This window comes from Erythrobacter sp. QSSC1-22B (assembly GCF_001678665.1).
GTDB lineage: Bacteria > Pseudomonadota > Alphaproteobacteria > Sphingomonadales > Sphingomonadaceae > Qipengyuania.
Genome location: NZ_LZRP01000001.1, coordinates 169,666 through 285,008, shown reverse-complemented (window position 1 = coordinate 285,008; position 115,343 = coordinate 169,666). Strand labels below are relative to the sequence as shown.

General features: G+C 65.0%; 105 protein-coding genes (2 of these 105 only partly in view). 71 read left to right on the top strand and 34 right to left on the bottom strand.

Annotated features, from left to right (window positions below; genetic code table 11):
- From A9995_RS01310 to A9995_RS01285, 6 genes are all read left to right on the top strand, one after another.
- On the top strand, positions 1-115 hold the end of the coding sequence (locus tag A9995_RS01310; RefSeq protein WP_067608060.1) for a 2-oxoacid:acceptor oxidoreductase subunit alpha. Its footprint begins 1,880 nt before the window's first position; only the last 115 of its 1,995 coding nucleotides appear in the window; its start codon lies beyond the left edge, outside the window; the stop codon is at positions 113-115.
- A gap of 73 nt (positions 116-188) precedes the next feature.
- Entirely contained in the window at positions 189-1,223 is a 1,035-nt protein-coding gene (locus A9995_RS01305; RefSeq protein WP_067608057.1) for a 2-oxoacid:ferredoxin oxidoreductase subunit beta, read from the top strand.
- A 12-nt stretch (positions 1,224-1,235) separates the two neighbouring features.
- Positions 1,236-2,159, top strand: coding sequence for a metal-dependent hydrolase (locus A9995_RS01300; RefSeq protein ID WP_067608054.1), 924 nt, complete (start codon positions 1,236-1,238; stop codon positions 2,157-2,159).
- Entirely contained in the window at positions 2,156-3,550 is a 1,395-nt protein-coding gene (locus A9995_RS01295; protein ID WP_067608051.1) for a deoxyribodipyrimidine photo-lyase, read from the top strand. The genes A9995_RS01300 and A9995_RS01295 overlap by 4 nt, the downstream gene beginning before the upstream one ends.
- 44 nt (positions 3,551-3,594) lie before the next feature.
- Positions 3,595-4,896 carry a cyclopropane-fatty-acyl-phospholipid synthase family protein gene (locus tag A9995_RS01290; RefSeq protein ID WP_082992444.1) on the top strand — a complete coding sequence of 434 codons (1,302 nt, stop codon included), beginning with the start codon at positions 3,595-3,597 and terminating at the stop codon, positions 4,894-4,896.
- A complete protein-coding gene (locus tag A9995_RS01285) occupies positions 4,893-6,095 on the top strand; it encodes a serine hydrolase (protein WP_067608048.1) in 1,203 nt (400 codons plus the stop codon). The genes A9995_RS01290 and A9995_RS01285 overlap by 4 nt, the downstream gene beginning before the upstream one ends.
- A gap of 21 nt (positions 6,096-6,116) precedes the next feature.
- On the opposite strand, the gene A9995_RS01280 is transcribed toward A9995_RS01285, so the two are convergent.
- From A9995_RS01280 to purF, 3 genes are all read right to left on the bottom strand, one after another.
- Positions 6,117-6,455, bottom strand: coding sequence for a PilZ domain-containing protein (locus A9995_RS01280; RefSeq protein ID WP_067608045.1), 339 nt, complete (start codon positions 6,453-6,455; stop codon positions 6,117-6,119).
- Positions 6,456-6,560: 105 nt separating this feature from the next.
- Positions 6,561-7,286: an SDR family NAD(P)-dependent oxidoreductase gene (locus A9995_RS01275; protein ID WP_067608042.1), complete on the bottom strand. Its 726-nt coding sequence runs from the start codon at positions 7,284-7,286 to the stop codon at positions 6,561-6,563.
- Positions 7,286-8,758 carry an amidophosphoribosyltransferase gene (purF, locus tag A9995_RS01270; protein ID WP_067608039.1) on the bottom strand — a complete coding sequence of 491 codons (1,473 nt, stop codon included), beginning with the start codon at positions 8,756-8,758 and terminating at the stop codon, positions 7,286-7,288. The genes A9995_RS01275 and purF overlap by 1 nt, the downstream gene beginning before the upstream one ends.
- 215 nt (positions 8,759-8,973) lie before the next feature.
- Between purF and A9995_RS01265 the strand changes: the two genes are divergently transcribed.
- The 8 genes from A9995_RS01265 (at position 8,974) to A9995_RS01230 (ending at position 17,780) form a co-directional block, all read left to right on the top strand.
- Complete coding sequence (locus tag A9995_RS01265) at positions 8,974-10,215, top strand: lipoprotein-releasing ABC transporter permease subunit (protein ID WP_067608037.1); 1,242 nt, start codon at positions 8,974-8,976, stop codon at positions 10,213-10,215.
- Positions 10,208-10,882 carry an ABC transporter ATP-binding protein gene (locus A9995_RS01260; protein WP_067608034.1) on the top strand — a complete coding sequence of 225 codons (675 nt, stop codon included), beginning with the start codon at positions 10,208-10,210 and terminating at the stop codon, positions 10,880-10,882. The genes A9995_RS01265 and A9995_RS01260 overlap by 8 nt, the downstream gene beginning before the upstream one ends.
- 48 nt (positions 10,883-10,930) lie before the next feature.
- Complete coding sequence (locus A9995_RS01255; RefSeq protein ID WP_067608031.1) at positions 10,931-11,209, top strand: hypothetical protein; 279 nt, start codon at positions 10,931-10,933, stop codon at positions 11,207-11,209.
- Between the two features lie 10 nt (positions 11,210-11,219).
- Complete coding sequence (locus tag A9995_RS01250) at positions 11,220-11,699, top strand: glutathione peroxidase (protein WP_067608029.1); 480 nt, start codon at positions 11,220-11,222, stop codon at positions 11,697-11,699.
- Between the two features lie 39 nt (positions 11,700-11,738).
- Positions 11,739-12,068, top strand: coding sequence for a hypothetical protein (locus A9995_RS01245; RefSeq protein WP_067608026.1), 330 nt, complete (start codon positions 11,739-11,741; stop codon positions 12,066-12,068).
- Positions 12,069-12,161: 93 nt separating this feature from the next.
- Complete coding sequence (gene dnaE, locus A9995_RS01240; protein ID WP_067609423.1) at positions 12,162-15,662, top strand: DNA polymerase III subunit alpha; 3,501 nt, start codon at positions 12,162-12,164, stop codon at positions 15,660-15,662.
- 44 nt (positions 15,663-15,706) lie between these two features.
- Positions 15,707-17,305, top strand: coding sequence for a long-chain fatty acid--CoA ligase (locus tag A9995_RS01235; RefSeq protein ID WP_199797189.1), 1,599 nt, complete (start codon positions 15,707-15,709; stop codon positions 17,303-17,305).
- Positions 17,306-17,345: 40 nt separating this feature from the next.
- Entirely contained in the window at positions 17,346-17,780 is a 435-nt protein-coding gene (locus A9995_RS01230) for a DUF1330 domain-containing protein (protein ID WP_067608021.1), read from the top strand.
- A 119-nt stretch (positions 17,781-17,899) separates the two neighbouring features.
- Here A9995_RS01230 and A9995_RS01225 read toward each other — a convergent pair whose 3' ends face one another.
- From A9995_RS01225 to A9995_RS01200, 6 genes are all read right to left on the bottom strand, one after another.
- A complete protein-coding gene (locus A9995_RS01225) occupies positions 17,900-19,969 on the bottom strand; it encodes an amino acid permease (RefSeq protein ID WP_067608018.1) in 2,070 nt (689 codons plus the stop codon).
- Positions 19,970-20,232: 263 nt separating this feature from the next.
- Complete coding sequence (locus A9995_RS01220; RefSeq protein WP_067608016.1) at positions 20,233-21,330, bottom strand: PA0069 family radical SAM protein; 1,098 nt, start codon at positions 21,328-21,330, stop codon at positions 20,233-20,235.
- 39 nt (positions 21,331-21,369) lie between these two features.
- A complete protein-coding gene (locus tag A9995_RS01215) occupies positions 21,370-22,404 on the bottom strand; it encodes a sodium:calcium antiporter (protein WP_082992401.1) in 1,035 nt (344 codons plus the stop codon).
- A gap of 70 nt (positions 22,405-22,474) precedes the next feature.
- The gene (gene moaB, locus A9995_RS01210) at positions 22,475-23,002 is read right to left on the bottom strand and encodes a molybdenum cofactor biosynthesis protein B (RefSeq protein WP_067608013.1); all 528 of its coding nucleotides are present in this window, start codon (positions 23,000-23,002) and stop codon (positions 22,475-22,477) included.
- Position 23,003: 1 nt separating this feature from the next.
- A complete protein-coding gene (locus A9995_RS01205; RefSeq protein WP_067608011.1) occupies positions 23,004-24,719 on the bottom strand; it encodes a lytic transglycosylase domain-containing protein in 1,716 nt (571 codons plus the stop codon).
- Entirely contained in the window at positions 24,712-25,494 is a 783-nt protein-coding gene (locus tag A9995_RS01200) for a hypothetical protein (RefSeq protein ID WP_145916761.1), read from the bottom strand. The genes A9995_RS01205 and A9995_RS01200 overlap by 8 nt, the downstream gene beginning before the upstream one ends.
- Before the next feature lie 82 nt (positions 25,495-25,576).
- On the opposite strand from A9995_RS01200, the gene A9995_RS01195 reads away from it, so the two are divergent.
- The 7 genes from A9995_RS01195 (at position 25,577) to A9995_RS01165 (ending at position 33,575) form a co-directional block, all read left to right on the top strand.
- Positions 25,577-27,223, top strand: a complete 1,647-nt coding sequence (locus tag A9995_RS01195; RefSeq protein ID WP_067608005.1) for an electron transfer flavoprotein-ubiquinone oxidoreductase — start codon at positions 25,577-25,579, stop codon at positions 27,221-27,223.
- Between the two features lie 113 nt (positions 27,224-27,336).
- Positions 27,337-28,146 (top strand): 4-(cytidine 5'-diphospho)-2-C-methyl-D-erythritol kinase, encoded by an 810-nt coding sequence (locus A9995_RS01190; protein WP_067608002.1) that lies wholly within the window; start codon positions 27,337-27,339, stop codon positions 28,144-28,146.
- Positions 28,143-28,871, top strand: coding sequence for an N-formylglutamate amidohydrolase (locus tag A9995_RS01185; RefSeq protein ID WP_067608000.1), 729 nt, complete (start codon positions 28,143-28,145; stop codon positions 28,869-28,871). Before A9995_RS01190 ends, A9995_RS01185 begins: the two co-directional genes overlap by 4 nt.
- A gap of 83 nt (positions 28,872-28,954) precedes the next feature.
- Complete coding sequence (ilvD, locus tag A9995_RS01180) at positions 28,955-30,676, top strand: dihydroxy-acid dehydratase (RefSeq protein WP_067607997.1); 1,722 nt, start codon at positions 28,955-28,957, stop codon at positions 30,674-30,676.
- Positions 30,677-30,731: 55 nt separating this feature from the next.
- On the top strand, positions 30,732-31,004 hold the full coding sequence (locus tag A9995_RS01175) for a hypothetical protein (RefSeq protein ID WP_145916760.1): 273 nt from the start codon (positions 30,732-30,734) through the stop codon (positions 31,002-31,004).
- Positions 30,994-32,385: a bifunctional ADP-dependent NAD(P)H-hydrate dehydratase/NAD(P)H-hydrate epimerase gene (locus A9995_RS01170; protein ID WP_067607994.1), complete on the top strand. Its 1,392-nt coding sequence runs from the start codon at positions 30,994-30,996 to the stop codon at positions 32,383-32,385. The genes A9995_RS01175 and A9995_RS01170 overlap by 11 nt, the downstream gene beginning before the upstream one ends.
- Positions 32,382-33,575 carry a class I SAM-dependent RNA methyltransferase gene (locus A9995_RS01165; RefSeq protein ID WP_067607992.1) on the top strand — a complete coding sequence of 398 codons (1,194 nt, stop codon included), beginning with the start codon at positions 32,382-32,384 and terminating at the stop codon, positions 33,573-33,575. Before A9995_RS01170 ends, A9995_RS01165 begins: the two co-directional genes overlap by 4 nt.
- Here A9995_RS01165 and A9995_RS01160 read toward each other — a convergent pair.
- The 4 genes from A9995_RS01160 to A9995_RS01145 are packed head-to-tail and all read right to left on the bottom strand — an operon-like array spanning position 33,572 to position 36,427.
- On the bottom strand, positions 33,572-34,348 hold the full coding sequence (locus A9995_RS01160; RefSeq protein ID WP_067607990.1) for a hydrolase 1, exosortase A system-associated: 777 nt from the start codon (positions 34,346-34,348) through the stop codon (positions 33,572-33,574). The two genes, A9995_RS01165 and A9995_RS01160, sit on opposite strands and share 4 nt — an antisense overlap.
- Positions 34,345-35,031, bottom strand: a complete 687-nt coding sequence (locus A9995_RS01155; protein WP_233998037.1) for a hypothetical protein — start codon at positions 35,029-35,031, stop codon at positions 34,345-34,347. Before A9995_RS01155 ends, A9995_RS01160 begins: the two co-directional genes overlap by 4 nt.
- A gap of 2 nt (positions 35,032-35,033) precedes the next feature.
- Entirely contained in the window at positions 35,034-35,339 is a 306-nt protein-coding gene (locus tag A9995_RS01150; RefSeq protein WP_067607987.1) for an acyl carrier protein, read from the bottom strand.
- A 50-nt stretch (positions 35,340-35,389) separates the two neighbouring features.
- Positions 35,390-36,427, bottom strand: coding sequence for a GNAT family N-acetyltransferase (locus A9995_RS01145; protein WP_233998036.1), 1,038 nt, complete (start codon positions 36,425-36,427; stop codon positions 35,390-35,392).
- A gap of 20 nt (positions 36,428-36,447) precedes the next feature.
- On the opposite strand from A9995_RS01145, the gene A9995_RS01140 reads away from it, so the two are divergent.
- The 13 genes from A9995_RS01140 to A9995_RS01080 all read left to right on the top strand — a co-directional run bounded on the left by A9995_RS01140 (position 36,448) and on the right by A9995_RS01080 (position 52,789).
- The gene (locus A9995_RS01140; RefSeq protein WP_067607985.1) at positions 36,448-37,971 is read left to right on the top strand and encodes an acyl-CoA ligase (AMP-forming), exosortase A system-associated; all 1,524 of its coding nucleotides are present in this window, start codon (positions 36,448-36,450) and stop codon (positions 37,969-37,971) included.
- Complete coding sequence (locus A9995_RS01135) at positions 37,968-39,206, top strand: pyridoxal-dependent decarboxylase, exosortase A system-associated (protein WP_067607982.1); 1,239 nt, start codon at positions 37,968-37,970, stop codon at positions 39,204-39,206. The genes A9995_RS01140 and A9995_RS01135 overlap by 4 nt, the downstream gene beginning before the upstream one ends.
- 171 nt (positions 39,207-39,377) lie before the next feature.
- On the top strand, positions 39,378-40,022 hold the full coding sequence (locus A9995_RS01130) for an XrtA/PEP-CTERM system exopolysaccharide export protein (protein WP_067607979.1): 645 nt from the start codon (positions 39,378-39,380) through the stop codon (positions 40,020-40,022).
- A gap of 7 nt (positions 40,023-40,029) precedes the next feature.
- Complete coding sequence (locus A9995_RS01125; protein ID WP_067607976.1) at positions 40,030-41,550, top strand: XrtA system polysaccharide chain length determinant; 1,521 nt, start codon at positions 40,030-40,032, stop codon at positions 41,548-41,550.
- Between the two features lie 13 nt (positions 41,551-41,563).
- Positions 41,564-42,646: a capsular biosynthesis protein gene (locus A9995_RS01120; protein WP_233998035.1), complete on the top strand. Its 1,083-nt coding sequence runs from the start codon at positions 41,564-41,566 to the stop codon at positions 42,644-42,646.
- Positions 42,643-44,316, top strand: a complete 1,674-nt coding sequence (locus A9995_RS01115; protein ID WP_067607973.1) for a hypothetical protein — start codon at positions 42,643-42,645, stop codon at positions 44,314-44,316. Before A9995_RS01120 ends, A9995_RS01115 begins: the two co-directional genes overlap by 4 nt.
- A gap of 15 nt (positions 44,317-44,331) precedes the next feature.
- A complete protein-coding gene (locus A9995_RS01110) occupies positions 44,332-45,525 on the top strand; it encodes an XrtA/PEP-CTERM system-associated ATPase (protein WP_067607971.1) in 1,194 nt (397 codons plus the stop codon).
- Positions 45,526-45,575: 50 nt separating this feature from the next.
- On the top strand, positions 45,576-46,433 hold the full coding sequence (locus tag A9995_RS01105; RefSeq protein WP_067609411.1) for an XrtA system polysaccharide deacetylase: 858 nt from the start codon (positions 45,576-45,578) through the stop codon (positions 46,431-46,433).
- Positions 46,430-47,503 carry a FemAB family XrtA/PEP-CTERM system-associated protein gene (locus tag A9995_RS01100; protein WP_082992399.1) on the top strand — a complete coding sequence of 358 codons (1,074 nt, stop codon included), beginning with the start codon at positions 46,430-46,432 and terminating at the stop codon, positions 47,501-47,503. The genes A9995_RS01105 and A9995_RS01100 overlap by 4 nt, the downstream gene beginning before the upstream one ends.
- Positions 47,503-48,729: a TIGR03087 family PEP-CTERM/XrtA system glycosyltransferase gene (locus A9995_RS01095; protein ID WP_067607965.1), complete on the top strand. Its 1,227-nt coding sequence runs from the start codon at positions 47,503-47,505 to the stop codon at positions 48,727-48,729. Before A9995_RS01100 ends, A9995_RS01095 begins: the two co-directional genes overlap by 1 nt.
- Positions 48,719-49,735 (top strand): exosortase A, encoded by a 1,017-nt coding sequence (gene xrtA / locus A9995_RS01090; RefSeq protein WP_067607963.1) that lies wholly within the window; start codon positions 48,719-48,721, stop codon positions 49,733-49,735. Before A9995_RS01095 ends, xrtA begins: the two co-directional genes overlap by 11 nt.
- A gap of 12 nt (positions 49,736-49,747) precedes the next feature.
- Positions 49,748-51,646, top strand: a complete 1,899-nt coding sequence (locus tag A9995_RS01085; protein WP_067607960.1) for an XrtA/PEP-CTERM system amidotransferase — start codon at positions 49,748-49,750, stop codon at positions 51,644-51,646.
- Positions 51,647-51,832: 186 nt separating this feature from the next.
- Positions 51,833-52,789 (top strand): crotonase/enoyl-CoA hydratase family protein, encoded by a 957-nt coding sequence (locus A9995_RS01080; protein ID WP_082992398.1) that lies wholly within the window; start codon positions 51,833-51,835, stop codon positions 52,787-52,789.
- A 21-nt stretch (positions 52,790-52,810) separates the two neighbouring features.
- Here the strand turns inward: A9995_RS01080 and A9995_RS01075 are convergent, their stop codons facing one another.
- The 4 genes from A9995_RS01075 to A9995_RS01060 all read right to left on the bottom strand — a co-directional run bounded on the left by A9995_RS01075 (position 52,811) and on the right by A9995_RS01060 (position 56,145).
- Complete coding sequence (locus A9995_RS01075) at positions 52,811-53,509, bottom strand: pirin family protein (RefSeq protein WP_067607957.1); 699 nt, start codon at positions 53,507-53,509, stop codon at positions 52,811-52,813.
- A gap of 219 nt (positions 53,510-53,728) precedes the next feature.
- Entirely contained in the window at positions 53,729-54,853 is a 1,125-nt protein-coding gene (gene zapE / locus A9995_RS01070) for a cell division protein ZapE (protein ID WP_067607954.1), read from the bottom strand.
- Between the two features lie 24 nt (positions 54,854-54,877).
- A complete protein-coding gene (locus A9995_RS01065; RefSeq protein WP_067607951.1) occupies positions 54,878-55,357 on the bottom strand; it encodes a PaaI family thioesterase in 480 nt (159 codons plus the stop codon).
- Positions 55,358-55,362: 5 nt separating this feature from the next.
- Positions 55,363-56,145 (bottom strand): succinate dehydrogenase iron-sulfur subunit, encoded by a 783-nt coding sequence (locus A9995_RS01060; RefSeq protein WP_067607948.1) that lies wholly within the window; start codon positions 56,143-56,145, stop codon positions 55,363-55,365.
- A gap of 232 nt (positions 56,146-56,377) precedes the next feature.
- Here A9995_RS01060 and A9995_RS01055 point away from each other — a divergent pair, with 232 nt between their 5' ends.
- Positions 56,378-57,103 carry an SDR family NAD(P)-dependent oxidoreductase gene (locus A9995_RS01055; protein ID WP_067607945.1) on the top strand — a complete coding sequence of 242 codons (726 nt, stop codon included), beginning with the start codon at positions 56,378-56,380 and terminating at the stop codon, positions 57,101-57,103.
- Here A9995_RS01055 and A9995_RS01050 read toward each other — a convergent pair.
- Positions 57,096-58,103: a phosphoribosylglycinamide synthetase gene (locus A9995_RS01050; RefSeq protein ID WP_233998034.1), complete on the bottom strand. Its 1,008-nt coding sequence runs from the start codon at positions 58,101-58,103 to the stop codon at positions 57,096-57,098. The genes A9995_RS01055 and A9995_RS01050 overlap by 8 nt on opposite strands.
- A gap of 197 nt (positions 58,104-58,300) precedes the next feature.
- Here A9995_RS01050 and A9995_RS01045 point away from each other — a divergent pair, with 197 nt between their 5' ends.
- Entirely contained in the window at positions 58,301-58,903 is a 603-nt protein-coding gene (locus A9995_RS01045; protein ID WP_067607939.1) for a class I SAM-dependent methyltransferase, read from the top strand.
- Positions 58,904-58,970: 67 nt separating this feature from the next.
- On the opposite strand, the gene A9995_RS01040 is transcribed toward A9995_RS01045, so the two are convergent.
- On the bottom strand, positions 58,971-61,856 hold the full coding sequence (locus A9995_RS01040; protein ID WP_067607936.1) for a ribonuclease E/G: 2,886 nt from the start codon (positions 61,854-61,856) through the stop codon (positions 58,971-58,973).
- Between the two features lie 434 nt (positions 61,857-62,290).
- Here A9995_RS01040 and A9995_RS01035 point away from each other — a divergent pair, with 434 nt between their 5' ends.
- The 5 genes from A9995_RS01035 to A9995_RS01015 all read left to right on the top strand — a co-directional run bounded on the left by A9995_RS01035 (position 62,291) and on the right by A9995_RS01015 (position 69,301).
- Positions 62,291-63,229: an N-acetylmuramoyl-L-alanine amidase gene (locus A9995_RS01035; RefSeq protein WP_067607932.1), complete on the top strand. Its 939-nt coding sequence runs from the start codon at positions 62,291-62,293 to the stop codon at positions 63,227-63,229.
- A 126-nt stretch (positions 63,230-63,355) separates the two neighbouring features.
- Positions 63,356-65,830, top strand: a complete 2,475-nt coding sequence (locus A9995_RS01030; RefSeq protein ID WP_145916758.1) for a transglycosylase domain-containing protein — start codon at positions 63,356-63,358, stop codon at positions 65,828-65,830.
- 95 nt (positions 65,831-65,925) lie between these two features.
- Positions 65,926-67,053 (top strand): peptide chain release factor 2, encoded by a 1,128-nt coding sequence (prfB, locus tag A9995_RS01025; RefSeq protein WP_067607927.1) that lies wholly within the window; start codon positions 65,926-65,928, stop codon positions 67,051-67,053.
- Positions 67,054-67,120: 67 nt separating this feature from the next.
- Positions 67,121-67,870 carry a class I SAM-dependent methyltransferase gene (locus A9995_RS01020; protein ID WP_067607924.1) on the top strand — a complete coding sequence of 250 codons (750 nt, stop codon included), beginning with the start codon at positions 67,121-67,123 and terminating at the stop codon, positions 67,868-67,870.
- Positions 67,871-67,894: 24 nt separating this feature from the next.
- Positions 67,895-69,301 (top strand): nitronate monooxygenase family protein, encoded by a 1,407-nt coding sequence (locus tag A9995_RS01015; protein WP_067607921.1) that lies wholly within the window; start codon positions 67,895-67,897, stop codon positions 69,299-69,301.
- A 56-nt stretch (positions 69,302-69,357) separates the two neighbouring features.
- Here the strand turns inward: A9995_RS01015 and A9995_RS01010 are convergent, their stop codons facing one another.
- A complete protein-coding gene (locus tag A9995_RS01010; protein ID WP_067607918.1) occupies positions 69,358-70,377 on the bottom strand; it encodes a D-glycerate dehydrogenase in 1,020 nt (339 codons plus the stop codon).
- 114 nt (positions 70,378-70,491) lie between these two features.
- On the opposite strand from A9995_RS01010, the gene A9995_RS01005 reads away from it, so the two are divergent.
- Positions 70,492-70,959: an SH3 domain-containing protein gene (locus A9995_RS01005; protein ID WP_067607914.1), complete on the top strand. Its 468-nt coding sequence runs from the start codon at positions 70,492-70,494 to the stop codon at positions 70,957-70,959.
- A 46-nt stretch (positions 70,960-71,005) separates the two neighbouring features.
- On the opposite strand, the gene A9995_RS01000 is transcribed toward A9995_RS01005, so the two are convergent.
- Together A9995_RS01000 and A9995_RS00995 are read right to left on the bottom strand one after the other, a co-directional pair.
- Positions 71,006-71,446 (bottom strand): hypothetical protein, encoded by a 441-nt coding sequence (locus A9995_RS01000; protein ID WP_067607911.1) that lies wholly within the window; start codon positions 71,444-71,446, stop codon positions 71,006-71,008.
- An 80-nt stretch (positions 71,447-71,526) separates the two neighbouring features.
- On the bottom strand, positions 71,527-72,723 hold the full coding sequence (locus A9995_RS00995; RefSeq protein ID WP_067607908.1) for an acetyl-CoA C-acyltransferase: 1,197 nt from the start codon (positions 72,721-72,723) through the stop codon (positions 71,527-71,529).
- An 83-nt stretch (positions 72,724-72,806) separates the two neighbouring features.
- Between A9995_RS00995 and A9995_RS00990 the strand changes: the two genes are divergently transcribed.
- From A9995_RS00990 to A9995_RS00890, 22 genes are all read left to right on the top strand, one after another.
- On the top strand, positions 72,807-74,237 hold the full coding sequence (locus A9995_RS00990; protein WP_082992397.1) for a coniferyl aldehyde dehydrogenase: 1,431 nt from the start codon (positions 72,807-72,809) through the stop codon (positions 74,235-74,237).
- 105 nt (positions 74,238-74,342) lie between these two features.
- Complete coding sequence (gene ndhC, locus A9995_RS00985; RefSeq protein WP_067607903.1) at positions 74,343-74,717, top strand: NADH-quinone oxidoreductase subunit A; 375 nt, start codon at positions 74,343-74,345, stop codon at positions 74,715-74,717.
- The gene (locus A9995_RS00980) at positions 74,708-75,304 is read left to right on the top strand and encodes an NADH-quinone oxidoreductase subunit B family protein (RefSeq protein ID WP_082992396.1); all 597 of its coding nucleotides are present in this window, start codon (positions 74,708-74,710) and stop codon (positions 75,302-75,304) included. Before ndhC ends, A9995_RS00980 begins: the two co-directional genes overlap by 10 nt.
- 9 nt (positions 75,305-75,313) lie before the next feature.
- On the top strand, positions 75,314-76,174 hold the full coding sequence (locus tag A9995_RS00975; RefSeq protein WP_067607901.1) for an NADH-quinone oxidoreductase subunit C: 861 nt from the start codon (positions 75,314-75,316) through the stop codon (positions 76,172-76,174).
- Positions 76,171-76,692, top strand: a complete 522-nt coding sequence (locus A9995_RS00970) for a hypothetical protein (protein ID WP_233998033.1) — start codon at positions 76,171-76,173, stop codon at positions 76,690-76,692. Before A9995_RS00975 ends, A9995_RS00970 begins: the two co-directional genes overlap by 4 nt.
- Positions 76,689-77,900: an NADH-quinone oxidoreductase subunit D gene (locus tag A9995_RS00965; RefSeq protein WP_067607899.1), complete on the top strand. Its 1,212-nt coding sequence runs from the start codon at positions 76,689-76,691 to the stop codon at positions 77,898-77,900. Before A9995_RS00970 ends, A9995_RS00965 begins: the two co-directional genes overlap by 4 nt.
- Positions 77,897-78,079, top strand: a complete 183-nt coding sequence (locus A9995_RS00960; RefSeq protein ID WP_067607896.1) for a hypothetical protein — start codon at positions 77,897-77,899, stop codon at positions 78,077-78,079. Before A9995_RS00965 ends, A9995_RS00960 begins: the two co-directional genes overlap by 4 nt.
- Positions 78,072-78,740: an NADH-quinone oxidoreductase subunit NuoE gene (gene nuoE, locus A9995_RS00955; RefSeq protein ID WP_067607893.1), complete on the top strand. Its 669-nt coding sequence runs from the start codon at positions 78,072-78,074 to the stop codon at positions 78,738-78,740. Before A9995_RS00960 ends, nuoE begins: the two co-directional genes overlap by 8 nt.
- On the top strand, positions 78,740-78,877 hold the full coding sequence (locus A9995_RS16910; RefSeq protein WP_168157296.1) for a hypothetical protein: 138 nt from the start codon (positions 78,740-78,742) through the stop codon (positions 78,875-78,877). The genes nuoE and A9995_RS16910 overlap by 1 nt, the downstream gene beginning before the upstream one ends.
- A complete protein-coding gene (nuoF, locus tag A9995_RS00950; protein ID WP_067607890.1) occupies positions 78,877-80,169 on the top strand; it encodes an NADH-quinone oxidoreductase subunit NuoF in 1,293 nt (430 codons plus the stop codon). Before A9995_RS16910 ends, nuoF begins: the two co-directional genes overlap by 1 nt.
- Positions 80,169-82,178 carry an NADH-quinone oxidoreductase subunit NuoG gene (gene nuoG / locus A9995_RS00945; RefSeq protein ID WP_067607888.1) on the top strand — a complete coding sequence of 670 codons (2,010 nt, stop codon included), beginning with the start codon at positions 80,169-80,171 and terminating at the stop codon, positions 82,176-82,178. Before nuoF ends, nuoG begins: the two co-directional genes overlap by 1 nt.
- On the top strand, positions 82,175-83,221 hold the full coding sequence (gene nuoH / locus A9995_RS00940) for an NADH-quinone oxidoreductase subunit NuoH (protein WP_067607885.1): 1,047 nt from the start codon (positions 82,175-82,177) through the stop codon (positions 83,219-83,221). The genes nuoG and nuoH overlap by 4 nt, the downstream gene beginning before the upstream one ends.
- Entirely contained in the window at positions 83,218-83,703 is a 486-nt protein-coding gene (gene nuoI / locus A9995_RS00935; protein WP_067607882.1) for an NADH-quinone oxidoreductase subunit NuoI, read from the top strand. Before nuoH ends, nuoI begins: the two co-directional genes overlap by 4 nt.
- Before the next feature lie 39 nt (positions 83,704-83,742).
- Entirely contained in the window at positions 83,743-84,366 is a 624-nt protein-coding gene (locus tag A9995_RS00930; protein ID WP_067607879.1) for an NADH-quinone oxidoreductase subunit J, read from the top strand.
- Complete coding sequence (nuoK, locus tag A9995_RS00925) at positions 84,363-84,668, top strand: NADH-quinone oxidoreductase subunit NuoK (RefSeq protein ID WP_067607875.1); 306 nt, start codon at positions 84,363-84,365, stop codon at positions 84,666-84,668. The genes A9995_RS00930 and nuoK overlap by 4 nt, the downstream gene beginning before the upstream one ends.
- 6 nt (positions 84,669-84,674) lie before the next feature.
- Entirely contained in the window at positions 84,675-86,735 is a 2,061-nt protein-coding gene (gene nuoL / locus A9995_RS00920; protein WP_067607872.1) for an NADH-quinone oxidoreductase subunit L, read from the top strand.
- Entirely contained in the window at positions 86,732-88,294 is a 1,563-nt protein-coding gene (locus A9995_RS00915; RefSeq protein ID WP_145916757.1) for an NADH-quinone oxidoreductase subunit M, read from the top strand. The genes nuoL and A9995_RS00915 overlap by 4 nt, the downstream gene beginning before the upstream one ends.
- Positions 88,294-89,754: an NADH-quinone oxidoreductase subunit NuoN gene (gene nuoN, locus A9995_RS00910; protein ID WP_067607866.1), complete on the top strand. Its 1,461-nt coding sequence runs from the start codon at positions 88,294-88,296 to the stop codon at positions 89,752-89,754. Before A9995_RS00915 ends, nuoN begins: the two co-directional genes overlap by 1 nt.
- Positions 89,751-90,464 (top strand): biotin--[acetyl-CoA-carboxylase] ligase, encoded by a 714-nt coding sequence (locus A9995_RS00905; protein WP_067607863.1) that lies wholly within the window; start codon positions 89,751-89,753, stop codon positions 90,462-90,464. Before nuoN ends, A9995_RS00905 begins: the two co-directional genes overlap by 4 nt.
- 9 nt (positions 90,465-90,473) lie before the next feature.
- Complete coding sequence (locus tag A9995_RS00900) at positions 90,474-91,265, top strand: type III pantothenate kinase (RefSeq protein WP_067609403.1); 792 nt, start codon at positions 90,474-90,476, stop codon at positions 91,263-91,265.
- Positions 91,262-92,914: a ribonuclease J gene (locus A9995_RS00895; protein ID WP_233998032.1), complete on the top strand. Its 1,653-nt coding sequence runs from the start codon at positions 91,262-91,264 to the stop codon at positions 92,912-92,914. The genes A9995_RS00900 and A9995_RS00895 overlap by 4 nt, the downstream gene beginning before the upstream one ends.
- Positions 92,915-92,918: 4 nt before the next feature.
- Positions 92,919-93,194 (top strand): DUF1467 family protein, encoded by a 276-nt coding sequence (locus tag A9995_RS00890; protein WP_067607860.1) that lies wholly within the window; start codon positions 92,919-92,921, stop codon positions 93,192-93,194.
- A gap of 1 nt (position 93,195) precedes the next feature.
- On the opposite strand, the gene A9995_RS00885 is transcribed toward A9995_RS00890, so the two are convergent.
- Complete coding sequence (locus tag A9995_RS00885; protein WP_067607857.1) at positions 93,196-95,823, bottom strand: hypothetical protein; 2,628 nt, start codon at positions 95,821-95,823, stop codon at positions 93,196-93,198.
- A gap of 67 nt (positions 95,824-95,890) precedes the next feature.
- On the opposite strand from A9995_RS00885, the gene A9995_RS00880 reads away from it, so the two are divergent.
- From A9995_RS00880 to A9995_RS00865, 4 genes are all read left to right on the top strand, one after another.
- Positions 95,891-96,199, top strand: a complete 309-nt coding sequence (locus A9995_RS00880) for a hypothetical protein (protein ID WP_067607854.1) — start codon at positions 95,891-95,893, stop codon at positions 96,197-96,199.
- Between the two features lie 79 nt (positions 96,200-96,278).
- Complete coding sequence (locus A9995_RS00875) at positions 96,279-97,496, top strand: hypothetical protein (RefSeq protein ID WP_067607851.1); 1,218 nt, start codon at positions 96,279-96,281, stop codon at positions 97,494-97,496.
- 23 nt (positions 97,497-97,519) lie between these two features.
- The gene (locus tag A9995_RS00870) at positions 97,520-98,494 is read left to right on the top strand and encodes a hypothetical protein (protein ID WP_067607848.1); all 975 of its coding nucleotides are present in this window, start codon (positions 97,520-97,522) and stop codon (positions 98,492-98,494) included.
- Between the two features lie 3 nt (positions 98,495-98,497).
- Positions 98,498-99,943, top strand: a complete 1,446-nt coding sequence (locus tag A9995_RS00865; RefSeq protein WP_067607845.1) for a sensor histidine kinase KdpD — start codon at positions 98,498-98,500, stop codon at positions 99,941-99,943.
- 54 nt (positions 99,944-99,997) lie between these two features.
- On the opposite strand, the gene A9995_RS00860 is transcribed toward A9995_RS00865, so the two are convergent.
- Together A9995_RS00860 and gltX are read right to left on the bottom strand one after the other, a co-directional pair.
- The gene (locus tag A9995_RS00860) at positions 99,998-101,284 is read right to left on the bottom strand and encodes a citrate synthase (RefSeq protein WP_067607842.1); all 1,287 of its coding nucleotides are present in this window, start codon (positions 101,282-101,284) and stop codon (positions 99,998-100,000) included.
- A 17-nt stretch (positions 101,285-101,301) separates the two neighbouring features.
- Positions 101,302-102,753: a glutamate--tRNA ligase gene (gene gltX, locus A9995_RS00855; protein ID WP_067607839.1), complete on the bottom strand. Its 1,452-nt coding sequence runs from the start codon at positions 102,751-102,753 to the stop codon at positions 101,302-101,304.
- Positions 102,754-102,874: 121 nt separating this feature from the next.
- Between gltX and A9995_RS00850 the strand changes: the two genes are divergently transcribed.
- On the top strand, positions 102,875-104,962 hold the full coding sequence (locus A9995_RS00850; protein ID WP_369815787.1) for a ComEC/Rec2 family competence protein: 2,088 nt from the start codon (positions 102,875-102,877) through the stop codon (positions 104,960-104,962).
- Positions 104,963-104,981: 19 nt separating this feature from the next.
- Here A9995_RS00850 and lexA read toward each other — a convergent pair whose 3' ends face one another.
- The 9 genes from lexA to A9995_RS00805 form a co-directional block, all read right to left on the bottom strand.
- Entirely contained in the window at positions 104,982-105,671 is a 690-nt protein-coding gene (lexA, locus tag A9995_RS00845; protein ID WP_067609399.1) for a transcriptional repressor LexA, read from the bottom strand.
- Positions 105,672-105,757: 86 nt separating this feature from the next.
- Positions 105,758-106,954, bottom strand: coding sequence for a molybdopterin molybdotransferase MoeA (locus tag A9995_RS00840; protein WP_067607833.1), 1,197 nt, complete (start codon positions 106,952-106,954; stop codon positions 105,758-105,760).
- A complete protein-coding gene (gene moaC / locus A9995_RS00835; RefSeq protein WP_067607830.1) occupies positions 106,951-107,442 on the bottom strand; it encodes a cyclic pyranopterin monophosphate synthase MoaC in 492 nt (163 codons plus the stop codon). The genes A9995_RS00840 and moaC overlap by 4 nt, the downstream gene beginning before the upstream one ends.
- Positions 107,439-108,239, bottom strand: coding sequence for an indole-3-glycerol phosphate synthase TrpC (gene trpC / locus A9995_RS00830; RefSeq protein ID WP_067609397.1), 801 nt, complete (start codon positions 108,237-108,239; stop codon positions 107,439-107,441). The genes moaC and trpC overlap by 4 nt, the downstream gene beginning before the upstream one ends.
- Positions 108,233-109,231 carry an anthranilate phosphoribosyltransferase gene (gene trpD / locus A9995_RS00825; protein ID WP_067607827.1) on the bottom strand — a complete coding sequence of 333 codons (999 nt, stop codon included), beginning with the start codon at positions 109,229-109,231 and terminating at the stop codon, positions 108,233-108,235. The genes trpC and trpD overlap by 7 nt, the downstream gene beginning before the upstream one ends.
- A complete protein-coding gene (locus tag A9995_RS00820) occupies positions 109,228-109,827 on the bottom strand; it encodes an aminodeoxychorismate/anthranilate synthase component II (protein WP_067607824.1) in 600 nt (199 codons plus the stop codon). Before A9995_RS00820 ends, trpD begins: the two co-directional genes overlap by 4 nt.
- On the bottom strand, positions 109,824-110,684 hold the full coding sequence (locus A9995_RS00815; protein ID WP_067607821.1) for a phosphodiester glycosidase family protein: 861 nt from the start codon (positions 110,682-110,684) through the stop codon (positions 109,824-109,826). The genes A9995_RS00820 and A9995_RS00815 overlap by 4 nt, the downstream gene beginning before the upstream one ends.
- Positions 110,681-112,210, bottom strand: coding sequence for an anthranilate synthase component I (trpE, locus tag A9995_RS00810; RefSeq protein WP_067607819.1), 1,530 nt, complete (start codon positions 112,208-112,210; stop codon positions 110,681-110,683). Before trpE ends, A9995_RS00815 begins: the two co-directional genes overlap by 4 nt.
- Positions 112,211-112,219: 9 nt before the next feature.
- A complete protein-coding gene (locus A9995_RS00805) occupies positions 112,220-114,157 on the bottom strand; it encodes a peptidyl-prolyl cis-trans isomerase (RefSeq protein ID WP_067609395.1) in 1,938 nt (645 codons plus the stop codon).
- A 200-nt stretch (positions 114,158-114,357) separates the two neighbouring features.
- On the opposite strand from A9995_RS00805, the gene tpiA reads away from it, so the two are divergent.
- Together tpiA and secG are read left to right on the top strand one after the other, a co-directional pair.
- Positions 114,358-115,119: a triose-phosphate isomerase gene (gene tpiA / locus A9995_RS00800; protein ID WP_067607815.1), complete on the top strand. Its 762-nt coding sequence runs from the start codon at positions 114,358-114,360 to the stop codon at positions 115,117-115,119.
- Between the two features lie 83 nt (positions 115,120-115,202).
- Positions 115,203-115,343, top strand: partial view of a preprotein translocase subunit SecG gene (gene secG / locus A9995_RS00795; RefSeq protein ID WP_067607812.1) — the 5' portion only. It continues 231 nt past the right edge of the window; only the first 141 of its 372 coding nucleotides appear in the window; it begins with the start codon at positions 115,203-115,205; its stop codon lies off the right edge, out of view.

Genomic DNA, 115,343 nt, shown 5'->3' with positions numbered 1-115,343 from the left:
GATCGCCGAGCTCGAAGCGGCGATCGAGAAGTATTTCGACGGGATACCGGGCAACGAGGGCGGCGAAGTCCCCGCCAACGACCAGCAGCTGCCGAATACCGGATCTCTGGCGTGAGCAGCTCGGCTCCTGTTCGCCCGGATGACGCGGTCGTCGGACCGAACCCAATCGCAATTGAAGAACCCACATCATGAACGACATGACCCCCATCACCACCACCATGAAGGACTGGGAAACCGACCAGGAGGTCCGCTGGTGTCCCGGTTGCGGCGATTATGCGATCCTGAAAGCGGTCCAGCGCACGCTGCCGCAGTTGGGCTGCGATCCCAAGAACACGGTTTTCGTGTCGGGCATCGGCTGTTCGAGCCGCTTTCCTTATTACATCGAGAGCTATGGCTTCCACACCATCCATGGCCGCGCGCCGGCGGTGGCGACGGGGATCAAGCTCGCCAATCCGGAGCTCGATATCTGGCTGGTGACTGGCGACGGCGACGGGCTGTCGATCGGCGGCAACCACATGATGCATGTGCTGCGGCGCAATGTGAACATGCAGATCATGCTGTTCAACAACGAGATCTACGGCCTCACCAAGGGCCAGGCCTCGCCCACCAGCCGCGAGGGCACGCGTTCGCCCTCGACCCCGCTGGGCAGCTACGACCATCCCGCCAAGCCCGCCGCCTTCGCGCTGGGCAGCGGCGCGCGCTTCGTCGCGCGCGGCTTCGACGTCTCGAAAAAGCTGCCCGAAGTGCTGATCGCGGCGCATGCCCACAAGGGCGCCGCCTTCATCGAGATTTTCCAGAACTGCATCGTCTACAATAAGGACGTGTTCGACGATTTCGCCGCGCCCAAGGGTGCCGAAGCCCGGCAGTTGTGGCTGGAAGACGGCGAGCCGATGCTGTTCGCCGGCGGGACCAAGGGACTGGCGCTCGACGCGGTGAATCTGGCGCTCACGGTGGTCGATGTGACCGATGGCGACTGGCAGGCGGCGGGCGTGGTGGTCCACGACGTTCGCAATCGCTCGCTGGCGCATATGCTGGTCGAGATGCCGTTCGGCCCCTTCCCGATGGCGCTGGGCGTGCTCTACGACCACCCACGCCCGACCTTCGAGGACGCGGTGATCGCCGAACGCGCGCAGGCGAGCGAAGGCAAGCAGCCCGACCTGGCGAAACTGCTCGCGACAGGGCAGACCTGGACCGTGGATGCAGCGGAGGACGAACAGGTCTGAGTTTGGTTTCATATGGATAACCTCACTCATTCTCTCGTCGGCGCGCTGATCGGGCAGGCGGGGCTCAAGCGCAAGACCGGGCTCGCCATGCCGGCGCTGATCATCGGGGCGAATATCCCCGATATCGACGCGGCGTGCTTCTTCTGGCTCGACGGGGTCGAGCATCTCGGCTTCCGCCGCGGGATCACCCACGGCCCGATTGCGCTGGTGCTGCCGCCGCTGCTGCTTGCGGGCGGACTCTACTGGTACGACCGCTGGCAGGCGGGGCGGGGCAAGCGGCCCGATACGCGCCTGCCGGTGCATTTCGGCTGGCTCTACGCGCTCAGCCTGATCGCCTGCCTCTCGCATCCGGCGCTCGACTGGCTCAACGTCTACGGGATCCGCCTGCTCGAACCGTTCTCGAGCACCTGGTATTATGGCGATGTCCTGTTCATCATCGACATCTGGCTGTGGCTGCTGATGGGGTTTGCGACCTGGTTCTCGCTGCGGCGTGAGAAGCGCGGCGGCGAATGGCGGCGCCCTGCGCGGATCGCGCTGAGCGTGGCGGCGCTCTATATCGGGGTCAACGGCTGGATCACCGCGCGCGCCGAGGCGGCACTGGTTGCCAGCCCGGTCGGGACCGAGGTGGTGATCGCCAGCCCGCCGCCGCTGTTCTCGCTGTCGCGCGAGATGATCTCGGGCGGCAACGGGCTATACATGACCGACCGGCGCACGCTCGCCGGGGTGCCGATCGACGGTTGCGATTTCACGCAGGCCCGCCGCGAGAACAGGGACATCGACGCCTTCCTGTTCTGGTCGCGCGTGCCCTTCGTCGAACCGCGCGAGGATGGCACGCTGTGGCTGCGCGATGCGCGGTTCTCCGATCCCAGGGCGGGTGACCGTTTCTCGGTGCAAATCCCCGCCGCGGCCTGCCCGCAGGTTCGCACCGCGCCATGAGCGCCCCGCAGATCGTCTGGCTGCGGCGCGATCTGCGCCTCGCCGACCAGCCCGCGCTGCACGCCGCCGCGCAGGCCGGGCCGGTGATACCGGTGTTCGTGCTCGACGACCACCGCGCGGGCGATCACGCCTATGGCGGGGCATCGCGGGTCTGGCTGCATCACTCGCTCGACAGCCTTTCGCGCAGCCTGGCCTCGCGCCACTCGCAGATCGTGCTGCGCCGCGGCGATGCGCCGCAGATACTCGCCGCCATCGCGGCGCAGACCGGCGCGCGGTGCGTCCATGCGATCCGCCATTACGAACCGTGGTGGAAGGAAGCCGAGGATGAATTGCGCGACGCGCTGGGCGAGGACGCCGCGCTCAGGCTCTACGACGGCAATTACCTGCTCCCGCCCGGCGCGGTGACCACCGGGTCGGGCGATCCCTACAAGATCTACACGCCGTTCTCGAAGTCGATGCTCGAGCGGATGCCGCCGCGCGACACGCTGGGCGAGCCAGATATCATAAGCGCTCCCGATGAGTGGCCCGAGGGCGACGCGCCGGCCGACTGGGACCTCTTGCCAACCGACCCGGATTGGGCGGGCGGGATCCGCGACTTCTGGCAGGTCGGCGAGAGCGCCGCGCACGAACGGCTGACGCAATGGAGCGATTGGGTCGCGGAATACGACGAGGCGCGCAACCTGCCCTCCAACGATGGTTCGAGCCGGTTGTCGCCGCACCTTCACTGGGGTGAGATCAGCCCGGCGCAGGTCTGGCATGCGCTCAAGGGTCGGCGCGGGCAGGGCTGGCAGACCTTCGCCAAGGAGCTGATCTGGCGCGACTATGCGCAGAACGTGATCGACCAGTTCCCCGATTATGGGCGCACAGGCTATCGCGAGGGCTATGGCGAGGTCTGGCGCAATCCCAACCGCGGCCATCTCATCGAGGACGATCTGCGCGCCTGGCAGCAGGGCCGCACCGGCTACCCGATCGTCGATGCCGGGATGCGCCAGTTGTGGCAGACCGGCTGGATGCACAACCGCGTTCGTATGATCGCGGCGAGCTTCCTGGTGAAGCACCTGCTCATTGACTGGCGGCACGGTGAGCAATGGTACTGGGACTGCCTCGTCGATGCCGACTACGGCAACAACGGCGTCAACTGGCAGTGGATCTCGGGTACCGGGGTCGACAGCAACATGTTCGTGCGGATCATGGCGCCGCTGACGCAGAGCGCGAAATTTGCGGCGGCCGATTACATCCGCGAATTCGTCCCCGAACTGGCGCATCTGTCGGACGCCGATATTCACGATCCGCCCGAGGGGAAGCGCGGCAAGTATCCTTCGCGGATCATCGAGCACAAGGCCGCACGCGAGCGGGCGCTCAACGCATATCGGGACAGTCGGGGCGAGTAGCTTGCCTGTCGCGCCACGCGGCGCGATAGGACCCGGCAATGGAAATGCCGACCATCAGCGAGCACAGCGCACCGCACCGAAGCGACCCTGGCCATGACCGCGGCCAGGATCGCGGCCAAGGACTGCTGGAGGGTGCGCAGCGCTTCGCCCGCAAGCCCGGCCTGCTCGCTCGGCTGACTGCGCCCGCGCTGGGAAAATTGCTCGCCCGGATCGACGCCGCCATCACCGAAGGCACGATCCACGGAACGTTGCCCGACGGCACGCCGCGGCTGCTGGGAGGGCGCGCGCCGGGGTTCGAATGCACGGTCGAGCTGCGCAGCTGGAACGCGCTGGTGCGGCTGGCTTCCAACGGGTCGGTCGGCTGGTATCAGGCCTGGGAAGCGGGCGAATGGTGGAGCCCCGATCCGGTGCCGCTGTTCGCGTTGTTCATGCAGCATGCCGAGCGGCTGGGCGACACCGGCCGCGCCAAGGGGCCGTTCCGCCACGCGCTCCGGCTGGCGCATCTGGTCAACCGCAACACCCATGCCGGCGCGCAGAAGAATATCGCCGCGCATTACGATCTCGGCAATGATTTCTACGCCCAGTGGCTCGATCCGACGATGAGCTATTCCTCGGCCATCGACGCAAGCGATGGCGATCTCGAAGCGGCGCAGCGGCGCAAATGGACCGCGCTCGAGCAGCGGCTGGGCAAACCCGCAAAAGTGCTCGAGATCGGCTGCGGCTGGGGCGGGCTGGCGGGCCACCTTGCCCGCGGTGGCGCTGATGTGACCGCGATCAGTCTCTCGGCTGAGCAGCTCGACTGGGCGCGGGCGCACCACCCGGATGGGGCCGATTTCCGGCTGCAGGACTACCGCGACACCGACGGGTGCTACGACGCGGTGGTGAGCGTCGAGATGGTCGAGGCATTGGGCCGCGAATACTGGCCGACCTTCATGGATTGTCTCGCGCGCAATCTGAAACCCGGCGGGCGCGCCGCCATCCAGTATATCGCGATGCGCGACGATCTGTTCGACGCCTACGCCGCCAGCGCCGATTTCATCCAGGCCTATATCTTTCCCGGCGGTCTGCTGATCCGCACCAGCGAGTTCCAGAGGCTGGCGGAGCAGCGCGGGCTGCGCTGGACCGACCAGAGCGATTTCGGACAGCAATACGCCGAGACGCTCAGGCTCTGGCGCGCAAATTTCGATCGCGCCGTCGCTGAGCACCGCCTGCCGCCCGGGTTCGACCCGGGCTTCGTCGCTCTGTGGCGCTATTATCTGATGTATTGCGAGGGCGGGTTCCGCGGGGGCGGGATCGATGTCCATCAGGTTACTTTGATCAACGATAACGAGGGAGAGAGTCGATGAGGAAACGGATGATTTCGAGCGGGTTGGCGGCATTGCTGCTGGCTTCCTGCGCGACGGTGGACACGGGTTCGCGGCCCGCCGAGGGCGCCATGCTTCCCTCGGGCGATGCGGCGGTGATGCGGCTGCCCGCGATCACGCCTGCGCCCGATGAACTGCAGGTGCTGTTCTGGGACGATGCGACGCGGCTGGCGCGCTTCCGCGATATGGAGAGCTGGTTCGCTGGCCACGAAGTCGCTGCCGATCCGAGCCCGCGCGCGCTGCCCACGGGCGCGGCCTTGCCCGCGGGCCTCGCCACCGAAATTCGCAGCGCGATGGAAGGCACCGGTGCGGTCGGGGTGATGGTGCTCCAGGCCGGGGCGGTCCGCTTCGCGGACTATGCCCCCGGCTTCGGACCCGAGCAGCGCTGGACCAGCTTCTCGGTGGCGAAAAGCTTCACCTCGACCCTGCTCGGCGCCGCCTTGCGCGACGGCCATATCGCCAGCCTCGACGATCCGGTGACGCAATATGTGCCCGGGCTGGTCGGCTCGGCCTATGACGAGGTCTCGGTCCGCCAACTCGCCACCATGACCTCGGGCGTCGCATGGAACGAAGATTACAGCGATCCTGCCAGCGATGTCGCGCAGCTCAATCGCTTCGTCCTCGAACATGGGCCAGATGCCATCGTCGCGCAGATGCGCGCATTGCCGCGCGAAGCGCCTCCGGGCGAGAAATGGGTCTACAAGACCGGCGAGACCAATCTGCTTGGCCTGCTGGTCGAGAACGCGGTCGGCATGTCGCTGGCGGGCTATGCCAAGGAGAACATCGTCGATGCCGCGGGCTTCGAGGGCGACATGTTCTGGATGACCGATCCGCGCGGTGGCAATGTCGGCGGCTGCTGCCTGTCGCTGCGGCTGGCGGATTACGCGCGCTTCGGCCAGTTTGCGCTCGAGGGCGGCGGCGACGTCGTGCCGGTCGGCTGGTTCGGCGAGGCGGGCGCGCAGCAGGTCGATTTCGGCGGGCAGGGCTTCGGCTATGGCTATCAGTGGTGGACCTATCCCGGCGGCAATTTCGGCGCGCAGGGGATTTTCGGCCAGTCGATCACGCTGGTGCCCGAAAAGGACATCGTGGTCGCGATCGTCAGCAATTGGCCGACCGCGAGCAGCGGCGATCTGCGGCGCCGGTGGCTCGGGATCACCGCCAAGCTGGCAGCACTCGAATAGGCTGGAAATGCGGCGGCGGGGTCAGCCCCCGTCGCCGCGATACCGCGCGATGATGTCGTCGTGGACGATCGGGCTGAGCAACTCGGTGAAGGCGCAGCCGACGGTGCAGTCCTGCCACCAGACGACCTGAGCCTGCATCGATTGCAAGCCGGGCATCGTCAGCCAGCACAATTGGCCTTCGTGCATCCGGTTGATCGCAGCGGCGGAAAAGCCCGAGATCGACAAATCCTGCACGAAGGTGCGAAAACCGCGCCCGCCCGAAGCGCGCAATTGTGAGGGAATGGCCAGCCGGGTGCGCGGGCCGCAGCGGTCTTCCTGAGCGGCGCGCTGGTAGCTGTCCTCAAAGGCGTTGGTCGTCATGGTCGCCCGTCCTCGATCCGAAAGGGCTGGTGGGCGGAATTCGGTCCACCCGCCAGGCCCGTCACTTGTCGGGGAACTTGCTTGTCAAATCGCTAGCGCGGCTGGTTAACCGGGCTCCGCCACGCGCTCTCGGTGTGCGGTCTCGTAGCCATTAACCACCAGCTCGACGATCCGGGCGGAGACCACGCCTGGCTCCTTGACGGTTTTGGGGTCCTCGCCGGGATAGGCCTTGGCGCGCATGCTGGTGCGGGTGGCGCCGGGATCGAGGATGGCGACGCGGATATTGCCGATCTTCTCGACCTCGCGGGCGTAGGATTCGAGCAGATTGTCGAACGCCGCCTTGGTCGAGCCATAGGCCGACCAATAGGCGCGCGGATCGGCGCCGACGCTGCTGGTCAGCCCGATGACGCGGCCTGCCTCGGCGCGCTTGAGCAGCGGATCGAACGCCGCGAGCAGCGCCTGGGTGGCGAGGATGTTGACCGTCACTGCCCTGCCGAATTCCTTGCGATCGATCTGTGTGACCGGGCTCAGCGTGGGCAGGAAGGCGGCGGAGATGACGAGGATGTCGAGCACGTCCCAGCGCCCGGAGATCGCCTGCGCGAGGCGGGCGATCCCGTCGTTCTCCTCGAAATCGACCGGGGCGATGGTCGCGCTGCCGCCGACCGCGTGGATGCGATCCTCGACCTGCTCGAGCGAACGGACGTCGCGCCCCGTCAGCACGACATGAGCGCCGGCCTCGGCCAGCGCCAAGGCGGTCGCGGCGCCGATGCCCTTGCTCGCGCCGGTTACGAGCGCAGTTTTTCCCGCAAGCGGTTTCGCCTGTTCCGTCATTACGCGACCTTTCCGACCGGCAGCGAGAGCTGGCCCTGCGCATCGTCGCGCCGGGCGATATCGGTCAGCGAGGTGGGATAGTCGCCGGTGAAGCAGGCGTCGCAGAATTGCGGGCAGGCCGAGTCGCGCGGTTTGTCGCCGACGGCGCGATAGAGCCCGTCGATCGAGACGAAGGCGAGGCTGTCGGCCTTGATGAATTGACGCATCGGTTCCAGATCCATCCGCGCGGCCAGCAGCTTGGAGCGTTCTGGCGTATCCACGCCGTAGAAACAGCTGTGCGCGGTGGGCGGGCTGGCGACGCGGAAATGCACTTCGGTGGCGCCGGCATCGCGCATCATCTCGACGATCGAGAGGCTGGTGGTGCCACGCACGATCGAATCGTCGATCAGCACGATGCGTTTACCCGCCACGAGCGCGCGATTGGCGTTGTGCTTGCGCTTGACCCCGGCGTGACGCGCGCCATCCGACGGCTGGATAAAGGTCCGCCCGACATAATGCGAACGGATGATCCCCAGTTCGAACGGCACCCCCGATTGCTGGGCATAGCCGATCGCCGCGGGGACGCCGCTGTCGGGGACGGGCACCACCAGATCGGCCTCACAGGGGCTTTCCACCGCCAGCTGCGCGCCAATCGCCTTGCGCGCCTCGTAGACGCTGCGCCCGGCAAAGATGCTGTCGGGGCGGCTGAAATAGACATGCTCGAAGATGCAGGGGCGCGGCGAATGGTTGCCGAAGGGGTGGAGCGAATCGACATTGCCGTCGAAATCCACCTTGATCAGCTCGCCCGGTTCGACCTCGCGCACCAGTTCGGCGCCCATCACGTCGAAGGCGACGCTTTCGCTGGCAAACACCGTGGCGTCGCCGATCCGGCCCATCACCAGTGGGCGGATACCCAGCGGGTCGCGGCAGGCGATCATCCCGGCCGGGGTCATGACGACGAGCGCATAGGCACCCTCGAGCAGCCGCAGCGCATCGATCAGCCGGTCGGTAATGGTGGGATAGCGGCTGGTGGCGACGAGGTGAATGATCACCTCGGTGTCGCTGGTCGACTGGAAGATCGACCCGCGGCGCACCAGATCCTCGCGCAAGGTCCCGGCGTTGGAGATATTGCCATTGTGCGCCACCGCAAAACCGCCGCCCGCCAGATCGGCATAGAGCGGCTGGACGTTGCGCAGACCGGCGCCGCCGGTGGTGGAATAGCGGACATGCCCCGCGGCCATCATCCCCGGCAGTTCGGCGATCGCGTCCTGTCCGGAGAAATTGTCCGCCACATGGCCAAGGCCCCGGCGGCTGTAGAATTCCTGTCCGTCGAAGGAGGTGATCCCGACCGCCTCCTGTCCGCGGTGCTGCAGCGCGTGGAGGCCCAGCGCCGTTGCCGCGGAGGCATCGGTGGCATTGATGGCGCCGAACACGCCGCACTCTTCGCGCAGCTTGTCGCCGTCCGCATCGTGGAAGGGATGGGTGAGGTTCATCGCTCGCCTATATGGGGTGGCCGCCGGGCCGTCCGCTCGCAGGTCCAATGGCGATATTACGCTCCGATTACAAGGCTAGCGCGATGGGTCGTGCATGATCCACCCGGACGCCGCGACGCGCGAGCGAATGCGGAAACCACCGGGATTTCATTGCAGCGAAAGCAAAGCCTGCCTAGAGCGCTGCTCTCCTGCAACCGCCTGGCGAAACCCCGATCTTGCTGCTTTCTCCCTTCGAATGGACCATCGCCAAACGCTATTTGCTGCCCGGCAAGAGCGAGGCCTTCATTGCGCTCGTCGCCGGGATTTCGGTGGGTGTGGTGATGCTGTCGGTCGCGATGCTGGTCATCGTGATGAGCGTGATGAACGGGTTTCGCGCCGAACTGCTCGACAAGATCGTCGGGCTCAACGGCCATGCCATCGTCCAGGCCTATGGCGGGCGGATGGACGATTGGGAGGATATCCTCGAGAAAGTGCGCTCGACCCCTGGCGTCGTCGATGCCTCGCCGCTGATCGAGCAGCCGCTGTTGACCAGCTTCAACGGCCGGGTCGAGGCGGTGCTGGTGCGCGGCAACACCGCCGAGGACATTCAGGGGATGACCCCCAATGTGGTGAGCGGCGATATCAGCGCGTTGCGCGCCGGCGCCAGCAATGTCGCGATCGGCGTGCGGCTGGCGCAGAACATCGGCGCGCGGGTGGGCGACACCATCACGATCATCAACCCGCAGGGTCGCTCGACTCCATTCGGGACCGTGCCACGACAGGTCGGCTACACCGTCTCCGCGATCTTCGAGGTGGGTATTTACGAATACGACCAGGCCTTCGTCATCATGCCGATGGCGGATGCCCAGACGCTGCTGCTGCTGGGCGATATCGTGAGCATGATCGAGGTGACGGTCGACGACCCTGACAATGTCGGGCAAATCCTCCAACCGGTGGCGGAAGCAGTCGCGGGCAGGGCGGTGGTCTCCGACTGGAAGACGATCAATTCCACTTTGTTCGAAGCCCTTCAGGTCGAGCGCGTGGCGATGGCCTTTGCGCTCAGTTTCATGGTGCTGGTGGCCGCATTCAACATTCTCTCCAGCCTGGTGATGCTGGTGCGCGCCAAGACCCGCGACATCGCGATCATGCGCACAATGGGGGCGACGCGGCGAAGTCTGCTCAAGATATTCGTCACCACCGGCTTTACCGTCGGCGCAATCGGCACGGTCGCCGGGCTGATCCTCGGCACGATCGTGCTCTATTTCCGCCAGCCGATCGTCGAGTTCATCGGACTGGTAACCGGGCAGGACCTGTGGGACCCGGAGGTGCGCTTCCTTTCGACTTTGCCCGCGCAGGCGGACCCGGTCGAGATCGCGATGATCGTGCTGCTGGCATTGGGGCTCAGCTTCCTCGCCACGCTCTACCCGGCGCTCAAGGCCTCGGGGACCGATCCGGTGCAGGTGTTGCGTTATGAATGAGCCGGTCCTCGAATTGCGCGGGCTGACCCGCAGCTTCGAACAGGGCGGGGTGCGGATCGACGTGCTGCGCGGCGTGGATATGGCGATCCAGCCCGGCGAGATCGTCGCGCTGCTCGGTCCCTCGGGCTCGGGCAAGTCGACGCTGTTGCAGGCGGTCGGGTTGCTCGAAGGCGGCTTCGGCGGCGAAATCCGCATTGCGGGCAAGCCGGTCGACCAGAAGGATGCCCATGCGCGAACGCTGCTGCGCCGCGACCATCTGGGCTTCGTCTACCAGTTCCACCACCTGCTGCCCGATTTCGACGCGCGCGAGAATGTCGTCCTGCCGCAGATGATCGCCAATCGCTCGCGCGCCGATTCGCAGGTGCGGGCCGAGGAGCTGCTCACCGCGCTCGGGCTGGGTCACCGGCTGACGCATCGGCCCAGCCAGCTTTCGGGCGGCGAGCAGCAACGCGTCGCGGTGGCGCGCGGGCTGGCCAATCGCCCTACGCTGGTGCTGGCCGACGAACCCACCGGCAATCTCGACGAGGCGACCAGCGACAAGGTGCTGGCGCAATTCCTCGAGCTGGTTCGCGGCGAAGGCAGCGCCGCGCTGGTCGCGACGCACAACGAGCGGCTGGCGGCGAAGATGGACCGGGTGCTGCGGTTGCACGAAGGTCGGCTGGATTGAGGACCCACAGCGCGGGTCGGGCGTTAGACCGGCCAAAGGGAGCATCGAATGACTGACCATCCAAGCACATTTCACGCCCACGATACGCACCGCGAAGGCATCCAGTGGGACGACCGCGCCTCGCTTCACCGGGTCGGTGAAAACAATAGCCTGCTGGATAGTGCCAAGGGCTTGCGTTCCGGTACATTCGCCGAGATTATACGCCACATGATGATGCTCCCCGAAACGGAGCGCAGCAGCTATTACATCGAGAAGGCCGGCGATCGCGAATTTCACGCCGAGGAAGTCGCTTCGCTGGCCCAGCGCAAGGATTTCCCGCAAGGATGAGCGCGTTTCGATGACCAGCATCGCCGATTTCACGGTCACCACCAATCGCGGCGAGCCGCTCGACCTTGGCGAGAAGCTGGGCAAGGTGCTGCTGGTGGTCAACACCGCGAGCAAATGCGGCTTCACCCCGCAATATGACGGGCTGGAGGAGCTTTACCGCGATTTCGGCGATCGCGGTTTCGAGGTGCTGGGCTTCCCCTGCAACCAGTTCGGCGGGCAGGAACCGGGCTCTGCCGAAGAAATCGGCGAATTCTGCAAGGTCAATTTCGGCGTCACCTTCCCCTTGATGGAAAAGGTCGAGGTCAACGGACCCGGCGCCAGTCCGCTGTTCGACTGGCTCAAGCGCGAGGCCAAGGGCGTGCTGGGCTCCAAAGCGATCAAGTGGAACTTCACCAAATTCCTGATCGACCGCGACGGCAAGGTGGTCAGGCGCTACGGCCCCAGCGACAAGCCCGCTGGTATAGCTGCGGATATCGAAGCGCTGCTCTAACCGGATTGCGTGGCGCCGAATGGGCCACAGGAGAAACCCATGCTCGAAGCCTTCAACGACTGGCTGCTGTCGCTCGGCGGGCAATACAATGTGAACCCCTATGTTTTCGGGGCGATCTATATCGGCGCAATCCCGTTCTTTCTCGGCTCGATCGCCTGGCTGGTGAAGCGCGCGCGCGCCGGTCGCTCGACCGTGCTGCCGACCATGCTGGCGGGGTTCTTCTTCGTCTCCGCCTATATTTATCTGGGAATCTTCGGCCAGGACATCCCGCTGTGGGTGTGGATCTTTCTCGCCGCGCTGATCCTCTACGGCGCCTGGTCGACGGTGCGCGATACGCGGCGCAAGATCAGGGCGACCGACGAAGTCTGACCTGAATATTGGCGCGGCTGGTTGCTGGCTGCGATGCCGGAAAACCGCCGCCGCTCCCTTGGCGAATCCGCGCCGGCAGCGCATATCCGTGCCATGCCTTTTGCTCCCTTCGTACCGCTGCGCGTTCTCTCCGCCTACTCCATGCTCGAAGGCGCGATCGAGCCCAAGGCGATGGCGAAACTGGCCAGGGAACGCGGCTTTCCCGCCATCGCGCTGGCCGATCGCAACGGGCTTTACGGCGCGGTCATGTTCGCCAAGGCGTGTCTCGACGAGGGCATCCAGCCGATCATCGGCACGCTGCTGGGGGTCGCGCGCGCGCGCGACGATGGCAGCACCGGCAAGCAGGTCGATTACCTCCCGCTCTATGCGCAGGACGAGACCGGCTACGACAATCTGTGTCACCTCGTCAGCAGGGCGCATCTCGAACGCCCGCTCGAATTCGAGCCGCATGTCCTGCTTGCGGATTTCGTTGGTCGTACCGAGGGCCTGATCGCGCTCACCGGCGCCAGCGAGGGCGCGGTGACCAGGCTGCTTGCCGAGGGGCAGACCAGCCACGGCGAGGCGTTGCTCGACCATCTGCAGGCGCTGTTCCCCGAGCGGCTCTATATCGAACTCGCGCGGCGCGGCGATCCGGTCGAGATGGCAGCGGAAGATGCTTTGATCGCGCTCGCCTACGCCCGCGACCTGCCGCTGGTCGCCACCAATCCAGCTAATTACGCCGAACCGCATATGCATAAGGCGCACGACGCCATGCTGTGCATCGCCGGATCGACCCATGTCGATGCCGAAGACCGGCTGCGCTCCAATCCCGAAAGCTTCGTCAAATCGGCAAGCATGATGGACGAGGGCTTCGCCGATCTCCCCGAAGCGGTGGCCAACACGCTGGTGATTGCGCAGCGCTGCGCCTTCGCGCCGCCCAACCGCGCGCCGATTCTGCCGAGCCTCGCGGGTGATGTCGAGGGCGAGGCGCGGATGCTGGCCTCGGATGCGCGCGCCGGGCTGGAAGCGCGGCTGGTGCCCTACGGCGCGATGAGCGACGAGGAGCGGCGGGTGTATTTCGACCGGCTCGACTACGAGGTCGGGATCATCAACCAGATGGGCTTTCCCGGTTACTTCCTGATCGTTGCCGATTTCATCAAATGGGCCAAGGAACAGGATATCCCGGTGGGCCCGGGGCGTGGTTCGGGCGCAGGTAGTGTGGTCGCCTGGGCGCTGACCATCACGGATCTCGATCCGCTCAAGCTCGGGCTGCTGTTCGAGCGCTTCCTCAACCCCGAACGCGTTTCGATGCCAGATTTCGACATCGATTTCTGCGAAACCCGCCGCGGCGAGGTGATCCGCTACGTCCAGGACAAATACGGCCACGACCACGTCGCGCAGATCATCACCTTCGGCAAGCTCAAGGCGCGCGCGGTACTCCGCGATACGGGCCGAATCCTGCAGATGAGCTACGGCCAGGTCGACCGGCTGTGCAAGATGGTGCCGAACCATCCCACCGACCCGTGGACGCTGCCGCGCACGCTCAATGGTGCGGCCGATTTCCGCCGCGAATACGAGAACGACAATGATGTGAAGCGGCTGGTCGATCTGGCGATGCAGCTCGAGGGTTTTCCGCGCAATTCCTCGACCCACGCCGCGGGCGTTGTGATCGGCGACAGGCCGCTGGCGCAGCTGGTGCCGCTTTACCGCGATCCGCGTTCGGACATGCCGGTGACGCAGTTCGACATGAAGCATGTCGAGTCGAGCGGTCTGGTCAAGTTCGACTTTCTCGGCCTCAAGACGCTGTCGGTGCTCAAGAAGGCGACCGATCTGCTGGAGAAACGCGGCGTCAGCATCGATCTCGCGCTGCTCGAGCTCGACGATCCGGCGGTCTACGAGCTGATGAAATCGGGCCACACGGTGGGCGTCTTCCAGCTCGAATCCGAGGGCATGCGCCGCACGCTGACCGCGGTGAAGCCGACCAATTTCGGCGACATCATCGCGCTGGTCTCGCTCTATCGCCCGGGCCCGATGGACAACATCCCTCTGTTCGGCAAGCGCAAGGCGGGCGAGGTGCCGATCGAGTACCCGCACCCCCGACTGGAGGAAATCCTCGCCGAGACCTACGGCATTTTCGTCTATCAGGAACAGGTGATGCAGGCCGCGCAGATCCTCGCGGGCTATTCGCTCGGCGATGCCGATCTGTTGCGGCGCGCGATGGGCAAGAAGGTCCAGGCCGAGATGGACGCCCAGCGCCAGCGCTTCGTCGATGGCTGCAAGACCGTCTCGGGGATCGATGCCCGCAAGGCCAACGAGCTGTTCGACTTGATCGACAAATTCGCCGGCTACGGTTTCAACAAGTCGCACGCCGCCGCCTATGCGCTGCTCGCCTACCAGACCGCCTGGATGAAGGCGCATTACCCGGAAGAGTTCTTCGCCGCCTCGATGTGTTTCGACATGCACCAGTCGGAAAAGCTCGCAGTGTTCGTCGACGACGCACGCCGCTCGCCGCTGCGGCCGGGCGGGGTGACCATCGCGCCGCCCTGCATCAACGCCTCGGTCGCCGAATTCGGGGTCGAGCAGACCGACGATGGCTATGCGGTGCGCTATGCGCTGGCGGGGATCCGCAATGTCGGCGGCAAGGCGATGGACGCGATCTGCGCCGAGCGCGATGCCTCGGGCCCGTTCGAGAGCCTGTCCGACCTGTTCGGACGGCTCCCCAAGGGCTCGATGAATTCGCGCCAGCTCGAGGCGCTGGCCTGCACCGGCGCGCTCGATTCGCTCGAGCCCAACCGCGCCAAGGTGTTCGAGAATGCCGACCTGTTGCTGGCGGTGGCCGATGCCGCCGAGCGCGAGCGCTCGAGCGGGCAGGCGGCGCTGTTCGGCGGCGAGGAAAGCCATCAGGGCGAGACACTCAGGCTCAAGGAGGTCGAACCGTGGCCGCGCGCGCAGATGATGGCGCATGAGCGCGACAATTTCGGGTTCTATTTTTCCGATCACCCGGTCCAGGCCTGGCGTCAGGTCGCCTCGGCCAATGGCGCGCGCAGCTACGCTTCGTTGATGACTGGCGCAGCCCCTGTGGGCGGACGCGCGCCGGCGGTGATGGCGGCGATGATCGAAAAGGTGAACAAGGGCACGACGCGGCGCGGCAAGCCCTTTGTCCGCGCCGATTTCTCCGATGCCTCCGGCCAGTTCAGCGCCGCCTGTTTCGAGGAAAGCCTGGTCGAGAATTTCCTCCGTTGGGCCGAGGACCAGACCTGCCTGCTGTTGCAGGTCGAGCTCGACAGCCCGAGCCCCGATGAGCCGCCGCGGATCACCGTGCGCGGCGGGGTGCCGCTCGAACAGGTCTCGAGCAGCGCCCGGATGACGCTCAGCCTCGATGTCACCGAGGAGGCGGGTCTTGCCGCGCTGCAGATGGAGCTCGGGGAAACCGGCGGCACCGGCGAGGTCATCGCCACGCTGCGCACCGGGCTGGCGATCGAGCCCACGTTAAGGCTCGGCAGCGGGTTCCAGCTCGACGGCGAACTCGCCGAACGCTTGGCAAGCGTGCCCGGGCTTGCCAATGTGCATCTGACCACGCGGCGCGGTGGGAGTCATCTCCGCCTCGTCGCCTGAATGCATGCCCACCAACGGGCAGCAAACACGGGAGAGAGTTGCGAATGTCGGGAGCCATGCAGGACTGGACCATGCGGGTAACGCATGTGATCGATCACGCCGCGCGCGAAGCGGGGACGCGCGAAATCGTCACGCGCTGGGCCGATGGCAGCGAAACGCGCACCGACTGGAACGGCATCCGCCGCGACGCGCTGAAAATGGCGCAGGCGCTTCAGGCGCTGGGGGTGAAACCCGGCGACCGGGTTGCCAGCCTGGCGATGAACCACGCGCGCCATCTGGTCAGCTGGTATGGTGTAGCCGGAATGGGCGGGGTGCTGCACACGGTGAACCCGCGCCTGTTCGAGGATCAGCTCGAATATATCGTCAACCACGCGGAGGATAAGGTGCTGTGTTACGATGCGGCCTTCCAGCCGGTGGTCGACATGATGCGCGACCGCTGGACCACGATCGAGCACTACATCTGCTACGATTCGGATGAGCACGCGCCGGCCTTCGAAGACTGGATCGGCCAGCAGGATGGCGATTTCGAATGGGTCGAGGGCGACGAGCGCGATCCGTGCATGCTGTGTTACACCAGCGGCACCACCGGGCATCCCAAGGGCGTGCTCTACGAACACCGCTCGACCGTGCTTCACGCCATTGCCGGGCTCCAACCCGCGGCGTTCAACTTCAGCGCCTCGAGCGTAATGCTCCCCGTGGTGCCGATGTTCCACGCTGCAAGCTGGGGCCTGCCCTATGCGGGCGCGATGGCGGGGATCAAATTCGTGTTTTCCGCGGTCAACGATCCCGCGGTGCTCGACGAGCTGATGAAGACTGAAGGCGTCACCGACAGCGCCGGCGTGCCCACCGTGTGGCTGGCGCATTTCCAGTATTGCGATGCCAAGGGGCTCGAGCTGCCCAAGCTCAAGGCTGCGACCATCGGCGGCTCGGCCGCGCCGCGCTTCATGATCGAGCGGCTGATGAAGAACGGCACCCGTGTCCAGCACGCCTGGGGGATGACCGAGACCAGCCCGATCGGCACGGTCGGCGGCCCGACCCACGATTGGGACCAGCTCACCTTCGAGGAACAGGTCGACAAGACCGCGATGCAGGGCCGCCCGACCTTCGGGGTCGAGCTGCGCACCGTCAGCCTCGACGATCCCACCCAGGTCCTGCCGCGCGATGGCGAGAGCTCGGGCGCACTGCACATCCGCGGGCCATGGGTGATCCGGCGCTATTTCCGCGCCGAGGAGGACGCGCTGCTCGAGGGCGGCTGGTTCGACACCGGCGATGTCGCGATCCTGCATCCCGATGGCACCATGCAGATCACCGACCGCACCAAGGACGTGATCAAGTCGGGCGGTGAATGGATCAGCTCGGTCGAGCTGGAGAACGCAGCGGTCGGCCATCCGGCGGTGGCCGAGGCCGCCGCGATCGGGATCCACCACCCCAAATGGGACGAGCGCCCGGTGCTGTTCGTGGTCAAGAAGGAAGGCCACGATGTGACAGGTGGCGAGGTGATCGAATTCCTGGCCGACAAGGTCGCCAAATGGTGGCTGCCCGATGCGGTCGAATTTGTCGACGACATCCCCCACACCGCCACCGGCAAGATCAGCAAGAAAGATCTGCGCGATCGCTTTGCGGAATACCGTCTAAAAGAGTGATCGCAGGCAGTCGGCGAATTGGCAGAAACCGAGGAAACCCATGTCCAACGAGACCTATATCGACCCGAGCCGCGCCAATTTTGACGCCTTCAAGGACCTGCCACGCGACCGGCCGATCCATATGCTCAACCTGCTGCAATATCGCGATGTGGCGGAATATCCCGATGGGCACGAGAACGCCGGCAAGGGATGGAGCGGGCGGCGGGCCTATGAGGAATACGGTGCCACCTCCGGCCCGATCTTCAAGCGCGTGGGCGGCAGTATCGTCTGGCGCGGATTGTTCGAAACGGTAGTGACCGGCCCCGATGCGATGCGCTGGGACGACGGCTTCGTCGCGCAATATCCGACCGCCGGGGCCTTCCTCGAGATGGTCACCGATCCCGAATACCAGAAGGCGGTCGTCAACCGCACCGCGGCGCTGATCGACAGCAGGCTAGTGCGCTTCGCGCCGGGCGAGGCGGGCGAGGGGTTCTAGAAGAGCGCGATGTTTAGGTCGTCCTCGCCAGGAGCGCAGTTGCGGGGCGGTGCGGACGGGCAAGGCCACCGAGGGAATCCGACGGGGTAAATCAAACAGTCGAACAGCTCTCTGCGCGGTCAATCGAGATAGGACGGATCGAAAAGCAGGCTCAAGTCCTCTGGTTCGCCGAGGATCGAAATGAGGTCACGCTCCTGGAGCCGTAAATCGCTTCTTCCAATGATAAGCTTGCCGTCGCGCTCTATCATCACGACCAGACAGGAGCCGGGCAGCTCGATTTCCCCGAGATCGGAGTCCAGCTGTGAGGACAGAGCCGGGATTTCGGAAACGTGATCCCGAACGAAATGGTCGTCGCGGACGAGAACCTTGGTGAGGTCCTTTTCGTCATTCGCATCAAGCCAGCGCTCTTCGAATTTGTCGCTTTGCGCCACTTCTGCCAGATGGCCCACGATCCGCAGGTCCAGCCCGGCCGGCTCTTGCGGCAGGATCAGATACATCAGCGTGTGGACATCGCGGGAACCCAGGATGTCGACCGTCGCGCCTCCCCCGAAGCGGAAAATGAAAAGCTGGGATTGCTCGAGGTCGGGAACCGATTTGTAGGCCAGATACATGTTCGGGCGGATCGCATGCACATCCATCCGTTCGCCTTCGAACACGGCCCGGATGGCACTCTCATCCATTCCGAACCGCTGCTGTGCGACTTCGACCATCTCTTCGACAAGCCGCTTGCGATCGAAACGCCCCTCCGTACGATCGAGTAGCACCGAGCGTGCCACGACGCTCTCGTAGTTCAGGTTTTGCGGCTGGGTCTTCTCATGGACGATCGAGGACAACTCGCGCTCGATCCCCTCATAAGTGCTGTGGCCCAGATGACGGTGCATATGAAAGATCGCGCCGCGTCGTTTCACCCGCTTCGAGGCATAGAACTGGTAGTAAAGGCCGCATCCGACAGCGAGCAGGGCAGTGAACAGGATGGACACCGCACCCATTTCGAGGATCAGCCAGAATGCCAGGAGGACCCCGATCAGGGGAAGCCATGGGTAAAGCGGCACTTTGAACCCCGGCCGATAGCTGTCTATCCGGCTCTCGCGCATCACGATCACCGCGAGGCAGACCAGTCCGAACAACAGGAGCTGGAATGCGCTGGCAAGCTTGGCCACCGACTCGACGTCGAAGACCAACAGCACTGCGATCATGGTGACCACGGTGACGGCAATGGCCAGCACCGGTGTGCCGCTGCGGCCCAGCACGCTCAGTCGCGACGGCAACAGCTTGTCTTTCGCCATGGCGAAGGGATAGCGCGAAGCGGACATGATCCCGGCATTCCCGGTCGAGGCGAACGCAGCGACAGCCGCCACGACGACAAGCGTGACGCCCAGATCGTATGGCAAACCGCCAAGGAAGACCTCGCCTGCATCCGCCACGGGCGTGAGGCTTTCGAACAGTTCCTGCGGTGGCAGAACAGTCACCATCAACAGCGTGCCCAAAGTGTAGATCACGGTGGCGGTGAAGAGCGAAAGCACCATCCCCAGGGGGATATTGCGATCGGGATTCTCGATTTCTTCGGAGATGCTGGCGACCTTGGTAAGCCCTGCATAGGATACGAAGACAAGCCCGATCGTCGCAAAGAACCCGCCGAAGCCGTCGCGGAAAAAAGCGCCATACGCCGGCTCGGGCGTCAGCACATCGGCTATTCCCGTGCGCGCCAGGCCGATCGTGACGAAGGCGGTCAGGATCACCACCAGCGTCCCCACCAGAATGCGCTGCAGCAGCGTCGTCTCTTTCGCTCCGAAGACGTTGAGCAGGCCGAAGGCGACGGTCAGTACGATGGCCGTAACCGTGATCGGCAAGTCGATGTAGATCGCAAGATAGGCCCCCATCCCGACCAGGGCGAAAGCGCTCTTGAACACCGTCGCCACCCAGGATCCCACACCTCCGACCGTGCCCATCAACGGGCCCATGCTACGATCGAGAAAGAAATACGCTCCGCCCGCTCGCGGCATCGCGGTCGACAGTTCCGCCATGCAGAACATCGCCGGCAGGATCATCAACCCGGCGACCAGATACGCGAGATAGACCGAGTTACCCGTCTGAGCCGCTGCAATGCCTGGAAGGAGGAACAGGCCGGAAGAGAACATCGCTCCCGTTGCGACGGCATAGACGTCGAACAGCTTGAGGTTCTTCGACATTTTCTTGGGATTTGCGGGAAGATCTGGATCTGGGATGCCCGTTCCTTTCGAACTCAATGCCGGGATGGCCATGGCTGACCTCGATATCGCCCGGCAGTGCCGCTTTCGCAAGGTGCCATTGGTGCCTTTGTAATCTTCGAAAGACCGCGACGTCGGTTGATCGCCGGTGAGCGCGAAATCGCCAAGGCTATGCTGCCCGGCTCGATGTCAGCCTTCCCGGGCCGGTGGAACGAGACTGGTCTAAAGCCACTCGCCACCGGTCACTAAAGCAACCGCATCTGCCCACCCATTTCCGGCGCGCGAAACCGGGTGCAATCGAGCTTGAACTTGCCCTTGCCGATCCCGGAGCGCTTGCAAGCCAGGCGAAAGCGCGCGCGGAACAGGTCGGCCCAGACGCCGGTGGGCCTCATGCGGCTGAAGAAGTCGGGGTCGTTGTCCTTGCCACCCCGGATCGAGCGAACGATGCTCATCACCTTGTCGCCGCGCTCGGGGTAGTGAACGCTCAGCCATTCGCGGAACAGCGGTGCGACCTCGTGCGGCAGGCGCAGCGGGATCCAGCCGCAACTCGCCACCCCCAGCGCCACGGCGCGCTGGACGATTTCTTCCATGAACTCGTCGGTGATGGCGGGGATCACCGGGGCAACCAAGCAATGCGTCGGGACCCCCACCTCGGCAAGTTTTCCCAGCGCAGCCAGCCGCTTGGCGGGCGAAGCGGCGCGTGGTTCGAGCTTTCTGGACAAGACCGGGTCGAGGCTGGTTACCGAGATTGCCACCGCCACCAGTCGCCGCCTCGCCATCTCCTCGAGCAGATCGAGATCGGCGAGCACCCGGTCGGATTTGGTGGTGATCGTCACCGGATGGCGGGCGTCGAGGCACACTTCGAGCAGCGCACGGGTGATCCGGTAGCGGTTCTCGATCGGCTGGTAGGGATCGGTATTGGTCCCCAACGCGATCGGCTTCGGGCGATATTTGGGCTTCGCTAGCGTGGCACGCAGCAGTTCGGCGGCGTTGGGTTTGGCGAACAGCTGCGTCTCGAAATCGAGCCCGGGCGAGAGGTCGTGATAGGCATGGGTAGGCCGAGCGAAGCAATAAACGCAGCCATGCTCGCAGCCGCGATAGGCGTTGATCGAGCGGTCGAATGGGATGTCGGGCGACTGGTTGAACGACAGAATGGACTTGGGCTGTTCCTCGGTCACCTGCGTGCGCAGCTTGACCGGCGGCCCGCCGTCGCTCTGCGCCAGCGCCGCCATATGGTCGCTCCAGTCGCCATCGGCCTCGCGGGTGGCAAGGCCAAAGCGCGTCGGCACGCTGCGCGATTGCGCGCCGCGGCCGGTAACAGGCGACTCACTGCTGGGCTCCATGGAAAGGAACATACATGGAACAAAAGCCGTGGTCGAGCCTCAACCGAGGATGATCTGCAGCCCCGCGCCACCGCACCACAGGCCAAGCAGCAGCACCGATTCCCAGCCAATTCCGCCCGGTCCCTGCCGTTCGCGGCGCAGCAGCCCCGCCAGCAGCACGGCGGTCATCACCACCACCAGTGCCATCCAGAAGACGGTGCGATCGGAGATGGCGTTGTAGATGCTGCCTTCGCGATAGGCGATATCGCTGGAAGCGATGAACAGCGCGTCGAACATATTGCCGCCGATGATCCCGCCGATGGCGAGCTGCAGCGCGCCGCGCCGGACCGCGGCGATGGTAGTCACCAGTTCGGGCAGCGAGGTGACGATCGCGGTTCCCAGCGCGCCGACCACCCCTTGCGAGATGCCGAGCCGGCCCGAGAGTTCGATCCCCGCTTCGCCGACCAGCCAGCCGGTGAAGCCGATCACCACCACCAGCGCTGCGAACAGGCCGCCGATCAACCACAATGAACGTTGATCGGTCGTATCGTCGTCATTTTCATCGCGGGTAGCATCGGTCTGGCGCGGGAGCCACATCGGGTGCTTGTGAGTCCGGTGCGCGCCGCGCAGGCCGACGATGTAGACGCCGACCAGCACCGGGGTCAGCGGATGGATGCCGAGAATTGTGTAGGGCGGTGCCGCCCAGGCCATGATTGGCAAGGTTACGAGGATGATCAGCGTGGTCGCCTGCGCGAGATTGACGGGGCTGGCGGCGGCGTGTTCGAGATTGACCTTGCGGTAGAAGATATCGGCGAGCGCCAGGAACATCGTCTGTGCGGCGATCCCGCCCATCGCGTTGGACACGCTGAGATCGGCGGCGCCGCTTGCCGCAGTGCTGGTCGAGGTGACGATGCCCGCGATGCTGGTGCCCGCACCCAGCAGCACCGAGCCGATCAGCGCCTCGCCGAAGCGCGTGCGATCGGCGATGGTATCGGCATAACCCGCCATTTTCGAGCCGAGCAGGGCGATGACCAGCGCGCAGCCCGCAAAGATCAGGCAGACCGTCAGCGTCGAATAGGTTGCGATGGCGAGCAAGCGTTCCCCCTGGTGCGCGCCGCCGCCCCTGGACGATGACGCCCCTAGACGATGACGCCTCGTGTCGACGCTAGCGCTCGCGCAGCCGCGGCATGAGTTCGACGAAATTGCAGGGGCGGTGGCGGCTGTCGAGTTGCTGGACCAGGATCCTGTCCCAGCCGTCCTTCACCGCGCCGTTCGATCCGGGCAGCGCAAAGATATAGGTCCCGCGCGCCAGCACTGCGCAGGCGCGGCTCTGCACCGTGCTGGTGCCGATGGTCTCGTAGCTGATCCAGCGGAACAGTTCGCCGAAGCCGGGGATCGCCTTGTCCTTGACCTGATCGAGCGCTTCGGGAGTGACATCGCGGCCGGTCAGCCCGGTGCCTCCGGTGGTGAGCACTGCATCGATCTCGGGATCGTCGATCCAGCGGTGGAGATGCGCGGCGATTTCGTTCTTGGAATCCTTGCTGATCTCGCGCGAGGCAAGGACATGGCCCGCCGCCGCAATCCGCGCGGCGAGGATATCGCCCGAGCTGTCGTCGGCGGGCGTGCGCGTGTCCGACACGGTCAGCAGCGCGATGCGCACGGGTTTGAAGGGCAGGCTCTCGTCGATCCGCATGTCAGCGCTCCCGCGGGAATGTCGGCCACTGGTTCTGCGCGAGCGCGGTGCGGCTGGGCGCATCGGCATCGGCCTGGCGCAGATACATCCAGTAATTGCGCATCACGATCGCGACATAGGAACGCGTCTCCCAATAGGGGACCGATTCCATCCACGTCAGCGGATCGCCCTGATCGCGCACTTCCTCGTTCCAGCGCGTCACCGGGGTCAGCCCGGCGTTGTAGGCAGCCATCACCTTGGGCAGATGCCCCTGCGTCGCGCTCGACTGGCTCAGCGCCTCGAGCGCGCGCTGGCCGAAGGCGAGGTTGGTGGCGGGCTCCTTGAGATCGGCGGTCGCAGCGTTGAGATTGATCGAACTGGCGTATTCGCGCGCGGCGATCGGGCGGATCTGCATCAGCCCGATGGCGTTGGCCGGGCTCACCACCCGCTCGCGGAAGTTGGATTCCTGCAGCGCGTGCGCGAAGGCGAGCGCCGGATCGACCTGCCAGCCGCCGCGCGGGGTCTGGTAGGTCACCGGCCAGCGCAGCGAGGGCGGGGCGGCGGTCCCGGCGGGCGCGTTGTAGGCCATGAAGCTCTGCGCTGCGGGCAGGCCGAGCGCGCGCGCGAGCCGGGTCAGCGGCGCGAAATCGCTCGCGTCACCGATCCGCGCCTGGTGGACCAGCGCGTCGGAGGCCTGATCGCGGCGCCCGATTTCGGCGAGCATTACCGCCAGCCGGGCGGCCTGCTCGCCGTCGAGCTGCTGCCAGTCCGCCGCAGTGAGATCGGGGAGTGTGTGATCGCCGGGCAGTGCCTGCCCCAGCTGTTCGCGCGCGAGCATGCCGTAGAGCGTCTCGGTGAAGCGTGCGGCACCGCGCAATTGCTCGCCCGCCTGTTCGGGTTCGCGGCAGCGGATCAGCGCCCGGCTGGCCCAGTAGTGCGCGGCGGAGGTCAGCTCGGGATCGGTCGAGCCCGTGGCGGCGCCGCGGAAGCCGCTGCCTGCGGTGGCGCAGTCGCTCAGCCGCCACGCGGCCAGCCCGGCCACCCAGTCGCCTTCGGCAACCCATGGCCCGCTGCCCTCGGCCACGGTGCGCGCCTGCGCCAGTGCCTCGGCATCGCGGTTCTCGATGTAATAGCTCCACGCCACTCGCTGGCGCCATTCGGCGCGCGCCTGCGGTGACAGCGAAGCGTCGATCCCGTCGAGCAGCAGCCGCGCGCCATCGGGGTCGTCGTTGCGGATACGATTGAGGATCGCACTGCTGACGCTGTCGGGCATGGTCCCGTCGGAAATCCCGCGCGGCAGGGTGCGGCGGGTCAGGCCCGGCTGGCCGCGCAGATCACGGGTACGAGGGAGCGAAGGGGTCGAGGTCAGCCCGCGCGTCGTCGCCAGTCGCGCGATCTGCTCCGCCTGCGGCAGGTCGCGGTAACGGTCGAGCCAGTCCGACAGCCGCTCGATCGGGATCCGCGGGCTTTCGGGGTGGAGGAAATATTCGGCCAGCGCCGCTCCATGGAGCGGGCCATCGCCACGCTCGCCGAGCAGGATCTCCGCGCGGTCCCAGTTGCGCGCATCGATCGCCTCGAACAGCGAGGCGTAATAGAGCCGGTCCTGGCTCGACAGCAGCGTCGGCAACGCCGCCGACTTGCCTTGCGAGAAATAGGCGATGCTCTCCTGACTGGCCTGCACCGGGAAGGCGTGACCGGCGGCCATTCCGGCAAGCGCGAGGAAAAGGGTCTTACGCATGGGCGCTCCACTTGAGCCAATTGGTCCAGAATTGTTTGCGATGGCCGGGCATCCGCGCCAGTCGGTCGAGCCGCGGCGCGATCATCACCGGGATGGCGCGTTCGCCGAGCTGTAGGGTGGGCGAGGGCTCGCCGCTCTCTGCCAGCAGCGGCGCGAGGCCGCGCCCGAACACCATCAGCCGCTGTGGTGCGGCGAGCGCGACATGATGGCGGGTCAGCTCGCCCAGCCCGCGCGCGGCCAGATCGTTCCAGTCGGGCAAGGGTGCAGGGCGGGGCAGCGCGCTGGCGCAATAGGTGTTATCCTCGGCCAGCCCCATCGCGCGCAAGATTGCGGCGAGCAGCCGTCCCTGCGGTCCGCTCAGCAGCCGTTCGCCATCCTCCGGGTCGGGCTGCGCGACCAGCAGCATGAGCTTTGCGCCCGCCACACCGCGCGGGGCGACCCGCCCGGAAGGGCCACGTTCGTCGAGGCCGGGCTCGCTGAGCCAGAATTTTCGGAAATCGTCGAGCTCGGTCGGATAATGGTCCGGTGTGCCGCCGATGAGCCCCCCGCTTTCGCTCTCGAGCGCACGCTGGATCGCGCTGCGCTGGGGCGGGGCCTTGGCGACAGGTTCCACTTTGGGCGCCGCTACGGCATCCGCAGTTTCCGGCTGCGTCAGCCAGTCGGTTGGCTCGTCGTCGAAGGTACAGTCCACGCCTGCTTCGCGCCACCAGGCGAGCGCGCCGGCGAGTGCCTCCCGGCTCGAAAAATCCTGCAAATGCATCGCGGTCATGGTCATCCTGGGTCCTGGCAGGGTCTTGACCTGTAGCGCCCCGCCAATCAAGGCAGGGGCAAGCGCAATGCGACGAAAAGAGAGACTTATGAGTGAACGTGAATCGATGCCCTGCGACGTCGTCATCATCGGCGGCGGTGTAGCGGGCCTGGCAGCGGCGATCCGGCTCAAGCAGCTGAACGAGGAACTCGAGATCGTCGTGCTCGAAAAAGGCAGCGAAATCGGCGCCCATGTTCTCTCGGGTGCGGTTGTCGATCCCAAGGCGCTCGACGAGCTGCTACCCGAATGGCGCACGATGGATTGCCCGATGGCGAAGACGCCGGTCACCGACAATCTGCACTGGATGATGAGCAAGGCCGGAAAATGGGACATGCCGCATCTGCTGATGCCGCCGTTCATGTCCAACAAGGGCAATTACACCGGCTCGCTTGGCAATCTGTCGCGCTGGCTGGCCGAGCAGGCCGAGGGTCTGGGCGTGATGGTGTTCCCGGGCTTCCCGGCATCCGAAGTGCTGTTCGACGATAGCGGCGCGGTCGCGGGCGTACTCACGCAGGACATGGGCATCGCCGAGGACGGTTCGCACAAACCCGATTACCAGCCCGGGATGGAAATCCAGGCCAAATACACGGTCTTCGCCGAGGGTGTCCGCGGCAATCTCACCAAGAAGATGAAGGCGCGGTTCGATCTCGAAGCCGATTGCCAGCCGCAGGTCTACGGGCTCGGCGTCAAGGAATTGTGGGATGTCGATCCTGCCAAGCATGTTCCGGGCCGGGTGATCCACACGCAAGGCTGGCCGCTGTCCGAAAGCGAGAGCTGGGGCGGCGGGTTCATCTACCACCAGGCCGACGGCCAGGTCGCGCTCGGGTTCGTCACCGCGCTGGATTACAAGAACCCCTACGTCTCGCCCTATCAGGAATTCCAGCGCTGGAAGCATCATCCCGAAATCGCGGCGCTGCTCGAAGGCGGCAAGCGAGTCGCGTATGGCGCGCGCGCGATCAACGAGGGCGGCTGGCAATCGGTGCCCAAGCTCGCCTTCCCCGGCGGCGCGCTGATCGGCTGCGCGGCAGGCTTCGTCAACGTGCCGCGGATCAAGGGCAGCCATACCGCGATGAAGAGCGGGATGCTTGCCGCCGAGAGCATCGCTGCGGCAATCGCTGCGGGGCATGAGAAGACCGAACTGGCCGATTACGACGCCGCGGTCCGTTCCAGCTGGATCGCCGACGAACTCAAGAAGGTGAAAAACGCTCAACCCGCGGTGGCCAAATACGGCGCCGATATCGGCACGCTGCTGGCGGGCGCGGACATGTGGATGCGCGCTCTCAAGATCGGCCTGCCGATCACCATGAAGCACGAGCCCGATCACACCCATCTGCAGCGCGCCGACCTCTACAAGCCGATCGATTACCCCAAGCCCGACGGAGTGTTGAGCTTCGACCGGCTGACCAATGTGGCCTTCAGTTACACCAACCATGCCGAGAACCAGCCGGTGCACCTCAAGGTCTGCGATATGGACCTGCAGCGCCGCAGCGAGCTGGAGGTCTTTGCCGGACCTTCGACCCGCTATTGCCCGGCAGGAGTCTACGAATGGTTGCTGGAGGAGGGCAAGGAGCCCGTCTTCGTGATCAATTCGCAGAACTGCGTCCACTGCAAGACCTGCGACATCAAGGACCCCAACCAGAACATCGAATGGGTCACGCCCGAGGGCGGCGGAGGCCCGAACTATCCGAACATGTGAGGTGAAGGCCCACCCCTCCAGTCTTTCGTCATCGCGAGCGGCCGAAGGTCCCGCGGCGATCCATGGCCCGACCGTGGATTGCTTCGCTCCGCTCGCAATGACGAACTGAGCCCATGCGCGAAATTGCCTACGCCAAGATCAACCTCGCGCTGCACGTCCGGTCGCGGCGCGAGGATGGCTATCATGAGCTCGAAACGCTGTTCGCGTTCGTCGATGCCGGCGATGTGCTGACCGCGCGGGTGGCCGACACCGACAAGCTGCAGCAGCATGGCGAATTTGCCGACCAGCTCGGAACCCCCTTCGGCAATCTGGTAACCAAGGCGCTCGGCGTGCTGCCGCGCTCCAGGGGGCTCGACATCCAGCTGGAGAAGAGCCTGCCCGTCGCGGCGGGGCTAGGGGGCGGTTCGGCGGATGCCGGGGCGGTGTTCCGGATCGTCCGCGAGAGCTTCGGCTTGCCCGACGACTGGCGGACACGCGCGGCGAAGCTGGGCGCCGATGTCCCCGCCTGCGTCGAGAGCCGCACCTGCATCGGTCGCGGCACCGGTACCGAGCTGGAAAAACTGGCGGGCGACAGCCTTGCCGGCGTCCATGTCCTGCTGGTCAATCCGCGCGTCGCGCTGACCACCGGGCCGGTGTTCGCGGCCTGGGATGGCAAGGATCGCGGCAGGCTTCCGACCGGTTCGGCGCGTGAGATCGCATCGGCGGGGCGCAACGATCTTGCCGAGCCTGCCATCGAATTGTGCCCGGTGATCGCCGAGGTGCTTGGCGCACTCGAAGGAACAGCGCCCTTGCTCACCCGTATGTCCGGTTCCGGCGCGACGTGCTTTGCGCTGTTCGAAAGTGCTGACGAGTGCACCGCTGCAACCGAGACGATCGCCGCAAGGCATGGCGAATGGTGGCAAATGACAGGGACGCTGCGATGATCGACGGCAAGCCATTTCGCCAGGTGGGCCAGGCGGGCCCGCATGGTTTGCTGTGCCTTGCCGATCACGCGTCCAATTTCGTCCCCGAAGATATCGATCTGGGGATCGATAACGCGCTGCTCGACGAGCATATCGCCATCGATATCGGCGTGGAAGGTGTCGCCGACCGGCTTGCGCGACGGCATGGCATTCCCGCGCATATCGCCTGTGTCAGCCGCCTCGTCTGCGATTTCCATCGCCGCGAGGACGAACTTGCCGTCGTCCCGACCGAAAGCGACGGGTATCTCATCCCCGGTAATATCGGTGCCAATCTCGAAAACCGACTGGCGACCTATCACCGGCCTTATCACAGCGCGCTGGCCCAATTCATCGACGAGGTCTCTCCCCGGCTACTGCTGGCGCTGCACAGCTTCACCCCCACGCTCGCAGCGCGCGAGGAGGAGCGACCATGGGAGGTCGCACTGCTCTACAATCAGGACGATCGCGCCGCGCGCCATGCGATCCGCCTGTTTGCCGAGCAGGGGCTGACGGTGGGCGACAACCAACCCTATTCGGGCAAACAGCTCAACGCGACGATGGATCGCCACGCCGAGGAGCGGGGGATCCCCTATCTCACCATCGAGGTGCGGCAGGATCAGATCGCCAGCGAGGCCGGGCAGGCGCGCTGGGCTTCGCTGATTGCCGATGTCGCGGGGCGAACCCTGCTCGCGCTTGAGTCGCAATAAGAAGGTCTTTCTCGCGCTTCGCTTGAATTATTGCGTCGCGGCGGCGAAAGCAGGCGCGATATTCTTTCAGCGCCGGAGCCTTCATGACCGCGACCTTCGATAAATCCCGCCTGCCCAGCCGCCATGTCTCGGTCGGCCCCGAGCGCGCGCCGCACCGGTCCTATTATTACGCGATGGGCCTGACCGAGGAAGAAATCGCGCGGCCCTTCGTCGGGATTGCCAGCGCGGGCAACGACAGCGCGCCGTGCAACACCACGCTCGATCCGCAGGCCAACATCTGCCGCAAGGGTGTCGAGGAAGGCGGCGGGATGCCGCGGCGCTTCAACACGATCACCGTCACCGATGGCATCGCCATGGGGCACCAAGGGATGAAAAGCTCGCTGGTCAGCCGCGAGGTCATCGCCGATTCGGTCGAGCTCTCGGTGCGCGGCCATTGCTACGACGCGCTGGTCGCCTTTGCGGGTTGCGACAAGAGCCTGCCCGGCATGATGATGGCGATGTTGCGCCTCAATGTGCCGTCGATCTTCGTCTATGGTGGCTCGATCCTGCCCGGCACCTACAAGGGGCACGATGTTACCGTGGTCGATGTGTTCGAGGCGGTCGGGCAATATGCCTCGGGAAACTGCCCGCTGCAGGAGCTCATCGCGCTAGAGAAGGTCGCCTGCCCTGGCCACGGCGCCTGCGGCGGTCAGTTCACCGCCAACACCATGGCCTGCGTCGGCGAGGCAATCGGATTGTCTTTGCCGAACAGCAATATGACGCCCGCTCCTTACAAATCGCGCGAGGAAATCGCGATGGCGGCAGGGCGTCAGGTGATGACGCTGCTCGAACACAATCTGCGCCCGCGCGACATCTGCACGCGCGCCGCCTTCGAGAACGCCGCGCGCGTGGTCGCTGCGACCGGTGGCTCGACCAACGCCGCGCTCCACCTGCCCGCGATGGCGCATGAGGCGGGGATCGCATTCGACCTGTTCGACGTCGCCGAGATCTTCAAATCCACCCCCTACATCGCCGATCTCAAGCCCGGCGGGCGCTATGTCGCGAAGGACATGCACGAGGCGGGCGGGGTCTATATGGCGATGAAGACACTGCTCGATGGCGGCTTTATCGACCCCGAGCCCATGACCGTCACCGGCAAGACGCTGGGCGAGAACATCGACGAGGTCACCTGGAACCCTGACCAGAAGGTCTTCTACGCCTTCTCGGACCCGATCACTCCCACCGGCGGGGTGGTGGGTCTCAAGGGCTCGCTCGCGCCCGAGGGGGCCATAGTGAAAGTCGCCGGTATGGCGCGGTTGCAGTTCACCGGCCCCGCGCGCTGTTTCGATTGCGAGGAGGACGCTTTCGCCGCGGTCGAGGCGCGCGATATCGAGGAAGGCAGCGTGATCGTGATTCGCTATGAAGGCCCCAAGGGTGGTCCCGGGATGCGCGAGATGCTTTCGACCACCGCCGCGCTCTACGGGCAGGGGATGGGCGAGAAAGTCGCGCTGATCACCGACGGGCGCTTCTCGGGCGCGACGCGCGGCTTTTGCATCGGCCATGTCGGTCCCGAAGCGGCCGAAGGTGGCCCGATCGCGCTGGTCGAGGATGGCGATTCCATCTCCATCGACGCCGAGGCAGGGACGATCGCCCTCCATGTCGATGCGGCGATACTGGACGAGCGGCGCAAGGCGTGGCAGCCGCGCCGGCATGATTACCAGTCCGGAGCCTTGTGGCGCTATGCCCAGAATGTCGGAGCCGCGAGCAGCGGCGCGGTCACGCATCCCGGGGGGGCGAGCGAGACGCATATGTTCGCCGATATCTAGCGCGGTCCTGCTTGCGCTCGCGCTGGCTGCGTGCAGCGATGTGCAGGAGCAGGCGGTGGAGGGTGCGACCGCGATCGACTGCGCGGTCGGGCCGGGCGCCGAGATGGGCGCGGACTGCAAGGTGGAACGCGCAGGCGAGCTGCTGGTGATCCGCCACCCCGATGGCGGTTTCCGCCGGTTGAATGCCGGCGACCTGAGTGCGGCAGATGGCTCGGAAGCGGCGCAGACCTTCGAGGATGGCGAGACGGTCGAAATCCGCGTGGCGGGCGACCGCTACCGCTGGCCGAACGGGACCTTCGACAATGGGGCCATCGACAATGACGAATGATGCGGTCCTGACCGTCGAAGCGATGCGCGCCGCCGAAGCTGCGGCGATGGCTGCGGGCACCAGCGAATGGGAGCTGATGCAGCGCGCCGGGCAGGGGGCGGCGGATTATGTCTGGCGCATCGCGGCCGGTCGAGCGGTTACCGTGCTGTGCGGGCCGGGCAACAATGGCGGCGATGGCTATGTCATCGCCGAAAGCCTAAGCGCTCGCGGGCTCGAGGTGACGGTGGTCGCGCCGGTGGAACCGGGTACCGATACCGCCGCAAGGGCGCGAGCAAGCTATCAAGGTTCCATCCAGCATGCGGTCGAGCGCCTGGCCAACCCGATCATGGTCGATTGCCTGTTCGGCTACGGCCTCTCGCGCCCGCTTGAGGGCAATTTTGCCGAGGTCCTCGTTCAGGCCGCAGCCTCGCACCCCTATCGTATCGCGGTGGATGTCCCCAGCGGGGTCGCCAGCGACAGCGGGGCGCTGCTGGGCGAGGTGCCGCAGTTCCATCTGACACAGGCGCTGGGGGCGTGGAAGCAAGCGCATTTCCTGATGCCGGCGCTGGGCGTGATGGGCGCCAGGCGGCTGGTACCGATCGGTCTCGATCTTCCGGACGAAGTTTCGCGCGTCGCCCCGCGTCCCGCGCTGGCTCCGCCGCCAGCCGATGCGCACAAATACAAGCGCGGCCTGCTCGCGATCGTCGCGGGCGCCATGCCGGGCGCGGCGATGCTTGCGGCGCAGGCGGCACTGCGCAGCGGCGCGGGCTATGTGAAACTGCTCAGCGACCACTCGCATCCCGACGCCCCTGCCGAGCTGGTGATCGAGGGCGGAAACCTCGCCGACCGCCTGTCCGACGAAAGGATCGGCGCGCTGCTGATCGGTCCCGGACTGGGCCGCGACGAGGAAGCGCGCCGAAGGCTTTGCGCCGTGCTCGATACGCGCGAGCCATGCGTCCTCGACGCCGATGCGCTCCATCTGCTCGATCCCGACCTGCTCGAGGGCTGCGATGCCACGCGGCTGCTGGTCACCCCGCACGAGGGCGAGCTCGCCAAGTTGTGCGATGCCTTTGGTATCCCGGGCGATGGCAAGCTCGACCGCGCCCGCGCGCTGCACGAGGGTACGGGCCTCGCGGTGCTCGCCAAGGGGCCCGACACGATCTTGTGCGGCGACGGTCGGCTGCGCTTTTTCCCGCAGGCGTCGAGCTGGCTCTCTGCGGCGGGGACGGGCGATGTGCTCGCCGGGATCGCCGCCGCGCGGCTGGCGACGCATGGCGATCCCATGCTCGCCGCGGGGGAAGCCGTCTATCTGCACCGCGAAGCCGCCGCGATCGCCGCACCCGCCTTCACCGCGGGACAGCTCGCCGAGGCGGTCCAGCCAGCTTTGGAGCGCTTCCTGTGAGCGAGAACGACACCATCGTCCGGATCGCCGCCAAGGGCGACGGGGTCACCGCCGACGGCCGCCACGCCGCGGGCGCTGCGCCGGGCGATGTGCTGCTGCCCGATGGCACGCTCCAGCCCGGTCCGCACCGGGTGAGCCCGCCCTGCCGTCATTTCGCGCGCTGCGGCGGCTGCCAGCTGCAGCATTGCGACGAAGCGGCGCTGCGCGATTTCGTCACCGACCGGGTGGCACATGGGGCGCAAGGGCAGGGGCTTGCGGTGGGTGAACTGCTCCCGACCTATCTTTCGCCCCCGCACAGCCGCAGGCGGGCCACGCTCCATGGTCTGCGGACGCACAAATTCATGCTCGGATTTCGCGAGGGTCGCTCGCACCGTCTCGTCGATATCGCCGAATGCCCGGTGATGCGGCCCGAACTGTTCGCGATGGTCGCTCCCTTGCGCAAGCTGCTTGGCCCCATGGCGGGGCGCAACCCTGTCGATGTCTCGCTGACGCTGACCGATCAGGGGATCGACTGTCTGCTGTCGGGGATCGAGCTCGACGGGCTGGGGCCGATCGAGGCGGTGGTGGATTTCGCCCGCGATCAGGGCCTCGCGCGGCTGACGCTCGATCAGGGCTATGGCCCTGAGGCGATGTGGGAGCCCGAGCCGGTGACGATCACGCTTTCGGGTGTGCCGGTCCCGTTCCCCGCCGCGGGTTTTCTCCAGCCCACCGCCGATGGCGAGGCTATGCTGGTCGAGGACGCGGTGAACTATCTCGAGGGCAGCAAGGTGGTGGCCGATCTGTTTGCCGGACTGGGTACCTTCGCCTTCGCACTGGCCCCACGCGCTCAGGCGGTCGCGGTCGAGGCAGCGCGCGAGGCGCATCTGGCATGCAAGCTTGCGGCGGGGCGGGCGCGGCTGCCAGTCGAGGCGGTGCATCGCGACCTGTTCCGCAACCCGCTCCAGCCCGACGAGCTGGCCCGCTTCGATGCGGTGCTGCTCGATCCGCCGCGTGCCGGCGCGCGCGAGCAGGTGGCGACGATCGCGGCGAGCAAGGTCGCGCGGGTCGCCTATGTGAGCTGCAATCCCTCGAGCTGGGCGCGCGATGCGAAGACACTGGTGGAGGCCGGGTTCCGGCTCGATAAATTGCGCCCGGTGGGGCAGTTCCGCTGGTCGACCCATGTCGAGCTGACCAGCCTGTTTACCCGCTAGCCGCGAAGCGCCTTGAGGACCTGCTCGCGCAGCCATTGCCGAGCGTGGGGTTCGACATAGGCGTGACCCGCTCCGGCACAGCGCACGATCCGCTCGTCCTCACCCCAGTTTTCCGCGAAAACCTGAGCGGTGCGATCGGCCTCCGCGAGCAGGATGCGCACCGGTCCGTCGAACTTCTCGAGGCCTGCGCGCATCTCTGCCGCGAGCGTGCTCGGCGCTGCCTTCGGCGTTGCGGCCTTGGCGACCCCGCGCAGGAGCTTGCGGAAATCGACCTCGCCCGACAGCAGTCGCACCACTTCGCGCGGGTTCTTGAGCTTGGCGAGATAACGCGCGCGGATCGCCGCGGCGGGCGGTGTCGAATCCGCGGAGCTTTCCTCGATCGTCCAGGGGTTGCTGAGCACCAGCGCGTCGCAGCGTGCGCCGCCCGCCAGCATCAGCGCCGAGGCCGCATCGCAATTGCCCATCCCGATCACCCGCCCAAGCTGCGGCGTCATCGCACGGAAGGCGGCGAGCGCTGCGGCGATATCCTCGGACTCATTGCGGAAACCGCGATTGGGTCCCTCGCTGTCGCCGGTGCCGCGGCGGTCGAAGCGGAAGACGGGAAAGCCCGCGCGCGCGATCTCGGCGGCGAAGCGCGCCTGCCCGGCGAAAGCACCGCTGCGGATCTCGTTGCCGCCGCTCACCAGCAGCAGACCCGAAGTCCCCGGCGCGGTGTCGAGCGTGCCCGCCAGCGTCGCGCCCTGGCAGTTGAAGGTCAGCGCCAGCCGGCTCACGAGCCGAGCATCCCGGAAGCGACGATGCGCGTGAGCGCCTCGGCCTGCTGCGGATCGTCACCGGGTTCGGCGCGCAGCCATAACGGCGAGCCGCCCAATTCAACCTGTTCGACGATCCGCGTCTCGGGGCCGATCACGGGTTCAGCGGCTTCGAGCTCGCGGATCATCGTTGCGCCAAGCGGCCAGCCGGCGAGTTCGAGACCATCCTCGCGCCCCTGCACCAGCAAGGCCTCGGTCTTTTCATCGCGCCCCGCCTCTCGCGCGGCGATGGTCCGGGCGCGCAGCATCGCCCGGAGCAGCGGCTTGCCCTGCGCAGGCGCGTAGAAGAAGGCCGGGGTGCCTTGCGGTACCAGCAGAGCGCCGCCGCGAATGGCGAGCAGATGGCTGCAGCGGAAATGCATCAGAGCGTCGCTCACAGCCTCGCGCCAGAGCGTCAGGCTCTGGTTTTCCAGCGGTGCGAGACTTTCGTTGCAGCCCGGGAGGTCGGGAAGAAAACTGTCGATCCCCGCAGCATCGAGTTTTCGCATGGTTTCAACGGTTTGATGGCGGGTTTTGTTGTGTTCATCGAACAGTGGGGGCAGCACCAGCAGGCGGTGTTCGCGGCCCCTATCGAAACGCAGTGCGATCTCTTCGGCGCGCTTCCCGCCCGGGAGCGGTGCGCGCCAGGTGTCGTATATCGCCAAGCTCAGCGCTCGACCGATTTCGCCTCGGCGAAGGCGAGCAACCCGCCATAGGTCTCGAGCATCTCGCCATCGACATCCTCGTCCTCGATGACGATGTCGAGCCGGTCTTCCATCTCGGTCAGAAGCCCGGCCACCGCCATGGAATCGAGTTCGGGCAGATGGCCGAACAACCCGGTGTCGCCGTCGAAACCCTCGACCTGCGCTTCGTCCAGACCCAGCACATCGCGCAGGATCGCGCGCAGCACGGTATCGATCTGGCTGCGGCTGGGCGCGGTGGCATTGCTCGAAAGGGCGGTCTGGCCGGACATGAATGACGCTTTCGTGGGGTTACGGGCGTAGGGTTTGCAGGCGGTGCGGCTTAACCGCGTCGCAGGCGCGAGGCAAGGCGATCGGCGAGTTTGCGAGCGACCAGCCGCCAGGCGGCGAATTGCCAAGGATCGATGCAGGTCAGCCGATAACGCGGCCGCTCGGTGTCCATCCAGTCGCGCTTGTAGCCATCCTCGCCGGTTCCAAAATCGACCAGTTGGACATGATCGGTATCGATGACATGTTCGAACAGCGCCGCGCTCAGCGTGGTTCCGGCGGAGAGCTTCGCGTGGTCCTGGTCGTAGGCGAGCTTGTGGATGAAGGCGGTGCCGTGCTCGACCGTCCAGAACTGTGCCGCCACCGGCACTCCCTCGTACCGCGCGACGCCAAGCCGCAGATGCCCCAGCGCGCCCTCGCGACGGGCGAAGGCCTCGAGCAGATCGGCGTCCTTCTCTTCGGTTTTCCAGCTGCGGTTGTAGATATCGCCATAGGCCTGCCAGGCCTGGGTATCGAAGTGGGTAAGGATCTCGACTTCGACCTTTTTCGCCTTGCGCTTGAGCGTGGTCCGCATCGGTCCGGGACGCTGCGCCCAATAGGCGGCGAAATCGCGGGTGCCGACTTCGAGCACATGGTTGGTGTCGCGCGGTTCGAGCCGGGTCAGCCAGCCTGCTTCGCGGAAGGCGGCGCGCAGCCGGGTGGCGCTGCCGTCCTCATCGGGGAGATAGTCCAGCGTGACGCAGGGTGCCTGGCTGCGCAGGTCGCGGGCAATCGCGCGCAACAGGGTATCGCCCGCGGGACCCGGCGCGGCGAGCGGGCGCCAGGCGAAGGCGAACCAGTGGTTGAGGGACTGGAGGCCGCTGGCGCTTCGCATCAGCGCAAGTGCCGCGGTCTCGCCCGCATGCTCGGCCATCGCGATAGTCGGGTGTCTGCCGAACTGCTCAAGCAGCGCATACCAGTCGGACCTATCGAACGGGCTATGCGCCAAGTGGTCGAGCGCTTGCAGTTTGCTAACGGTATCGTGATAGCTGACCGCTACATGATCCGTCCCTGCCATCGTCGCCCTCGCCGTCATCATTGTTGCCGCCGTCATCGCATCCTCCAGGAGCATCCATGTCCTTAGCGCCAGATCCCGTGCCCCGGCCACTGGACAGTCTTGCCGAACAGGGTGAATCCGATGCCCCGGCGCTGGTCCTGCGCACGCATACCCTTAGCTATGCAGGGTTAAGAGAGCGTGTTGCGCTGCTGGCCGGATGGCTCGCGAGCCGCGCCGCACCGGGCGACCGGGTGGCCAGCTGGGCCGCCAAGGGCGAACTCACCTGCCTGCTCCCGCTCGCCACCGCGCGCGCCGGGATGGTGCATGTCCCGCTCAACCCGCTGCTCAAGCACAGCCAGGCGGCACATATCCTCGCCGATAGCGGTGCGGTGCTGCTGATCGGGACGGCGGCACGGCTCAAGTCGCTGGAACCGGCAGATGTGCCTGTCGCCTGCGCTTTGCTCGAAGAGGGCGAGGCCTGGAGCAGCGCGGAGGCAAAGGCATCGCCACTTCCGCTCTCGACCCGCGATCCGCAGGAACTCGCCGCGATCCTCTACACCAGCGGTTCGACCGGCTTGCCCAAGGGCGTCATGCTCAGCCATGCCAACATGTGGCTCGGCGCGGCCAGTGTCGCGCACTATCTCGGGATGGCGGCGGACGATGTCACGCTGGCTGTCCTGCCGCTGTCCTTCGACTACGGCCAGAGCCAGCTGCTGGCGACCTGGTATGCTGGCGGGTCGGTGGTGCCGCTGGATTACCTGTTCGCGCGCGATGTCGCGAAGGCCTGCGCCCGGCATGGCGTCACGACGCTGGCCGCGGTCCCGCCGCTGTGGGTCCAGCTCACCGAGGCGGAGTGGGCCGACGACGCCACGCGGTCGATGCGGCGGCTGACCAACAGCGGCGGGGCGCTGACCGTCGATCTGGTCCGCGATCTGCGCGCGCTGTTCCCCGCGGCGCGGCTGTTCCCGATGTACGGGCTGACCGAGGCGTTCCGCTCGACCTATCTCGCGCCCGATCTGGTCGATGCGCATCCTACTTCGATGGGGACCGCGATCCCCTTTGCCGAGATTCTTGTTATCACGGACGAGGGCGATGTCGCTGCGCCGAACAAGGAGGGTGAGCTGGTGCATTGCGGGCCGCTGGTGGCTCAGAGCTATTGGCAGGACGCCGCGCGCACCGCTGAGCGGTTCAAACCGGCGCCCGCAGCGAGCGAGTATGGCGGCATGGCGGTGTGGTCGGGCGACCGAGTCCGGCGCGACGCCGATGGGCTCCTCTATTTCGTCGGGCGGCGCGATGCGATGATCAAGAGCGCGGGCAACCGCATCAGCCCGCAGGAGGTCGAGGACGCCGCGCTGGCGACCGGGCTGGTTGCGGAGGCGGTCGCGCTGGGTGTCCCCGACGAGCGGCTGGGCCAGGCGGTCCATCTGGTGGTTCGCGCCTCGTCGCGAGAATCAGCCGATAATGAAAGCCTTTCCAAGGCTTTGGCAAAGGAACTTCCCAACTTCATGCATCCACAGACGATCCACTGGCGTGAGACCATGCCAACCAATCCCAACGGCAAGCTCGACCGCGCGGCGCTGGCTCGCGAGCTCGGCGCATGAACGCCAAGCCCAAAGCCATCGGCCCGATCCCCGCGGGCTACGAAGCACGCGATGGCAACCTGATCATCGGTGGTCGCAGCGCCGACGAGTGGGTCGAACACGCGGGTCGGACACCGCTGTTCCTCTATTCGCAAAGCCTGCTCGAGCAACGCATGGCCGATCTTCGCGCCGCCATGCCCGAGCGATTGCGGATCAATTACGCGATCAAAGCCAACAGTTTCGAACCCGTTCTGAAGCTGATGTCCACGCTGGTCGACGGGCTCGACATCGCTTCTGGCGGCGAGCTGGCGCTGGTCCAGCAGGCCGGGATCGATACCGCGCGAGTCAGCTTTGCGGGGCCGGGCAAGCGCGATAGCGAGCTGGAGGCGGCGATCGCTGCCCGGGTCACGCTCAACCTTGAGAGCGAGGGCGAAGCCGCGCGCGCGCTGACAATCGCGGACAGGCTCGGGATCGCGCCTCGGCTCGCCATCCGCGTCAATCCCGATTTCGAGCTCAAGGGTTCGGGGATGAAGATGGGCGGCGGCGCCAAGCCATTCGGGGTCGATGCCGAGCGCGTGCCCGCGCTGGCGCGCCATGTGATCGGGGCCGGGGCCGATTGGCGCGGGCTGCATATCTTCACCGGCAGTCAGGCGCTCGATGCCGAGGCGCTGGTTGAGGCGCAGGGCAATGTCCTCGACCTCGCCGACCGGATCGCGCGCGAGGCCGATTTCGCCATGCCCAAACTCAACATGGGCGGCGGGTTCGGGATCCCGTATTTCGATGGTGATCGGCCGCTCGATATCACCCGCGTCGGCGAAGCGCTGGCAGAGCGGTTCGCCAGCCTGCCCCCCAGCCTCGAACACGCCGAACTCTTTATCGAACTGGGGCGCTATCTCGTCGGCGAGGCCGGCGTGTATCTGACCCGCATCGTTGACCGCAAGGTGAGCCATGACGAGACCTATCTGGTCACCGATGGCGGGCTGCATCACCAGCTTGCCGCCTCGGGCAATTTCGGCACCGTGGTGCGGCGCAATTATCCCGTCGCCGTCGCGGCGCGGTTCGATGCCCCGCCCGAAGAGATCGCCAGCGTGGTGGGCTGCCTGTGCACCCCGCTCGACCGGCTGGCCGATCGCGCCGAGCTGCCGCGCGCCGAGGTCGGCGATCTCGTTGCGGTGTTCTGCGCCGGGGCCTATGGGGCGAGTGCATCCCCCAGCGCATTCCTGGGTCAGGGACCGGCGGAGGAACTGCTCGTCTGACCCTGTCCCGAAATGCAACAAAGCCGAGCGAATCGCCGGATTGCCGCGGCTCGACCGTCAAGACTAACGGTCTGTTCACCTTTTTTCTGCATTAGGTTGGCTGAAATAAGGGGCGATGGGTTTGCAATTGCAGCTCGCAGGCGTCTCGAAGCAGCCAAGGAACAGTATTTCATGCGCAAAATTCGCGTTTCCACTTCCTTCGCGAGCTGCGCGGTCGCAGCGCTTGCCCTTGCGGGTTGCGCGGGTTCCAGCAGCCCCGAGCTGCCGCCAGCCACCTTCGTCGCGCTCCAGGAAGGCCCGGGCGAGCAATATATCATCGGCCCGCTCGACAACCTCACCATTCACGTCTGGCGCAATCCGGAACTGGGCGCCGAGAAGATTCAGGTTCGTCCCGACGGGCGGATCACCATTCCGCTGGTCAAGGACATGCCCGCGGTCGGCAAGACGCCGTCGATGCTCGAAGAGGACATCCGGCTCCAGCTCTCGCAATATATCGAGGATCCGCTGGTATCGGTGATCGTCAACGAATTTGCCGGAACCTTTAGCCAGCAGGTCCGGATCGTCGGCGCGACCGACAAGCCCGCCTCGATCCCCTATCGCGCCAACATGACCGTGCTCGACGCGATGATCGCGGTCGGCGGGCTCAATGATTTCGCCGCGGGCAATCGCGCCAAGCTGATCCGCTTCGACAAGGAGCAGGGTCGCCAGCGCGAATACTCGCTGCGGCTGACCGATTTGCTGCGTCGCGGCGACAGCGAGGCGAACGTGATGCTGCGCGCGGGCGATGTCATCATCATCCCCGAATCGGCCTTCTGAGCGTACGATGGGAGAGGTCTTCGAAGAACTGCGCGCGGCGCTCTACCAGGTATGGAACCGGCGCTGGATCGCGTTGGCCGTGGCCTGGGGCGTATGCGTGCTCGGCTGGCTGGTGGTGGCGTTGATCCCCAACAGCTATGAGAGCAAGGCGCGGGTCTATGTCCAGATCGACGATGTCCTTTCCGAACAGCTGGATATTTCCGGCGACGGCGAAAAGGAGATCACCCGCGTGCGCCAGACACTGGCCAGCGCAGTCAATCTGGAAAAGGTCATCCGGGCGACCACGCTGGGCGACGATATCGCGACCGTTTCCGAAATGCAGGGCGCAATCACCAGCCTGACCGAAGACGTCATCGTCTCGAGCGAGCAGGAGAACCTGTTCGAACTGACCGCAACGATCGGCAAGAGCGATCTCACCGATGCGCAGAATGCCAAGCTTTCGCAGGACGTGGTGCAAAAGCTGATCGACATTTTCCGCGAGCAGAACATCGCCGGCAACCGCGGCGAGGTGGCGGGTACAATCGTCTTCCTCGACCGCCAGCTCGAGCAACGCAAGCAGGAGCTCGAAGCCGCCGAACAGCGCCGCCTCGCCTTCGAATCGCAATACCCCGATCTGATCGGCGGAACCGACACGGTCTCGTCGCGGCTGCAGACCCTGCGCACCGAAATGCGCGGTGTTGATGCCGATATCGCTGCAGCGCAAAGCGCGCTCGCGGCAATCAACGGACAGCTTGCCGGCACGCCGCGCACCATCGCGTCGGGCGGCGGCGAGGGCGGCGCGCGCGGCGCACTGATCCAGGCGCAGTCGCAGCTCTCCGCGATGCGTTCGCGCGGGCTGACCGACAGCCATCCCGATATCCAGTCCACCCAGCGACAGATCGGCCTGCTCGAAAGACAGGCGAGAAACGAAGGCGAAGGCTTCTCCGGCCAGGCCAATCCTGCCTATACCTCGCTGATCGCCATCCGCGCCGAACGCCAGGCCAATGTCTCGGCGCTGAGCGCGCGCAAGGCGGCGCTGCAGTCGGATATGTCGGGCATGATCGCCGCGCAGGCTCAGGAACCCGAAGTCGGCGCCGAGGCCAATCGCATCTCGCGCGACTATGAAGTGCTCAAGACCAATTACGACGAATTGCTGCAGGACCGCGAGGAAATGCGGCTGCGCGGGCAGGTCGAGACCGAGCGCAGCGCCTTCAAGTTCGAGGTCGTCGATCCACCGACGATCCCCCGCCAGCCCGCGGCGCCCAATCGCCCGATCCTGTTGCTCGGGGTGCTGTTCGTCGGTCTGGCAGCGGGTGCGGGCGTAGCCTTCGTGCTCGGGCAGCTGAAGTCGGCGTTTACCACGGCGGATCGCCTGGAGCGCACGCTGGACCTGCCGGTGGTGGGTACGATCTCGCGGTCGATGACCAAGGCGCGCGAAGCGCATGCGCGCAAGCGGTTCAAACAGTTTGCCGCCGGTCTCGGCGCGCTCGGCGGGGTCTGTTTCCTGCTGCTCGCGGTCGAGTTCATCCAGGTCGGCACGGTGGCGTGAGGGGATTGTGAGCGTGAACAAGCCGATCAAGATCGTGCCCCCCGGTGACGCAAAGCCCGGTGATGGCCCCGATAACGGGAAGGAAGCGGCGGAAGCTCCGCACAAGAACTCGCTGTTCGAGCGCGCCAGCGGCGCCTTCGGTTTCGACCGGCTGCTGCCCGCGCGGGTTCCGGCCAAATTGCCGGAAGGCAAGGCGGTTCGCATGCCCAGGCCCGCGAAGCGCGCCGATGCCGCCGACGATCTTCGCGCTACCGAACCGGGCCCGGACAATGCCGTCACCCGCTCGCAGCCGCCGGTGGTCATCGACGCCGACGCCCGTCCGCCGCGCCAGCGCGAGGTCGGCGGCCAGAAGGTCGAGTTCGGCGGCAAATTGCACCCGATTTCGCGGGCCCATCTGCGCGAGCAGGGGATGATCGATCCCGAGCTGGGTTCCGGCGGGCTGGTCGAGGAATTTCGTATCGTCAAGCGCCAGGTGCTGGCGACGGTCGAGGCCGAGGGAACCTCGAAATCGCGCCGCGTGCTGATCTGCTCGCCGCATCCGGGCGAGGGCAAGACTTTCTGCGCCACCAATCTCGCGATCGCGCTGGCGGGCGAGCGCCAGTCCGAAGTCCTGCTGGTCGACGCCGATTTCGGCAAGCCTTCGATCATGAAGACTTTCGGGCTCGATCCCGCTCCCGGGCTGATGGACGCGCTGCGCGATCCCAGCATCGAGGTCGAAAAGCTCGTGGTGGGGACCGACATCCCCGGATTGTGGATCCTGCCCGCGGGCGAACGCAGCGGCTCGGATGCGGAATATCTCGCCAGCGAGCGGACCTGGCAAGTGCTCAACCGCCTCACCCGCGGTGCGCATGACCGGATCGTCATTTTCGACAGCCCACCTGCCCTCGCGGCATCGCCCGCCGCCGAGCTGGCCAAGCATTGCGGCCAGGCGCTGCTGGTCGCCCGCGCCGATTGCACCGCACGCGCCGCGCTCGAGGATGCGGTCGACCTGCTCTCGGGCTGCGCCGATATTCGCCTCCTGCTCAACGACGTGACGTTTAGTCCGAGCGGCCGCAAGTTTGGCAAATATTACGGTTACGGGGAATCGCCATCATGAAAACCCGCTTCCTCGTTGGCCTGACCGCGGGTTGCGCCCTGATCGCGCCGCTGCCGCTGATGGCGCAAAGCTATCAGGGCCGCGACGCGCAGGCCGAGACCGGATCGGCGGAAGAATCCGGCGACCGGGTCGGCTCGGGCGGACGACGGCTTTCGGTCGAGCCCTATATCGAAGCCTCGCAGATCCTGACCGCGCAGCTCTCGCCCTTCGACGACGTGCTGACCTACACCCAGGTCGCCGCCGGGGTCGATGCCTCCTACATCGGGCGCAACAACGGTGCCTCGGTCTCGCTGCGCTACGAGCACAATTTCGGCTATGGCGATTCCAACGACAGCGACACGATCAGCGGGATCGCGCGTGGCTACACCACCATTGTGCCGCAAACCCTGACGCTCGAGGCGGGCGCGCTCGCCAGCCGCACCACCGTCACCAGCGGCGGCTCGAACGTCTTTGCCGGGCAGAACAATCTCGCCAATTCGACGCAGACCTATTCGGCCTATGTCGGACCCAACCTTTCTACCGAGATCGACCGCGTCGATGTGACCGGCAACTATCGCCTGGGCTACACCCGCGTCGATGCACCGGAATTCGTCACCACGGGCGGTACGCCGACCGATGTGTTCGACGAGAGCGTCTCGCACAGCGCGCAGCTTCGCGCCGGCACCCAGCCGGGCGAATACCTCCCCGTCGGGCTCGGGGTGGGGGGCGGCTATTTCCGCGAAGATATCAACAATCTCGACCAGCGGGTGGTCGATTCCTACCTGCGCGGCGATGTCACCGTGCCGGTCACGCCGACGCTCGCGGTGGTGGCGGGCGTGGGCTACGAAAACGTCGAAGTGTCGAGCCGCGATGCGCTGCGCGATGCCGCTGGCATTCCCATCGTCGGGTCCGACGGCCGGCTGGTCACCGACGAGAGCGGTCCGCGCCGGATCGCCTTCGAGGCCGACGGGCTGATCTGGGATGTCGGCGTGCTGTGGCGCCCGAGCCAGCGCACCTCGCTCTCGGCGACCTATGGCCGTCGCTACGACAGCGACACCTATTACGGCAATTTCACCTGGCAGGCCAGCCGCACCACCAATGTCGGGGTCAACGTCTACGACACGATCACCGGGTTCGGTGGACGGCTCAACAACACGCTCGCCGCGCTGCCGACCGATTTCGAGGTCGTCCGCGATCCGATCAGCGGCGCGATCGTGGGCTGCATCAATTCGGTCAGCGGCGCGAGCTGCCTCGACGGGCTGCTCGGCTCGGTGCGCTCCTCGGTATTCCGTTCGCGCGGGGTCTCGGCCTATTATTCGCGCCAGGTCGGCCGCACCACCGCCGGGATCTCCGCGGGCTACGACCGCCGCACCTATCTGGGCGCGCCGGGCACCGTGCTCGAGGCCTCGGACGGCCTGTCCGACGAAAGCCTGTACATCGCCGGCACCGTCAGCGGTCCGCTGGGGCGCGACGCGGGCTACACCGTTACCAGCTATGCCAGCTATATCGACAGCGGCTTCGAGGGCGTGGGCAATGCGCTCGCGCTCGGCAGCTCCGCCGCCTACAATCGCAACTTTACCCGCAATCTCACGGGTCGGGTCGCGGTGGCGGTGAACTATCTCGACAGCGAAGTGTCTGCCGAGGATCTCAAGAGCGCATCGGCCCTGGTGGGCCTGCGCTACGGCTTCTGATAGGAAGACCCGACCATGTATGAACAATATTACGGCTTTTCGGAGCGTCCCTTCCAGCTCACGCCCGACCCGGCGTTTTTCTTCGAGAGCATCACCCACAAGAAGGCGCTGTCCTATCTCGGCTACGGACTGAACCAGGGCGAGGGCTTCATCGTCATCACCGGCGAAGTCGGCTCGGGCAAGTCGACGCTGGTCGCGCATCTCAAGGAGAAGCTCGACGCCGACCGGATGAGCGTGGGCGAGGTCGTCACCAGCGCGCTCGACGGCGAGGAGATGATCCATGTCGCCGCGCGCAGCTTTGGTCTCGATGTCGAGGGCCGCGACAAGGCCGCCGCGCTCGCCGCGATCGAGCATTTCCTCCACGAGGAAGCGCGCAACGGCAAACGCTGCCTGCTGATCGTCGATGAATCGCAAAACCTTTCGATCGGCGCGCTCGAAGAGCTCAGGATGCTGTCGAACTTCCAGCTCGGCGCACATCCGCTGCTGCAGACGCTGCTGCTCGGCCAGCCCGAATTCAAGCGTTTGCTCGCGGGCTCGCCCGAGCTCGAGCAATTGCGCCAGCGAGTAATTGCGGCGCATCATCTGGAACCGATGCAGCCCGGCGAGATCGAACCCTATGTCCGCCACCGGCTCGGACATGTCGGCTGGGATGGCAATCCCGAGCTCGACCACGGCATCTTCACCAAGTTGCACCGTGCCACGGGCGGGATCCCGCGCAAGATCAACCAGGTGATGACCCGGCTGCTGCTGCTCGGCGCGGTCGAGGAACAGGCGGTAATCGAGCCCGACATGCTCGATTCGGTGATCGAGGAGATGGAGGGCGACAGCGCCGCCGGGGAAGAGATCACCGCCGACAATATCGCTCCCGATCCGCAACTTCCCGCGTCGCAGGCGATCGCTCAGGCGCGGCGCGCCGAGGCCGATCGCAAGGCTCCCGAGCAGCCCCAGAGCGAAGGCCTCGCCGAAGCGCAGATCGTTGCGATCGAACGCGCCTTCGCCGATCGCGACCGCGAGCTCGACCAGTTGCGCCGCGAAATCGGCGAGACCCGCGCCAGCTTTGCGGGCGAAACCGGGCAGGGCTCCGAGGCCTTGGACGAGCGGCTTGCGCGGATCGAAGCGCGACTGGACGAGCAGGAGCAATCGCTGCGCCACGTTCTTGCGCAATTGATCGAATTCCTCGAAGCCGGTGGACGGCGCGAAGCGGCCTGACCGGCGAGAGAGGCAAGCATTTGGAAGAGCGCGCGATCACAGCGGCAGGTATCCTCAATGGCCTCTCGGTCGATGTGGAGGACTGGTTCCAGGTCGGCGCTTTCGAAAACACGATCGCGCGCTCCGACTGGGATGGAATGGCGCTACGCGTGGGCGACAATGTCCGCCGCGTGCTCGACCTGTTCGACGAGGTCGGGGTCAAGGCGACGTTCTTCACGCTGGGATGGGTGGCCGAACGCGACCCGGCGGCGATCCGCGCCATCGTCGAGCGGGGGCACGAACTGGCGAGCCATGGCTATGACCACACGCGGGTCTTCACCTTCGATCCCAAGCAATTTGCCGCCGATCTGACGAAATCGCGCGCCATCCTCGAGGATGCGGGCGGGGCGAACATCACCGGCTATCGCGCACCCAGCTTCTCGATCGACCAGCGCACCCCCTGGGCGCATGAGGTGCTCGCCGAACACGGCTACGCCTATTCCTCCAGCGTCGCGCCGATCCGTCACGACCATTACGGCTGGCGCGAGGCGCCGCGCTTCGCCTTCCGTCCGGTCGCGGACAGCGCGCTGGTCGAAATCCCGGTGACCACCGCGCAGATCGGCGAACGCAGACTAGCGGCGGGCGGCGGCGGATTCTTCCGCGTGCTGCCGTATGAGTTTTCGCGCTGGGCGATCGCGCGGGTGAACCGTGACGACCGCCGCCCGGCGGTGTTCTATTTCCACCCCTGGGAGGTCGATCCCGGCCAGCCGCGCGTAACAGACGCGCCGCTGCGCTCGAAGTTGCGCCACTACACCAACCTTTCGGGTATGGCCGACAAGCTGCGCCGGCTGGCGGGGGATTTCCACTGGGGGCGGATGGATGAGATCGCTCGCATCGAGGCGCAGCGCTGCGTAGAATTCGCACCGTGAATGCGCCACTTCAGCACGGTACCCGCACCCACAAAGGCGTGACCTTCGCCGATCTGCGCGATCCTTCCGAGGTCGCGCGGATCGAGAGCTTTGTCGCCGAGCAGGATGGTTCGGTGTTTCACCGGCCGACATGGCTGGCCGCGATCGAGCGCGGCACCGGGCAGCGCGCGCTGGGGCTTGTCGCCGAGCGTGCTGGAAAGCTGACCGGCTGGCTTCCGCTCAGCGATGTCCATTCCCCCTTCTTCGGGCGCGCGCTGGTATCGAGCGGGTTTGGTGTCGGCGGTGGTCCGCTGACGATTGCCGATGGTGACGGCGAGGCGCTGTGTCGCGCGGCGGAGGAGTTGGCGCTGCGCCGTTCGGTCGGGACGATCGATTTGCGCGGCGGGGTGGCTCCCGCTGACTGGACGAGCATCTCCACCGCGCATTGCAATTTCGCCCGCGATCTGGCGGCAGACGACGAAGCCGAACTGCTCGCCATCCCGCGAAAAGCCCGCGCCGAGGTCCGCAAGGGGTTGCGCAATGAGCTCGAGATCGCCGTTGGCTCGGGTCCCGCCGATCGCGCGGCGCATTATGCTGTCTATTCCGAAAGCGTCCGCAATCTCGGCACGCCGGTGTTTCCGCGCGCGCTGTTCGACGCGGTGCTCGACGGGTTTGGCGAGGATGCCGACATCCTGACCGTGCGGCACGAGGGCGAGCCGGTCGCGAGCGTGCTGTCGCTCTACCATCGCGGCGCGGTGATGCCCTATTGGGGTGGCGGACGCTTCGTCGCGCGGCATCTGCGCGGCAATGAAATCATGTATTACGAATTGATGCGCCATGCGCGTGGCCGGGGTTGCACGCGGTTCGATTTCGGCCGTTCCAAGACCGAAAGCGGTCCCTATTTCTTCAAGAAGAACTGGGGCTTCGAGCCCGAACCGCTGACCTATTCGAGCTGGAGCGCGCCCGGCGTAACGCCGCGCAACATCGATCCCACCGATGATGGTTATTCGCGCGGGATCGAGCTGTGGAAGCGCCTGCCGCTCCCGCTCGCCAACACCATCGGACCCTTCATCGCCCGCGGGCTGGGCTGATGAGCGAGATCTTGTTCCTGTGCCACCGTGTGCCGTTCCCGCCCGACCGGGGCGACAAGATCCGCTCGCATCACCTGCTCAAGGGGCTGGCAAAGCTCGCGCCGGTCCATGTCGGCACCTTTGCCGAGACTGACCAGGATCGCGCGCAGGATGCCGCGCTGCGCGACTTGGCCGCCAGCCACCTGTTGATCGATCGCGACACATCACTGCCAAAAGCGGGGCTGCGCGCGCTCGCGAGCGGCAAGCCGGTCAGCCTCCCGGCCTTTGCCGATGCGCGCCTGTCGCGCTGGGTCGCGCAGACGCTGGCGCAGCACGACATCGACACGATCGTGATTTTCTCGGGCCAGATGGGGCAGTATATTCCCGATGGCTTTGCGGGGCGCGTGGTGGTCGATCTGTGCGATGTCGATAGCGCCAAATTCGCGGGCTATGCGCGCGAGGCGGGTTTCCCCAGATCCTGGCTGATGGCGCGCGAGGCACGGCTGCTGGCGCGCGAGGAAGCGCGGATAGCGCGCCGGGCGGATTGCACGCTGCTGATCTCCAACAATGAGCTGGCGCTGTTCCAGAGCCGTTTGCCCGTCGGCAACGCCTATGATGTGCGCGCGTTGGGCAATGGCATCGACGGTGATTTTTTCGATCCGGCGGCCACCGCGCCCCACGCTGGGCTGGCGGGGATGCCCGGAGCGCATTTCGTGTTCACTGGGCAGATGGACTATTCGCCCAATATCGCGGCGGTGAAGCGGTTCGCTCGCGTGATCCTGCCGCGCTTGCGCGAGACTATGGAGGCACAGTTCCATATCGTTGGGCGGGCGCCGACTGGAGATGTGACCCGGCTGGGCGATGAGCCCGGCGTCACCGTATGGGGCGAAGTGCCCGATGTCCGGCCTTTCCTCGCCGCCGCCAGCGCGGTGGTCGCGCCGCTGATGCTGGCACGCGGTGTGCAGAACAAGGTGCTCGAGGCGATGGCGATGGCGCGACCCGTACTCCTCAGCCCCGAGGCGGCGACCGGAATCGATGCCGTCGACGGCGAACATTTTTCGATTTGCCGCGACGATGCCGCTTTCGTCGCCGCAGCCCGGGCGCTCGCAGCCGATCCCGAACACGCCGCAGAGATGGGCCGCGCCGCGCGCGGCCTCGTCATGGCCCAAATGTCGTGGGAGGCGGTCGAGGCGCAACTGGCGGCGATCGTCGGACGCGGGCAGGGCGGGGCGCGTCATGCCGCCTGACAGAGCCGCGCTGGCAGACCCGCCGATGGCGGCGACCCGGCACTCCGAATGGCGTGCCGCACTGGTCCGGCTCTCGCTCGCCGCACTCGCGCTGGTCGCGCTGGCGTCCCGCGAATGGGGCGAGATGCTGGACATCTGGTGGAACATCGACAGTTATTCGCACATCCTGCTGATTCCGGCGATCATCGCCTGGCTGGTGTGGATCCGGCGCGAGGATGCGGCGCAAGTCGTGCCGCGCGGCTGGTGGCCGGGGCTGGCGGCTCTGGCGGCGGCGCTCGCCCTGTGGTTGGTTGGTCGATACACCGATCTCAATCTGCTGGCGCATGCCGGTGCGGTGGCGATGCTCCCCGCTGCCGCGCTCGCGCTGCTTGGCCCGCGGGTCGGTGCGCTGCTCGCGCTGCCGCTGGGCTTTGCGGTGTTCCTCGTGCCGTTCGGCGACGAGATCGTCCCGCCGCTCCAGTATCTCACCGCCGAGATGGCGATCGCGTTGACCCATATGGTCGGGGTTCCCGCGCGGATCGAGGGGATCTACATCCACACCCCCGCCGGGCTGTTCATCGTCGCCGAAGCCTGCGCGGGCGTCCATTTCCTGATCGCGATGATCGCGCTGGGCGTGCTGACCTGCTTCACCAGTTTCACCAGCTGGCGCCGCCGCGCAGCTTTCATGGTCGCCTGCGTGGTGGTGCCCATCCTTGCCAATGGCATCCGTGCCTGGGCGACGATCTATATCGCGCAATTCGTCGGCGCCGAGGCGGCCGGCGGGTTCGACCACATCGTTTACGGCTGGATCTTCTTCGGGCTGGTGGTGGCGCTGATCCTCGGCGTGGCGTGGCGCTGGTTCGAGCGCGAGCCCGAGGATGCCGGCTGGACGCTTGAGGAGCTGCGCCGGAGTGCGCTGCTCGCCGTGCTGGAGCGGCACTCGGCCCCGACGCGCGCGCTGTTGCTGGTCATCCTTGCGCTGGCGGCGCTGGCGGCCACGCTCGCTTTCGGCCTTCCGGCAGGCTAGGAGCCACCGCCTATGTGCGGGATCGCTGGCATTTTCCATTGTGGCACGCCCAAGCCGGTCGATCCTCGCCGGATCGAGCGGATGACCGACGCGCTGGCGCATCGCGGGCCCGATGGCTCGGGGGTGTGGACCGCACCCGGAGTTGGGCTGGGCCATCGCCGCCTGTCGATCATCGATCTCGCGGGCTCGCCGCAGCCGATGCATTCGGTCGATGGCCGCGCGGTGATCGTCTTCAACGGCGAAATCTACAATTACCGCGCGCTGCGCGCCGAGCTCGAGGCCGGCGGCGCGCGGTTCCACACCGATGGCGACACTGAGGTTATCCTCGCCGCCTGGCAGCGTTGGGGGCCCGATTGCCTCGAGCGGCTCGATGGCATGTTCGTGTTCGCGCTCTACGACCGGGCCAGCCGCCAGCTGTTCCTCGCGCGCGACCGCTTCGGGGTGAAGCCGCTCTTCCTTGCGCGGCTGTCGGATGGCAGCATTGCCTTCGCCTCCGAATTGAAAGGTCTGCTCGCGCATCCGCTGGTCCGCCGGGTCGCCGATCCGCTGGCGATCGAGGATTACATGACATGGGGCTATGTCCCCGATCACCGCTCGATCCTCAAGGGGGTGGAGAAATTGCCCGCGGGCCATTTCCTGTTGCTCGAGCACGACCGCGAGCCGACGCCGCCGCGCCAGTGGTGGGACATTTCCTTCGAACACCGCGCCAAGGGCAGCACGGCCGATCTCTCCGCCGAGCTGCTCCATCGCCTCCGCGAGGGCGTCACCAGCCGGATGGTCGCCGATGTGCCGCTGGGGGCCTTCCTGTCGGGCGGGGTCGACAGTTCGAGCGTGGTCGCGCTGATGGCCGAGGCGAGCCGCGATCCGGTGCGCAGCTGTTCGATCGGCTTCGATGTCGCCGCGGTCGATGAGACCGGCTACGCGCGCCAGATAGCCGAACGTTTCGGTACCGATCACCGCGAACGGATCGTCTCGCCCGACGACATCGCCGATCTCGACCGGATCGCCGGCATCTTCGACGAACCCTTCGCCGATGCCTCCGCATTGCCGACGCTGCGGGTCTGCGAGCTGGCGCGCGAGAATGTGAAGGTAGCGCTGTCGGGCGATGGCGCGGACGAGGCGCTCGCGGGCTATCGCCGCCAGGTGTTCCACCACCGCGAGAGTCAGGCGCGCGCCGTTCTTCCGCAAGGTTTGCGCGGGCCGGTGTTCGGGACGCTTGGGAAGATCTGGCTCAAGGCCGACTGGGCGCCTCAGGCCCTGCGCGCCAAGACCACCTTCCTCTCGCTCGCCGAGAGCGGGGCGCAGGGCTATGCCCGTGCGCTCGCCATTCTCGACGCCCCGGCGCGGGCGCGGCTCTATGGCGCGGCGATGCTGCGCGACCGCGGTGACTACCGCGCCGAGGACAGGCTGGTCGCGCTGATGGAAGGTGCACCCGCGCGCAGCGGACTCGACGCCGCCCAATATGCCGATCTCAAGTTCTGGCTCCCGGGCGATATCCTCACCAAGGTCGATCGCACCAGCATGGCGGTCGGTCTCGAGGCGCGCGAACCGCTGCTCGACCACCGGCTGGTGGGCTTTGCCGCCAGCCTTCCCGAGCGCCAGCGGGTCCGCGGACGACAGGGCAAATGGCTGATGAAGCACGCGATGGAGCGCTATCTGCCGCAAGACATTCTCTACCGCCCCAAACAGGGCTTTGTCACCCCGCTGGCGCAATGGTTTCGAGGGCCGCTCGCTGACACCGCGCGTGGCATTGCGACGAGCGAGCGGCTGGTCGAGAGCGGCTGGTTCGATCGCGCCGCGCTGGCCCGGATCGCGGAGCAGCATATTTCTCGCGAATACGACCACGGCAGGGTGCTCTGGCAATTGGTGATGCTGGATAAGGCCTTGGCGGGACTCGATTTACGCGGCTGAGCGAGTGATGCGAGAATGCATCACTGCGGACTCCGCGCCCCACCAAAAGGCGATATCTTACAGATTCAGGACGGTTAATTCATTTGCCAAGTGAGTCCTCCTTGGCTTAGATTCGTGGTTAACAAAGCTTATCCGTCTGATTTTATTGGAATGGAATAGTCGAAACCTTCGCCGCGGGGGCCGCAAATGGAACGACTGATCACGGAAACGCATCGTTCCTCGACGGACTGGGACGACCGCGACGACGCGACTATCCGCTTGTCGGACAAGTCTGAGCTGCTCGCTGAAAGCTGTCTCCATTTGGCGATCCCGGAAGAGCTGTTTCACCTCGACGAGCTCGAAATTCTGTATGACGGCGATGCCCAGACGCTGTGGACCTATATGCGCCCGCAGGGCCGCCCCAGCTTCACCCCGCCGATGCTGGCCGATTTCGCCAATTGGCAGCGGTTGATCGAACTGGGTTTCGGCCCCGACAAGGTGCCGCTCAAATTCCTGGTGCTGGGCAGCCGCGCGCCGGGCGTGTTCTGCTTCGGCGGCGATCTGCAGCTGTTCAGGCGGCTGATCGAGGAACGCAACCGCGAAGGACTGGTGAACTACGGCCATCGCTGCTGCCAGATCCTCCATCGCAACATGAATTCGCTCGACCTGCCGATCGTCACCGTCGGGATGGTGCAGGGCGATGCGCTGGGCGGTGGCTTCGAGGCGCTGCTGTCGTTCGACTACATCGTCGCGGAACGCGGGGCGACGTTCGGCCTGCCCGAAATGATGTTCGGCCTGTTCCCGGGAATGGGCGCGCATTCGCTGCTCAGCCGCAAACTCGGCAGCGCCATGGCCGACCGGCTGATCGTCTCGAACGCAAGCTACAGCGCCGAGCAGCTCTACGATCTGGGACTGGTCCATGCCATCGCCGAGGATGGCGAGGGGCTGCAGGCGACGCAGGACTTCATCCGCAAGAGCACCCGCAAGCATGCCGGGATGGTCAATTCGCGCCGTGCGATGAAAGTCTGCTGGGATCTCAGGCTCGATGAACTGACCCGGATCACCGAATTATGGGCCGATGCCGCGCTCCAGCTTGATGCCAGGGATCTCAAGCTGATGGACCGGCTGGTGACCGCCCAGACGAAGCTCGCCCGGGCGGCCTGATTTACGGTCTGGCGAGCGTTGCTAGCGTGCGTCGACCATCACCACTTCGGCATCCTCGAGCGCGACGACAATTATCTCGTCCTCGCCGGTGATCGCGACGCCGTCGCGCGGCTTGGCCTCGTGGCCGTTGACCGAAATCCGGCCGACCGGGGCGACCAGATACTGGTGCCGCGCACCATCGGTTTTCCAGGTCGCCGACTGGCCCGCCTGCAAAGTCGTGGCGAGCACCTTGGCATCGGTGCGGATCGACAGCGCATCGTCTTCCTCGGGCGTCCCGCTGGCGAGCACTTCGAACCCGCCCTCACGGCTGGCCTTGGGAAACTCGCGCTGCCCCCAGCCGGGTGCCTCGCCGCTGCGCGTGGGTTGGATCCAGATCTGGAACAGCGTCGTGGCTTCGTCTTCCTGGTTGAATTCGGCGTGGGTGATGCCGGTGCCCGCGCTCATCACCTGGACGTCGCCCGCCGCGGTGCGGCCCTCGTTGCCGAGGCTGTCGCGATGGGTGATCGCGCCGCTGCGCACGAAGGTGACGATTTCCATGTCGCGGTGGGGGTGGGGCGGAAACCCGCTCCCCCCGGCGATGGTGTCGTCGTTCCAGACGCGGATCGGGCCCCAGCCCATCCGCGCAGGATCGTGATAAGAGGCGAAGCTGAAATGGTGGCGGGCGTTGAGCCAGCCGTGGTCGGCATGGCCGAGGCTGGCGAAGGGTCGGATATCGATCATCTGTATTCTCGCATCGGCGGGGTGTTGTCGCCGGGATCGGCAATAGGTGGGATGAAGGCGCGGGTTTGCAATGGCCGGGCGTACTCGGCCTCACGGCTCGTCCGGCCTCTCGCCTCGTCATTGCGAGGTGCCGCAGGTGGCGCTACAATCCATGGAACTGCGCCAAGGATTGCTTAACTTCGTTCGCAACGACGAGCTGTTCTCCAGACGGAACCGCCCTCAGTCCGCGCGCCCGTGCCCGCGCGCCATGTAGTCGTCGCTCTGCATTTCCATCAGCCGGCTGACGGTGCGGTCGAATTCGAACAGGCCATCGCCGGCGCTATGGAGCGCCTGAGGTTCCGCCGCGGCGGTAGCGAACAGCTTCACGCTGTTCTCGTAAAGCGCGTCGATCAGCTTGATGAAGCGCAGCGCCTCGTTGCGCTTGTCGGGCCCCAGCGTCGGGATGCCGACCACGATCACCGTGTGATAGGCATGGGCGATGGCGAGATAATCCGCCGCGCCGCGATTTTCGCCGCACAATCGCTTGAAGCTGAAAACTGCCACGCCCTTGAGCGATTTCGGCACCATGAGGCTGCGTCCGCCGCCCAGATCGAGCCGACCCGAGGGAACGTGTTCCGCGTCTTCGGGTGCGTAGTCGGTCAGGCGGAAGAACGCCTCGCGCACCTGCGCGGTGGCCTCGTCGCCAAGCGGAGTGTGCCATGTCTCGAGATCGCCCAGCCGGTCGAGCCGGTAGTCGGTCGGCCCGTTGAGCGGCAGCACGTCCATCTCGGCCAGCACCAGATCGATGAAGGGCAGGAACAGCGAGCGGTTGAGCCCGTCCTTGTAGAGATCGCGCGGCGGGCGGTTGCTGGTGGTGACCACGCTCACGCCCTCGTCGCGGATCAGCGCGGTGAACAGCCGGCTCATGATCGCGGCATCGGCGGTGTTGGCGACCACCATCTCGTCGAAGGCGAGGCAACGGATGCCCTGGCCCAGCCGCGCGGCGACCGGGGCGATCGGATCGCCGTTCTCGCGCTTGCGCTCCTCGCCGATCATCCGATCGACCTCGAGCATGAATTCGTGGAAATGGACCCGACGCTTGGCCTCGATATCCAGCGTCTCGACGAACAGATCCATCAGCATCGACTTGCCGCGCCCGACACCGCCCCACATGTAGACCCCGCGCGGGCGCGGCGGTTTCTTGCCGAGCAATTTGCCGAGGAACCCGCTGCCATTGCTGCTGCCGCCCGCTTCGAGCTCGCGCTGGAGTGCATCGAGCCGCTGCGCAGCGGCGCGCTGGTCGGCATCGGGACGCAGTTCGCCCGCTTCGATCAGCGCGTCGTAGCGCGCAAGCATTCCGGTCATGACAGGTGGATCACGGTTGGCAGATCACGACGCCGGGTCGCGCGGCCGCATCTTGCGGACGATGCCGGAGAAGGCCGCCACGCGGTTGCCCTCCTGCTCGACCGTGCCGCGCACAAACACCAAGCGCCCGGTTTCCTGGACGATCTCGGTGACGGCATCGAGCGGGCGGGCGGGATCGCCTGCGCCGACGAACTGCGTCGAGAGTTCCAGAGTCACCGAGGGCCCGGCGTTACCGCTCCCCAGATTGTGCATGGTGGTGAACAAAGCGATGTCGACCAGCGACAGCGTCACCGCGCCGTGGACGATGCCCTGCAAATTCTCGTGCCGCCGTTCGGGGAACATCCGCAGCCGCGCGCGGCGGGCATCGCCTTCGCCTTCCACCCGGGTCAGGAGCTTGCCCATCACCGCGCCGTTGAACAGCGTCTGGTCCTTGAGATTCCAGTGGTTCCAGCCGGGATTGTCGGGATCTGGCCCGTGCTCGAACACGTCGTCGCTGAGCGTCATTGCAATCAGATCGCGCGTTCGACGAGCATTTTCTTGGTCTCGGCGATCGCCTTGGCCGGGTTCAGCCCCTTGGGGCAGACATTGGCGCAATTCATGATCGTGTGGCAGCGATAGAGGCGGAACGGGTCCTCGAGCTGGTCAAGCCGCTCGCCGGTCATCTCGTCGCGGCTGTCGGCCAGCCAGCGGAACGCCTGGAGCAGGATCGCCGGGCCGAGGAACTTGTCCGAATTCCACCAATAGCTTGGGCAGGCGGTCGAGCAGCAGGCGCACAGGATGCACTCGTAAAGCCCGTCGAGCTTCTCGCGCTGTTCGGGGCTCTGGAGCCGCTCCTTGCCGCTGGGCGTCGTCGAGACGGTCTGCAGCCAGGGGCGGATCGAGGCGTATTGCGCGTAGAAGTGGGTGAAGTCGGGGATCAGGTCCTTGATCACTTCCATATGCGGCAGCGGAGTGATCCGGATCTCGCCCTTGAGATCGTCGATTGCGGTGGTGCAGGCGAGCCCGTTCTTGCCGTTCAAATTCATCGAACACGAACCGCAGATGCCTTCGCGGCACGAGCGCCGGAAGGTCAGCGTCGGATCGACCTCGTTCTTGATCTTGAACAGGGCGTCGAGCACCATCGGGCCGCACTCGTCGAGATCGATCTCGAAGGTGTCGTAACGCGGGTTCTCACCGGTATCGGGATCGTAGCGATAGATTTTGAACGATTTGACCCGCCCCGCGCCCTCGACCGTATGCTTGCGGCTCTTGCCGGTTATCGTTGAGTTCTTCGGGAGGGTAAAGGTCGCCATGTTCGTTCCTGTATTCCTGCTTGCGGACGCTCTTAACGTCCCTGCGTCTCGGCACAAGGGAAACGGCCATTTGCACCGCTTCGCGCCGGTGTAGGGAAAATGGCACTTTTTCCTGAAAAAACAACAGTTCTGGGGGTTGGCCCGGGGGTGTGTTTCATGAACAAGCTTTTTCGTTTTTTGCAAGACCGGCGCCGCCCTTGCACCGACCCGGCGAGGCGCTAGGACAGCGGATATGGAGCACCAGCCATTCGAACGCGCCGCGATCTTCGGCGCCAGCGGCGGAATCGGCCGTGCGCTGTGCCAGGCGCTGGCGGAACGCGGGACCAGGGTCTGGGCCCTGTCGCGATCGCCGAAGTCCGAACGGGCCGCCGGAATCGATCCACTGCCCTTCGATCTCGGGGACGAAAACTCGATTTCGCTCGCGGCCGAGACCATGCGCGCCTCGCCGCCGCAGCTTGTCATGGTCTGCACCGGCGCCCTGACGCTCGGCGACGGAACCGGGCCCGAGCGCAGCTATCGCCAGCTCGACGGCGCGGCGATGGCCGAAGCCTTCCGCATCAATACCATCGGCCCGGCATTGATCGCCAAGCACATGCTTGCGCTGCTGCCCCGCGACGAGCGCTCGGTGTTCGGTGCTCTCTCCGCACGGGTCGGGTCGATCTCCGACAACCGCCTGGGGGGCTGGCACAGCTACCGCGCGAGCAAGGCGGCGCTCAACATGCTGGTCCGCAACTTCGCAATCGAGCTGGGCCGGACGCACAAACAGGCGAGCGTCGTCGCGCTGCACCCCGGAACGGTCGACACGGGATTGTCCGAACCCTTCCAGGCGAACCTGCCCGAGGGCCAGCTGACCAGTCCGGCGCAGGCTGCGCGCCACCTGCTCGATGTGGTCGATCGCCTCACCCCCGCCCACAGCGGCAAGGCCTTCGACTGGCAGGGCGAGGAAATCCCTAGCTGATCAGCGCGTTCCGGCGGAAGGATTCCGCCAGAATCGTCTCGAGCAGGTCGGCGTGGCTGAACCCGGCCTGCGCCGCGGCCTTGGCCATGACCTTCTCCGACCACAGATTGCAGTTGAGATTGATCTCGATGAAATTGATGTCGCCCGTCTTGGGGTCGAAGCGGAACTCGATCCGCCCGTAATCGAACGGGTGGAATTCGCGGGCGACCCGCGCGGCGAGATCGGCCATGCGCGGCTCGAATTCGGGATCGTCGAACCGCTTGAGCGCGCTTTTCTCGGTGTTCTGGATCAGATCGCGCTTTTCGTAGTAGGTCCAGAGGCGCTGGGTGTCCTCGCGCTCATACCACAGCATCGGCAGTTGCACCGGCTTGCCGTCGATGGTGATGAAGGCGACCTGGACATCGTATCCGTCGAGATAGGGCTCGACGATGGCATCGTGGCCCTGGCCGTGGATATTGGCCACGGCATTGGCGACGCCGGCGAAATCATGCGCATCCGAAATGCCCCAGCTGGCCGAGGAAGCGTTGGGCTTGATCACCCAGCGACCGCCGGCAGAATGCGGCACATCGGCTTCCTCCACCTGCGCCCCTCGGCGGAAGCAGAACCACGGCGCGGTCGGCACGCCGGCATGGGTGCAGACAAGCTTGGAGACCGATTTGTCGTCGCCGAGCCCGCGCAGGAACGGCATCGCGCCCACATACGGCAGGCGGTGCATATTGCACAGCAGCGGGATCAGCATCTCGGAATTCACGAACCCGCCGCGGTTCAGCAGCGGGAAGACGAAATCCGCTTCGGGCTGTTCGAACAGGACCTTGTAGCTGTCGGCGAGCAACAGGTTGAGCCCCATGTCCTCCAGCGTGGTGCGCACCTCGTGATGGTAGATCGCGTGATTGCCGTCCTCGGGATGCATCCCGCCGCCCCACAGCGCATGCTTGGCCATGAACAGGACGCGCAATCTCTCCTTGGCGTCGGCGGGAATGCGGAGGGGGGCGATATCCATGGCGCGTGTCATCCTGTTGGCAAACCTTTCGCTTCGGCCTCTAGGCGGAATGGTTCGGCGCTTCCAGCCCCCGAACCCAGCGCCCGAACAAAGAGACGAAAAACATTGAGCGGCACAAAAGCTCGGCTAGTCTGTACCGATCGGGTCGCGAGGAGAAATGCGCAGTGGGATTGGCCAGCTGGTACGATCGGCATATCATGCCGCGTCTCATCACCTTCGCCTGCGGGCAGAAGGGCATCGAAGACCGGCGGCGACGGGTCGTACCAATGGCACGCGGCAAGGTGTTCGAACTGGGCTGCGGCGGCGGGCTCAACCAGCGCTTCTACGACAGGCAGGCGGTGACCGCTTTTTCAGGAATCGACCCACACGAGAACCTGCTGGAAAGCGCCCGCGAGACGGCGCGGGGACAGGGCTGGAAGGTCGATCTTAGACGAGGGTTTGGCGAAGACATTCCGTTCTCGAGCAGCAGTTTCGACTCAGTCGTTTGCACCTACACGCTGTGCTCGGTGGAGGACCACGCGGCTGTCGTGTCCGAACTGCACCGGGTGCTGAAGCCTGACGGCCAATTGCTGTTTCTCGAGCATGGGCGAGCACCCGATCATGGCGTCGCCGACTGGCAGGAGCGTATCGAGCCGATCTGGAAGCCGCTGGCTGGCGGATGCCATCTGACGCGGCCTGTCGGCGGGGCACTGCGCGCGGGCGGTTTCGAGGTCGAGCCGCTGGGGCAGGGCTATCTCGAAAAGGCACCCCGGATCATGGGCTGGATGGAGTGGGGGATCGCCCGCAAGCGCGGGCAGTGACGCCAACCGGCTAGGGGAGGGAGGCCCTCCGGATGGTGCGCCTGGCACCACCCGGAGGTCGCTCGTCCTATTCGCCGAAGGTGCGCTGCCACCAACCGCGCCGCGGCTTGGCCGCAGCGCCGCTGTCGGCACCGACATCCGCCTTCGCAGCCGGGCTGCGGTCTGGCGAGGGATCCGCCGTTATCGGTGCGCCTGCGGGACTTGTTTCCGGCGCGGCGGTGGGGGCTACCGCCGCTTTGGGAGTCCGCTTTGCGACCTTTGGCTCGGGAGCCGCAGTTTCGGTCGGGCCCTTGGTATCCTTCGCCGATGCGGCCGCAGGCTTGCGGGCGCGCGGCTTGCGGCGTTGCTTGGGCTTGTCGTCATCGGCGTCGACCGGTGCTTCGGCATCCGCCGCTACGGGCTTCTTGCGCCGCGTGCGCTTTGGCTTGGCAGGAGCTTCTTCCGCCTCGGTCGTAACGTCGGCTTCGGTCGGGGTTCCCGCGTCGGACTGGCCGGCTCCGGCTTCGCCCGTTTCGTCGGCAGCTTTCCGGCGGCGCGGTTTGCGCTTGGGCTGTTCCTCGGCCGCCGCTTCGGAGGTTTCAGGGGTGCCTTCCGGACCGGCGACGACCGCCATGTCTTCCATCACCTGCTCGGAAACCTGCTCGAGCTCTTCAGCCTTGTCGCTCGTGACCTCTGAGGGTTTCTTGCGACCGCGTCCGCCCCGACGGCCACGACGGCGCTTCTTGCGCGAATTGCCGTCGCCATCGTCGTCGTTTTCGCCACGGTTGTCGCCACCGCGGCTGTCGCCGCGATCTTCGTCGTCGCTCTTGTCGTCATCCTGCGATGCAGGACCGGCATCGGCTTCGTTATCGTCGTTCGAGCCTTGCTGGTCATCACGGTCGTTGTTGCGGCTGCGGTTGCGACCGCCACGGCGGCGGCGACGCTTCTGATCGCCGTCGCGGCTGCGATTGTCATCGTTGCTGCCACGGTCGCCATCGGACGCGTCGCTGTCATCCTCGTCCTCGGCCTCATCGTCCTCGAACACTTCTTCGTCGTCGTCATCGTCGTCGACGATGGGCTCGAACTTGGGAGCGTTGGTCGGACGCGGTCCAGAACTGGACACCGTCATCTTGGCGCCTTCGTCCTCGCCTTCGGGGACGACTTCGATCGTCACGCCGTAGCGATCCTCGATTTCCATCAGATCGGCGCGCTTCTGGTTGAGCAGATAGACCGCCGCCTCGGTGCTGGCCGAGAGCGTGATGATCGTACCCTTGCCCTTGGCAGCCTCGTCCTCGATCAGACGCAGCGCCGAAAGCCCCGCGCTCGAAGCGGTCCGGACCAGGCCGGTGCCATCGCAATGCGGGCATTCGCGCGTCGTCGCCTCGAGCACGCCGGTGCGCAGTCGCTGGCGGCTCATTTCCATCAATCCGAAGCTGGAAATCCGCCCGACCTGGATACGTGCGCGGTCGTTCTTGAGAGCATCCTTCATCTCGCGCTCGACCTTGCGGATATTGCCGCTGCGTTCCATGTCGATAAAGTCGATCACGACCAGCCCGGCCATGTCGCGCAGGCGCAGTTGGCGGGCGATCTCGCGTGCCGCCTCGAGATTGGTGGCGACCGCGGTCTGCTCGATCCCGTGCTCCTTGGTCGAGCGGCCCGAGTTGATGTCGATCGAGACCAGTGCCTCGGTCGGATTGATCACCAGATAGCCGCCCGATTTGAGCTGCACCATCGGATCGTACATCGCCTTGAGCTGGTCTTCCGCGCCATAGCGCTGGAACATCGGAACCGGATCGCTGTAGCTCTTTATCCGCCGGGCATGGCTCGGCATGAGCAACTTCATGAAGGACTTGGCGAGCTTGAAGCCTGCCTCGCCCTCGACGATCACTTCCTCGATCTCGCGATTGTAGATGTCGCGAATGGCGCGCTTGATCAAATCGCTGTCCGAATGGATCAGTGCCGGCGCGCTGGAGGCGAGGGTCTTCTCGCGAATTTCGTCCCACAACCGTGCGAGATAGTCGAAGTCGCGCTTGATTTCGGGCTTGGTCCGGCTGAGGCCGGCGGTCCGCACGATCAGGCCCATCGATTTGGGCAGAACCAGATCCGAGACGATCTGCTTCAGTCGCTTGCGGTCGTTGGCCGAGTTTATCTTGCGGCTGATGCCGCCACCGTGGCTGCTGTTGGGCATCAGCACGGTGTAGCGACCGGCGAGGCTGAGATAGGTGGTCAGCGCGGCGCCCTTGTTGCCGCGTTCTTCCTTGACGACCTGGACCAGCAGCACTTGGCGGCGCTGGATGACGTCCTGGATCTTGTAGCGGCGGCGCAGCTCCATCCGGCGCGCCCGCGCGTCGTCGACTTCCTTGGCGCGGCTGCGGCCCTTGCCGCCCTGGCGCGGGTTCCGGCCACGACCGCGGCCCTTGGCCCTGCGGCCACGACCGTTGCCGCTGTCGTCGCCATTGTCGTCGTCATCGTCGCTGTCGTCGTCCGAATCATCGTCTTCGCGATCGAGCTGACCTTCCTCGATGGTGGCGACATCGTCCTTGTCGGAGGTGTCGACTTCCTCGAGGCCGTCTTCGGCGAATTCCTCCGCCAGCGCCTCTGAGCTTTCGTCTTCGGCGTCGTATTCGTCGCCGGGCATCTCGCCGCGCTCTTCCTCTTCGGCGCGCAGGCGTTCTTCCTCTTCGGCGACCTCGGCCTCTGCGGCGAGCAGGGCATCGCGATCGTCCTTGGGAATCTGGTAATAGTCGGGATGGATTTCGCTGAAGGCGAGGAAACCGTGCCGGTTACCGCCGAAGTCGACGAACGCCGCCTGCAGCGAGGGTTCGACCCTGGTTACCTTCGCAAGGTAGATGTTGCCTTTGATCTGCCGGTGATCGGCGGATTCGAAATCGAATTCCTCAATCCGATTTCCCTTGAGAACCGCCACCCGGGTTTCTTCCGAGTGGCGCGCATCGATAAGCATGCGCGTTGCCATGTAGATTTCTCCATGCGCAAGGGGCCGGGACGAGCCCGGCAGCCGACTTGCGCCTTGTATTGTGATAACTGTCGCCGCGATGCGGATCGGCAGTCGTGGATGACCGGCAGCCGCGCGTTTCGGTGCGGAGCCGGAATGTCGTGTCTGCAGCATGGAACCTGCGCAAATGGAGCGCTGTTCGGCCCGCAATTCCCTCGGGGCAGGCGATTGCCTGTCGAGGGTCCATTGAGGGGGAACGGTTCTTGTCCTGCATCAACCTGTCTCAGGACCGCCGATCGAAAAGGGCGGTCGAATTGGCGTGAAGCGGGCGGGCGGTGGAACGAGAGGCGTTCGCGGCCGGAGCCCGGCTATCACAGAAACGGCGCTAGCACCGTGGGTATCTTACGGCAACCATATTGCGCGGAGGGGCGCCGCAACCCTAGTGCGGGAGCGCCATGGCCCGGTTTCTGCCCCTAATCCTGCTCGCCCTGATCCCGGTGGCCATCCTTGCCCTGCTTGCATGGGCGGTGGCGACGGACCGTTCGTTCTCCCTCCCGCGGATCGGTCGCGGATATGTCCTGCGGGTCGAATTGCCGGCCTCGAACGACGGCGTGCCGCTGCCGGACATTGCCGGGCAGGGCACCGGGACCGACGGCGGAGACCTGCCGCTGGTGGTTATCGACGCCGGACACGGCGGCCACGATCCGGGGGCATCGAGTCAGGGATTGCAGGAAAAGGACCTCGTGCTCCGGCTTGCGCGCGCCTTGCGCGACCGGCTCGTCGAGCAGGGTGATGTGCGTGTGGCGCTGACCCGCGACGAGGATCGCTACCTCCTTCATGCCGAACGCTACGAAATCGCCCGCCGGCTCGGCGCCGATCTGTTTGTCTCGATCCATGCCGATTCTGCGGGCGAGGCGAGCGAGGTGGCGGGCGCCAGCATCTACACACTGTCGGAGAGTGCATCGAGTGAGGCGGCGGCGCGCTACGCGGAACGCGAGAACCGCTCGGACCGGATCAACGGCCAAGAGATATCCGGGCAGAGCGATGCGGTGAACACGATCCTCGTCGAACTGTCGCAGCGCCGCACTCAGGTCCAGTCTGGCGAGTTTGCTTCGCTGATCCAGCGCGAGGGCGAGGGCACGATCCGTTTCCACCCGCAGCCGCGCCGCTCGGCTTCGCTCAAGGTTTTGCGCGCGCCTGATGTGCCATCGGTGCTCTATGAAAGCGGTTTCATCACCAACCGCGAGGAAGCACAGCGGTTGGCTTCGCCCGAGGGCCGCGCCGGCTTCGCCGAGGTCATGGCGCGCGCGATCCGCATCTATTTCATTCGCCAGCGCGAAGACCTTCTGGAACAGCCGTCAGGCGATAGCGAAACCACCAGCGAAGAGGTCTGACCCGGCTCGATCGATCCGGGGTCGCTTCGTTATGGCGCGAGTCAGTTTGGGCGTGCTAAGGGCGCGCCTGCAGATTTTGGGACCCCGATGGCCGAGCAATCCAGACTACAGACAATTCGCGATCGCATGAGCGATGACCTGGCAGCCGCGCGCAACTGGTTCATGCGCCACTGGCGCGAGAATCGCTGGTTTCGCTGGGGCGCCGGCCTGTTGGCGCTGGGACTGATCGTCCTCGCGCTGGGCTGGACGCTGCTGGCACGCGGGCTCCCCGATGCCGAAACCCTGCTCGATTACGAGACTCCTCTGCCGACCGTAGTGCGCGGCGTCGATGGCGAGATCGTTCATTCCTATGCCCGCGAACGGCGCGTTCAGCTGCAGTATGTCGATTTCCCCACCACCCTCGTCGAAGCCTACCTCGCGGCAGAGGACAGGACCTTCTTCACCCATGGCGGTGTCGATCTGGCCGGTACGGCCAATGCCGTGTTCGACTATGCCAGCAAGATGGGCTCGGGCGAGCGCGCGGTGGGCGGGTCCACGATTACCCAGCAGGTCGCCAAGAACGTGCTGCTCGGAGATGAATATTCGGTCACCCGCAAGCTGAAGGAGATGATCCTCGCGCAGCGGATCGAGGACGTGCTGAGCAAGCGAGAGATCCTTGAGCTCTATCTCAATGAAATCCCGCTTGGGCGACGTAGTTTCGGGGTCCAGGCAGCCAGCCGAGCCTATTTCGACAAGGATGTCGCCGATCTCGATCTGCACGAAATGGCCTTCCTCGCGATTCTGCCCAAGGCTCCCGAACGCTATGGTCGGTCGCAGAACGAAGGGTTGGCACTCGGCCGACGCAATTTCGTCATCGACCAGATGGTCGCCAATGATTTCATCACGGCCGAGCAAGGCGCCGGCGCCAAGTCGATGGATCTGGGTCTGGTCCAGCAGCGGCAGGAACGCTCCGCTGATGCTGGCTACTTCCTCGAGGAAGTGCGACGCCAGCTGATCGAGAAGTTCGGCGAGACCGCGGAGGAAAGTGGCAACAGCGTCTATGCTGGTGGGTTGTGGGTCCGCACCTCGCTCGACATGGAATTGCAGGATGCGGCACGCGATGCGCTTCGAGCGCAATTGCTCAGCTATCACGGCAATCGCGGCTGGACCGGTCCCGTCGCCACGCTCAATCCCGAGAATGGCGACCTGATCGGCCAGCTGCGGTCCTCCAATCTCGGTATCAATTACGAGGACTGGCGCATCGGGGTGATCACCGAACGCAGCGGCTCGTCCGCCTCGGTCGGTCTGACCGATGGCGAAACCTACCCGCTCGCCGCCGCTCCCGATGCACTGAAGGTGGGCGACGCGGTCGCGGTCCAGCAATCGGGCGAAGGCTATCGCCTGCGCGCAGTACCCGAAGTATCCGGTGCCTTCCTGGCGCAGAACCCGCAGACCGGGCGCGTACTGGCAATGCAGGGCGGCTTCGATGCCAGGCTCGGTTCTTTCAACCGCGCCACCCAGGCGCTTCGCCAGCCCGGATCGACGATCAAGCCGTTCGTCTACGCCACCGGACTCGATCACGGCCTGACCCCCGCGAGCGAAGTGCCCGATCAGACCTTCTGCTATTATCAGGGTGCCAATCTGGGCGAAAAATGCTTCCGCAATTTCGGCGGCGGTGGTGGCGGCGTTCACACCATGCGCTGGGGGCTGGAGCAGAGCCGCAATCTGATGACCGTCCACATCGCGATGGACGCTGGCATGCCGAATGTCATCAAGACCTTCGAGCAACTCAATATCGGCAGCTACGAACCCTATCCGGCCTTCGCGCTCGGGGCAGGGGAAACCACCGTCGAGCGGATGGTCAACGCCTATTCGGCGTTGGTCAATTGGGGGCGGCTCCACCAGCCCAGCGTGATCGACTATGTCCAGGATCGGCAGGGCAAGGTGATCTGGCGCTCCGACCAGCGCGAATGCACCAATTGCAACATGCCCGAATGGGACGGCCAGCCAATGCCGCGCCTCGGCATATCCGGTAAGCAGGTCATGGATCCGCGCACAGCGTTCCAGACCGTCCACATGCTCGAAGGCGTGGTCACCCGCGGTACCGCGGTCCGACTGCGTGGTCTCGAACTGCCACTGTTCGGCAAGACCGGCACCACCAGCGGCCCTACCGACGCGTGGTTCGTTGGCGGTTCGCCGCAGATCGTCGCGGGCATGTATGTCGGCCACGACCAGCCGCGCAATCTGGGCGGCTGGGTCCAGGGCGGAAACACCGCCGCGCCCATCTTCAAACGCTTCGTCGAAGCGTCGCGAGAGCGCTGGGATGGCGATGAATTCATCGCCCCCGCCGGTGTACGCATGGTCCGCATCGACCGCCGCAGTGGCAAACGGGTCTTCGACGGCACGCCCAGCAACGAACCCACGGCGGCGGTGATCTGGGAAGCCTTCAAGCCCGATACCGAACCCGCTCGGGCCACAAGGCAGGACGAAATCGCCGCCAAGCGCAACGCCATCCTGGAGCAGATCCGCCGCGGTCGCGTTGCCCAGACCCGATCGCTTGCCCCGGTGCGGCGCGAGGAAGCGCCGGGAGATTTCGTCGAAGAACAGGGCGGCATCTACTAGCCGCCGCACATGCACCCCGCTCTCCCCGGGTAAACTTTACAAACGGCGTCTGCGCGTTAAGCGGGCGAACCCGAGCCCAAACCGAGGAATTTGCCATGCGTGCCGAAGGGCAGGCCTATATCGACCGCATCAAAGCCGCGCTGGCACTGGTCCGTCAGTCGCTCGACTGGGAGCAGGCGCTGCGCCGCCTCGACGAGGTCAATGCCCGCGTGCAGGACCCGACCCTGTGGGACAATCCCAAGGAAGCGCAGGCTCTGAGCCGCGAGCAGAAGCGGCTCGAGGATGCGGTCAACACCGTCAACGAGATCTCGTCCGAAATGTCCGACGCTGTCGAATTCGTCGATATGGGCGATGCCGAGGGCGACGAGGATATCGTGAAGGAAGGCCTCGCCAGCCTCGAGAAGCTTGCCGCCCGCGCCGATGCCGACAAGGTGCGCGCGCTGCTGTCGGGCGAAGCGGATGGCAATGACAGCTATGTCGAGATCCACGCGGGCGCCGGCGGAACCGAGAGTCAGGACTGGGCGGAGATGCTGTTCCGGATGTACACCCGCTGGGCCGAACGCCGCGGATACAAGGTCGAGACGGTCGAATATCAGGCGGGCGATCAGGCCGGGCTCAAGAGCGCGACGATCCTGATCAAGGGCGAGAACGCCTATGGCTATGCCAAGACCGAAAGCGGCGTCCACCGGCTGGTGCGGATCAGCCCCTACGACAGCTCGGCACGGCGCCACACCAGCTTCAGTTCGGTCTGGGTCTATCCGGTAATCGACGACGATATCGAGATCGAGATCAACGACAGCGATCTCAAGATCGACACCTATCGTGCGTCGGGTGCCGGCGGGCAGCATATCAACACCACCGATTCCGCAGTGCGGATCACCCACCAGCCAACCGGCATCGTGGTGGCCTCGCAGAGCGGGCGGTCGCAGCACAAGAACAAGGCCGAGGCGATGAGCATGCTCAAGGCGCGCCTGTTCGAGCGCGAGATGGCGGAGCGCGAAGCTGCTGCCAGCGGCGAGTATCAGGAAAAAAGTGAGATTGGTTGGGGCCACCAAATCCGCAGCTATGTGCTCCAGCCCTATCAGATGGTGAAGGACCTGCGCACAGGCGTGGTCTCGCCATCGCCCGATGCTGTGCTCGACGGCGGGATCGACGATTTCATCTCGGCGGCCTTGGCGCAGCGCGTGACCGGTGAAACGGTCGAGGTCGAAGACGTCGAATAGGCGTTCCGGGCTTGGCTATGGCGAAATCTTTGCGTGCCGCCCGCACCGGCGCTAGGGCCCGGGGTAGATGACCGCATTCAAGTCCTGCTTTGTGCTGCTCGTGTCCGGCGCCGCGCTGGCCGTAGCCGGCTGCGACAAGGTCGACACCAGCCGCCCGCAAACCGCGCTCGACTTTCCCTTGCCCGACCGTCCCGTTTCCGATCTGGGCGGTACCGCATTCTCGACCGAAACCGCGCGCGACAATCGCGGCGAAGCGGAGACCGTCATGGATCTCGCCGGGATCGAGGAAGGCATGACCGTTGCCGACATCGGCGCGGGCGAGGGATATTACACCGTTCGCCTTGCCGAGCGTGTGGGCGAGGATGGCCGGGTACTGGCGCAGGATATCGACCGCGCGGCGCTGCAACGGCTGGGGCAACGAGTGGAGCGCGAGCGGCTGGACAATGTCGCGATCCAGCCCGGGGCGGCCGACGATCCGCATTTGCCCGAGGGCAGTTTCGACCGCATCTTCATGGTCCACATGTATCACGAGATCGGCGAGCCCTATGCGCTGTTGTGGCGCATGTGGCCGTCGCTGCGCGAAGGCGGGCAGGTCATAGTTGTCGATGTCGACCGGCCGACCGACCAGCATGGGATCGCGCCGATGCTGCTCGCCTGCGAGTTCGAAAAAGTCGGCTACAAGCTGGTGGCGTTCAGGGATGCGCCACAGCTGGCCGGGTACTATGCACAGTTCGAAAGGGCCGCTAACAGACCCGAGCCGAACGGAATTCGTCCCTGCCGCGAGACGTCGACGGGGACAGACACCGCGAGCCGCTAGCTCGCCGACACGAAAGAGTTTTTCATGGCATTCAAGGGGCTCAGCCCGATCAATTACGGTGGCCGCGAAGTGTGGCCGCTGATCGAAGGCGGCAAGGGCGTTTCCGCTTCCAATCATGCGAGCTCGGGTGCCTGGGCTGCTGCGGGCGGCATCGGCACCGTCAGCGCGGTGAATGCCGACAGTTACGATGCCGAAGGCAAGATCGTGCCGCAGGTTTACGACGCGCTGACCCGCAAGGAACGCCACGAACAGCTGATCCGCTATGCCATCGACGGTGCCACCGAACAGGTGAAGCGCGCCCATGAAATCTCCGGCGGGCAGGGTGCGATCAACATCAACGTGCTGTGGGAAATGGGCGGCGCGCAAACCGTGCTCGAAGGCGTACTCGAAAACACGCCCGGCATGATCGCAGGCGTCACTTGCGGCGCTGGTATGCCGTACAAGCTGGCCGAGATCGCCCAGCGCTACAATGTCAGCTATCTGCCGATCATCAGCTCGGCACGTGCCTTTCGCGCGTTGTGGAAGCGCAGCTATTCCAAGGTTCCCGAATTGATGGCTGCGGTGGTCTATGAAGACCCCTGGCTGGCCGGCGGGCACAACGGCCTGTCCAACGCCGAGGATCCCACCAAGCCCGAGGATCCCTATCCCCGCGTCAAGGCGCTGCGCGAGACCATGCGCGCCGAAGGCGTGTCGGAAGATGTCGTCATCGTCATGGCGGGCGGAGTCTGGTTCCTGCGCGAATGGAACGACTGGATCGACAATCCCGAACTCGGCAAGATCGCATTCCAGTTCGGCACCCGCCCGCTGCTGACCGAGGAAAGCCCCATTCCGATCGAGTGGAAGGACATGCTGCGCACGGTCGACGAGGGCGAGATCCTGCTCCACAAGTTCTCGCCGACGGGGTTCTATTCGTCAGCGGTCAAAAATCCCTTCCTCTACGACCTGATCCATCGTTCGGATCGCCAGATCCCGATCTTCAAGCGTGGCGAGCAGGAGGGCACGATTCCGCTTGCCGAGGAAGGCAAGGCGAAGAACTTCTGGGTTGCGCCCGACGATCGCCCCAAGGCGCACGAATGGATGGCGAAGGGCTTTACCGAAGCGCTCAAGACACCCGAGGGCACCGCCGTTTTCGTGACACCCGAAAGCCGCGACGAAATTCGCAAGGACCAGCAGGACTGCATGGGCTGCCTGTCGCATTGCCTGTTTTCGAGCTGGAAGGATCACGACGATTACACCACCGGGCGCCTCGCCGATCCGCGCAGCTTCTGCATCCAGAAAACGTTGCAGGACATCGCCCACGGCGGACCGGTCGACGAGAATCTCGCCTTCGCGGGTCATTCCGCCTACCGCTTCAAGCAGGACCCGTTCTACTCGAACAATTTCACCCCCTCGGTGAAGCAGTTGGTCGATCGTATCCTCGCGGGTGACTAGATGGCGGGTGAGCGGATAGGTCGTTGCACTGCGATGATCGTCGCAGTGCAGTCTGACTAGCGCTCGAAAGCGGTCAACACCTGATCCGGCGGGCGATGCCCGTCGACCCACATGCGGATATTGGCGATGACCTTGAGCCCCGATTCCTCGCGGCCCTCGCGGGTCGCGCTACCGATGTGCGGCAGGGTCATGACGTTGGGATGCGCGATCAACCGCGGGTCGACCGTCGGTTCCTCGGGATAGACGTCGAGCCCGGCCCCCGCGAGATGACCGCTCTCCAGCGCCGCGATCATCGCCTCCTGCTCGATCAGGTCGCCGCGGGCGGTGTTGATGATGCAGGCGCCCTCCTTCATCAGGCCGATCCGGCGCGCGTCGATCATCCCCCGGCTGTCTGGATTGGCGGGGCAGTGCAGGGTGAGAATATCGGCCTGAGCCACGAGCTCGTCGAGACTCTCGACGAAGCGTGCGGCGAACATTCGCTCGACCGCCTCGGGCAGCCGTTTGCGATTGTGATACGCGATTTCGAGCCCGAAGGCGCGGGCGCGGTGAGCGACCGCCTGGCCTATCCGACCCATGCCGACGATACCGAGGACCTTGCCACCCAGCTTGCGGCCAAGCAGCGAAGTGGGGGTCCAGCCGGACCATTTCCCGCTGCGGATCAACTGCACGCCTTCGCGGATCCGGCGCGGAACGCCGATGATCCCGGCCATCGTGAGATCTGCGGTGTCGTCGGTGAAAACGCTGGGGGTATTGGTGACGATGATCTTGCGCTCGGCTGCGGCGGCCAGATCGATATGGTCGGTGCCGGCGCCGAAGCTGGCGATCAGCCCGAGGTCACGTCCTGCCCCCGCGATCAATTCGCGATCGATGCGATCGGTGACGGTCGGGACCAACACGTCGCTGCTGCTCATAGCTTCGGCCAGCGCCTCCCGCGACAAGGGTTCGTCCTCGGTGTTGAGCCGCGTGTCGAACAACTCGCTAAAGCGCGCCTCGACCTCGGGCAGCAGGCGGCGGGTGACAACCACGCGCGGGGCACGGTCGAGGCGGCGGGTGGGGCGGTCTGGCGTTTCGGTCATATTCGTTTTCGGGCTACGCGTTGCGGTGGAGGAGGGTCAAGGGCCGGGTGTAACGAGGCGGATTCTGGATCGGCTTGCCGCGCCGAGTCGCTTGCGGTAAATCGCTGAGCAACCATGAAAACATGCCTCGCTCTATTGCTCGCCGCCGTCGCGATATTTGCCTCTCCCGCGCAGGCGCAGGAACGCGACGTGCCCTATTGGGCCAGCATCCGCGCATCGGAACTGAACATGCGGGTCGGGCCAAGCCGCGACTACAAGGTGTCCTGGGTCTATCGTCGTCCCGGCATGCCGGTGAAGGTGGTGCGCGTGATGGAAGGCTGGCGGCTGATCCAGGATCCCGATGGCGAACAGGGCTGGGTTGTGGCGCGCCTGCTCAGCCCGGATCATACGGCGATGGTCGTCGGAGATGGACCAGTCGCGCTGCGTGATGCCCCCGACAACGGTGGAGTCCTGCGCTGGCGCGCCGCTCCCGGAGTTGTCGGAGAGATCGGAGATTGTGCCGACGGGTGGTGCGAATTCGATGTCGACGGACGCGCAGGTTGGGTGCGGCAAGACCGCCTGTTCGGTGCCCAGGCCCCCTGACAAGCTGGCCGGCTCAGGCTCGCGCCTGTGAATTTCTCGAGGCGGATTACCGTGGGTCGGTCTCGGTGGCGGCAGGCTCAGAAGCGTCTGCGTCTTCGACCCGGCGAACCGTCGCCGTGCCGCCGTCAGTCTCGACGCTGAAGCTGCCCTGGTTGCCGGGTTTTCCCCCGATGAAGCATTGCTCGATCGCGTCGCCTTCGGGATCGTAGCACATCTGGTCGCCCTTCTGGTGCCAAGTGCCGCGTTCGATCACGTCCCCATCCACGGTTTCAACATAAGTCCCGTCGGCGTTGACTGTCTGCAAAACAGCGGTGCCGTCCTCGGCGATCACCTCATAGGTTCCGACCATCTCTGCACCAGCAGGATCGTCGGAAGCTGGCGCGGCATCCATGCCGGTACCCCGAGCCGTGTCGCCATCGACCGGTGCGTCGCTTGCCCCGCAAGCGGCTAGCGTCGCAAACGCCGCGAGGATCAGGTATTTTCGCATTCGAAACTCTCTCTTCGCCGCCAGGCGAGGCGATGCCGTGGGGTCGGTCTGCTTCACACAAAACCGGCTTCTATCCGATCTCAGACCAATTCGACGGCAATTGCCGTGGCCTCTCCGCCACCGATACACAGGCTCGCGATGCCGCGGGTCTTGCCCTGACGCTTGAGCGCGTTGAGCAGCGTCACGATGATGCGGGTTCCGCTGGCGCCGATCGGGTGGCCCAGCGCGGTGCCCCCGCCATTGATGTTGATCCTGTCGTGCGGGATGCCGATGTCGCGCATCGCAAACATAGCAACGCAGGCGAAGGCCTCGTTGATCTCCCAAAGATCGACATCGTCGGCTTCCCAACCGGCTTTCTTGAGCACCTTTTCGATCGCTCCGATCGGAGCGACGGTGAATTTGGCTGGTTCCTGCGCATGGGCGGCCATCGCGACGATCCGCGCGACCGGCTGCTGGCCGTTCTCCCTGGCGAGGCTTTCGCGAGTCAAAACGACCGCCGCCGCCCCATCCGAGATCGAACTCGAGGTCGCCGCGGTGATCGTGCCGTCCTTGGCGAAGGCCGGGCGAAGCGTCGGGATTTTGTCGGGAAGGCCCTTGCCGGGCTGTTCGTCATGCTCGACCAGGTGCTCTCCCTTGCGCGTGGTGACCGTCACCGGGACCACTTCGTCGGCGAAGGCACCGGATTCGATCGCGGCATTGGCGCGGCGCAGCGATTCGATCGAGTAATCGTCCATTTCCTCGCGCGTCATCTGGTATTCGTTGGCGGTGTCCTGCGCGAAAGTGCCCATCGCGCGGCCTTCCTCATAGGCATCTTCCAGACCATCGAGGAACATGTGATCATAGGCCGTGTCGTGGCCGAGCCGCGCACCCGAACGGTGCTTTTTCAGCAGGTAGGGCGCGTTGGTCATGCTCTCCATGCCGCCGGCTACGACATAGTCGACCGAGCCGCTGGCCAGCGCCTCGGCGCCCATGATGACGGTCTGCATGCCGCTGCCGCAGACCTTGTTGACCGTCGTCGCCTGGACCGATTTGGGGAGGCCCGCCTTAATCGCCGCCTGGCGCGCGGGTGCCTGGCCGAGCCCGGCAGGCAGGACGCAGCCCATATAGGCGCGGTCGAACCTGTCGCCGGCGACGCCCGAGCGTTCCACCGCCGCTTTGACTGCGGTCGCGCCGAGATCGGTCGCGGAAACGTCTGCCAGCGCGCCCTGCATTCCGCCCATCGGTGTGCGGGCGTAGGAGAGAATGACGACGGGGTCGGCGGCGCTGAACTGGGTCATGCTTGTGCTGGTCCTTCGGTTCTGGAATGTATGTAGGGGAGCGATCTAGTGCTGCATCGCATCAATTTCAAACGGAGAGCGATATGACCAACGACCGCAAGAGCGAGATGGAAGATTTGCTACGCAGGCAACGTTCGGCTCACAACCAGACCCGGCCCGAGCCGATGGCGCTCCGCAAGGACCGCATCGAACGCGCGATCGCGCTGCTCAAGGACAATGCCGAGGATCTGTGCAAGGCAATGAGCGCCGATTTCGGCAATCGCTCGCCGCAGCAGTCGATGTTCACCGATATCGCCGGGACGATCGCCTTTGGCCGGTATTGCCTCAAGCAGATGGATGCCTGGGTCAAACCGGACAAGCGCCACGTCCAGTTCCCGCTCGGCCTGCTCGGGGCGAAGGCGGAGGTGCGCTACGAGCCCAAGGGTGTCATCGGCATTCTCAGCCCTTGGAATTTCCCCGTCAACCTGACGTTCGGACCGCTGATGCAGGTCTTCGCCGCGGGCAATCGCGCGATGATCAAGCCCAGCGAATTCACCGAGCGCACCAGCATGGTGATGCGCGAGCTGGTGGCAAAGGTCTTCACACCCGACGAATGCGTGGTCTTCACTGGCCCGCCCGAAGTTGCGGCGGCGTTCAGTTCGCTGCCCTTCGATCACCTGGTTTTCACCGGTTCCACCGCCACCGGACGCAAGGTGATGGAGGCTGCCGCAGCCAATCTGGTTCCGGTCACGCTGGAACTGGGCGGCAAAAGCCCGGTAGTCATGGGACGAAGCGCCGATTTCGCCAAGGCTGGCGAGCGGGTCGCGCTGGGCAAGATGCTCAACGCCGGACAGATCTGCCTCGCGCCCGATTACCTCGTCGTTCCCGAGGACAAGCAGGACGAGGCGATCCACGGGGTCTGGCAGGGCGCCGCGAACATGTATTCCTCGCTGCTCGAGAACGACGATTATGCCAGCGTCGTCACCGACCGGCATTTCGACCGCCTGCAAACCATGGTTGCCGACGCGCGTGACAAGGGTGCCGAGGTGATCGAGGTCAATCCCGGCAATGAGGATTTCTCCAACACCAATACCCGCAAGATGCCGCTGACGATTCTGAAGAACGTCACCGACGACATGCAGGCGATGCAGGAGGAAATCTTCGGCCCAGTGCTGCCGGTGAAGACCTATCGCGAGATCGACGAGGCGGTCGACTATATCAACGCCAACGACCGCCCGCTCGGCCTCTATTATTTCGGTAGCGACCGTAGCGAGCAGGCAAAGGTGCTCAACCGCACGATCTCGGGCGGCGTCACGGTCAACGACGTGATCTTTCACGTCTCGATGGACGACCTTCCCTTCGGCGGGGTGGGGCCTTCGGGAATGGGCAGCTATCACGGGGTCGAGGGCTTTCGCGAATTCAGCCACGCGCGCAGCGTCTACACCCAAACCAAGGTCGATGTCGCCAAGCTCAGCGGCATGAAGCCGCCCTACGGCGCAAAGACCCTCAAGACGATCAAGTCGATGATGAAATAAGCGTCACGCACCCGTGCGCGGGTTGCAAGGGTCATGCCCTTGCACCCGCGCTGCGGGGAGCCTAGAGGCGGGCGCAACTTGTGCCTCAAGGCTTAGGAATCACGCGTGGTCGATCTCGAGCAGTACCTGCCGATCCTCATCTTTCTGTTCATCGCGGCTGCCCTGTCGGCGGCCTTCGTGTTCCTGCCCATGGGCGTGTCGCGGCTGACCGGGGTCCACAACCCCGATGCTGAGAAGCTGAGCGAATATGAGTGCGGCTTTCCCGCCTTCGAGGAGCCGCGCACCCAGTTCGATGTGCGCTTCTATCTCGTCGCGCTGCTGTTCATCATCTTCGATCTCGAAGCAGCCTTCCTGTTCCCCTGGGCGGTGAGCCTCGAGCACACCGGCTGGGAAGGCTGGATCGGCATGATGGTGTTTCTCGGCATTCTGGCCATCGGCCTTGCCTATGAGTGGAAGAAAGGAGCGCTCGAATGGGAGTGACTTCAGCAAACGACACGGTGCCTCGGGCGCCCCAAGCCGGTCAGCGACCCGGCGAACTGCCGACGGCGCAGGGCGGCGAAGTGCGCCAGCCCGATGCCGAGTATTTCAACGCGCTCCAGACCGAAGTGAACGATAAGGGCTTCCTCGTCGCCAGCACCGAGGACCTGTTCCAGTGGGCGCGCACCGGCTCGCTGTGGTGGATGACCTTCGGCCTCGCCTGCTGCGCGGTTGAGATGATCCACGTCAACATGCCGCGCTACGACATGGAACGCTTCGGCGTCGCCCCGCGCGCCAGCCCGCGTCAGTCGGATGTGATGATTGTCGCCGGCACGCTGTGCAACAAGATGGCACCGGCGCTGCGCAAGGTCTACGACCAGATGTCGGACCCCAAGTATGTCATCAGCATGGGCAGCTGCGCCAATGGCGGCGGCTATTACCATTACAGCTATTCCGTGGTGCGCGGCTGCGACCGGATCGTGCCGGTCGATATCTACGTGCCGGGCTGTCCGCCAACCGCCGAAGCGCTGCTTTACGGCGTCATGCAACTGCAGCGAAAAATCCGCCGCAGCGGCACGATCGAGCGGTAGGGCAAGCACATGACCGTACTTCATTCTGCGCCCCGGTTCACTCGGATCGAAGGCCTCGAGGGCACGCTTTCCCGCGCGCTGGGCGACCACCTGGTCGAAGCGCGTGAAGAGCACGGCGAGCTGCTGTTCACCGTCAGGCGTGACAGCATCGAGGATGTGCTGCGGCTGCTGCGCGATCAGCATTCCTATCAGCAGTTGATGGAGATCGCCGGGGTCGACTATCCTTCGCGGCCCGAGCGGTTCGAAGTGGTCTACATGCTGCTCAGCCTGACGCTCAACAGCCGCATAATGGTCAAGGTCACCACCAGCGAGGACAAGCCGGTTCCCACCGTAACCACGCTGTGGCCGAACGCGGGTTGGCTCGAGCGAGAAGTGTTCGACATGTTCGGGGTGCTGTTCGATGGCAATACCGATCTGCGCCGCATTCTCACCGATTACGGCTTCGAAGGGCATCCCTTCCGCAAGGATTTTCCGCTTACCGGCTATCAGGAATTGCGCTATTCCGAGGACGAGAAGCGGGTCGTCTACGAGCCGGTCGAGCTTGCGCAGGATCTGCGGCAGTTCGATTTTCTTTCGCCTTGGGAAGGCGCGGATTACGTTCTGCCTGGCGACGAGAAGGCTCAGGTTCCGCCTGTCGATGAGCCCAAGACCACCGAAAGCGCCAAGCAGACCGGCGCGGGAGCCAAGGCTGACAAGCAAGCGGCCAAATCCGTCAGTGCCGGCGCTCCTGCCGAAGAGGATTCGGCTGCCGAAGGTCCCGGGCCTCCCGAACCGACCGAAGACCGCCCCGACCGCCCCGAGCGCGAGGGCAAGACCACCGATACCGGCGCCGCGACTGAAACGGACGACAAGAAGGAGGATGGTAAGTGAGGGCAGCGCTGATCATCGGAGCCGCGCTCCTCGTTGCCGCCTGTTCGCAAGAGCCCGCCAACAGCGAATCCGCTGACGATTTCGCCAACCGTGTCGGAGCGCCGTGGTCGGTATCCGCAGGCGGTGTGCCCGCTCCGGTCGAGACCACCGCTGTCAAGGCTGCACCACCCGCCAGCGCCGATGTGTTCCAGCTCGAGAAGCTGGGCAATATTGGCGGTGTCGATCTGGGGCCGCGCGCCGGCGGCTGCACTTTCAGCGTCGGCGGTCAGGAAATGCTGATCGCAGCCGCGCCCGCCGACCGCGCCCTGCCGGGCAAGGCAACCGTGCGGATCGGCGGCCAGTTGCTGCTGCTCGATGCGGCTCCTGGCGGTATCGAGGAGGTTCGCTCGGGTACTAATTTCACGGGCGAGGGTTTCTCCGCTCTGGTTACGCGTACCGGAGCCGATCGGGCTTCGCTTACGATTGCCGATGCCGCTGGCACGCAAAAGGCATTTGCCGGAAACTGGGTCTGCTCATGAGTATGCAACTCGAAAAGTCGCCCACTACCGGCGACGAGGTCATCTCCAACTATACGATCAACTTCGGTCCGCAGCACCCTGCGGCGCACGGGGTGCTGCGGATGGTGATGGAGCTCGATGGCGAAATCATCGAGCGCATCGATCCGCATGTGGGCCTGCTCCATCGCGGCACCGAGAAGCTGATCGAGCACAAGACCTATTTGCAGGCGCTGCCCTATTTCGACCGGCTCGATTACTGCTCGCCGATGTGCATGGAGCACTCCTGGGTGCTCGCCATCGAGAAGCTGCTCAATGTCGAAGTGCCGATCCGCGCCCAATATCTTCGCGTGCTTTTTGCCGAGCTGACCCGGATCAAGAACCACCTGCTCAATATCGGCGCGCATGTCATGGATGTCGGCGCGATGACGCCCAACCTGTGGGTGTTCGAGCTGCGCGAAGACTGCATGAATTTTTACGAGCGCGCTTCGGGTGCCCGGATGCACGCGGCCTATTTCCGGCCCGGCGGCGTCCACCAGGACGTACCCCTCAAGCTGCTGACCGACATCGGCGACTGGGTCGACAAGCGCCTGCCCGAATTGTTCGGCGATGCGATGAGCCTCGTCATAGACAACCGCATCTTCAAACAGCGCAACGTCGATATCGCCGTGGTGAGCAAGGAAGACGCAATCGCTTGGGGTTTCTCGGGGCCGATGATCCGCGCTGCGGGCATCCCCTGGGACCTGCGCAAGTCGCAGCCCTACGACGTCTACGACCGGATGGAATTCGACATTCCCGTGGGCACCAATTCGGATTGCTACGATCGCTTCATGGTCCGGGTCAAAGAGGTCTACGAGAGCGCGAAAATCATCAAGCAATGCCTCGCCGAGATGCCCGAAGGGCCGATAGCGAGCGATGATCGCAAGGTTTCCCCGCCCAAGCGCGGCGAGATGAAGCAGTCGATGGAAGCGCTGATCCATCACTTCAAGCTCTACACCGAGGGCTTCCACGTGCCTGCGGGCGAGGTCTATGTCGCGACCGAGAGCCCCAAGGGTGAGTTCGGCGTCTATCTGGTCAGCGACGGCTCGAACAAGCCCTACCGCTGCAAGATCCGACCGACCGCGTTTTCGCACCTCCAGGCGATGGACTTCATGGCCCGGGGTCACATGCTGCCCGATGCTACCGCCATCCTCGGCGCGATCGATGTGGTGTTCGGGGAGTGCGACCGGTGATCCTGCGCGAACTCGGTATCTTCGTTCTCGCCTTCGTCGCATTCGGTTCGGCAGTGGCGGCCTATCTGGCGGCCTTCCACGGCGAGGCGCCGCTCAAGGAAATTCTCTCGACGGCGTTTGCCGCCGTCATCGGCCTGTATGTTGGCCGCTTTGTCGAACGCAGGTTGATCAATGGCTGACCGCTCACCCCAACCCGATTCTCCCGAACTGCGCGCGCGCTGGGGTTCGTTCGAGTTCTCGAGCGAATACAAAGCGAAGGCCGACAAGGCCATCGCGCGCTATCCCGAGGGACGCCAGAAATCCGCGGTGATGCCGCTGCTCGATCTCGCCCAGCGCCAAGTCGGCGAGGAAACCGACACGCAAGGCTGGCTGCCGCTGCCGGTGATCGAATATGTCGCGACCTATCTCGAGATGCCCGCCATCCGCGTGCTCGAGGTCGCGAGCTTCTATTTCATGTACAATCTCAAGCCGGTCGGAAAATATCACGTTCAGGTCTGCGGTACGACGCCCTGCATGCTGCGCGGTTCGGATGCGTTGTTCGAGACCTGCGCCGCGCGTGGGATGTTCAAGGGCCATGTCTCGCAGGACGGCCTCTGGACGCTGACCGAGGTCGAATGCATGGGCAATTGCGCCACCGCGCCGATGGTCCAGATCAACGACGACAATTTCGAGGATCTGACGCCTGAGCGGCTTGATGCCGTGCTCGATGCGCTGGCTGCGGGCGAAAGCCCCAAGGCTGGTACGCAGGAACCCGGACGTCACACCAGCGAGCCCAGCGGCGGTCCGTCGACCCTCAAGCAGATGGTCGACGCCAATCACGATTATCGGAGCGAATGGTAATGGATATCGTCACCATCGTCGTTGCGCTCGTCGCCATCATCATCGCCTGGAAGGTGCTCGCAGGCCTCGTCAAGACGGTCGCGCTGCTCGTCATCCTCGCCATCGCGGCCTTCGTCGTGTTCGGTGGAGTGATCTGATGCTCGCCGACAAGGACCGCATCTTCACCAATCTCTACGGTTTTCAGGACTGGGGGCTTAAGGCAGCGCAACAGCGCGGCGATTGGGACGACACCAAGGCGCTGATCGCGCGCGGGCAGGATTCCATCATTGACGAGATGAAGGCCAGCGGCTTGCGCGGTCGGGGCGGCGCGGGTTTCCCGACCGGGCTCAAATGGTCGTTCATGCCCAAGGAATCGAAGGACGGTCGTCCGAGCTTCCTGGTCATCAATGCCGACGAATCCGAGCCCGGCTCCTGCAAGGACCGCGAGATCCTGCGCCACGATCCGCACAAGCTGATCGAGGGCGCGCTGGTCGCGGGCTTCGCGATGCGCGCGCGCGCGGCCTACATCTACATCCGCGGCGAATATATCCGCGAAGCCGAAACGCTGCAGGCCGCGATCGACGAAGCTTACAATGCCGGATTGCTGGGCAAGAACGCCGCCAAGTCGGGTTATGATTTCGACGTCTTCCTCCACCGCGGAGCGGGCGCCTACATCTGCGGCGAAGAAACCGCGATGATCGAGAGTCTTGAGGGCAAGAAGGGCCAGCCTCGGCTCAAGCCGCCGTTCCCGGCGGGTGCCGGCCTCTATGGCTGCCCGACGACGGTCAACAATGTCGAAAGCATCGCGGTGGTCCCGACGATCCTGCGCCGCGGGGCGAGCTGGTTCAGCGGCATCGGTCGCGAAGGCAACGCCGGGACCAAGCTGTTCCAGATCAGCGGGCATGTCGAAAAGCCCTGCGTGGTCGAGGAAGCGATGAGCATCCCCTTCCGCGAGCTGATCGAGAAGCATTGTGGCGGCATCCGTGGCGGGTGGGACAACCTCCTCGCGGTGATCCCGGGTGGTTCCTCGGTTCCGCTCGTCCCCGCCGAGCAGATCATGGACGCGCCGATGGATTTCGACGGGCTCAAGGAACTCGGTTCGGGTCTCGGGACCGCGGCGGTGATCGTGATGGACAAGTCCACCGATATCGTCCGCGCGATCAGCCGGTTGAGCTATTTCTACAAGCACGAGAGCTGCGGCCAGTGCACGCCGTGCCGCGAAGGCACCGGCTGGATGTGGCGGATGATGGAGCGCCTGCGCACCGGCGATGCGGCGATCGAGGAAATCGACATGCTCCAGCAGGTCACCAAGCAGGTCGAAGGCCACACCATCTGCGCGCTGGGCGATGCCGCTGCCTGGCCTATCCAGGGCCTGATCAAGCATTTCCGCCCCGAGCTGGAACGGCGGATCATGGAACACAATTCGCAATTCATGGAAGCGGCTGAATAATGCCCAAAGTCACCGTCGACGGCCAGGAAATCGAGGTTCCCGATGGCGCCACCGTGCTGCAGGCGTGCGAGCTTGCCGGTAAGGAAATCCCGCGCTTCTGCTATCACGAGCGGCTGAGCATCGCCGGCAATTGCCGGATGTGCCTGGTCGAGGTGAAGCCCGGGCCGCCCAAGCCGCAGGCAAGTTGCGCGCTGCCCGCCACCGAGGGCCAGGAAATCCGCACCGACAGCCAGATGGTCAAGACCGCGCGCGAGGGCGTGATGGAGTTCCTGCTCATCAACCATCCGCTCGATTGCCCGATCTGCGATCAGGGCGGCGAATGCGATTTGCAGGACCAATCGATGATGTATGGCCGTGGCGCGACGCGCTACACTGCCAACAAGCGTGCGGTGTCCGAGAAATACATGGGGCCGCTGATCAAGACGATCATGACCCGCTGCATCCATTGCACCCGTTGCGTGCGCTTTTCCGAGGAAATCGCCGGTGTCGACGAGATCGGCGCGCTCGGACGCGGCGAGGACATGCAGATCACCACCTATCTCGAGCAGGCCGCCGAGCACGAATTGTCGGCCAATGTGATCGATCTGTGCCCGGTCGGCGCGTTGACGAGCCGGCCCTACGCTTTCGAGGCGCGGCCCTGGGAGCTCAAGAAGACGCTCTCGATCGACGTCTCCGACGCGATCGGCGCGAACATCCGGCTCGACAGTCGGGGTCGCGAAGTGATGCGCGCCCTGCCGCGCAACAATGACGACGTGAACGAGGAGTGGATTTCGGACAAGGCGCGCTACCAGGTCGATGGCCTCCAGCGTCGCCGGCTCGACAGCGTCTGGATCCGCAAGGACGGGACGCTGCAGAAGGCTGGCTGGGACGAGGCATTTGCGGCAATTGCCGCAGCGCAGCCGGGCAAGAGCATCGCCGCGATCGCGGGCGATCTGGTCGATTGCGAGACGATGTTCGCTGCCAAGGCGCTCCTGTCTGCGATGGGTTCGGACCTGCTCGAAGGTCGCCAGACCGGCATGGCCTATGACGTCTCGAACCTCGCGGCCGTTAATTTCAACTCGACGCTCGCCGGGATCGAGACCGCCGACGCGATCCTGATCCTGGGTAGCCATATCCGCTGGGAAGCGCCGCTGGTGAACGTCCGGCTGCGCAAGGCCGCCAAGCGCGGGGCGAAGATATTCATCGCCGGCCCGCGCTGGGAAACCACCTTCCCGGCAGAGTTCCTCGGCGAGGATCTCGGTTTCCTCAACGATGTTCCCCAGGCCTTGAGCGAAGCGATGACCGGTGCCGAGCGGCCCGCGATCATCATGGGGGGCGCTGGATTGGCGGCAGGCGCGCTCGCTCCGGCGCTCAAGCTGGTCGAGCAGTTCGGCCTGATCAAGGATGGCTGGAACGGTTTCAACGTGCTGCATATGGCGGCGAGCCGGATGGGCGGGCTGATGCTTGGCTATGCGCAAGCGGGCGGCATCGCCGATGTCGCCGATGCGAAGCCCAAGGTCCTGCTGGCACTGGGTGCCGACGAGGTGGATTTCACCAACTTCGGCGACAGCCTGAAGGTCTATATCGGTCATCACGGTGATAAGGGCGCGCATGCGGCGGACATCATTCTGCCTGCCGCATCCTATGCCGAGAAGGACGGAACCTACGTCAACACCGAGGGCCGGGTGCAATTCGCCGAGAAGGCCGTGTTCGCCCCGGGCGACGCCCGCGAGGACTGGACGATCCTGCGCGCGCTGGCCGATACGCTCGGCGTCGAGCTCGGCTTCGACAGTTTCGCGCAATTGCAATCGGCGATGATCGCTCAGGTTCCCGCGCTGGGTGAGGAAGGGCTGGCCGATCTCGGTGCTCTGCCAAAGCCCGACGCCAAGGCGAAGGCACAAGGTTCCATCAGCGCTTATCCGATCAAGGATTTCTACCTCACCAACCCGATCGCCCGCGCCAGCGCGGTGATGCAGCGCTGTACGGCCGAACTGCTCCACGGCGAAGAGATTCTGGAGGCCGCAGAGTGACCGGTTTCTTCCAATCGCTCGGGTTGAGCTACGAATGGGCCTGGGGCGTCGCCACCGTGGCGGGCGTGTTGCTGATCGCGTTCCCGCTGATGCTCGCGGTGGCGATGGTGATCTATGTGGATCGCAAGGTCTGGGCCTCGATCAATTTGCGCCGCGGACCCAATGTCGTCGGCCCGTTCGGCCTGCTGCAGAGCTTCGCCGACGGGTTGAAGGTGTTCCTGCAGGAAACCATCATCCCCAGCGCGGCGAACAAGGGCATCTTCCTGCTCGCGCCGATCGTCACCTTCACCGTGGCGCTCGCCGCATGGGCGGTGATCCCCTTCGATGCGGGCGTGGTGCTTGCGGATATCAATGTCGGCCTGCTCTACATTCTCGCGATCAGTTCGTTGTCGGTTTACGGCATCGTGATGAGCGGCTGGGCGTCGAACTCCAAATATCCGTTCTTCTCCGCCATGCGCGCCGCAGCGCAGATGATCAGCTACGAGGTCTCGATCGGCTTCATCCTCGTCTGCGTGGTGCTGTGGGCGGGGAGCTTCAACCTCACCGAAATCGTCATGGCGCAGCGTGGCCACGGCTTCGGGATCATCAACGGCTATTGGTTCAACCTGCTGCTGTTCCCGATGTGGGTGGTGTTCTTCATCTCCAGCCTGGCCGAGACCCAGCGCGTTCCCTTCGATCTCACCGAGGCCGAGAGCGAGCTGGTGGCCGGCTACCAGACCGAATATTCCAGCATGGCCTTCGCGCTATTCTGGCTGGGCGAATACGCCAACATCCTGCTGATGTGCTCGCTCAACACGCTGCTGTTCTTCGGAGGCTGGTTGCCGCCGATCGACTGGGCGCCGCTTTATGTGGTGCCCGGCATCGTCTGGTTCCTGCTCAAGACCTTCTTCTTCTTCTTCTTGTTCAGCTGGGTGATGGCCACCGTGCCGCGCTACCGTTACGACCAGCTCATGCGGCTGGGCTGGAAGGTGTTCCTGCCGATGAGCCTCGGGTTCGTCGTCGTCATTTCCGGCTATCTGATGGCCACGGGGCATTATTCATGACTATCGCCCATCTCATAAAATCGTTCACCCTGTGGGAGATCGTGAAGGCGCATGCCCTCACGCTGAAGTATTTTTTCAAGCCCAAGGTGACGATCAACTACCCGCACGAGAAGAACCCGATCAGCGCGCGGTTCCGCGGCGAGCATGTCCTGCGCCGCTATCCCAACGGCGAAGAGCGCTGCATCGCCTGCAAGCTGTGCGAAGCGGTCTGTCCGGCGCAGGCGATCACGATCGAGAGCGAACCGCGCGAGGACGGCAGCCGCCGGACCACTCGCTACGATATCGACATGACGAAATGCATCTATTGCGGCTTCTGCCAGGAAGCCTGCCCGGTCGATGCCGTGGTGGAGGGGCCGAACTTCGAATATTCGACCGAGACCCGCGAAGAGCTGCTTTACGACAAGGCCAAACTGCTGGCGAACGGGGACAAGTGGGAGCGCGCCATCGCCGCCAACCTTGAAGCCGACGCCCCCTACCGCTAACCGCCGCGCAACCGAACCAGGGGCTCCCAAGATAATTCGATGATTCAAACCTTCGCCTTCTACCTCTTTGCCGTGCTCATGATCGCCTCGGCGGTCCTGGTGATCACCGCGCGCAATCCGGTGCATTCGGTGCTCTGGCTGATCCTCGCCTTCTTCAATGCGGCGGGGCTGATGGTGCTGGTGGGAGCGGAGTTCATCGCGATGCTGCTGGTGATCGTCTATGTCGGCGCGGTCGCGGTGCTGTTCCTGTTCGTGGTGATGATGCTCGACATCGACTTCGCCGAACTGCGCGCGGGCTTCATCCGCAATTTCCCGCTCGGCATCGCCATTGCGCTGGTGCTGCTTGCCGAGCTGGTGCTGGGCATCGGCGCCTATCGCGCGGGCGAGATCGTGCTCGGTACGCCGACCGGGGCCGCAGCGCCCTTGATCGGCGCAGGCAACACCGAGAGTCTCGGCGCGCTGCTCTACAGCAAATATCTTTTCCTGTTCGAGGCAACCGGGCTGGTGCTGCTGGTCGCGATGGTCGGGGCGATCGTCCTGACATTGCGCGAGCGCGACGGCGCGCATCGCGGCCACCAGAACATTGGCAAGCAGGTCCGCCGCAAGCCTGACGAGGCGACCGTGATGAAGCGTCCCACCATCGGCGAAGGGATCGACCTGTGATCGGGATCGAGCATTACATCGTCGTCAGCGCGATCCTGTTCGTGCTCGGCGTGGTGGGGATTTTCCTCAACCGCAAGAACATCATTATCATCCTGATGGCGATCGAGCTGATCCTGCTTGCGGTGAACCTCAACCTTGTCGCTTTCAGCGCTTTTCTGGGCGATCTGACCGGCCAGATCTTTGCGATGTTCGTGCTCGCCGTCGCCGCTTCCGAGGCCGCGATCGGGCTGGCGATTCTGGTGATCTATTTCCGCGGTCGCGGCACGATCGCGGTCGACAGCGTCGACCGGCTCAAGGGGTAAGCACGCGTGCAATCGATCCTGCTCATCGTCTTCCTGCCGCTGCTGGCCGCCATCGTCGGCGGCCTGGGCAATCGCGCGCTCGGCAACACGCTGGTCAAACTGATCACCACCGGCGCGCTGTTCATCTCCTGCGCGCTGAGCTGGCCGATCTTCCTCGCCTTCGTCGCCGGCGGTGCCGAGCCGGGCGTCGTACCCGTGCTGCAATGGGTGCAGTCGGGCGACCTGTCGTTCGACTGGGCGCTGCGGGTCGACACGCTGACCGCCGTCATGCTGGTGGTAATCACCACCGTCTCCGCGCTCGTCCACCTCTACAGCTGGGGCTATATGGACGAGGATCCGGACCAGCCGCGCTTCTTCGCCTATCTGTCGTTGTTCACCTTCGCGATGCTGATGCTGGTGACCGCCGACAACCTCGTCCAGATGTTCTTCGGCTGGGAAGGCGTCGGGCTCGCGTCCTATCTGCTGATCGGCTTCTGGTTCAAGAAGCCCTCGGCCAACGCCGCCGCGATCAAGGCCTTCGTGGTCAATCGCGTCGGCGATCTCGGCTTCATGCTTGGTATCTTCGGCACTTTCGTGGTGTTCGGCACCACCTCGATCCCCGAGATCCTAGCCGCGGCACCCGCCATGAGCGGCGCGACGATCGGCTTCCTGGGCTATCGCGTCTCGACGATGGATGTGCTGTGCATCCTGCTGTTCATCGGCGCGATGGGCAAATCGGCGCAGCTGGGCCTCCACACATGGCTGCCCGACGCGATGGAGGGGCCCACGCCCGTATCCGCGCTGATCCACGCGGCCACCATGGTGACCGCGGGCGTGTTCATGGTCTGCCGCCTCAGCCCCATGTTCGAGACTGCGCCTGTGGCGCTGGGTGTCGTCACCTTCATCGGCGCGGCGACCTGCATCTTTGCGGCCACGGTCGGAACCACCCAGTGGGACATCAAGCGGGTGATCGCCTATTCGACCTGTTCGCAACTGGGCTACATGTTCTTCGCCGCCGGTGTCGGCGCATACGGCGCGGCGATGTTCCACCTCTTCACCCACGCCTTTTTCAAGGCCCTGCTGTTCCTTGGCGCTGGCAGCGTGATCCATGCCATGCATCACGAGCAGGACATGCGCTATTACGGCGCGCTGCGTAAGGAAATTCCCTTCACCTTCTGGGCGATGCTGGCAGGCACGCTCGCGATCACCGGGGTGGGGATCTATTGGCTGGGCGCCGGCTTTGCGGGCTTCCATTCCAAGGATGCGATCCTCGAAGTCGCCTTCGCGCGCGGCACCGAAATGGGCACCTTCGCTTTCTGGATGGGCACCTTTGCCGCGCTGCTGACCAGCTTCTACAGCTGGCGACTGATGTTCCTGACCTTCTGGGGCAAGCCGCGCTGGGCCGACAGCGAGCATATCCAGCACGCCGTCCACGCCGGGCACGACGATTCCGACGATCACAATCCCGCGGTTCAGGAAGACGCAGGCGACGATGTGCGCCACGCTGTTCCTTCGCCCAATTACGAGGCGGGCACCGCCGGCTATCATCCGCACGAGAGCCCGCTTTCGATGCTGGTGCCGCTGGGCCTGCTGACGCTGGGCGCGATCTTTGCGGGCTGGGTCTTCAGCCACGCTTTCCTCGACGATGCTGCATTCTGGCAGGGCTCGATCTTCTACAACGAGGCGCTGATCCACGAGATGCACGCAGTGCCGCTGCTGGTGAAACTGGCCGCGTCGATCGTGATGCTGATCGGTCTCGCCATCGCCTGGCTTGCCTATATCAAGGATACCTCAATCCCCGCCAAGGCGGCCGAACAGCTTGGTCCGGTCTACCGCTTTTTCTACAACAAGTGGTATTTCGACGAGCTCTACAATTTCCTGTTTATCCGGCCCGCCTTCTGGTTCGGGCGCCAGTTCTGGAAGATCGGCGATGTCGGCACGATCGACCGCTTTGGTCCCGATGGCGCGGCCTGGGTCGTCCAGCGCGGCAGCGTGCTGGCCAAGCGGGCGCAGAACGGGCTGGTCTATAGCTACGCGCTGGTGATGCTCCTGGGCCTGATTGCCGCGATTACCTGGGTGCTGTTCTGATGGATTTCCCGATCCTTTCGCTGATGCTGCTGGTCCCGCTGGTCGCCGGAATCACCTGCCTGTTCCTCGACGCTCCGATGGCGCGGTTGGTGGCACTGGCGGCGACGCTGATCGACCTCGCGCTCGGTGTGCTGCTGTGGATCAATTACGATATCGGCGGCGCGCAATGGCAGTTCACCGAACGCGCCGAATTGTTCGCGGTCTTCGACTACGCGCTCGGTATCGACGGGATCGCGCTGATGCTGATCATGCTCAGCGTCTTCCTGATGCCGATCTGTATCCTGGCGAGCTGGCAGGGGATCACCCGCCGCGTCGGCGAATACATGGCCGCCTTCCTGCTAATGGAAGTGCTGATGATCGGCGTCTTCGCCGCGCAGGACATGTTCCTGTTCTACATCTTCTTCGAAGCCGGCCTGATCCCGATGTATCTGATCATCGGCGTGTGGGGCGGCGATAACCGCATCTACGCGAGCTACAAATTCTTTCTCTACACGCTGCTCGGCTCGGTGCTGATGCTCATCGCGATGCTGTGGATGGTCAATGTTGCGGGCACCAGCAGCATCCCGGTGCTCATGCAGTACGATTTCGCCCCCGAGGCGCAAACCTGGCTGTGGCTGGCCTTCTTCGCCAGCTTCGCGGTCAAGATGCCGATGTGGCCGGTCCATACCTGGCTCCCGGATGCGCACGTTCAGGCGCCCACCGCGGGCTCGGTGATCCTGGCGGGCGTGCTGCTCAAGCTGGGCGGCTACGGCTTCATCCGTTTCAGCCTGCCGATGTTTCCCGAAGCCTCCGAACAGTTCATCTGGCTGGTGTTCGGCCTGTCGATGATCGCGGTTATCTACACCTCGCTGGTCGCGCTGGTGCAGCACGACATGAAAAAGCTGATCGCCTATTCCTCGGTAGCGCATATGGCGATCGTCACCGCCGGCCTGTTCGCCTTCAATGTCCAGGGCCTCGAGGGCGCGATGATCATGATGCTCAGCCACGGGTTGGTCTCGGGCGCCTTGTTCCTGTGCGTCGGTGTCATCTACGATCGGCTGCACACGCGCGAGATCGACCGCTACGGCGGGCTGGCGATCAACATGCCGCGCTATGCACTGTTCTTCCTGTTTTTCACGATGGCCAGCATCGGCCTTCCGGGGACCAGCGGCTTCGTTGCCGAATTCCTTGCACTGGCAGGCGTCTATCAGGTCTCGACCTGGGCCACGCTGGTGCTGACCACGGGCATCATCCTTGGCGCCGCCTATATGCTTTACCTCTACCGCCGTGTTGCGTTCGGACCGCAGAAGAACGCCGATGCCGCGGCGATGTCCGATCTGTCCTTGCGCGAATGGGTCATGCTCGGCCCGATCGCGGCGGCCGTGTTGTGGATGGGCGTCTATCCCGAGAGTTTCCTCGCGCCGATGCGCGCCGATATCGCTGCGCTTGACGCCCGGCTCGCGCGTGCCGCCCCCGAGGGAGACTCTCGCCCGCAGGTCGGCACTCCGCGCGCGCATGAAGCCAATTATATGGAAGGCGCCCATGGCGCCGCCGCAGGCGCAAGCGAGGGCGCCCATTGATGGACTACGCAGCTTCCTTCTACATCATCGCGCCAGAACTGATGCTGACCGGCGCGGCGCTGATCCTGCTGCTGGTCGCAGCATGGGTGCGCGATGCAGCCAAGCTCGCCACAATCGCCGCGGTCGTAGCGCTGTTCGGGGCGACGTTCTGGACCGGACACCTGCTGCTCGATCCTTCCTTCGATCAGGGTGCCGATGCCTTCGGCGGGCTTTACCGGATGGACGATTTCGGCAGCGTCGCCAAATTGTTGATCTATCTGGCAACGATCGCTTGCCTTGTTGTGACTCCGCGCTTTTTTGACCGTCGCGGTGCCTATCGCGCGGAATACCCGGTGCTGTTGCTGCTCAACGCGGTGGGCATGGGGATGATGGTCTCCGCTGTCGATCTGATGACGCTTTACATCGGTCTCGAACTGTCGAGCCTGTCGTCCTACGTCCTTGCCTCCTTCCTGCGCGACGACACCAAATCGAGCGAGGCCGGGCTCAAATACTTCATCCTCGGCGCGCTCGCCTCGGGCATCATCCTTTATGGTATGAGCCTGGTCTACGGTTTCTCGGGCAGCACCCAATATGCCGGTATCCGCCTCGCCTTTGCCGACGGCCTTTCGACCGGGGCGCTGTTTGGCGTCGTCTTCGTGCTCGCGGGTCTGGCGTTCAAGATCGCCGCCGTGCCGTTCCATATGTGGACGCCCGACGTCTACGAGGGCGCACCCACACCGGTCACTGCCTTCTTCGCCAGCGCCCCCAAGGTCGCGGCGGTCGCAATGCTGGTGCGGATGGCGATCGATGCGTTCGGGGCGCAGATCGATGCCTGGCAGCAGATCGTGATCTTCGCGGCGATGGCTTCGATCGTGGTCGGTGCGCTGGGTGCGATCGGGCAGGAAAACCTCAAGCGCGTGCTGGCCTACAGTTCGATCAACAATGTCGGTTTCATCCTCATCGGATTGGCCGCAGCGACCCCATCGGGGGTTAGCGCGGTGCTGATCTATCTGGCGATCTATGTCGCCATGACCATCGGCGCCTTTGTTGCAGTCCTGATGCTGCGCGACCGCGATGGCGAGCAACTCGAGACCTTCACCGACATCGCCGGGCTCTCGACGGTGCGTCCGGCGCTGGCCCTGAGCGTGGCGATGCTGATGTTCAGCCTCGCGGGCATCCCGCCGCTGTTCGGCTTCTGGGGCAAGTTCGTGGTCTTCCAGGCCGCAGTGCAGGCCGACATGCTGGTGCTCGCCGCCATCGGTATCGCAGCCAGCGTCATCGGTGCGTTCTACTACATCAAATTCGTCAAGGTGATGTTTTTCGACGAGCCCGTGCGCGAGGCCGAGATCCACAGCCCGGCCGGCCATTGGGTGGTGCTCGGGATCTGCGTGCTGATCATTTCGCCGCTCGGCTATTTGCTGACGCCCTGGCTGGGTGCGATTGCCGACAGCGCTGCCGCCGCGCTCTTCACCGTCGTTTGATCCGGACCGTACCGCAAACCGGCTCGACCAACGCCGATCTGCTCGCGGAACTGCGCGGCGGCGAGCGCGTGGGCGAGGGCGACTGGCTGGTCGCGGACCGGCAGAGCGCAGGGCGCGGTCGTCAGGGCCGCGACTGGTTCGACGGCGCAGGCAATTTCATGGGTTCGACCGTCGTCCGGCTGAGCCCGCGCGATCCGTCGCCGGCGACGCTGGCGCTGGTCTCGGGGGTGGCGGTCCATGAGACGGTGTCGCCGCTGCTTGCGGATGCCTCGGCGCTGACGCTCAAATGGCCCAATGATCTGCTCTACGCCGGCGCCAAGCTGGCGGGCATCCTGCTCGAGCGGCAGGACGATGCCATCGTCGTCGGCATCGGAGCCAACCTCGCCGCAGCCCCGAGCCTCCCCGACCGGGCTACTATAGCGCTTGCCGATCTCGGCCCCGCGCCCGACCGCGACTTCTTCGCCCGGGGACTTGCTTCGCATTTCACCGCCGAGCTTGATCGCTGGCGGACCTATGAGCTTGAGCCTCTGATCCGCCGTTGGGAAGCCGCGGCGCACAAGCCCGGGACCAGCCTGACGGTCAATTCTCCCGGCGAGCCGACTATCAACGGCGCATTCGCTGGGCTTTCTCCGGAAGGCTCGCTCAGGCTCCGCTTGGCCAACGGGTCGGAGCGTGTCATTCACGCTGGCGACGTAATGCTCGCCAGTTAGGACATGACCATGCTGCTCGTCGCCGATGTCGGAAACACGAATGCCGTCTTCGCCCTGTTCGAACGGGACGGGAAGGGGGGGCATACGATCCGTACTCGCTGGCGGATCGCCACCGATCCACGCCGTACGGGTGACGAATACGCCGTCTGGCTGCTCCAGCTCCTTCAGATCGAAGGCTACAGCCGCGACGACGTGAACCAGTTCGTCATCGGCTCGGTGGTGCCGCGCGCGGTCCACAATCTGACGCTCTTCGCGCGCAAATATTTCGACGTCGAAGCGATCATCGCCGGCGCTGGCGAAAGCGGTTGGGGGTTCGAGATCGACGTCGAGGAGCCGCGCTCGCTTGGCGCCGACCGCGCGCTGAACGCCATTGCTGCGCATAAGTGCTACGAAGGCGATCTGATCGTGATCGATTTCGGTACCGCAACGACGGTGGACGCGATAGATTTCACGGGCGCCTACAAGGGTGGTATCATCGCACCGGGCATCAATCTCTCGCTGGATGCGCTGGTAGGGAACACCGCCAAGCTGCCGCGCATTGCCATAGAGAAGCCCCGCAGCGACAGCGTTATCGGGCGCAACACCGAAGATCAGATGCTGATCGGCGTATTCTGGGGCTACATTGCCATGATCGAAGGACTTGTAACGCGTATGAAAGCGGAAATCGGAAGACCCTGTAAAGTGATTGCCACCGGGGGGCTCGCCGTATTGTTCGACGATCACACCACCCTGTTCGACCATGTCGACAGCGAGTTGACGCTCGAGGGCCTGGCAATTTTTGCGGATCGGCACAGTTCTTGAAGAAAAATTTCACCCCCGAAGACGAATTGCTGTTCCTCGCGCTTGGCGGATCGGGCGAGATTGGCATGAACGTCAATCTCTACGGCTGCCGTGGCCGCTGGTTGATGGTCGATCTGGGAATGACCTTCTCCGGCGGGCAATATCCCGGCGTCGATCTGGTGTTCGCCGACCTCGAGTTCATCGAGCAACGCGCCGATACGCTGGACGGCATCGTGCTGACCCATGCGCATGAAGACCATATTGGCGCGATTCCTTATTTTGCCTCGGAGCTGGGTGTCCCGCTCTACGCCACGCCCTTCACCGCCGATCTGATCCGCCGCAAGCTCGAAGAAGCGGGTATCGTCGACGAGATCGAGCTCAACATTATCGACCACGACCACGGTCAGTTTTCGGTCGGCGCGTTCGACGTCACCTATATTCCGCTTTCGCACTCGATTGCCGAGGGCAATGCGCTGCTGATCGAAACCCCGCACGGCACCGTGTTCCACACGGGTGACTGGAAGCTCGACGAGGATCCGATCGTCGGCGTGCCGACCACCGAGGAAGAGCTGCGCGAGATCGGCGACGAGGGCATCCTCGCGATGGTTTGCGACAGCACCAATGTCTTCAATCCCAATGCCAGCGGGTCGGAAGGCGCGGTCTATCGCGGCCTGCTCGAGGAAGCGCGCAAGCATTCGGGGCGCCGAATACTGGTCACCACTTTCGCCAGCAATGTCGCGCGGCTGCACACGCTGGGCGAAGTCGCCCGGGAAACCGGGCGCCAGCTCTGCGTTGCCGGGCGCTCGCTCGACCGCATCATCGAGGTCGCGCAGGACAATGGCTATCTGCAGGATATGCCCAAGCCGATCGATTTCAAAACCGCCATGGGTCTGCCCCGCGGCGAGGTGCTGATCATCGCCACCGGGGGGCAGGGCGAACCGCGCGCTGCACTGGCGCGGATTTCCGAGGGCAACCATCAGATCGAACTGACCGCCGGTGACGTGATCCTGTTCTCCAGCCGCCAGATTCCGGGCAACGAGGTCGCCATCGGTGCGATCCAGAACAAGCTTGCGGAGAGCGGGATCGTGCTGGTGAGCGGCCGCGAGGGCGACATCCACGTTTCCGGCCATCCCGGCCGTCCCGAGCTCGAAGCGCTCTATGAGTGGCTCCAGCCCGAGATCCTCGTGCCGGTCCATGGCGAGGTCCGCCATATGCAGGAACAAGCGCGGCTCGGCCGCGCGCGCGGGATCCCGCATTCGGTCTATCAGAAAAACGGCGACATGGTCCGGCTCGCTCCCGGAAAGCCTGGCAAGATCGGGGCGGTACGCTCCGGCAGACTCGTTCTCGACGGCGACATCATCCTGCCTGCCGATGGCGACGCGATCACCATGCGCCGCCGCATCGCGCTCGACGGCGTGTTGATCGTCGCCCTCGATGATCGTCTCATGCCACGCGTCGAGGGTGTTGGCCTCCCGCTCGACGAGGATTACGATGCTTTCGTCGCCGAGGCGGAAGCCGATGTGGTCAAGGCGATCGCTCGACTGAAGGGCAAGTCCCGCCAGGACCGTCGCGAAATCCACGAGGCCGCGCGCCTTGCGGCTCGCCGTGCCGCCCAGCGCTGGTCGGGCAAGAAGCCGCAGGTCCGCGTGCTGATGCCGCGCGAGAGTTGACAGGATGCAGTGGACCTCGATTCTCGCGATCTATTTCCTCGTCTGGGTCATGACGGCCTTCGTCATGCTCCCGTTCGGGGTGCGAACCCACGACGAGCTGGGTATCGAAAAAATCCCCGGCCAGGCCGATAGTGCACCGGCCAATTTCCGGCCGGGGAGATTGATGCTGCGTGCGACCTTTATCGCTGCGGGACTGACCGCGCTTTATCTCGCCAATTACGAATATGGCTGGATCGGCCCCGACGATCTCGACCTGATCGGCTTCGCAAGCCAGGATTGAACTATTCGCGCAGCCGCTCGATGGCCTGCGCCAGCGCGACATAAAGCTTGCCAATATCCGAACTGAGCACCGTTACGCCGAGCGCATGGCCGTCACGGGTGGATAGCAGCGTCCGCAGCATCGCCTCGAAATCGTGGATGTAGCGGCTGACGTGCTCGCGGAAATCCGGATCGGCATCGTAGATTTCGGCGATCTCGCGCGCTTCGGTATTGTCGAGCAGGCGCACAGCGCGACGGGTGAATATGCCGCGGTCGCCGCGCAGATAGGATGTCCACGCGCGGTCGGTCACATCGGTCGATAGCACCTTGCCGATATCGATGGCGTTGGAATTGAGCGATTCGGTGATCAGCGCCACCCGGCGGCTGAAATCATTGTCGACCTGTTCCTCGGCCATCTCGCGTGCGCGGCCGACCCGGCTCTCCAGATTGCTCGCCAGTTCATTCACTTTGGCCAGTTGGTCGCGCAGGAACAACGCCGCCTCGCGGCTCGCCGCCGTCGCGCGTTCGCTGGCCACGTCGAGCGAACCGATCGCCTCGCTAGCGCGCTCTTCCACCGCCCGGTCGATCGCTGCCGCGCTGGCCTCGCCGACACGGTCGGCCAATTTGCGGATACGCGCTGCCTGGTCGTTCTCGATCGAGAACAATGCGCCGCGCGCCCGCTGTTCGAGTTCGGCGATGGCGGCGGTCAGTTCCTCGCGTGCCCGTCCGGCGACCACGGCGTTCTGGGTATCGATCGCATCCAGGCGATCGCGCAATCCGTCGAGCGCCTCGGCCTGCTCGGCGATGGTACCAGAGAGGCTTGTGCGGAATTCGCCGATGCTTGCGATGGCCTGGCGGCTTTGATCGCTGGCCTGATCGACAGTTTCGCCAAGCGCCGTCCCGGCTTCTCGGGCCTCGTCCATGGTTGCGCGGAGGTGATCGGTACGACCTTCGGCATCGGCGAGCCGGTGTTCGAAAGCCGCGATCGCGACGGGCAAATCGTCCTTTGCATGTCGTGCGCTTGCCTGGATCAGCTCCAGCAGGCGGACACTGGAATCGGTAAGCCCGACGACGGCTTCGTTGGTCCCTTCAAGCGATCCGCGGGTTTGGGCGAGGGTATCGCGCAGATTGGCTACTGAAACGGTCAAGGCGTCGCCGGTCTCGCGGCCTTGCTCGGATACGGCGCCCATCTGCGTGCCGAGCTCGGCGACCCGTTCGGCCAGCGCCTCGCCCTGTTCGGCCAGCGCGCGGATATGCACCGCCTGCGTGTCGCGCCGTTCGATGAGGACGCTGTCCAGCGCGACCAGGCGCTCCTCCAATGCTGCCAGCGCACCGTCCTCGATCGCAGCGAAATTCTCGCGCCGTTGGGCAATCTGGGCGTCGAAGAGCTCTTCGCGTTGGGCAAGCCTGAGATCGACGTCCTCCGCCTCGGCAACGAGTGCCTGCAGTTTCCGGTTGGAGCCGTCGATGGCTTGCGCGTCGAGCCGGGTGACTTCGGCGAGGACAGTTTTCAGGCGTTCGTGCAGCGCCTCGACCTGATCGCGCCAAGAGGTGAGGGCCGCTTCCTCGCCATCGCGTATCGATTGCGCAGCCGCTGCGGCGTCGTCGCCCAGTATCCGGATGCGCGCGCGCAGATCGGCGAGCGCGGTATTTTCGTCTTCGTTCTGGGCCTGCGACAATTCGTCCATCTCGCTCCGCAGGGCCGCTGCTCGCGTTCGGATATTGGCGAGCGCATCGATCTCGCGCCCGTCGAGTTCGGTGCGGAAGGCTTCGCTGTCGGTGCGCAGAGCCGCGAATCGATCGGAAGCCGCGGTATCGAGCTGGTCGAGCCGCGCATCCAGTTCATCGAGCGCGAGATCAATCCTGTCGCGCAGTGATCCCACCTGCCGTTCGCTCGCCTTGCCGAATTCGTTGAGGCGCGCAAATCCCGACACCAGTTCGTCGAGCTGCAAAGTGGCAGTGCGCCCGGCACTGCCGATCTGGTTCGAGACATCGCGGGCGGAAGTGGCGATTACCGGGAGATTGTCGCGTAACCTCTCCATGTTCTCCATCGCAGTGGTGCTGACGCTGGCGATCGCGTCGACCTGCGCGCCATTGTCCTGCACGAGTTCCTGCAGGCGGCCTGCATGTTCCGAAATCCGCTCGCTGGCCGAACGGCCCAGAAATTCGAGTTCCCTGCTCTGCGTCGTGAGGAAATCGCGTGCCATGCTGAGTTCGCGATTGATCCGGTGAAGGCGCTCTTCGAGACGCTCCGACTCCACCGAAAGCACGTGCGCGGCATCGCCGAAGCGATGCGCCTCGCGCGAGGAAGTGCGCATGACGAGTAGCCAGAGGCCGACCACCAGCAGCACGGGGACGGCCCAGGCCGTGATCCAGCCGATCCATTGCTGGGAAGTCCCGTCGGTGAGCATTGCGCTGCGGTTGGCCCAGCCGAAGAAGCCCGTCCAGCCGACTACGATCGACATGGCCAGAGTAGGAACTACCCAGGAAAAGCTTCGAGGTGCTGGCGTATCCTCGGCCCATTCCTGGTCTTCGTCTACGACGTATTGTTCCGAAAGGGCGGGGCTCTGGGCGTCGCCCTCGACAAGCGCTTCGGCCGAAGGATCGGTCTCGTCCCCTCCGACGGCACGGATATGCGGACCTGTATTCATAGCTGAAACTATCACACATGGGCCCGGGTTAAACCCTGTTTTAACCAAGCCCTGCCAAGAGGCCGGGATGGCATTCCAATCCGGGTCCTTCGAAGCAGCATTGGCGAGCGCCGCCGGGGAGGACAGTGCGCTACAGCGCGAGCTCAAAGCAGGTTTTCTGGAAAGTGCCGAACGCCAGCTCGATCTCCTGCGCCGCTCGCGCTGCGATGCGAACTGGCAGGTGGCGGCGCGGCGGCTGCATGCACCGGCCGGCGGATTCCATGCGACGCAATTGATGGATCTTGCCGAACAGGCACTGGCCGGGGCGCTAGGCGATCCGGCAGCCTTGCGCGAAATCGAGGAGCATCTCGGCGAAATCCGGGGGCGGACTGGCTGAAGCAGCTTTGGAATTTGGCAGGCGGGGCGCATGTCCCTATCCTTCGCCAATTCATTTCAACTTCGGATACCCGCTTACTTTGCGCATCGCCATCCTGACTGCCCTTGCCGACGATCCCGACCGCAAGGGACGCAAGCGCGCGTTCCGGATCTTCGCCGGACGCTCGATCCTGTCGCACCAGCTCGATTGCGCGATCGATCTGGGGTGCGAAAGCGTAGCCTGTCTCGTCGGCGGGCTGGGGCAGGACGTCATCGCATGCCAGCACCGTGCGGAAGCCGCAGGTGTGCGTTTCCAGGCGATCGAGGATATTCGCCGCCTCTCGGGTCTGGTCAAGGCGGATGACGATGTCTTCGTGATCGCCGACGGGCTGCTGCCCTCCGTCGATGAGGCCGTGCGCCTGCTTGGCGAACGATCGGTGGTCCTGACCTTCCCGGCCGACCCGGCGCTGGCCCTCGGTTTCGAACGGATTGATGGCGATTGCGCCTGGAGCGGGATGCTGCGGACGCGGGGCCAGTCCGTCGAACGCCTGTCCGACCTGCCCCCCGATGCCGAAGCCGCTTCGGCATTGCTGCGAATTGCCCTGCAGGCGGGAACGCGGCAGGCACCGCTCGATCCTGCACTGCTCGCAAACGGCGACTGGTTGCTGCGCGCCGATCCGCCGACTCTGCTGGCACGCGAAAAGCGCTGGATCGCCGGGAAGGTCTCGCCGGTTTCCTTCGCGGCTCCCGGCCTCGCCACGACGGAGCGCATGGGCAGCCGTCTGGCCCGGGACATCGTCGGGACCCGGCTCGAGCGGATTCCGCTTTTTGCCGCCGTCGGGGCGGGTGTGCTGGCCGCTCTAACGGCTGCGCTCGGCAAGCCACTGGTGGCGCTGTCGCTGGGAACGGTGATGGCCGTGCTGATTCCAATTGCCGGCGTCATCCAGCGACTGGGCCGTATGCCGCGCAATCGCACGAAGCGGTTGGGGGTCGATACCACGCTGCGCGCCGGTGCCGACCTGCTGCTTGTCGGGTTGATTGCATTGAACATTCCGGTCGAGGGTCCCGCCTGGCTACGGCTGTTCGTGCCCTCGATGCTGTTCGCCATGCTGTGGCTCGGCGAGCAGCTCGATTATGGACCGCCAGGAGGGTCTGCAGGCTGGCGGGCGCTCTACGCCGACCGAATCGTTCTTCTCATCCTGCTGCTGCCCGCCGCTTTTTTCGGTACTGCGCAGCTCGCCTGCGCGGTACTTGCAGCGCTAGTGCTGGGCTCGCTCTTCCTCCGCAAAGCTGAGGAGAGCGGGCTAACGGCGGATTAACTACGCCATGTTACGCGAAACCCATGATCGAGCCCCGACCGATAGCTGAACCTGAATGGCCTGAAGGCGATGCGCTGCGCCTTGCGCTGGCGCGTGGCGATCGGGCGCTGGGCCGGATCGGTCCAATACTCGGGCACCTGTTGTCGGCGCGCGACCAGTCGCTGTTCAGCGATGCGATCGTGGCCCGTGTGCGTGGCATGCTGATCCATCTGGCTCGGCAGGTCCTGCGCGTCCAGGCTGAGGCTACCGGACACAAGGGGCGTGAGCAATTCGCCGACGAACAGGGCGAGGCGCTCGCCGAGCAATATTTTTCCAGCCCTCTGCTGGTCGCGCATTGCCACGCGCTTGCGCTCGAGTGGCGGTTGGCTTCGGGTCTGGAAGAAGGTGGCGCGCTCGACCCGGTCCTGTCGCCGTTGATGCAGTCGCTGATCGGCCGCGAGGATACGCAGATCGCCAGCGCCGCGATGGCGGCGCTGGCCGCGCAGGCCCGCTTTGCGCAGTCGCAGCGACGAATGGAGCTCCCGATGGGGGAACTGCCGGGCGACCTGCTCCACGAAGCGCTGTTGGCATGGCGGGCATTCAACAACGACGAACGCTCGGATGCCCTGGCCCGCGCCGAAAGCAAGTTGCGCTCTGATTTCGATGAAGGGGCGGGGCGGTTGTCGCTGCTCGATCGGATGGTCACGTCGCTGGGATCGGGTGCCAGTGCGGCGCTGACGATCGACCATGGCGGAGTGGCGCTGTTTCTGTCCGCTCTGGCGCTGCGCTCGGGACAAAGCCGCGATATCGTCGCGCTGTCGACCAATGAACAGCAGGCTGCGCGACTGGCTCTGAGCTTGCGCGCGGCGGGTCTCAAGCCGCAGGATGTCGAAGCGCAGCTGCTGCGAATCCATCCGCATGAATTGCCGCCGCAAGGTCTTGAACAGATTGGCACGCGCGAGGCCGCCCAACTGCTCGCGCAGGGCGCGGCGCCTGCGCCGGGCCGGGGCGGGCGCTGAGTGATGGCCACGGTGGGAACACGCTATCTGGCGCAAGGCTCGGTCGATGCCGAGGGGCGGCTAACCGCGGCAGACGAGCCGCTCGCGGGGCTTCAGTACGCCTGCGGCGGGGAGATCGGAGCGACGGTCGCCATTCCGGAATTGCTGGCACTGGTTAACAAGGCGCAGCGCTTCGGGCTGCGATTGGCGCGCCAGTTTCGCGCGACCGATGGCGAGGAGCGGATCACCGCGTGGGTCGAAATCGAGCCTGCCACAGCAAGTGACGGCACGGTGGCCGGCTGCGAGCTGGCGATCGTTTCGTGGCAGACCGAGGACCTTCCGCCCGAAGACGAAGTCGAAGCGGCAGCGCGGCGCAGCGAGATCGCGCGCAACCTTTCCGATCTGACAGCGCGGCTCGATCCCGAACAGAAGGTGCTCTCGGTCGAGGTCGAGACACCCGACCTCACGCGGCTTGAACTGGCGATGCAAGCGGGCCTCGGACGGCCCTGGACAGATTTCGTCGACTTTCCGGGCAATACCCACCGCCAACCGCTGCACTGGCGGCTGCTCGATGGCGCGGAATGTACGGTCGAGGGTTCCAAGCGCAGCTGGACCGCACATCTCGAACCGCTCGGCCAGCCCGAGCCCGGTAGCGCAGGCTTCGTGCTGTATCTCTCCGCCAACAAGCCGCTGGGCATTCAGGAGCTGGAACTGGGAGAGGCGACAACGCCGGGTACGCCATCGCTGGGGCGCGATATCTCGCCGGTGCTGCGCCAGCCGATCAACCGCATCATCGCCAATGCCGAAACCATCCGCACCAAGCTCGCCGGACCCCTCGCCGAGGAATACAGCGATTACGCCGCCGATATCGCAACCGCGGGCCAGCACCTGCTGTCGTTGATCGACGATCTTTCAGATCTGGAGGTGGTCGAATCGCAGGATTTCGTCACCGCCCCGGACCGCATCGATCTGGGCGACGTAGCGCGGCAGGCCTGCGGTATCCTCGGAGTTCGTGCGCGCGAAAAAGGCACCACTTTGGTGCCGCCGGTCAAGGGCGAGAGTCAGCTGGCGATCGCCGAATTCCGCCGGGTGCTCCAGATCCTCATCAACCTGATCAACAATGCGATTCGCTACTCGCCCGAAGGCAGCCAGATATGGGTCCGGCTCGACCGGATCGGTCAGCGTGCGCTGATCACCGTCGCGGATCAGGGGCATGGCATCCCCGAGAACCAGCAGGAAAAGGTCTTCGAGAAGTTCGAGCGGCTTGGCCGTAGCGGCGACGGCGGCTCGGGTTTGGGGCTTTATATCTCGCGCCGGATCGCGCGCGCGATGGATGGCGATCTGACCGTCGAAAGCGGGCCGGGGCAGGGGGCTCGCTTCACGTTGTCGGTACCCGCAGCGGAGGAATTGCGCAGCCGGCCTCGCGAAGGGCCGGGCACGAACCCGGGCGAACTGCCTGACGGAGGGTGAAACGAAAAAGGGGCGCCGCAGCGCCCCTTTCCCTTAGAGTATCGCGATCGAGCCTCAGCGCTTGTCCATCGACAGATAATCGCGCTCGGTCGGGCCGGTGTAGAGCTGGCGCGGACGACCGATAACCTGGCCGGGATCGGAGATCATCTCGTTCCACTGTGCGACCCAGCCCACGGTGCGCGCCAGAGCGAACAGCGCGGTGAACATCGTGGTCGGGAAGCCGATCGCCGAGAGAATGATGCCCGAATAGAAGTCGACGTTCGGGAACAGCTTCTTCTCGCGGAAATAGTCGTCGTTGAGCGCGATCTCTTCGAGCTGCAGCGCCGTCTCGAACACCGGGTCCTTGACGCCGAGCGAGTCGAACACCTCGCGAACGGTCTTCTGCATCACTGCGGCGCGGGGGTCGTAATTTTTGTAGACGCGGTGGCCGAAGCCCATCAGCCGGAAGGGGTCGTTCCTGTCCTTGGCGCGCTCGATGTAATGCGGGATGCGATCGGGAGTCCCGATCTCCTTGAGCATGTTGAGCGCCGCTTCGTTGGCGCCCCCGTGTGCGGGGCCCCACAGGCAGGCGATGCCCGCCGCGATGCAGGCGAAGGGATTGGCACCCGAGGAGCCTGCCAGCCGCACCGTCGAGGTCGAGGCGTTCTGCTCGTGATCGGCGTGGAGGATGAAGATGCGATCGAGCGCCTTTTCCACCACCGGGTTCACCTCGTAAGGCTCGGCCGGGACGCCGAAGGTCATGCGCAGGAAATTGCCGGTGTAGGACAGGGAATTGTCGGGATAGACGAAAGGCTGACCGATCGAATATTTGTAGGCTGCGGCCGCGATGGTCGGCATCTTGGCGATCAGGCGATGGCTCGAGATCTTGCGGTGATCCGGGTCCGAGATGTCGGTCGAATCATGGTAGAAGGCCGACAGCGCACCGACCACGCCGCACATGATCGCCATCGGGTGCGCATCGCGACGGAAGCCGCGATAGAACTGCATCAGCTGCTCGTGCAGCATGGTGTGGCGCGAGATCGTGTAGGTGAAATCGTCGAGCTCTCCCTGGCTCGGCAGGTCGTTGTTGAGCAGCAGGTAGGCGGTTTCCATAAAGCTCGAGTTCTCGGCCAGCTGCCCGATCGGGTAGCCGCGATGGAGCAGGACGCCTTCCTCGCCATCGATGAAGGTCAGCGCGCTTTCGCAGCTGGCAGTGGACTTGTAGCCGGGATCGAAAGTGAACTTGCCGGTCGATCCATAAAGCTTGCGGATATCGACCACGTCGGGTCCGCAGCTGCCCTGAAGAACGGGCAAATCCAGGCTGTCGGTGCCGATTTCGAGTTTTGCCTGCTTGTCGGTCATGCCTGCCTCCTTGGCTGTTAGCTGTTGTTGTTTGTGCCTGCGGGATTGGCAGCCTGCGCGTCAATACGCGCCAGCGCCTCGTCCTTCCCCAACAGGACCAGTACGTCGAAAATGCCCGGGGATGTGGTTGTCCCGGTGAGCGCAGCGCGCATGGGCTGAGCGAGCTTCCCGAGACCGAGCTCGAGCCGTTCGGCAAGTGCCTTGGTAGTGGCCTCGAGGGTGTCGATTGTCCAGTCATTTTCCGCGTGCAAAGCCGCGGAAACATGGGCCAATCGGGCGCGGCCATCATCGTCCAGCAACGCCGCTGCTTTGTCGGTCATGGCGAGCGGACGAGTGGCAAACAGGAAGCCGGCGCCATCGGCCAGTTCGCCGAGATGCTTCGCGCGCGGTTTCAGCACCGGCATGGCACGGGTGAGCAGGTCCCGGTCCACTCCGGACCCGATCCTTTCGGCCACCAACGTGGCCAGCCGCGCATCGTCGGCTTCGCGGATATAGTGGCCGTTGAGGTTCTGCAGCTTCTTGATGTCGAAGCGCGACGCGCTCTTGCCGACGCCAGCGAGGTCGAACAATTCCACGGCCTCGTCGCGCGTGATTTCCTCGCGGTCGCCATGACCCCAGCCAAGCCGCAGCAGGTAGTTGAACAGCGCTTCGGGGAGCACGCCCTCCTCGTCGCGATAGGCTTCGACGCCGACCGCACCATGCCGCTTGGAGAGCTTGGCGCCATCGGCGCCGTGGATCAGCGGCACATGCGCATAAATAGGATCGGGCCAGCCGCCCTCGATCGCATCCATCGCATGGTAGATCGGCAACTGGCGAAAGGCGTTGTTGAGATGGTCGTCGCCGCGGATGACATGGGTGACCCCCATGTCGTGATCGTCGACCACAACTGCGAGCATGTAGGTCGGGGTGCCATCGGCGCGGAGCAGGACGTAATCGTCGATCTCGACATTCTGGACCGTCACGCGGCCTTGGACGGCATCGTCGATCGCGGTCTCGCCCGCAGTAGGGGTCTTGAGCCGGACGGTGAACGGCACGCCTTCGGGTGCCTCGCCCGGATCGCGGTCGCGCCAGCGGCCATCGTAGCGCATCGGCTGCTTGGCGGCGCGCTGTTCGGCGCGCATCGCTTCCAGCTCCTCGGAGGTGGCGAAGCATTTGTAGGCGTGACCCGCTTCGAGAAGCGCGAGCGCGACGTCGCGGTGGCGATCGGCGCGCTGCGACTGGAAAACCGCCGGTTCGTCGTAATCCAGCCCGAGCCAGTCGAGCCCGTCGAGAATCTTGTCGATCGCGTCCTGGGTCGAGCGCTTGGCGTCGGTGTCTTCGATCCGCAGCAGCGCCTTGCCGCCGTGATGGCGGGCAAACAGCCAGTTGAATAGCGCCGTACGCGCACCGCCGATATGCAGGAAGCCGGTGGGCGAGGGGGCGAAGCGCGTCACGACCTGTTGTGCTGTCGCAATGCTATCGCTTGCCATCGTCTCGCGTTTCCCTTCAAGTGAATGCATGGCGACGCCGACAGCGTCTGAGGTGCCGCATCCGGGGGCCGGGGGGCCGAGCGATGCTGCAGTGCAGCGCCCATGGCGCAAGCGGCTCCGCTTGTCCAGCTTGGGCGATGCCGCTGAAAACTTCTTCAACAATGCCGGATCCGACCGCGGACCTTGGCTGACGGTGGCCTTTGCGATCGGTATCGGGACCTGGTTTCTGCTCGATTCCGTGTGGCAATGGGTCGGCTTCATCGCTTGCTGCGTGTTCGCTGCACTGGCTGCGGCCGCCATGTGGCGCGGACGCGGAGACCGGGTCCGGCTACTCGTGACTGCAGTATCGGTATGCATCATGCTGGTTGCAGGTGTGACAACGATCTGGGCCCGCTCGGAGATGGTCGGCGCAAAGGCGATCGATTATCCGCAAATGATGCGGCTCGACGCCCGGATTCTCGAGCGCGACGAGCGGCCCGCCGAAGATCGCACCCGTTTGGTCCTAGCGGTGCGCGACGCCGCATCGGCACAGGCCATGAAGGTGCGGATCAACGTGCCGCTGGCGAGCGACGATCTGGCCTTCACGGAAGGGGCGCGAATTCGACTGCGCGCCAGGCTGATGCCCCCAGCATCGCCGATCCTGCCTGGGACCTATGATTTCGCCAGAGCGGCCTGGTTCGAGGGGCTCGCGGCTACGGGTTCGCTCGTCGGCGATATCGAACTCGTGGAACCAGCGGTCGAGGTCGATGCGCTGGCGGGCGCACAACGACGGCTGAGCGCGCATGTCCGGAAGCGACTTGATGGATCGCCGGGGACGATCGCCGCGGCCTTTGCCAGCGGGGATCGCGGTTCGATCGCAGAAGGCGACGATATCGCCATGCGCGATTCCGGGCTTTACCATCTGCTTTCGATCAGCGGCGTCCATGTCAGCGCGGTGATCGCCGCGGCCTACTTTCTTGCGATGAAACTCCTCGCGCTGTGGCCGTGGCTGGTGCTGAGGGTGCGTCTGCCGCTGGCCGCCGCCGCAATCGGAGCAGCGGCAGGGATCGGCTACACGCTGTTGACCGGCGCCGAGGTCCCCACGGTCCGAAGCTGTGTCGCGGCGCTGCTGGTTCTGCTCGCAATCAGCCTGGGGCGCGAACCGCTGTCGATGCGAATGGTGGCGGTGGCCGGGTTCGTGGTGCTGCTGATGTGGCCCGAAGCGCTGGTGGGGCCCAGCTTCCAGATGAGCTTCTCCGCAGTGATCGCGATCGTCGCGCTGAGCGGGGCGGGCTGGGTGAAGCGGTTTCTCGCCGCGCGCGAGGAAAGCTGGTTCGCCAGAACGGGGCGGCGCGTGTTGATCCTGTTCCTTACCGGGCTGCTGATCGAGTTCGCGTTGATGCCCGTGGTGCTGTTCCACTTCCACCGTGCAGGCTTCTACGGCGCCTTTGCCAATATTGTCGGGATACCGCTGGTGACCTTCGTCACCATGCCGGCGCTTGCCCTGGCGCTCCTGCTCGATCTCGTCGGCATGGGCAGGCCGATCTGGTGGGTCGTGGGATATTCGCTCGAACTGCTACTTGTTCTGGCGCGTGCCGTTGCCGAGCAACCCGGTGCGGTGAAGCTCTTGCCGCAGATGCGTCTCGGCACGCTGCTGACGATCCTGGCCGGTCTTGCCTGGCTGGCATTGTGGCGGGGCGGCGCGCGCGCATGGGGACTTGTGCCGGTGATCCTGGGAACGTCGATGTTCCTCGCGACGCCCAAAGCCGACCTGTTGATCAGCCGCGACGGGCGCCATGTCGGGATCGTCGGCCAGGACGAACGGCTGCTGGTGCTGCGCGACAGCCGCAGTTCCTATGCGCGTGACAATCTTCTCGAAATGGCAGGATCGACCGGCGAGGTGATCCCGCTCGACCGCTGGCCGCAGGCGCGGTGCACGCCGGAATTCTGCACAATCACCTTACGCCGAGAGGGCCGCGACTGGCACGTCCTGATGGCACGCAGTCGCGGGATGGTCGAAGAGCGCGCGCTCGCCGCAGCCTGCGACCGCGCCGACATCGTCGTTGCCGAGCGGTTTCTACCCCGCAGCTGCCGGCCCTTGTGGCTAAAGGCAGACCGCCGGTTCCTCGAACGCGAGGGCGGGGCACTGGTCTATCTCGATGAGGGTCAGGTGCGCACCGTTGCGCAAGCGCAGGGAACGCATGGCTGGTGGCGCGGGACGCGCGAATGACTCAGCTTAGCAAACCCGCTCAGTGGTAGCGGCGCAGAAGTCCTGCGAGCTTGCCCTGAACCTGGACCTGATCGGGACGATAGACCTGAGCCTCATACGAGGAATTGGCCGGATCGAGCGTAATCCGCCCGTCCGCACGCCGCAAATATTTGAGCGTCGCTTCCTCGTTGTCGACGAGCGCGACAACGATCTCGCCGTCTCGCGCGGTATCGGTCCGGCGGATGAGCGCGAAATCGCCATCGAATATGCCTGCCTCGATCATGGAATCGCCGGAGACCTCGAGCGCGTAGTGATCGCCGGGGCCAAGCAGCGCGGCGGGTACGGGAAGGCTCGACTGCCCCTCGATCGCCTCGATCGGGGCGCCGGCTGCGATCCGGCCGTGCAGAGGGAGTTCGATCACGTCATTGGCCGGTTCGCGCGGCACGGTTTTGGCGGCGAGTGGCGCAACGATCGTATCATTCGCAGGCTTGGGCCCGCGACTGGCAGGCACCGCGTCTTCGGGCGTCCGGATGACCTCAAGCGCACGTGCGCGATTGGGCAGGCGGCGGATGAAGCCGCGTTCTTCCAATGCACTGATCAACCGATGGACACCTGATTTCGACTTGAGATCCAGCGCTTCCTTCATTTCTTCGAACGAAGGAGAGATGCCGTTTTCCTCCAGCCGCAGCTGGATGAAGGAGATCAGTTCGTGTTGTTTGCGGGTCAGCATCGCATGGTCCTTGTGCCAGAAGCCCGGCGTAACGGGCGAACGAACACGGAACAAGTACGAAACAAACGCGGCGTCGTCAAGTCTGCTCAACCGAGCATCAGGCAGTCGATCGGATCGCCGATACCGGCGGCCGGTGCGTTTGCCGGACGAATGGCGAGCGCATCAGCCTGCCATAGCGCGTGAAGCGCACCGCTGTCCTGATTGCCCAAGGGATGGATGGTCCCTTCGATGACCTGCACACGAACGAAATCCTGGCGGCTACCGACGGCAGGGAGTGGCGTGCCTGCGCGATACTCCCGTGTTTGGGGCAGTGCTTGGGTTGCGCCGAGCAGAGTGCGCACCAGCGGGAGAAGCAGAACCTGTGCGGTGACGAAGGCGGAAACGGGATTGCCGGGGAGTCCCAGAACGATCGTTTGGCCAAGTTGCGCAACCATAACCGGCTTTCCGGGGCGCATCGCGAGACGCCAGAATTGCACGCTGCCACCCAGCCGCGCCAGCGCTGGCTGGAGCAGGTCGTGATCGCCCACCGATGCGCCGCCGGTGGTGATGATGATATCGGCATCGGCCTGAGCGGCGAGCGCATGGGCGAAAGCGTCGATGCGGTCGGGGACGTTCGGCGGAAGCGTCGCATCGACCGGGCAGTGCGCGAGGATCGCCGCCAGCATCACACCGTTGCTCGCCGGGATATGCGCCGGCGTGGGCAATGGTGCGCCGGGAGGCACCAGCTCGTCGCCAGTGTCGAGGATCGCGACGCTCAGCCGGCGATGAACCGGCAGGGTACCGTGCCCGGCCATCGCGGCGAGCGCGATCAGCCGCGCATCGACCGGCGTACCTGCGGGCGCGAGCAGGGTCTCGGGCTCGAAATCATGTCCGGCGCGACGGATATGCGCGCCTCGCTCGGGTGGGCCTTTGCCCGCGAGCCGCAGCGTGTCACCGCTCCGCTCGGCATCTTCCTGGACCATGATCGTATCGGCGCCATGGGGCAGGATGGCACCGGTTGAGATGCGCGCAGCCTCGCCAGAGCTCAGTGTCGCAGCGTATGGCCGCCCCGCTGCGCTCTCGCCCGCGATCCGCCACGGCCCCGGCAGATCGCCCCACGCGATCGCATAGCCGTCCATGGCCGACAGGTCGGCGCCGGGCTGGCGGCGCCTGGCAGTCAGCGGACGGGCGAGATAATGGCCAAGGCAATCCGCGAGCGGCAAGTCGATTATCGGGCCTGGCCGGGCGAGGGCGAGCAGCCGCTGCTGCGCTTCGGCCAGCGGCAGCAGCGCGCCGCCGCTCATGGTGTGTCGGTATCCGTGGGTGGCCCCACCCAGTCGCCTGACTTCCCGCCGGATTTGGCGAGCAGCCGCACCGGGCCAATGGCCATTCCCTTGTCCAGCGCCTTGGCCATGTCGTAGATCGTGAGCAGCGCCATGCTTGCGGCAGTCAGCGCCTCCATCTCGACCCCGGTCCTGCCGCTGGTACGGACCCGGGTTTCGACGCGAATGCCGCTCTCACGATAGGCAAAATCGACGCTGACGCCGGTGATCGGGAGCGGATGGCACAGCGGGATGAGATCGCTTGTCCGCTTGGCCGCCATGATCCCGGCAATCCGCGCAGTACCCAGCACATCGCCCTTCTTGATGTCGCCCGCACGGATGGCGGCCATGACCTGCGGCGTTATCGCAATGAACCCTTCGGCGACTGCCTCGCGCGCGCTGACGATTTTGTCCGAAACATCGACCATCTGCGCTGCGCCGCTGGCGTCGAGATGGCTGAGGTCGCTCAATGCGCGCTCGATCCCGTCAGCAGCTCGCGCGTGGCATGCTCGATATCGCTCTGCCGCATCAGCGCTTCGCCGACCAGAAAGCTGCGTACGCCGCGTTGGGCCATGCGCTGGCAGTCTCGATACGTGAAAATGCCGCTTTCACAGACCAGCAGATAGCCTTCCGGGACGAAGCCTGCGAGTCTTTCGGTGGTTGCGAGGTCGATTTCGAACGTCCGCAGGTCGCGGTTGTTGATGCCGACAAGACGAGATCTAAGCTTGAGGGCGCGTTCGAGCTCGGCCTCGTCGTGGACCTCGATCAGCACGTCCATGCCAAGCTCGATTGCGGCGCTTTCGATATCGGCCATCTGCATGTCGTCTAGCGCGGCAACAATGATCAGCACAGCGTCCGCACCCAGCGCACGGCTCTCCGCGACTTGCCACACATCGACCATGAAATCCTTGCGCAGACAGGGCAGCGCGCAGGCGGCGCGCGCCGCGATCAGGAAATCGTCATGCCCTTGGAAATAGGGCTCATCGGTGAGCACCGACAGGCATGCGGCGCCCCCCGCCTGATAGGCGGCGGCGTGCGCTGCGGGGTCGAAATCCTCGCGGATCAGACCCTTGGACGGGCTGGCGCGCTTGATCTCGGCGATCAGCCCGAAACCGCTCTGCGAGGCTTGCCCCAATGCCCGGGAAAACCCCCGCGGGGCGCTTTGTTCTCGGGCCAGGCGTTCGAGGTCCGCGAGTGAGCGGTGCAGACGTCGCTCGGCGACTTGCTCGCGCTTGACCGCGCATATTTCCTGCAGCTTGTTCACGATGTCGCCGCCATCGCGATCCACCGCGCCAGCAATTCCTCGGCGGCACCGCTGACGAGCGCCTCGTGAGCGATCTCGACGCCATCGATCCAGTCGGCGGCCTTGCCTGCGACGATCAGCGTAGCCGCCGCGTTGAACACCACCGCATCGCGGTAGGGCCCGGGGGCGCCCGCCAGCAGTGCCTGGAGCGCCTTGGCATTATGGACGGCATCGCCGCCGCGGATCGCCTCGACGGAGGCATGAGGCAATTGCGCCATTGCAGCATCGACCCGGCGCATCTCGAATGCATCTCCGCGGACATCGGCGAGTTCATTGCCGCCCGCCAGGCTCAATTCGTCGATCCCCTCGTCGCCCGAAACGATAAAGGTGCGTTCGGTACCCAGCCGCGCCTTGGCCGCGGCGTAAATGGGCACATAGGCGGGACGGGCGATCCCGATCAGCTGGCGCTGGACGCCCGCCGGATTGCACAGCGGACCCATCAGGTTGAAGATCGTCCGCTTGCCGATCCGCTGGCGGATCGGTTGGATGCGAGCCATTGCCGGGTGATGGTTCTTTGCGAAGAGGAAGCAGATGCCGAGCTCGGCGAGCGTTTTTTCGGCACTGCGCCCGGCGGCTTCCATATCGAGACCGAGCGCTTCGAGAGTATCCGCAGCGCCCGATTTGCTGCTCGCCGCGCGATTGCCGTGCTTGGCCACCGGCACGCCGGCTGCAGCGACCACCAGGCTCACCGCAGTGGAAACGTTGAGCGTGTGGTGCCCATCGCCGCCGGTGCCGCAGCAATCGACCGCGCCCTCGGGTGCCGCGATCGGCACGAGCCGGCTGCGCAGCGCCCGGGCAGCGCCCGCGATCTCGTCACTGGTTTCGCTGCGTTCGGTCATCGAGACCAAAAAACGCGCCAAGTCGTCGTCGTCGACCTTGCCGTCGAGTACCCAGCCGAAGACTTCTTCCGCCTCGCTCTCGTTCAGCCTTGTTTCGGCGGACGGAAGCTGATTCATGACGGCACCTTTGCATCCAAACCGCAGAGGTTCAGGAAATTGGCGAGCAGCGCGTGGCCATGCTCGGTGGCGATGCTTTCGGGATGAAACTGGACACCGTGGATCGGCAGGTCGCGGTGACGAAAACCCATTGCACAGGTGCCGTCCAGTCCGGGAGTTTCGCTGGTCGCGTTCACCTCGAGCAAATCGGGAATGTCCTCGACCACGAGCGAGTGATAGCGCGTTGCGATGAAAGGCGAGGGCAGGGCTTCAAACACCCCGCTGCCGTCGTGCGCTACCGCGCTGGTTTTGCCGTGCATCAAGCCGCCCTGAACTACGCGCGCGCCGAAATGCTGGCCGATTGCCTGATGCCCCAGGCAGACCCCAAGCAGCGGCAGGCCCGCGTCGGCGCAGGCACCGACAAGATCCAGGCTGATGCCCGCTTCGTTGGGTGTACAGGGTCCCGGCGAAATGAGCACACCCTGTGCGCCGCTGACGATCACGTCACGCGCGCTCAAGGCATCGTTGCGCTCGACGCGCACCTCGGCGCCCAGTTCCATCAGATAATGGACCAGGTTGAACGTGAAGCTGTCGTAATTGTCGAGGACGAAGATCATTCCGCGGCGCTGTCCCTTTTTTCGACCACGATCAAGGGGCCGAGCGCCGCACCGGTATCCAGCCTTTCGGTCGACGGATTCCACAACGCCGATACATTTCCGTCGAGATACAAGGCGTTGCTGACGGATAGTTCATCACGATAGAACCGCGCCAGCTTGCCAAAGGAAACCGGCGCGTTGGAAATCACAAAATGCGCCCGGCCTCGAGCATCGATGCCGACGCTGTTGCGAATAAGGCGCGATTCCCCATCGGACGAAATCTCCGGGTGCAGCTTGCCATCGATGACCAGCATCGGTCCCGACTGGGTCCCGAACTCGGGGCGCTCGCTGACATTGGCGAGGAAATCGGCGGTGGTGCGAATCTCCCAGCTTTCTCCGCTGCCGAAGAACACGCCGTTGGGATCGAGGTGAAAATTGCCCTCGCCATCCTGCGTGTTGAGTGTCTTGAGCCTTTCGGAACCCTCGACATAATAACCGATCGGATCGCCATCGTCGTCGAACATGCCCGCGTTCATGGCAAAGGCGACGGTCTCGGCGTCGCGGTCACCGGCAAAGGCGGAGAGGTTGCGGTAATTCTCACCATCGGTTCCGGCAAGATCGGTGGCGATGCGGTGGCGCGATGGAACCGCAAGACAATGGGTAAGCGATGTGTTCTCGAAGATGACCGAACGACAAGCGGATTCCACCTGACTTGCAATAGCCGCCTGGGCGTCTTCGGCAGTGGTGTCATCCGCTGGGGTGCCAGTCGAATTGCCGCGGCCGATCTCGGCCCGGGCCACCGGCTCACCTTCCGGCTGTTGTTCGCAGCCAGCAAGCGACAAGGCGGCAAGCACCAAAGTGAAGAGGCGCTGCTTCACTGGCTATCTCCATACTCGTTCGCGATGCGAAAGGCTTCGTCGGCGGCGGCGCGCAGCGCCCCTGCCTTGGCCATGCATTCGCGCAATTCATAGTCCGGGTCGCTGTCGGCGGTAATCCCGGCGCCGGCCTGGACGTGCATCGTGCCGTCCTTGAGCACCGCCGTGCGCAGCACGATGCAGCTGTCGAGCGAACCATCGGGTGCGAAATAGCCGACCCCGCCGGCATAGGGGCCGCGCGCTTCGGGTTCGAGCTCGGCGATGATCTCGCAGGCGCGCAGCTTGGGAGCGCCGCTGACCGTTCCCGCTGGAAAGCCCGCAAATAGCGCGTCCAGCGCATCCCTGGCCGGATCGAGGCGACCGACGACATTACTCACGATATGCATGACATGGCTGTAGCGCTCGATGGTGAAGCTGTCGGTTACGGCAACGCTTCCCGCTGCCGCGACGCGGCCGACGTCGTTGCGCCCAAGATCGAGCAGCATCAAGTGTTCTGCGCATTCTTTCGCGTCGGCCAGCAGCGACTCCTCGGCAGCGCGATCGGCCAGCGGCGTCGCACCGCGCGGGCGCGTCCCGGCGATCGGCCTCACGGTGACCTCACCGTCGCGGACCCTGACGAGGATTTCCGGGCTCGAGCCGACGATTGCGAAACCGGGCAGGTCGAGGAAATAGAGGAAGGGCGAGGGGTTCACCCGGCGCAGCGCGCGGTAAAGTTCGATGGGTGGCAGCGGGAAAGGGCAGGTAAAACGCTGGGCGAGCACGACCTGGAAGATATCGCCTGCGACGATATAGTCCTGCGCTTTCGCCACCATCGCCCGGTAGGCCGGTGCCTCGACCTGCGGTGACAGAACCGCTTGATTGGGCACAGCCGCGACCGGGCCGGAGTGGGGGACGGGCTGGGCAAGGCGGTCGAGTGCTTCGTCGATGAGCCGTTCGGCTGCTGCGATTCGCTCGTCGCCAGTCGACTCATCGCCCGACGCCTCGTCGCCTGGCCAAATCGGCGCAACACAGAACAGCATGTCGCTCAAGGTGTCGAACACGAGAATCAACGTGGGACGCACGAACATCATGTCTGGCAGGTCGAGCCCGCCGCCAGTGGCGCAAGGCAGGTCCTCGACCAGTGCGATGGTCTCGTAGCCGAAATATCCGACCAGACAGGACAGCACCGGCGGCAGCTCGTCGGGAACATCGATCCGGCATTCGGCCACGAGTTCGCGCAAGGCGGGCAGCGTCTCGGAATCGCAGGGCAAAAAGCTCTCGCGATCCTGGTCCCAGCGGCGGTTGATCGTCGCCTTCCTGCCATCGGATCTGAACACCAGGTCCGGCGCCAGCCCGAGCAGGCTGTAACGGCCGCGGACCTCGCCGCCCTCGACGGACTCGAGCAGGAAATCACCGCGCTCGGGCTCGAACAGCTTCAGCGCGGCGCCGACGGGCGTCTCGGTGTCGGCGAGAACCCGCCGCCAGACCAGCGCCGGGCGACCGGCACTCAGTTCGGCGGCGGCATGCTGGGCGCCCTGCGACCGGGTCAGCGCAGCCTCCTAGCGCTCGCCGGTCAATTGGCGACGGACCGCGTCGATGGCGGTCTGGTTGCGTTCGACCCCCATCGTTTCGCGCATCGCGATCACCAGTTGATCGGTGTATTCCTGGCCCACTGTGTCGCCCAGCTGAGATTGAGCCTGCGCGATCAGCGGATCGTCGTCGGCCATCTCGCCGAGTTCGATGGCGTCGAGATCGACCACAAACCAGCCGAGATCATTGGTCGCCTCGAGCCGCTTGCTCGTCCCCTGCGCCATGCTGAACAGCAGCGCGAGCGGCGGCGGGATCCGCTGCTCCGCCTGGCGCGCGAGATCCTCGCGGGTGAGATCGATCTGTTCGGCGGCCGGAACGGTTACATCTTCTGCCGCCAGCGCTCTCGCCATGGTAGCACCGCCGCGCAGCCGCGCCAGGACCCGGTCCGCCGCAGCGCGCGCTGCCTGCGAACCCTGCGCCAGCTTCCAGTTCGTGACGACATCCTCGCGGATTTCGGCCAGCGGCGCGGCAGCCGAGGCGGTGATCGCAGCGGCCTCGAAGACCGCAAAACTCTCGCCGCGCGCCACTTCACCGACCTGCGGCTGGCTTTCTTCCATCTGGAAGGCGGTCGCGAGCACCGGTTCGATCTCCTCGGCGATAGTTTCCCCCTGCGTCCCGTAGATGCCGCCATCTGCGGTGACGGGGCGGGTGTTCCGGACGTCGAGCCCAAGATCCTGCGCGATTGCGGTGAGCGTTTCGCCCTCGTCGATCCGTTCCTCGATCTGCGCCGCAAGATCGACCAGCGCGCGGACACGCTTTTCCTCGCGGATCGTCGTGGCGAGCTCGTCGCGGACCTGCGCGAGGCTGCGCCCCTGCGCGGTATCCACCGCATCGACCCGCGCAACATGCCAGCCCAGCGCGCTGCGCGTCGGCTCGGTGATTGCACCGCTGGCCGCATCGAAATAGGCCTGAGCCACAGCCGGAGAGGCTTCGTCGGCGATCTCGGCGCGCGACTGCTGCTCCAGAGTGGATGCCCGGAAGCCGGCTTCCTGCGCTACCGCCTCGAACGAGGCACCGCCGGCGACGCGCTGGCGAATGGACTGCGCGGCCGCTTGCGTCGGGACGATCAACTGGGTGAAGCTACGGGTTTCGCTGGCAGCATATTGGGCGCGGTTTTCCTGATAACGCGCAGCGATCTCGGCGTCGGTCGGGACGATTGCAGCCTCAATCGCATCTTCACCGAACAGGGCGTAGCGGATCACGCGGCGTTCGGGACGGATGAAATTGCCGCGATTTTCCTGATAATAGGCCTGCAATTGGGCTGCGGTGGGATCGTCGTCAGGGAAAAAGGCGCCCGATGGCAGAAAGCCGATTGCGCCCTGGCGGCGCTCCTTGAACAGCCGGGCATAGCGGGCAGCGAGCGAGCGTGGGATGGTGGCGCCGAAGCTGGCCGGAACCAGCATCTGCTGCGCAAGGAGGCCCGAGCCGATATCCTGCCGGACAATAGCATCGCTCAACCCCTGCGCGGCCAGCGCCTGATTGTAGGCATCGGCGCTGAAATTGCCGTCGGCGCCGCGAAAAACGCCGATCTGCCGGATTTCGCTGTTGATCAGATTGTCGCCCGCACGCAGGCCGAATTTTTCTGCATAGGTCGAGATCGAATAGCGGGCGATCAGCTGATCGAGCACTTCCTCAAGACCACCCTGGGCAATAAAGGCCGGCATCGACAGCGCCGGATTTTCCTGCCGCAACCGATCGAGCGACGAATTGGCCGACTGGACGAGTTCGGCGCTGTCGATCCGGTCATCGCCCACCACCGCAACGCGTTCCCCGCCGGCGACACCGCCGAACGTGCCGGTATTGGCGACATCGCTGCTGGCAAAGGCGAACGCAATCAGGCCAAGGAAGGCAAAGGTGATGGCCAGGCCGAACTTCGACTTGAAGAAACTGCGGAAAAAAAGAAGCATGGCAGGGAAGCTATCCGAAAATTCGTGGTTGCAGGCGAAACCGCCGGCCCCGGGCGGGGCCATTGCCCGACGCTTTATCCGCGCTGCGACCTTGCCGCAACAGGTGGCGAAGGTTTTGACGCGGAACGCCGGGTCGGCTAGCGGAGCCGGCCCGCCATGCCCATATCGGCGGTCACTCAAACATACAGCAGGATGAACGCATGGCCGAACGGCCCTACATCGTTGGAAACTGGAAGATGAACGGCACCCGCGCCATGCTTCCCGAAGCACGGGCGATCGATCGGGCCGCGCAGCGCAACATGAAAGTGGAGGTGGCGATCGCGCCGCCTTTCACGCTGATTCATGCGGTCCATCGCGAAGCGGAACAGATCGGGGTGGGAGCGCAGGACTGCAGCTGCGACCCCGACGGCGCGCACACCGGCGATATCTCCGCCACCATGGTGGCCGATTCGGGGGCGAAATTCGTTATCCTCGGTCACAGCGAACGTCGTAGCGCCCATAACGAAACGGATGCGATGGTCGCGGCCAAGGTCCGCTCGGCGCTCGATGCGGGCCTGCGAATCATCCTGTGTTGCGGCGAAAGCGAAGCGACGCGCGACAAGGGCGAGGCCGAAAGCTTTGTCCTGAACCAGCTGCGGACCAGCCTTCCCGAAACGGACAATGCCGCCGAAAAAGTTACCGTCGCCTATGAGCCGATCTGGGCGATCGGCACTGGCAAGACCGCGAGCCTCGAAGATATCGAGGCGATGCACGGCGCGATTCGCGCGTTGCTGGTCGAGACCTATGGCGAGGAAGCGGGCCCGGCGGTGCGTATTCTCTATGGCGGTTCGGTAAAGCCGGAGAACGCTCGCGAAATTCTCTCGCTTTCCAATGTCGACGGAGCGCTGGTGGGGGGGGCAAGCCTTTCTGCAGAGAGCTTCCTGGGTATCGCGGTCGCCGCATCCGAAGCCGAAGAGGCGTAAAAACGCCTGCTCTCCTGTCGCGGTCTTGTCGCGGCGCACGGCTGCGCCTAGATGCGGCGAGCACATCCTGATACGGAATTTCCATGTTTCTCTTCCTTACCATTATTCAGGCGATCGTCGCTGCAGCCCTCGTCGGCGTCATCCTGATGCAACGTTCGGAAGGTGGCGGCCTCGGTATCGGCGGCAGCCCCACCGGCATGCTAAGCGCCCGCGGAGCGGCGGAT

Coding starts and splice junctions, on each gene's coding strand:
- A9995_RS01195 (WP_067608005.1), top strand. CDS start 25,577: ATGAGTGAACGTGAATCGATGCCCTGCGACGTCGTCATCATCGGCGGC.
- A9995_RS01130 (WP_067607979.1), top strand. CDS start 39,378: ATGCGCAAAATTCGCGTTTCCACTTCCTTCGCGAGCTGCGCGGTCGCA.
- A9995_RS01300 (WP_067608054.1), top strand. CDS start 1,236: ATGGATAACCTCACTCATTCTCTCGTCGGCGCGCTGATCGGGCAGGCG.
- A9995_RS00870 (WP_067607848.1), top strand. CDS start 97,520: ATGATCGAGCCCCGACCGATAGCTGAACCTGAATGGCCTGAAGGCGAT.
- A9995_RS00860 (WP_067607842.1), bottom strand. CDS start 101,284: ATGACCGACAAGCAGGCAAAACTCGAAATCGGCACCGACAGCCTGGAT.
- A9995_RS00980 (WP_082992396.1), top strand. CDS start 74,708: ATGGGAGTGACTTCAGCAAACGACACGGTGCCTCGGGCGCCCCAAGCC.
- lexA (WP_067609399.1), bottom strand. CDS start 105,671: ATGCTGACCCGCAAACAACACGAACTGATCTCCTTCATCCAGCTGCGG.
- A9995_RS01235 (WP_199797189.1), top strand. CDS start 15,707: ATGTCGGGAGCCATGCAGGACTGGACCATGCGGGTAACGCATGTGATC.
- dnaE (WP_067609423.1), top strand. CDS start 12,162: ATGCCTTTTGCTCCCTTCGTACCGCTGCGCGTTCTCTCCGCCTACTCC.
- A9995_RS01145 (WP_233998036.1), bottom strand. CDS start 36,427: ATGACGGCGGCAACAATGATGACGGCGAGGGCGACGATGGCAGGGACG.
- A9995_RS01185 (WP_067608000.1), top strand. CDS start 28,143: ATGATCGACGGCAAGCCATTTCGCCAGGTGGGCCAGGCGGGCCCGCAT.
- nuoF (WP_067607890.1), top strand. CDS start 78,877: ATGCTCGCCGACAAGGACCGCATCTTCACCAATCTCTACGGTTTTCAG.
- A9995_RS01040 (WP_067607936.1), bottom strand. CDS start 61,856: ATGGCAACGCGCATGCTTATCGATGCGCGCCACTCGGAAGAAACCCGG.
- A9995_RS01065 (WP_067607951.1), bottom strand. CDS start 55,357: ATGACGCTCAGCGACGACGTGTTCGAGCACGGGCCAGATCCCGACAAT.
- purF (WP_067608039.1), bottom strand. CDS start 8,758: ATGAACCTCACCCATCCCTTCCACGATGCGGACGGCGACAAGCTGCGC.
- A9995_RS01295 (WP_067608051.1), top strand. CDS start 2,156: ATGAGCGCCCCGCAGATCGTCTGGCTGCGGCGCGATCTGCGCCTCGCC.
- A9995_RS01015 (WP_067607921.1), top strand. CDS start 67,895: ATGGCATTCAAGGGGCTCAGCCCGATCAATTACGGTGGCCGCGAAGTG.
- A9995_RS00965 (WP_067607899.1), top strand. CDS start 76,689: ATGAGTATGCAACTCGAAAAGTCGCCCACTACCGGCGACGAGGTCATC.
- A9995_RS01000 (WP_067607911.1), bottom strand. CDS start 71,446: ATGCGAAAATACCTGATCCTCGCGGCGTTTGCGACGCTAGCCGCTTGC.
- A9995_RS01060 (WP_067607948.1), bottom strand. CDS start 56,145: ATGGCGACCTTTACCCTCCCGAAGAACTCAACGATAACCGGCAAGAGC.
- A9995_RS01220 (WP_067608016.1), bottom strand. CDS start 21,330: ATGGAGCCCAGCAGTGAGTCGCCTGTTACCGGCCGCGGCGCGCAATCG.
- A9995_RS00865 (WP_067607845.1), top strand. CDS start 98,498: ATGGCCACGGTGGGAACACGCTATCTGGCGCAAGGCTCGGTCGATGCC.
- A9995_RS01275 (WP_067608042.1), bottom strand. CDS start 7,286: ATGACGGAACAGGCGAAACCGCTTGCGGGAAAAACTGCGCTCGTAACC.
- A9995_RS00880 (WP_067607854.1), top strand. CDS start 95,891: ATGGCATTCCAATCCGGGTCCTTCGAAGCAGCATTGGCGAGCGCCGCC.
- A9995_RS01285 (WP_067608048.1), top strand. CDS start 4,893: ATGAGGAAACGGATGATTTCGAGCGGGTTGGCGGCATTGCTGCTGGCT.
- A9995_RS01135 (WP_067607982.1), top strand. CDS start 37,968: ATGAACGCCAAGCCCAAAGCCATCGGCCCGATCCCCGCGGGCTACGAA.
- zapE (WP_067607954.1), bottom strand. CDS start 54,853: ATGACCGGAATGCTTGCGCGCTACGACGCGCTGATCGAAGCGGGCGAA.
- A9995_RS01020 (WP_067607924.1), top strand. CDS start 67,121: ATGACCGCATTCAAGTCCTGCTTTGTGCTGCTCGTGTCCGGCGCCGCG.
- A9995_RS01075 (WP_067607957.1), bottom strand. CDS start 53,509: ATGATCGATATCCGACCCTTCGCCAGCCTCGGCCATGCCGACCACGGC.
- A9995_RS01255 (WP_067608031.1), top strand. CDS start 10,931: ATGACTGACCATCCAAGCACATTTCACGCCCACGATACGCACCGCGAA.
- prfB (WP_067607927.1), top strand. CDS start 65,926: ATGCGTGCCGAAGGGCAGGCCTATATCGACCGCATCAAAGCCGCGCTG.
- A9995_RS00990 (WP_082992397.1), top strand. CDS start 72,807: ATGACCAACGACCGCAAGAGCGAGATGGAAGATTTGCTACGCAGGCAA.
- A9995_RS01190 (WP_067608002.1), top strand. CDS start 27,337: ATGCGCGAAATTGCCTACGCCAAGATCAACCTCGCGCTGCACGTCCGG.
- A9995_RS00930 (WP_067607879.1), top strand. CDS start 83,743: ATGATTCAAACCTTCGCCTTCTACCTCTTTGCCGTGCTCATGATCGCC.
- A9995_RS00890 (WP_067607860.1), top strand. CDS start 92,919: ATGCAGTGGACCTCGATTCTCGCGATCTATTTCCTCGTCTGGGTCATG.
- A9995_RS01125 (WP_067607976.1), top strand. CDS start 40,030: ATGGGAGAGGTCTTCGAAGAACTGCGCGCGGCGCTCTACCAGGTATGG.
- tpiA (WP_067607815.1), top strand. CDS start 114,358: ATGGCCGAACGGCCCTACATCGTTGGAAACTGGAAGATGAACGGCACC.
- A9995_RS01250 (WP_067608029.1), top strand. CDS start 11,220: ATGACCAGCATCGCCGATTTCACGGTCACCACCAATCGCGGCGAGCCG.
- A9995_RS01245 (WP_067608026.1), top strand. CDS start 11,739: ATGCTCGAAGCCTTCAACGACTGGCTGCTGTCGCTCGGCGGGCAATAC.
- A9995_RS00995 (WP_067607908.1), bottom strand. CDS start 72,723: ATGACCCAGTTCAGCGCCGCCGACCCCGTCGTCATTCTCTCCTACGCC.
- A9995_RS01035 (WP_067607932.1), top strand. CDS start 62,291: ATGGCCCGGTTTCTGCCCCTAATCCTGCTCGCCCTGATCCCGGTGGCC.
- A9995_RS01045 (WP_067607939.1), top strand. CDS start 58,301: ATGCCGCGTCTCATCACCTTCGCCTGCGGGCAGAAGGGCATCGAAGAC.
- A9995_RS00885 (WP_067607857.1), bottom strand. CDS start 95,823: ATGAATACAGGTCCGCATATCCGTGCCGTCGGAGGGGACGAGACCGAT.
- A9995_RS00975 (WP_067607901.1), top strand. CDS start 75,314: ATGACCGTACTTCATTCTGCGCCCCGGTTCACTCGGATCGAAGGCCTC.
- A9995_RS01085 (WP_067607960.1), top strand. CDS start 49,748: ATGTGCGGGATCGCTGGCATTTTCCATTGTGGCACGCCCAAGCCGGTC.
- nuoN (WP_067607866.1), top strand. CDS start 88,294: ATGGACTACGCAGCTTCCTTCTACATCATCGCGCCAGAACTGATGCTG.
- A9995_RS01095 (WP_067607965.1), top strand. CDS start 47,503: ATGAGCGAGATCTTGTTCCTGTGCCACCGTGTGCCGTTCCCGCCCGAC.
- nuoE (WP_067607893.1), top strand. CDS start 78,072: ATGGCTGACCGCTCACCCCAACCCGATTCTCCCGAACTGCGCGCGCGC.
- A9995_RS01150 (WP_067607987.1), bottom strand. CDS start 35,339: ATGTCCGGCCAGACCGCCCTTTCGAGCAATGCCACCGCGCCCAGCCGC.
- A9995_RS01280 (WP_067608045.1), bottom strand. CDS start 6,455: ATGACGACCAACGCCTTTGAGGACAGCTACCAGCGCGCCGCTCAGGAA.
- moaB (WP_067608013.1), bottom strand. CDS start 23,002: ATGCGGATCGACGAGAGCCTGCCCTTCAAACCCGTGCGCATCGCGCTG.
- A9995_RS01115 (WP_067607973.1), top strand. CDS start 42,643: ATGAAAACCCGCTTCCTCGTTGGCCTGACCGCGGGTTGCGCCCTGATC.
- A9995_RS01170 (WP_067607994.1), top strand. CDS start 30,994: ATGACGAATGATGCGGTCCTGACCGTCGAAGCGATGCGCGCCGCCGAA.
- trpD (WP_067607827.1), bottom strand. CDS start 109,231: ATGAATCAGCTTCCGTCCGCCGAAACAAGGCTGAACGAGAGCGAGGCG.
- A9995_RS01005 (WP_067607914.1), top strand. CDS start 70,492: ATGAAAACATGCCTCGCTCTATTGCTCGCCGCCGTCGCGATATTTGCC.
- A9995_RS01140 (WP_067607985.1), top strand. CDS start 36,448: ATGTCCTTAGCGCCAGATCCCGTGCCCCGGCCACTGGACAGTCTTGCC.
- A9995_RS00900 (WP_067609403.1), top strand. CDS start 90,474: ATGCTGCTCGTCGCCGATGTCGGAAACACGAATGCCGTCTTCGCCCTG.
- A9995_RS01260 (WP_067608034.1), top strand. CDS start 10,208: ATGAATGAGCCGGTCCTCGAATTGCGCGGGCTGACCCGCAGCTTCGAA.
- A9995_RS01030 (WP_145916758.1), top strand. CDS start 63,356: ATGAGCGATGACCTGGCAGCCGCGCGCAACTGGTTCATGCGCCACTGG.
- xrtA (WP_067607963.1), top strand. CDS start 48,719: ATGCCGCCTGACAGAGCCGCGCTGGCAGACCCGCCGATGGCGGCGACC.
- A9995_RS00805 (WP_067609395.1), bottom strand. CDS start 114,157: ATGCTTCTTTTTTTCCGCAGTTTCTTCAAGTCGAAGTTCGGCCTGGCC.
- A9995_RS00820 (WP_067607824.1), bottom strand. CDS start 109,827: ATGATCTTCGTCCTCGACAATTACGACAGCTTCACGTTCAACCTGGTC.
- A9995_RS01205 (WP_067608011.1), bottom strand. CDS start 24,719: ATGCGTAAGACCCTTTTCCTCGCGCTTGCCGGAATGGCCGCCGGTCAC.
- A9995_RS16910 (WP_168157296.1), top strand. CDS start 78,740: ATGGATATCGTCACCATCGTCGTTGCGCTCGTCGCCATCATCATCGCC.
- A9995_RS01200 (WP_145916761.1), bottom strand. CDS start 25,494: ATGACCATGACCGCGATGCATTTGCAGGATTTTTCGAGCCGGGAGGCA.
- A9995_RS00840 (WP_067607833.1), bottom strand. CDS start 106,954: ATGAGCGGCGGCGCGCTGCTGCCGCTGGCCGAAGCGCAGCAGCGGCTG.
- A9995_RS01050 (WP_233998034.1), bottom strand. CDS start 58,103: ATGGATATCGCCCCCCTCCGCATTCCCGCCGACGCCAAGGAGAGATTG.
- A9995_RS01225 (WP_067608018.1), bottom strand. CDS start 19,969: ATGTCGAAGAACCTCAAGCTGTTCGACGTCTATGCCGTCGCAACGGGA.
- A9995_RS01230 (WP_067608021.1), top strand. CDS start 17,346: ATGTCCAACGAGACCTATATCGACCCGAGCCGCGCCAATTTTGACGCC.
- A9995_RS01305 (WP_067608057.1), top strand. CDS start 189: ATGAACGACATGACCCCCATCACCACCACCATGAAGGACTGGGAAACC.
- A9995_RS01290 (WP_082992444.1), top strand. CDS start 3,595: ATGCCGACCATCAGCGAGCACAGCGCACCGCACCGAAGCGACCCTGGC.
- ilvD (WP_067607997.1), top strand. CDS start 28,955: ATGACCGCGACCTTCGATAAATCCCGCCTGCCCAGCCGCCATGTCTCG.
- A9995_RS01080 (WP_082992398.1), top strand. CDS start 51,833: ATGGAACGACTGATCACGGAAACGCATCGTTCCTCGACGGACTGGGAC.
- nuoI (WP_067607882.1), top strand. CDS start 83,218: ATGACTATCGCCCATCTCATAAAATCGTTCACCCTGTGGGAGATCGTG.
- A9995_RS01010 (WP_067607918.1), bottom strand. CDS start 70,377: ATGACCGAAACGCCAGACCGCCCCACCCGCCGCCTCGACCGTGCCCCG.
- gltX (WP_067607839.1), bottom strand. CDS start 102,753: ATGGCAAGCGATAGCATTGCGACAGCACAACAGGTCGTGACGCGCTTC.
- nuoG (WP_067607888.1), top strand. CDS start 80,169: ATGCCCAAAGTCACCGTCGACGGCCAGGAAATCGAGGTTCCCGATGGC.
- A9995_RS01110 (WP_067607971.1), top strand. CDS start 44,332: ATGTATGAACAATATTACGGCTTTTCGGAGCGTCCCTTCCAGCTCACG.
- A9995_RS01055 (WP_067607945.1), top strand. CDS start 56,378: ATGGAGCACCAGCCATTCGAACGCGCCGCGATCTTCGGCGCCAGCGGC.